This window comes from Desulforhabdus sp. TSK (genome assembly GCF_022836495.1).
Taxonomy (GTDB): Bacteria; Desulfobacterota; Syntrophobacteria; order Syntrophobacterales; family Syntrophobacteraceae; genus Desulforhabdus.
Genome location: NZ_BQXM01000016.1, coordinates 1 through 112,314, shown reverse-complemented (window position 1 = coordinate 112,314; position 112,314 = coordinate 1). Strand labels below are relative to the sequence as shown.

The 112,314-nt window shown below is 56.5% G+C and carries 98 protein-coding genes and 2 pseudogenes; 55 read left to right on the top strand and 45 right to left on the bottom strand.

Annotated elements, in window-relative coordinates:
* Window positions 1-578, bottom strand: a 578-nt coding sequence (locus MWC30_RS11420; protein WP_244084307.1) for a hypothetical protein, incomplete at its 3' end; no start/stop codon positions are given.
* Between the two features lie 640 nt (window positions 579-1,218).
* Here MWC30_RS11420 and MWC30_RS11415 point away from each other — a divergent pair.
* The 12 genes from MWC30_RS11415 to MWC30_RS11360 all read left to right on the top strand — a co-directional run bounded on the left by MWC30_RS11415 (window position 1,219) and on the right by MWC30_RS11360 (window position 18,635).
* Complete coding sequence (locus MWC30_RS11415) at window positions 1,219-1,572, top strand: hypothetical protein (protein ID WP_244084306.1); 354 nt, start codon at window positions 1,219-1,221, stop codon at window positions 1,570-1,572.
* Window positions 1,573-1,677: 105 nt separating this feature from the next.
* Entirely contained in the window at window positions 1,678-2,115 is a 438-nt protein-coding gene (locus MWC30_RS11410) for a DUF5661 family protein (protein WP_244084305.1), read from the top strand.
* 546 nt (window positions 2,116-2,661) lie between these two features.
* Window positions 2,662-3,606 (top strand): acetyl-CoA decarbonylase/synthase complex subunit delta, encoded by a 945-nt coding sequence (locus MWC30_RS11405; protein WP_244084304.1) that lies wholly within the window; start codon window positions 2,662-2,664, stop codon window positions 3,604-3,606.
* Window positions 3,607-3,696: 90 nt separating this feature from the next.
* The gene (gene cooS, locus MWC30_RS11400; RefSeq protein ID WP_244084303.1) at window positions 3,697-5,649 is read left to right on the top strand and encodes an anaerobic carbon-monoxide dehydrogenase catalytic subunit; all 1,953 of its coding nucleotides are present in this window, start codon (window positions 3,697-3,699) and stop codon (window positions 5,647-5,649) included.
* Between the two features lie 134 nt (window positions 5,650-5,783).
* Window positions 5,784-7,997 carry an acetyl-CoA decarbonylase/synthase complex subunit alpha/beta gene (gene acsB / locus MWC30_RS11395; RefSeq protein ID WP_244084302.1) on the top strand — a complete coding sequence of 738 codons (2,214 nt, stop codon included), beginning with the start codon at window positions 5,784-5,786 and terminating at the stop codon, window positions 7,995-7,997.
* Between the two features lie 94 nt (window positions 7,998-8,091).
* Window positions 8,092-9,441, top strand: a complete 1,350-nt coding sequence (acsC, locus tag MWC30_RS11390; RefSeq protein ID WP_244084301.1) for an acetyl-CoA decarbonylase/synthase complex subunit gamma — start codon at window positions 8,092-8,094, stop codon at window positions 9,439-9,441.
* Window positions 9,442-9,568: 127 nt separating this feature from the next.
* Window positions 9,569-10,456: a dihydropteroate synthase gene (locus MWC30_RS11385; RefSeq protein WP_244084300.1), complete on the top strand. Its 888-nt coding sequence runs from the start codon at window positions 9,569-9,571 to the stop codon at window positions 10,454-10,456.
* A 636-nt stretch (window positions 10,457-11,092) separates the two neighbouring features.
* Window positions 11,093-13,846, top strand: coding sequence for a pyruvate, phosphate dikinase (gene ppdK / locus MWC30_RS11380; RefSeq protein WP_244084299.1), 2,754 nt, complete (start codon window positions 11,093-11,095; stop codon window positions 13,844-13,846).
* 23 nt (window positions 13,847-13,869) lie between these two features.
* Window positions 13,870-14,811 carry a CoA ester lyase gene (locus MWC30_RS11375; protein ID WP_244084298.1) on the top strand — a complete coding sequence of 314 codons (942 nt, stop codon included), beginning with the start codon at window positions 13,870-13,872 and terminating at the stop codon, window positions 14,809-14,811.
* A gap of 206 nt (window positions 14,812-15,017) precedes the next feature.
* Complete coding sequence (locus tag MWC30_RS11370) at window positions 15,018-16,625, top strand: sensor histidine kinase (RefSeq protein ID WP_244084297.1); 1,608 nt, start codon at window positions 15,018-15,020, stop codon at window positions 16,623-16,625.
* 232 nt (window positions 16,626-16,857) lie between these two features.
* Complete coding sequence (locus tag MWC30_RS11365) at window positions 16,858-17,667, top strand: hypothetical protein (protein ID WP_244084296.1); 810 nt, start codon at window positions 16,858-16,860, stop codon at window positions 17,665-17,667.
* Window positions 17,664-18,635 (top strand): nucleotidyl transferase AbiEii/AbiGii toxin family protein, encoded by a 972-nt coding sequence (locus MWC30_RS11360; protein ID WP_244084295.1) that lies wholly within the window; start codon window positions 17,664-17,666, stop codon window positions 18,633-18,635. Before MWC30_RS11365 ends, MWC30_RS11360 begins: the two co-directional genes overlap by 4 nt.
* Window positions 18,636-18,815: 180 nt before the next feature.
* Here the strand turns inward: MWC30_RS11360 and MWC30_RS11355 are convergent, their stop codons facing one another.
* The 7 genes from MWC30_RS11355 to MWC30_RS11325 form a co-directional block, all read right to left on the bottom strand.
* Entirely contained in the window at window positions 18,816-19,358 is a 543-nt protein-coding gene (locus MWC30_RS11355; protein ID WP_244084294.1) for a hypothetical protein, read from the bottom strand.
* 2 nt (window positions 19,359-19,360) lie between these two features.
* Window positions 19,361-20,458, bottom strand: a complete 1,098-nt coding sequence (locus MWC30_RS11350; RefSeq protein WP_244084293.1) for a PilW family protein — start codon at window positions 20,456-20,458, stop codon at window positions 19,361-19,363.
* The gene (locus MWC30_RS11345; protein WP_244084292.1) at window positions 20,455-20,859 is read right to left on the bottom strand and encodes a prepilin-type N-terminal cleavage/methylation domain-containing protein; all 405 of its coding nucleotides are present in this window, start codon (window positions 20,857-20,859) and stop codon (window positions 20,455-20,457) included. The genes MWC30_RS11350 and MWC30_RS11345 overlap by 4 nt, the downstream gene beginning before the upstream one ends.
* The gene (locus MWC30_RS11340) at window positions 20,822-21,340 is read right to left on the bottom strand and encodes a prepilin-type N-terminal cleavage/methylation domain-containing protein (protein ID WP_244084291.1); all 519 of its coding nucleotides are present in this window, start codon (window positions 21,338-21,340) and stop codon (window positions 20,822-20,824) included. Before MWC30_RS11340 ends, MWC30_RS11345 begins: the two co-directional genes overlap by 38 nt.
* Window positions 21,337-25,512 (bottom strand): pilus assembly protein, encoded by a 4,176-nt coding sequence (locus tag MWC30_RS11335; RefSeq protein WP_244084290.1) that lies wholly within the window; start codon window positions 25,510-25,512, stop codon window positions 21,337-21,339. The genes MWC30_RS11340 and MWC30_RS11335 overlap by 4 nt, the downstream gene beginning before the upstream one ends.
* A 59-nt stretch (window positions 25,513-25,571) precedes the next feature.
* A complete protein-coding gene (locus tag MWC30_RS11330) occupies window positions 25,572-26,021 on the bottom strand; it encodes a hypothetical protein (RefSeq protein WP_244084289.1) in 450 nt (149 codons plus the stop codon).
* A gap of 245 nt (window positions 26,022-26,266) precedes the next feature.
* Window positions 26,267-26,740 (bottom strand): type IV pilin protein, encoded by a 474-nt coding sequence (locus MWC30_RS11325; protein WP_269467786.1) that lies wholly within the window; start codon window positions 26,738-26,740, stop codon window positions 26,267-26,269.
* A 379-nt stretch (window positions 26,741-27,119) separates the two neighbouring features.
* Between MWC30_RS11325 and MWC30_RS11315 the strand changes: the two genes are divergently transcribed.
* From MWC30_RS11315 to MWC30_RS11255, 13 genes are all read left to right on the top strand, one after another.
* On the top strand, window positions 27,120-27,509 hold the full coding sequence (locus tag MWC30_RS11315; protein ID WP_244084288.1) for a type II toxin-antitoxin system RelE/ParE family toxin: 390 nt from the start codon (window positions 27,120-27,122) through the stop codon (window positions 27,507-27,509).
* A complete protein-coding gene (locus MWC30_RS11310; RefSeq protein ID WP_244084287.1) occupies window positions 27,487-27,804 on the top strand; it encodes a DNA-binding transcriptional regulator in 318 nt (105 codons plus the stop codon). The genes MWC30_RS11315 and MWC30_RS11310 overlap by 23 nt, the downstream gene beginning before the upstream one ends.
* Before the next feature lie 498 nt (window positions 27,805-28,302).
* The gene (aroF, locus tag MWC30_RS11305; RefSeq protein ID WP_244084286.1) at window positions 28,303-29,325 is read left to right on the top strand and encodes a 3-deoxy-7-phosphoheptulonate synthase; all 1,023 of its coding nucleotides are present in this window, start codon (window positions 28,303-28,305) and stop codon (window positions 29,323-29,325) included.
* A gap of 45 nt (window positions 29,326-29,370) precedes the next feature.
* The gene (locus MWC30_RS11300) at window positions 29,371-30,846 is read left to right on the top strand and encodes an anthranilate synthase component I family protein (protein ID WP_244084285.1); all 1,476 of its coding nucleotides are present in this window, start codon (window positions 29,371-29,373) and stop codon (window positions 30,844-30,846) included.
* Window positions 30,847-30,916: 70 nt separating this feature from the next.
* Window positions 30,917-31,489: an aminodeoxychorismate/anthranilate synthase component II gene (locus MWC30_RS11295; RefSeq protein WP_244084284.1), complete on the top strand. Its 573-nt coding sequence runs from the start codon at window positions 30,917-30,919 to the stop codon at window positions 31,487-31,489.
* Between the two features lie 79 nt (window positions 31,490-31,568).
* On the top strand, window positions 31,569-32,585 hold the full coding sequence (gene trpD, locus MWC30_RS11290) for an anthranilate phosphoribosyltransferase (RefSeq protein ID WP_244084283.1): 1,017 nt from the start codon (window positions 31,569-31,571) through the stop codon (window positions 32,583-32,585).
* Between the two features lie 81 nt (window positions 32,586-32,666).
* The gene (trpC, locus tag MWC30_RS11285) at window positions 32,667-33,458 is read left to right on the top strand and encodes an indole-3-glycerol phosphate synthase TrpC (protein ID WP_244084282.1); all 792 of its coding nucleotides are present in this window, start codon (window positions 32,667-32,669) and stop codon (window positions 33,456-33,458) included.
* Window positions 33,459-33,495: 37 nt separating this feature from the next.
* Window positions 33,496-34,164, top strand: coding sequence for a phosphoribosylanthranilate isomerase (locus MWC30_RS11280; RefSeq protein WP_244084281.1), 669 nt, complete (start codon window positions 33,496-33,498; stop codon window positions 34,162-34,164).
* Between the two features lie 224 nt (window positions 34,165-34,388).
* Window positions 34,389-35,627 carry a tryptophan synthase subunit beta gene (gene trpB, locus MWC30_RS11275; RefSeq protein WP_244084280.1) on the top strand — a complete coding sequence of 413 codons (1,239 nt, stop codon included), beginning with the start codon at window positions 34,389-34,391 and terminating at the stop codon, window positions 35,625-35,627.
* A 16-nt stretch (window positions 35,628-35,643) separates the two neighbouring features.
* On the top strand, window positions 35,644-36,441 hold the full coding sequence (gene trpA / locus MWC30_RS11270) for a tryptophan synthase subunit alpha (protein ID WP_244084279.1): 798 nt from the start codon (window positions 35,644-35,646) through the stop codon (window positions 36,439-36,441).
* Window positions 36,442-36,753: 312 nt separating this feature from the next.
* Window positions 36,754-38,493, top strand: a complete 1,740-nt coding sequence (locus MWC30_RS11265; RefSeq protein ID WP_244084278.1) for a cation:proton antiporter — start codon at window positions 36,754-36,756, stop codon at window positions 38,491-38,493.
* A gap of 216 nt (window positions 38,494-38,709) precedes the next feature.
* The gene (locus MWC30_RS11260; protein WP_244084277.1) at window positions 38,710-39,024 is read left to right on the top strand and encodes a zinc ribbon domain-containing protein; all 315 of its coding nucleotides are present in this window, start codon (window positions 38,710-38,712) and stop codon (window positions 39,022-39,024) included.
* Window positions 39,025-39,147: 123 nt separating this feature from the next.
* The gene (locus MWC30_RS11255) at window positions 39,148-39,798 is read left to right on the top strand and encodes a hypothetical protein (RefSeq protein WP_244084276.1); all 651 of its coding nucleotides are present in this window, start codon (window positions 39,148-39,150) and stop codon (window positions 39,796-39,798) included.
* A gap of 69 nt (window positions 39,799-39,867) precedes the next feature.
* Here the strand turns inward: MWC30_RS11255 and MWC30_RS11250 are convergent, their stop codons facing one another.
* Window positions 39,868-40,461 (bottom strand): superoxide dismutase, encoded by a 594-nt coding sequence (locus MWC30_RS11250; protein ID WP_244084275.1) that lies wholly within the window; start codon window positions 40,459-40,461, stop codon window positions 39,868-39,870.
* Window positions 40,462-40,795: 334 nt separating this feature from the next.
* Between MWC30_RS11250 and MWC30_RS11245 the strand changes: the two genes are divergently transcribed.
* The 3 genes from MWC30_RS11245 (at window position 40,796) to MWC30_RS11235 (ending at window position 43,124) form a co-directional block, all read left to right on the top strand.
* Window positions 40,796-41,530 carry a basic amino acid ABC transporter substrate-binding protein gene (locus MWC30_RS11245; RefSeq protein WP_244084274.1) on the top strand — a complete coding sequence of 245 codons (735 nt, stop codon included), beginning with the start codon at window positions 40,796-40,798 and terminating at the stop codon, window positions 41,528-41,530.
* A gap of 87 nt (window positions 41,531-41,617) precedes the next feature.
* Complete coding sequence (locus MWC30_RS11240) at window positions 41,618-42,397, top strand: amino acid ABC transporter permease (RefSeq protein ID WP_244084273.1); 780 nt, start codon at window positions 41,618-41,620, stop codon at window positions 42,395-42,397.
* Complete coding sequence (locus MWC30_RS11235; protein ID WP_244084272.1) at window positions 42,384-43,124, top strand: amino acid ABC transporter ATP-binding protein; 741 nt, start codon at window positions 42,384-42,386, stop codon at window positions 43,122-43,124. The genes MWC30_RS11240 and MWC30_RS11235 overlap by 14 nt, the downstream gene beginning before the upstream one ends.
* On the opposite strand, the gene MWC30_RS11230 is transcribed toward MWC30_RS11235, so the two are convergent.
* The 6 genes from MWC30_RS11230 to MWC30_RS11205 all read right to left on the bottom strand — a co-directional run bounded on the left by MWC30_RS11230 (window position 43,108) and on the right by MWC30_RS11205 (window position 54,074).
* Complete coding sequence (locus MWC30_RS11230) at window positions 43,108-46,026, bottom strand: DEAD/DEAH box helicase (RefSeq protein ID WP_244084271.1); 2,919 nt, start codon at window positions 46,024-46,026, stop codon at window positions 43,108-43,110. The genes MWC30_RS11235 and MWC30_RS11230 overlap by 17 nt on opposite strands.
* A 298-nt stretch (window positions 46,027-46,324) precedes the next feature.
* On the bottom strand, window positions 46,325-49,654 hold the full coding sequence (locus MWC30_RS11225) for a DEAD/DEAH box helicase (RefSeq protein ID WP_244084270.1): 3,330 nt from the start codon (window positions 49,652-49,654) through the stop codon (window positions 46,325-46,327).
* Window positions 49,655-49,695: 41 nt separating this feature from the next.
* Complete coding sequence (locus MWC30_RS11220; protein ID WP_244084269.1) at window positions 49,696-50,997, bottom strand: BREX system ATP-binding domain-containing protein; 1,302 nt, start codon at window positions 50,995-50,997, stop codon at window positions 49,696-49,698.
* Window positions 50,997-52,331 carry a BREX system ATP-binding domain-containing protein gene (locus MWC30_RS11215; RefSeq protein WP_244084268.1) on the bottom strand — a complete coding sequence of 445 codons (1,335 nt, stop codon included), beginning with the start codon at window positions 52,329-52,331 and terminating at the stop codon, window positions 50,997-50,999. The genes MWC30_RS11220 and MWC30_RS11215 overlap by 1 nt, the downstream gene beginning before the upstream one ends.
* Window positions 52,328-53,173: a hypothetical protein gene (locus MWC30_RS11210; protein ID WP_244084267.1), complete on the bottom strand. Its 846-nt coding sequence runs from the start codon at window positions 53,171-53,173 to the stop codon at window positions 52,328-52,330. Before MWC30_RS11210 ends, MWC30_RS11215 begins: the two co-directional genes overlap by 4 nt.
* Window positions 53,174-53,378: 205 nt before the next feature.
* Window positions 53,379-54,074, bottom strand: coding sequence for a methyltransferase (locus MWC30_RS11205; RefSeq protein WP_244084266.1), 696 nt, complete (start codon window positions 54,072-54,074; stop codon window positions 53,379-53,381).
* 389 nt (window positions 54,075-54,463) lie between these two features.
* Between MWC30_RS11205 and MWC30_RS11200 the strand changes: the two genes are divergently transcribed.
* Entirely contained in the window at window positions 54,464-54,895 is a 432-nt protein-coding gene (locus MWC30_RS11200; protein ID WP_244084265.1) for an RNA-binding protein, read from the top strand.
* A 294-nt stretch (window positions 54,896-55,189) separates the two neighbouring features.
* Here MWC30_RS11200 and MWC30_RS11195 read toward each other — a convergent pair whose 3' ends face one another.
* The 4 genes from MWC30_RS11195 to cmoA form a co-directional block, all read right to left on the bottom strand.
* Window positions 55,190-56,164, bottom strand: coding sequence for a thioredoxin family protein (locus MWC30_RS11195; RefSeq protein WP_244084264.1), 975 nt, complete (start codon window positions 56,162-56,164; stop codon window positions 55,190-55,192).
* Between the two features lie 83 nt (window positions 56,165-56,247).
* Window positions 56,248-57,444 carry an alanine racemase gene (alr, locus tag MWC30_RS11190; protein WP_244084263.1) on the bottom strand — a complete coding sequence of 399 codons (1,197 nt, stop codon included), beginning with the start codon at window positions 57,442-57,444 and terminating at the stop codon, window positions 56,248-56,250.
* Window positions 57,445-57,509: 65 nt separating this feature from the next.
* Window positions 57,510-58,481, bottom strand: coding sequence for a tRNA 5-methoxyuridine(34)/uridine 5-oxyacetic acid(34) synthase CmoB (gene cmoB / locus MWC30_RS11185; RefSeq protein WP_244084262.1), 972 nt, complete (start codon window positions 58,479-58,481; stop codon window positions 57,510-57,512).
* A 28-nt stretch (window positions 58,482-58,509) separates the two neighbouring features.
* Entirely contained in the window at window positions 58,510-59,280 is a 771-nt protein-coding gene (gene cmoA, locus MWC30_RS11180) for a carboxy-S-adenosyl-L-methionine synthase CmoA (RefSeq protein ID WP_256461246.1), read from the bottom strand.
* 591 nt (window positions 59,281-59,871) lie between these two features.
* Between cmoA and MWC30_RS11175 the strand changes: the two genes are divergently transcribed.
* Window positions 59,872-60,333: an SH3 domain-containing protein gene (locus MWC30_RS11175; protein WP_244084260.1), complete on the top strand. Its 462-nt coding sequence runs from the start codon at window positions 59,872-59,874 to the stop codon at window positions 60,331-60,333.
* Window positions 60,334-60,412: 79 nt separating this feature from the next.
* On the top strand, window positions 60,413-61,357 hold the full coding sequence (locus MWC30_RS11170; protein WP_244084259.1) for a prephenate dehydrogenase/arogenate dehydrogenase family protein: 945 nt from the start codon (window positions 60,413-60,415) through the stop codon (window positions 61,355-61,357).
* A gap of 102 nt (window positions 61,358-61,459) precedes the next feature.
* Here MWC30_RS11170 and MWC30_RS11165 read toward each other — a convergent pair whose 3' ends face one another.
* The gene (locus MWC30_RS11165) at window positions 61,460-61,990 is read right to left on the bottom strand and encodes a metal-dependent transcriptional regulator (RefSeq protein ID WP_244084258.1); all 531 of its coding nucleotides are present in this window, start codon (window positions 61,988-61,990) and stop codon (window positions 61,460-61,462) included.
* A gap of 407 nt (window positions 61,991-62,397) precedes the next feature.
* Here MWC30_RS11165 and MWC30_RS11160 point away from each other — a divergent pair, with 407 nt between their 5' ends.
* Window positions 62,398-63,696 (top strand): HEAT repeat domain-containing protein, encoded by a 1,299-nt coding sequence (locus tag MWC30_RS11160; RefSeq protein ID WP_244084257.1) that lies wholly within the window; start codon window positions 62,398-62,400, stop codon window positions 63,694-63,696.
* 128 nt (window positions 63,697-63,824) lie between these two features.
* On the opposite strand, the gene MWC30_RS11155 is transcribed toward MWC30_RS11160, so the two are convergent.
* Both MWC30_RS11155 and MWC30_RS11150 read right to left on the bottom strand, forming a co-directional pair.
* Window positions 63,825-64,448 carry a hypothetical protein gene (locus MWC30_RS11155; protein WP_244084256.1) on the bottom strand — a complete coding sequence of 208 codons (624 nt, stop codon included), beginning with the start codon at window positions 64,446-64,448 and terminating at the stop codon, window positions 63,825-63,827.
* Between the two features lie 43 nt (window positions 64,449-64,491).
* Window positions 64,492-65,430 (bottom strand): ketopantoate reductase family protein, encoded by a 939-nt coding sequence (locus tag MWC30_RS11150; protein ID WP_244084255.1) that lies wholly within the window; start codon window positions 65,428-65,430, stop codon window positions 64,492-64,494.
* A 310-nt stretch (window positions 65,431-65,740) separates the two neighbouring features.
* Here MWC30_RS11150 and MWC30_RS11145 point away from each other — a divergent pair, with 310 nt between their 5' ends.
* The 12 genes from MWC30_RS11145 (at window position 65,741) to MWC30_RS11090 (ending at window position 80,667) form a co-directional block, all read left to right on the top strand.
* Window positions 65,741-66,526, top strand: coding sequence for an IclR family transcriptional regulator (locus tag MWC30_RS11145; protein WP_244084254.1), 786 nt, complete (start codon window positions 65,741-65,743; stop codon window positions 66,524-66,526).
* A gap of 340 nt (window positions 66,527-66,866) precedes the next feature.
* Window positions 66,867-68,717, top strand: a complete 1,851-nt coding sequence (gene iorA / locus MWC30_RS11140) for an indolepyruvate ferredoxin oxidoreductase subunit alpha (RefSeq protein ID WP_244084253.1) — start codon at window positions 66,867-66,869, stop codon at window positions 68,715-68,717.
* Window positions 68,718-68,733: 16 nt separating this feature from the next.
* A complete protein-coding gene (locus MWC30_RS11135) occupies window positions 68,734-69,333 on the top strand; it encodes an indolepyruvate oxidoreductase subunit beta (RefSeq protein ID WP_256461245.1) in 600 nt (199 codons plus the stop codon).
* Between the two features lie 3 nt (window positions 69,334-69,336).
* On the top strand, window positions 69,337-70,635 hold the full coding sequence (locus tag MWC30_RS11130) for a phenylacetate--CoA ligase family protein (RefSeq protein WP_244084251.1): 1,299 nt from the start codon (window positions 69,337-69,339) through the stop codon (window positions 70,633-70,635).
* 164 nt (window positions 70,636-70,799) lie between these two features.
* Window positions 70,800-72,377, top strand: a complete 1,578-nt coding sequence (locus MWC30_RS11125) for a sodium:solute symporter (protein WP_244084250.1) — start codon at window positions 70,800-70,802, stop codon at window positions 72,375-72,377.
* A 102-nt stretch (window positions 72,378-72,479) separates the two neighbouring features.
* Window positions 72,480-72,923 (top strand): amino acid-binding protein, encoded by a 444-nt coding sequence (locus MWC30_RS11120; protein ID WP_244084249.1) that lies wholly within the window; start codon window positions 72,480-72,482, stop codon window positions 72,921-72,923.
* 19 nt (window positions 72,924-72,942) lie between these two features.
* Complete coding sequence (locus MWC30_RS11115) at window positions 72,943-73,905, top strand: ketopantoate reductase family protein (RefSeq protein ID WP_244084248.1); 963 nt, start codon at window positions 72,943-72,945, stop codon at window positions 73,903-73,905.
* A gap of 306 nt (window positions 73,906-74,211) precedes the next feature.
* The gene (locus MWC30_RS11110; RefSeq protein ID WP_244084247.1) at window positions 74,212-75,006 is read left to right on the top strand and encodes an acyl-CoA dehydratase activase; all 795 of its coding nucleotides are present in this window, start codon (window positions 74,212-74,214) and stop codon (window positions 75,004-75,006) included.
* A gap of 12 nt (window positions 75,007-75,018) precedes the next feature.
* Window positions 75,019-76,266, top strand: coding sequence for a 2-hydroxyacyl-CoA dehydratase subunit D (locus MWC30_RS11105; protein ID WP_244084246.1), 1,248 nt, complete (start codon window positions 75,019-75,021; stop codon window positions 76,264-76,266).
* Window positions 76,267-76,439: 173 nt separating this feature from the next.
* Complete coding sequence (locus tag MWC30_RS11100; protein ID WP_244084245.1) at window positions 76,440-77,996, top strand: class I adenylate-forming enzyme family protein; 1,557 nt, start codon at window positions 76,440-76,442, stop codon at window positions 77,994-77,996.
* 195 nt (window positions 77,997-78,191) lie between these two features.
* Window positions 78,192-80,054, top strand: coding sequence for a DUF294 nucleotidyltransferase-like domain-containing protein (locus MWC30_RS11095; protein ID WP_244084244.1), 1,863 nt, complete (start codon window positions 78,192-78,194; stop codon window positions 80,052-80,054).
* Between the two features lie 19 nt (window positions 80,055-80,073).
* Window positions 80,074-80,667 carry a PolC-type DNA polymerase III gene (locus tag MWC30_RS11090; RefSeq protein ID WP_244084243.1) on the top strand — a complete coding sequence of 198 codons (594 nt, stop codon included), beginning with the start codon at window positions 80,074-80,076 and terminating at the stop codon, window positions 80,665-80,667.
* Between the two features lie 41 nt (window positions 80,668-80,708).
* On the opposite strand, the gene selD is transcribed toward MWC30_RS11090, so the two are convergent.
* Window positions 80,709-81,761 carry a selenide, water dikinase SelD gene (gene selD / locus MWC30_RS11085; protein WP_254006166.1) on the bottom strand — a complete coding sequence of 351 codons (1,053 nt, stop codon included), beginning with the start codon at window positions 81,759-81,761 and terminating at the stop codon, window positions 80,709-80,711.
* A gap of 293 nt (window positions 81,762-82,054) precedes the next feature.
* On the opposite strand from selD, the gene MWC30_RS11080 reads away from it, so the two are divergent.
* Genes MWC30_RS11080 through MWC30_RS11070 form a run of 3 tightly spaced genes read left to right on the top strand, consistent with a single transcriptional unit; the run spans window position 82,055 to window position 84,620 of the window.
* Window positions 82,055-83,308, top strand: coding sequence for a (Fe-S)-binding protein (locus tag MWC30_RS11080; RefSeq protein WP_244084242.1), 1,254 nt, complete (start codon window positions 82,055-82,057; stop codon window positions 83,306-83,308).
* Window positions 83,309-83,362: 54 nt separating this feature from the next.
* A complete protein-coding gene (locus MWC30_RS11075) occupies window positions 83,363-84,019 on the top strand; it encodes a CDP-alcohol phosphatidyltransferase family protein (RefSeq protein WP_244084241.1) in 657 nt (218 codons plus the stop codon).
* 43 nt (window positions 84,020-84,062) lie between these two features.
* Window positions 84,063-84,620 carry a nicotinate-nucleotide adenylyltransferase gene (locus MWC30_RS11070; protein ID WP_244084240.1) on the top strand — a complete coding sequence of 186 codons (558 nt, stop codon included), beginning with the start codon at window positions 84,063-84,065 and terminating at the stop codon, window positions 84,618-84,620.
* A 51-nt stretch (window positions 84,621-84,671) separates the two neighbouring features.
* Here the strand turns inward: MWC30_RS11070 and MWC30_RS11065 are convergent, their stop codons facing one another.
* Window positions 84,672-84,875: a DUF6485 family protein gene (locus MWC30_RS11065; protein ID WP_244084239.1), complete on the bottom strand. Its 204-nt coding sequence runs from the start codon at window positions 84,873-84,875 to the stop codon at window positions 84,672-84,674.
* A gap of 24 nt (window positions 84,876-84,899) precedes the next feature.
* Window positions 84,900-85,082, bottom strand: a complete 183-nt coding sequence (locus MWC30_RS11060) for a hypothetical protein (protein ID WP_244084238.1) — start codon at window positions 85,080-85,082, stop codon at window positions 84,900-84,902.
* A 288-nt stretch (window positions 85,083-85,370) separates the two neighbouring features.
* Between MWC30_RS11060 and tsaD the strand changes: the two genes are divergently transcribed.
* Window positions 85,371-86,408: a tRNA (adenosine(37)-N6)-threonylcarbamoyltransferase complex transferase subunit TsaD gene (gene tsaD, locus MWC30_RS11055; protein WP_244084237.1), complete on the top strand. Its 1,038-nt coding sequence runs from the start codon at window positions 85,371-85,373 to the stop codon at window positions 86,406-86,408.
* Window positions 86,409-86,514: 106 nt separating this feature from the next.
* Entirely contained in the window at window positions 86,515-87,357 is an 843-nt protein-coding gene (gene rsmA / locus MWC30_RS11050) for a 16S rRNA (adenine(1518)-N(6)/adenine(1519)-N(6))-dimethyltransferase RsmA (protein WP_244084236.1), read from the top strand.
* A 116-nt stretch (window positions 87,358-87,473) separates the two neighbouring features.
* Here rsmA and MWC30_RS11045 read toward each other — a convergent pair whose 3' ends face one another.
* Together MWC30_RS11045 and MWC30_RS11040 are read right to left on the bottom strand one after the other, a co-directional pair.
* Window positions 87,474-88,364 (bottom strand): selenium metabolism-associated LysR family transcriptional regulator, encoded by an 891-nt coding sequence (locus MWC30_RS11045; RefSeq protein WP_244084235.1) that lies wholly within the window; start codon window positions 88,362-88,364, stop codon window positions 87,474-87,476.
* A gap of 18 nt (window positions 88,365-88,382) precedes the next feature.
* A complete protein-coding gene (locus tag MWC30_RS11040) occupies window positions 88,383-90,383 on the bottom strand; it encodes an ABC-F family ATP-binding cassette domain-containing protein (RefSeq protein ID WP_244084234.1) in 2,001 nt (666 codons plus the stop codon).
* 245 nt (window positions 90,384-90,628) lie between these two features.
* Between MWC30_RS11040 and MWC30_RS11035 the strand changes: the two genes are divergently transcribed.
* Both MWC30_RS11035 and MWC30_RS11030 read left to right on the top strand, forming a co-directional pair.
* Window positions 90,629-91,330 (top strand): HAD family phosphatase, encoded by a 702-nt coding sequence (locus MWC30_RS11035; protein WP_244084233.1) that lies wholly within the window; start codon window positions 90,629-90,631, stop codon window positions 91,328-91,330.
* Window positions 91,331-91,430: 100 nt separating this feature from the next.
* On the top strand, window positions 91,431-92,624 hold the full coding sequence (locus tag MWC30_RS11030; protein ID WP_244084232.1) for a Xaa-Pro peptidase family protein: 1,194 nt from the start codon (window positions 91,431-91,433) through the stop codon (window positions 92,622-92,624).
* Between the two features lie 115 nt (window positions 92,625-92,739).
* Here MWC30_RS11030 and MWC30_RS11025 read toward each other — a convergent pair whose 3' ends face one another.
* The gene (locus MWC30_RS11025) at window positions 92,740-93,783 is read right to left on the bottom strand and encodes a polysaccharide biosynthesis/export family protein (protein ID WP_244084231.1); all 1,044 of its coding nucleotides are present in this window, start codon (window positions 93,781-93,783) and stop codon (window positions 92,740-92,742) included.
* Between the two features lie 124 nt (window positions 93,784-93,907).
* Window positions 93,908-94,678: a hypothetical protein gene (locus MWC30_RS11020; protein ID WP_244084230.1), complete on the bottom strand. Its 771-nt coding sequence runs from the start codon at window positions 94,676-94,678 to the stop codon at window positions 93,908-93,910.
* A gap of 442 nt (window positions 94,679-95,120) precedes the next feature.
* Between MWC30_RS11020 and MWC30_RS11015 the strand changes: the two genes are divergently transcribed.
* The 4 genes from MWC30_RS11015 (at window position 95,121) to MWC30_RS11000 (ending at window position 101,346) form a co-directional block, all read left to right on the top strand.
* Window positions 95,121-97,487, top strand: coding sequence for a polysaccharide biosynthesis tyrosine autokinase (locus MWC30_RS11015; protein WP_244084229.1), 2,367 nt, complete (start codon window positions 95,121-95,123; stop codon window positions 97,485-97,487).
* Entirely contained in the window at window positions 97,453-98,685 is a 1,233-nt protein-coding gene (locus MWC30_RS11010; RefSeq protein WP_244084228.1) for a hypothetical protein, read from the top strand. The genes MWC30_RS11015 and MWC30_RS11010 overlap by 35 nt, the downstream gene beginning before the upstream one ends.
* Before the next feature lie 96 nt (window positions 98,686-98,781).
* Entirely contained in the window at window positions 98,782-100,527 is a 1,746-nt protein-coding gene (locus tag MWC30_RS11005) for a J domain-containing protein (RefSeq protein ID WP_244084227.1), read from the top strand.
* Window positions 100,528-100,947: 420 nt separating this feature from the next.
* Window positions 100,948-101,346 (top strand): PilZ domain-containing protein, encoded by a 399-nt coding sequence (locus MWC30_RS11000; RefSeq protein WP_244084226.1) that lies wholly within the window; start codon window positions 100,948-100,950, stop codon window positions 101,344-101,346.
* Here the strand turns inward: MWC30_RS11000 and MWC30_RS10995 are convergent.
* The 16 genes and pseudogenes from MWC30_RS10995 to MWC30_RS10930 all read right to left on the bottom strand — a co-directional run.
* The gene (locus MWC30_RS10995) at window positions 101,321-102,793 is read right to left on the bottom strand and encodes an O-antigen ligase (RefSeq protein ID WP_244084225.1); all 1,473 of its coding nucleotides are present in this window, start codon (window positions 102,791-102,793) and stop codon (window positions 101,321-101,323) included. The two genes, MWC30_RS11000 and MWC30_RS10995, sit on opposite strands and share 26 nt — an antisense overlap.
* 61 nt (window positions 102,794-102,854) lie before the next feature.
* Window positions 102,855-104,444 carry an MraY family glycosyltransferase gene (locus tag MWC30_RS10990; protein ID WP_244084224.1) on the bottom strand — a complete coding sequence of 530 codons (1,590 nt, stop codon included), beginning with the start codon at window positions 104,442-104,444 and terminating at the stop codon, window positions 102,855-102,857.
* A 455-nt stretch (window positions 104,445-104,899) separates the two neighbouring features.
* A complete protein-coding gene (gene wecB / locus MWC30_RS10985) occupies window positions 104,900-106,042 on the bottom strand; it encodes a non-hydrolyzing UDP-N-acetylglucosamine 2-epimerase (RefSeq protein WP_244084223.1) in 1,143 nt (380 codons plus the stop codon).
* A 234-nt stretch (window positions 106,043-106,276) separates the two neighbouring features.
* Window positions 106,277-106,624 carry a helix-turn-helix domain-containing protein gene (locus tag MWC30_RS10980; RefSeq protein ID WP_244084222.1) on the bottom strand — a complete coding sequence of 116 codons (348 nt, stop codon included), beginning with the start codon at window positions 106,622-106,624 and terminating at the stop codon, window positions 106,277-106,279.
* The gene (locus MWC30_RS10975) at window positions 106,608-106,862 is read right to left on the bottom strand and encodes a type II toxin-antitoxin system RelE/ParE family toxin (protein WP_244084221.1); all 255 of its coding nucleotides are present in this window, start codon (window positions 106,860-106,862) and stop codon (window positions 106,608-106,610) included. The genes MWC30_RS10980 and MWC30_RS10975 overlap by 17 nt, the downstream gene beginning before the upstream one ends.
* Window positions 106,863-107,161: 299 nt before the next feature.
* Complete coding sequence (locus MWC30_RS22970) at window positions 107,162-107,248, bottom strand: hypothetical protein (protein ID WP_368860840.1); 87 nt, start codon at window positions 107,246-107,248, stop codon at window positions 107,162-107,164.
* 40 nt (window positions 107,249-107,288) lie between these two features.
* A pseudogene (locus MWC30_RS10970) lies at window positions 107,289-107,669 on the bottom strand (dehydrogenase); the annotation flags it as partial.
* Window positions 107,670-107,844: 175 nt separating this feature from the next.
* The gene (locus MWC30_RS22965) at window positions 107,845-108,042 is read right to left on the bottom strand and encodes a type II toxin-antitoxin system HicA family toxin (protein WP_368860839.1); all 198 of its coding nucleotides are present in this window, start codon (window positions 108,040-108,042) and stop codon (window positions 107,845-107,847) included.
* Window positions 108,039-108,278 (bottom strand): DUF1902 domain-containing protein, encoded by a 240-nt coding sequence (locus MWC30_RS10965; protein ID WP_244084219.1) that lies wholly within the window; start codon window positions 108,276-108,278, stop codon window positions 108,039-108,041. Before MWC30_RS10965 ends, MWC30_RS22965 begins: the two co-directional genes overlap by 4 nt.
* 228 nt (window positions 108,279-108,506) lie before the next feature.
* A complete protein-coding gene (locus MWC30_RS10960; protein ID WP_244084218.1) occupies window positions 108,507-108,671 on the bottom strand; it encodes a hypothetical protein in 165 nt (54 codons plus the stop codon).
* Complete coding sequence (locus MWC30_RS10955) at window positions 108,671-108,904, bottom strand: antitoxin (RefSeq protein WP_244084217.1); 234 nt, start codon at window positions 108,902-108,904, stop codon at window positions 108,671-108,673. Before MWC30_RS10955 ends, MWC30_RS10960 begins: the two co-directional genes overlap by 1 nt.
* A gap of 189 nt (window positions 108,905-109,093) precedes the next feature.
* Complete coding sequence (locus MWC30_RS10950) at window positions 109,094-109,486, bottom strand: type II toxin-antitoxin system VapC family toxin (RefSeq protein WP_244084216.1); 393 nt, start codon at window positions 109,484-109,486, stop codon at window positions 109,094-109,096.
* Window positions 109,483-109,701 (bottom strand): hypothetical protein, encoded by a 219-nt coding sequence (locus tag MWC30_RS10945; RefSeq protein ID WP_244084215.1) that lies wholly within the window; start codon window positions 109,699-109,701, stop codon window positions 109,483-109,485. The genes MWC30_RS10950 and MWC30_RS10945 overlap by 4 nt, the downstream gene beginning before the upstream one ends.
* Window positions 109,702-110,175: 474 nt before the next feature.
* Window positions 110,176-110,988: a glycosyltransferase family 4 protein gene (locus MWC30_RS10940; RefSeq protein ID WP_244084214.1), complete on the bottom strand. Its 813-nt coding sequence runs from the start codon at window positions 110,986-110,988 to the stop codon at window positions 110,176-110,178.
* 183 nt (window positions 110,989-111,171) lie between these two features.
* On the bottom strand, window positions 111,172-111,831 hold the full coding sequence (locus MWC30_RS10935; protein ID WP_244084213.1) for a heparinase II/III-family protein: 660 nt from the start codon (window positions 111,829-111,831) through the stop codon (window positions 111,172-111,174).
* Window positions 111,832-112,048: 217 nt separating this feature from the next.
* Window positions 112,049-112,314 (bottom strand): annotated as a pseudogene (locus MWC30_RS10930) (heparinase); the annotation flags it as partial.

Here is a 112,314-nt window from a genome sequence, read left to right as displayed (position 1 = left end):
GGGGTCCGGGGGGTGATGCGCCAGGTGCGGCCGGTCTTCAGCTCCGGTGAGCCGACGTACTCCGGCTCTTCCTCGACGGCGGCAGGGATGCGCTCCCCTCCCTGGGCCTGGAAATAGAGATGCGCCTCCAGGGAGGCCGGGACGGCGGAGAGATTGAAGCGGACGGAATATTGGGGGATTTGAGGCGAATTCCAGGTCTTGAACCAGACGTCCGTGACCTTGGGGCGCTCCGTGGTGAAGGTATGAAGGACCTCTCCGGCGAGTGTCGCCTGGTCTTCGGCCCGGATGCCGGGAGAAACGACCATGCGGTAGCGGGTCGCCGGCCGAAGGGCGTCTTTTTCACCCAGCTGACAGGCCAGGGTGGAAGGATCGAGCCATCGCCACTGGCAGTTGGGGGGCGGTTCGGCACTGATGGGGATCTCTGAGGGACTGCGCTCCATGCGGCCCAGGGCACGACGGGACGGTTGAACTGGAAGACCATCTGCCTTCCCGGCGGGACGTCTTCCCCGGCGGGAGTGATGCGCAGGAGCTTCAAGGGCGCGCCCTGCCGGGCGGGGGAAACAGAACTGTATGCTCACGGTGTTCCATTGATTTCTGGGAGGAGGCTCCGCTGTTTTTAGTTTTTCGTGCCGTTGGGAGTGTGCCTTCGGCCGAAGCTCCCGGCACTCTCAGAGGCTGTCTAAAAAATGAGTCAATCACTCTGAGCATGCACCTTGTTTCGTCATTCCGGCGGTTCTTAAGCCGGAATCCAGGTTCTTCGCTGGGGTGGATTCCGGCTAAAAGACTGCCGGAATGACGAGGAAACGAATTTTTCGACAGCCTCTGAGAAAAGCCGGGAGGCATGTATGGTGCGAAATCCAGACTTTTTGCCGAAATGACATGAAAATCCTTTGGTTCGTAGGGTGCGCTTCGCGCACCATTTGCTTGATGAAGCACGTATTCAGTTGGAATGGTGCATGAAATGCACCCTACTTGCTATGGGATCATCCAATAGGTCGGGATCTCATCCGTTTGGAGTATAAATGGTGCATGAAATGCACCCTACTGGTCTGCCTCCGCGGTCCGGCATCCCCAATGGCGCAAAGACTTCCTTGAAGCTTCGCGTGTATTTCGGTATATAAGTTGCTCTGTGGCTTCCCTGTGCTCTGTCGTGGATGCTGTCCTGCCATGACGCGGGAAGGTGCAGACGATGTGAATCTGAAAAGAAGGAGGATCCGCATGAAGAGGAAAGAAGGTGGTTTCAGGGCCTTCATGATCAGGCTGCTGTTCGTTCTGGCGCTGGCCGTATTCGTGTGCTCGTCTCCGGCGCAGGCGGGGGATGTGGGCGTCCACGTGGGGATCAACCTGCCGTTCCCCGGCGTTTACGTGGCACCGCCCCCACCCGTTTATGTCGCACCGCCCCCCGTGTACGTTGCTCCACCTCCCGTCGTGGTGCGTCCTGCACCCGTGGTGGTCGAGCGGCGTCGGGTGGTCTATGTGGAACCGCCTCCGCAGGTCGTGGAGTATCGGTATTATCCTCCCAAATGCGGGAAGAAGCATCCGAAGCACGAAAGATATTATTATGACGACTGATGCTGTTTGCGCCCCTTCATGGCATGCCGTGCCGTAGAGTTTTGATATACACGGATGCCTCTAAGATCTTGACAACGGCGTGACCCGAAAGGAAAAGGAGCACCGATGGAACTGCCCGTATATGTGACGGTGGAGGAAGTTCAGCGTGTTTGCAAGCTGCTCGGCATCAGGGACTGGACTCAACTGACCGACACGAAAGTGTTGCCCGAAGAGGCCCGAGTCATCCTGGCGGAGATCAACCCCGAAGGGATGGACATCGACCTGGAGCGCTTCCGCATGGGGCTCGAGGTGGAACTGGAGCATGGGACTCAGTTCAAAGATGCCAATGTGACCAACAACCATCCCATTTTGACGGGAAAAATCGTCATCGCTCACTTCAAGGAAATGCTGGATTATTATGAACGGCTGGAAGTGGCCGAGCTGGAGGGGGATCTGCTGAAGGCCCTCCTTGCCAAAAACACCGCCAAGATCGAATCCTACTACAAAAGACTGCTGAAGGCCAAACAGGCGCTCGTCGAATCGGAGATGGCCGACCTCAAGTAGCCCACGGAGTCCCCCCGCACCCGTGTCAGCCCCCATTGCCGCGACGGTGAAAGGGGCTTCGTGTTTTTTTCTCCTATCGTCTCTAAAGGTATAAAGCGGGTTGACATTTCACCGTAGATTCTGTATTAGAAGAACGACTGTCTAGTGCAATATTGTACATGCCTTTTCAAGGGGCGGGAGTTTCGGTTCCTCCCCTGAAGCGTCCATCTCCAAGTTCTATCGGTTGCTCTTTTGCCGGAGGCTGTGTTTTCTTGCTCATTGTGCTTTCCTGCTCATGCGGATGTTCGATTCTCCTTACTGAATGCAAACCGATGGAAGCTTTTTCTTTGTAGAAAAAAGATTCTTCCATGCTTTCAATGTGTTGTGTTAATGGTTTCAGAGAGTAACTTGTCGCCGAGCCCGTGCAATGTGTGCGGGGGAGGCTGTCCTGCGTTTAGTGTTCGCGGTTCTTGTCGCTCAATTGAACATAAGGAGAAGTGTAGGGGTCACAGGAGTCTACCGGTATAGTCAATCTAACAGGTATAGAATTGAAAGGAGGACCCAACCTTGGCTTTTCAACCATCAAAACAAGTTTATTCGGGACAAATCAGGGAAGTGACACTTGGAGTTGGAGACAAGGCCGTAGTCATTGGTGGCAAGGCCGCTTATCCGTTCCATTCCTTTGAAGGTTCAATTCCTCATCCCCCCAAAGTGGCTATGGAAATTTGGGACAAGGACCCCACGGAGGATTGGTGTGCGGCTGCGAAGGAGCCCTTCAAGGATGTTCTGGCGGACCCTGCCGCCTGGGCCAAGAAGTGCGTGAGCGAGTTCGGCGCCGAAATCCTGGTCGTGCAGACCAAGAGCGCGGATCCCAACGCCGACAACAGGCCTGCCGACCAGGTGGCCGAAACGGTGAAAAAGATCGTGGAGGCAGTGGATGTCCCCGTGGTGGTCTGGGGTGTGGCCAACCATGAGAAGGACACGGAAGTCATGCGCGCCGTTGCTGAAAAATGCACCGGGAAACGCCTGGCTCTCTCCCCTGTGGAAGACGGCGATTACAAGCAGATCGGCGCAGCGTGCCTGGGCTATCAGCACATCGTGGTTTCTTCCTCCCCCATCGATGTCAACCTTGCCAAGCAGCTCAATATTTTGCTGGGCAATCTCGGCGTGAACAGCAAGGACATCGTCATCGATCCTACGACCGGTGGTTTGGGCTATGGTCTGGAATACAGCTATTCCGTCATGGAAAGAATCGTGCAGGCCGCTCTGACCCAGGAAGACGAGAAGCTGCAGCAGCCCATCATCGCCAACGTGGGCAATGAAGTGTGGAAGTCCAAGGAAGCCAACCTGAGCGCGGAAGACGCTCCTCAGTTGGGCGATCCCACCCAGCGGGCGATCCTCATGGAATGCATCACCGCGGTGGATCTGCTCCTGGCCGGGGCTGACGTGGTGACCCTGCGCCACCCGGAATCCGTGAAACGGATCAAGGGCTTCATCCAGAAAATGATGTAGACAGAGTGGCTGGTCCAAGAGGTCGAGTTGCCCTGTTCTTTTATTTCAAAGAATAATCAATAACCCCAGGAAGGGGAGATGAGGTGTAATATGTCGGAAGAAAAAAAGCAAAAGCCCATCAACTTTAGGGATGTGTCAACCTGCGAATCCACCATTCAGATGTTGCAAAAGATGGCCGACGACGGCGTTGCAAACGCCTTCCAGAGAGCAGCCGACATGAAGCCCTGCCCCATCGGCGCGGATTCGGCCTGTTGTAAGCACTGCTTCATGGGTCCCTGCCGTTTGAATGCAAAAGATCCCTATTCGAAGGTAGGCGTTTGCGGTGCGACCATCGATACCATCGGCGCCAGGAACTTTGCCCGGATGGTGGCCAGTGGCTGCGCAGCCCATACCGACCACGGCATGGGCATGGTCGACGTGTTCCGTGAAGTCGTTCGCGGCAATATTTCAGGGTACAAAATCAAGGACGAAGAAAAACTTCGCAGTGTCGCCAAGAGCATTGATATCGAGGTAGAAGGGCGTACCGCTCAGGAGATCGCCACAGACCTCTACGAGGAACTGGAAAGGACCTACACCCAGGTAGAGGGCGAAATCCCCTTCGCCAAGCGCGTCCCGCCCAAGACTCTTGAAACGTGGCGTAAAGCCGGTATCGTTCCCCGCGGCGCCATGCGGGAAATCATGGAGCTCATGCACCGCACTCACATCGGTGTGGACCAGGATTATGAAAACATCGTGAAGCAGTGCTCCCGTACGGCCCTTGTCGACGGCTGGGGCGGCTCCATGGTGGCCACGGAAATCTCCGACATCCTCTTCGGGACCCCTAAACCGGTGGTGGCCGGCGTCAACATGGGCTTCCTGAAGGAAGACCATGTGAACATCATCGTTCACGGACATGAGCCCCTGCTTTTCGAGTCGATGATCGCTGCGACCAATGATCCTGCATACATCGAAAAAGCCAAGGCAGCCGGTGCCAAGGGCATTCAGTTGCTCGGCATGTGCTGCTCCGGCGCGGAAGTGCTGGCGCGTCACGGTGTGCCCCATGCGGGCAACTTCCTGAGCGTGGAGCCCGTCATCGCCACGGGAGCCGTGGATGCCATGGCTGTGGACGTGCAGTGCATCATGCAGGCTCTTTCCACCGTATCCGCATGCTACAATACGAGGTTTTTCACCACCAACCCGCGCTGCCGCATCGACGGGGCCATTCATGTCCCCTTCGAGGAGCATCATCCCGAAGCCTGTACCAACAAGATTGTCGACGCGGCCATCGATCGCTTCCAGAACCGTACGGCGAAAATCGAAATTCCCCGCCGCAAGGACATGGGTGTCCACGGCTTCTCCCATGAATATATCAACTACATGCTGGGCGGGTCTTTCCGCGCTTCCTATGTCCCTCTCAACGAAAACATCATCAACGGCCGCATCCGCGGTGTCGCCGGCGTCGTCGGCTGTACCAACCCCCGCGTGAAGCAGGATTATGTACACGTGGAACTGGTGAAAGAGCTCATCAAGAACAACGTTCTCGTCGTGCAGACGGGCTGCTCGCAGATCGCCCTGGCCAAGGCCGGCCTGGATAAGCCCGATGCAGCCGTGATGGCGGGTGACGGTCTGAGGGAAGTGTGCGAAACCGTCGGTATGCCGCCCGTTCTGAGCCTGGGCTCCTGCGTCGACAACAGCCGCATCCTCATCGCCTGCTCGGAAATGGTCCGCACCGGGGGACTCGGGGACAGCATCGCAGACCTTCCCGTGGCCGGCGCCGCGCCCGAGTACATGAGTGAGAAGGCCATCTGTATCGGCCAGTATTTCGTGGCTTCCGGTGTGTATACGGTCTTCGGCGTGACCTTCCCCGTCGTCGAAGGCACCAAGTTCCACAAACTTCTCTTCGAAGGCCTGGAAGAACAGGGCTTTGGGAAGTGGGGCTTCGCGCTGGATCCTTATGAAATGGCCCGCATGATGATCGACCATATCGACAAGAAGCGTATGGCTCTCGGCATCATGGGCGAGCGCGAACGCAAGCTCTTCAGCATGGAAGACCGACGCGCTTGATCGGACCAGGATCCATGACGGGGGAGGATGCCACGGGAGGCGCCTCCCCTGGACACAGCATAAATGTCGGTGCGAAGCCGATGTCTTTGATTTCGATTGAGAAGGGAAACAACCCTTAAGAAGAGGAGTTGATCATGTCAAGGTTAGTCTGTTTTGCCGTCATTCAAGGTGCATACAATATCGTTTCCAAAGTCGAAGGCGCCTTCAAAATGGCGATGGATAAATATGGTGCGAACCAGCCCCTGGCCTTCCCCAATACCGCGTACTACCTGCCCGTCATCTACTCGATCCTGGGGGTGAAGATTGAAAAACTGGCGGATGCGGAGCCCGTGCTCAAGCGCTGCAGGGAACTGCTTCCTCCCCATATGAGCGGGTCCATCCACACTCCCTACCTGGGCAACACCCTGGATGCCGGTATGGCCACCATCCTGGCCGAGGAAATTTTCGAAGCCATCCGCTACGTGGAAGAGCCCGACTTCTATCTGCATGGCGAAGACTGTGACCTGGAGAATGGAAAGATCTGGCTGGGCGCCGCTGACGATACCGTATTCCGGAAAAGAGGCGTCGAGTTCGTGGACGGCAGCGCACCCGGTTTTGCCGCCATCGTCGGTGCCGCTCCCAATCCCGAAATCGCCAAGATGATTGCCGAAGACTATCAGAAAAAGAATCTGTACACCTTCATGTGCGCCAACCAGTCCGGCACGACCTTCGCCGAGCAGTTGGTGCAGGCCGGGGTGCAGATCGGTTGGGGCACGCGCCTCGTTCCTTTCGGCCCCGACATCTCGGCAGCCGTTTTCGCCCTCGGGTTCGCCAACCGCGCCGCTATGGCGTTCGGTGGTGTCAAACCGGGCGACTATGCCACGATGCTCAAGTACAATAAGGACCGCATCTTCGCGTTCATCAACGCTCTGGGCGAGGTCAACGCCGAGTGGGCGGCCAACGCGGGCGGCGCCATCAACTGGGGCTTCCCCACCATCGCCGACACGGACATTCCCGAAATCCTTCCCACGGGTATCTGCACCTACGAGCACGTCGTGGGGAACATCTCTCACGACCATATGACCGCCAAGTCCATCGAAGTGCGCGGACTCAAAGTCGCCGTGACGGAAATCCCTATCCCCGTCGCTTACGGGCCGGCTTTCGAAGGCGAGCGTGTACGGAAGGACGACATCTACCTGGAATGCGGCGGCGGCAAGACCCCCTGCTTCGAGCTGGTACAGATTGCGGATATGGATGCCATCGAAGACGGGAAAGTCGAAGTCATCGGCCCGGACCTGAAGGACGTTCAGCCGGGAAACCGCCTGCCTCTGGGTGTCATCGTTCAGATCGCCGGCCGCAAAATGCAGCCGGATTATGAGCCCATCCTGGAGCGCCAGATTCACCACCTGGTGAACTATGCTCAGGGCGTCATGCACATCGGGCAGCGCGACATCGCCTGGTACCGCATCGGCAAATCGGCCGTGGAGAAGGGCTTCACCCTGGAGCACATCGGAAAGCTTCTGCACGCGAAATACCATCAGGATTTCGGCGCCATTTTCGATAAATGCCAGGTCACGATTTACACGGACGAAGCCAAGGTGAAAGAGTTGCTTCCCAAGGCTCAGGCCGCTTACAGGACCCGCGATGAGCGCGTCGAGAATATGACGGATGAAGGGACCGAGACCTACTACTCCTGTACGCTGTGCCAGTCTTTCGCACCCACCCACGTCTGCGTCATCAGCCCTGAGCGGACCGGGCTCTGCGGCGCGTACAACTGGCTGGACTGCAAGGCCTCCAATGAAATCAACCCCACCGGACCCAACCAGCCCATTCAGAAGGGCGAGGTTCTGGATCCGAAGCTCGGCAACTGGAAGGGCGTCAATGACTTCGTCTACAAGGCATCACGCCAGTCCGTTTCCAGCTACAACTTCTACAGCATCGTTTACGACCCCATGACGACCTGCGGTTGCTGCGAATGCATCGCGGCGGTCCTCCCCATGTGCAACGGCGTCATGACCGTCAACCGCGACTACACGGGCATGACCCCCAGCGGCATGAAGTTCACGACCCTGGCCGGCACCATCGGTGGTGGAAACGTGACCCCCGGGTTCGTGGGACACAGCAAATACACCGTGACCCAGCGCAAGTTCCTGGTGGGTGACGGCGGTCTGAAGCGTCTCGTTTGGATGCCCAAGATCTTCAAGGAAGAAATTCGCGAACGTCTGGTCAAGCGTGGCGAAGAAATCGGGATTCCAAACTTCATCGACATGATCGCGACGGAAGAAAACGGAACGACGGAAGACGAAGTGTACGCCTTCCTGGAAAAAGTCGGCCATCCCGCTGTGACCATGGACTCGATTCTTGGATAGAAAAATTTGATGCGGCAGGGGGGGTGAGGGTCCCCCCTGCGCATCTGAAACGATCATGTGCATTGAATTCGAACCGTGTTGAGGAGAGAAACAGATGGGATTAACGGGTATACAGATTTTTAAGTTACTTCCCAAGACCAATTGTGGGGAGTGTGGAGTTCCGACCTGCCTGGCCTTTGCAATGAACCTGGCATCTGGTAAGGCGGAATTGGAAAAATGCCCCTACGTCTCTGAAGAAGCCAAAGAGAAGCTGGCGTCGGAATCCGCTCCACCCATCAGACCGCTGACCATCGGAACCGGTGAGTATGCTGTCAAAGTCGGTGGCGAAACGGTGATGTTCCGCCATGAAAAGACCTTCGTGAACCCTCCGGGCCTCGCCGCTGTCGTCAGCACCAACGAAGACGATGCTTCGGTTCAGGGCAAGATGGATCGGTTCAAGGCCGCGCAGTATGATCGCGTCGGCTTGAAGCTGCGCGCGGAAATGTTTGTCGTGAACGATGCATCGGGAGATGCGGGCAAGTTCATCGCTCTTGCCAAGAAAGTCTCCGACGGAACGGGCGCCGGCCTCATCCTGAAATCCGACAGCGTGGACGTTCTGAAGGCTGCCGCCACGGAACTGAAGGATAAGAAGCCCCTCATTTATGCCGCCACAGCCGCCAACGCCGATGCTCTCGGTGAACTGGCCAAGGCTGTGGAATGCCCCCTGGCCGTCAAGGGTGACGGAACATTGGACAGCGTCGCGGCCCTGACGGAAAAACTCACGGGCATGGGCCTCAAAGACCTCGTCATCGATACGGGAAGCCGTGAACTGAAGAAGGTCTTCGAAGAACAGATCCTCATCCGCCGCGCCGCTTTGAAGGACAAGTATCGCCCGTTGGGATTCCCCACCATCATCATGGCCAACGAAATGGCCAATGACCTGATGGACGAGTCCCTGGTGGCCGCGACCTTCATCGCCAAGTACGGCGCACTGATTTGCCTGAGCGATTTTCAGGCCCACAGCCTGTTCCCGCTGTTCCTGGACCGCCTGAACATCTACACCGACCCGCAGCGGCCCATGACGGCTGAGCAGGGAATCTATCCCATCAACAATCCCGATGAGAATTCGCCCGTCCTCGTGACCTGCAACTTCTCCCTGACCTACTTCATCGTGTCGGGTGAAATCGAAGCCAGCCGTGTTCCTTCATGGCTGTGCGTCCAGGATACTGAAGGCCTCTCCGTCATGACGGCCTGGGCCGCCGGTAAGTTCTCGGGTGAAAGCGTGGGAAGCTTCATCAACAAGTGCGGCATCAAGGACAAAGTGAAGCACACGACCTTGATCATTCCCGGCTATGCCGCGGGCATCAGCGGGGAACTGGAAGAAGAGCTCAGCGGATGGACGATCCAGATCGGTCCCAGGGAAGCGAGCCAGATTCCGAAGCTTCTCAAGACCTGGAAGCCTTAAAAGATCGATAAGGGGAATGCGAGCCGGCCGGCTTATTCAGGGGTCGGCTCATTGTTTTTCGCTCCTCCCGCCTGGAGGAGCCGCAGACGCAAAGAACGGTACTTAGCGCCCAAGGAGGATGACAGGAATGATGTATCTCATTGGTGAAAATTTAAATATAATGAGTGTAACCTATGGAAAGGCATTGAAGGAAAAGAACGCGAAGCCGCTGCAACAGCTGGCCATTCAGCAGGCGGAAGCCGGCATGGACTGGATCGATCTCAATATCGGGCCCTCCGGAAAAATCGGCGAAGAGCTGATGGCTTGGCTGGTGCCCGTGGTGCATGAAGTCGTGGATCTTCCCCTGGCCCTGGATACCTCCAACATCAAGGCCATCGCCGCCGGGCTCAAGGCTCACAAGAAATGCCGCCCCCTCATCAATTCCATCATGGTGCGCCCCGAGCGCATGGAAGCCCTGCTGCCCCTGGCCAAGGAATATGATGCCGATTTCGTAGCCCTCCTGTGGGGCCCCGAGGGGATGCCCCGCGATGAAAACGAACGCGGCGCCCTCTGCTCCGAGCTCGTATACAAGGCTGAAAGCGAATTTGGAATCGCTCCTGATCGCATGTATGTGGATCCCATCCAGACCCCGGTGAGCGTACAGCAGGGACAGATCATGAGCTGCCTCGAGTTCATGAAGATGCTGCAGGACATCGCTCCCGGGTGCCGCAGCACCATCGGGCTTTCCAATGTTTCCAACGGTCCCCCGGATCACCTGCGCCCCATCCTGAACCAGGTGATGCTCATCATCCTGAAGCGGCACGGCCTCTATTCAGCCATCGTCGACTGCTTTGACAAGAAGCTCCACGATATCGCCAAGGACAAACATCCCGAGCTCGAAGCCGTGGTCCACAAAGTGGAAGACGGCGAAGCGATCGATGAGAGCAAGTTGTCCAAGGAAGAGCTGGATTATGTGAAGACCGCTAAGGTTATTCTTGGCCATAAGCTCTTTTCCGAGTCGTGGCTGGAAGTCTAAGTGACTGTCTAAAAATTAAGTAACTGTCTGAAATTTCGTTCGCTTGTCATTCCGGTAGTCTTTAAGCCGGAATCCAGGTTTTTCGCCGGACTGGATTCCGGCTCAAAGACTGCCGGAATGACGAAACAAGGTGCCTTCTTCCCATATCCTCCCCCTCTCGACCCTGCACCTCCCCCACACACCATGAGCAGATGCTGCTGTCCGCATGAGTTGTCCTCCTGAGCCGTCTTCCTCCGGGATCTCTTTTCTTTTGGGAGTTTCCATCCCGTCGTGTTGAAATCTATTGATTTCTGAAGAGCACTTCGTCTAACTGATACAGTGGTGAATATTTCATATGCTGTTATAAGGTTCGAGATCGTCGGACAACTTACCGAAAGCTGTCTTTATACGCATTAAGGATTGAAAACTTGTTTTTTGTAGGAGCGGCTTCCAGCCGCGACTGGCTCAATGTCGCGGCTGGAAGCCGCTCCTACAAAAACAGGGAACCATCAAATCGAAAGTTTTACACCTTTATATGAAAATGCCGTCGCAAAGGCTTTTCATCGTTCGTTGTGGCCGCCCGGTCATGGGGGTTCTCGAGTATATATTGAGATCGATGGATGTGGAGAGCAGGTTGTAAAAAAGGGAGGAAGAACGATGGTGCACCAGTACGTCTATTTTTTTGGAGATGGAAAAGCTGACGGGAATGCTCAGATGAAGGGTCTGCTGGGGGGCAAGGGAGCCAACCTGGCGGAAATGACGAACCTTGGAATTCCCGTTCCTCCCGGGTTCACCATCACGACGGAGATCTGCGGATATTATTACGAAAATAATCTGCAATACCCACCCGATCTGAAGGCGCAGGTGGACGATGCCCTCCGAAGACTGGAATCGTTGATGGGGCGCAAGTTCGGCGACCCGGAGGCGCCCCTGCTGGTTTCTGTGCGCTCGGGGGCGGCCAGCAGCATGCCCGGCATGATGGATACGGTCCTCAACCTGGGGCTCAATGATCAGACGGTGCTGGGACTCATGAAGGAGACGCAGGACGAGCGTTTTGCCTACGACTGCTACAGGCGCTTCGTGGCCATGTACGGGGACGTGGTGCTGGGGTTGAAGCCGGCTCAAAAGGACCAGACGGATCCCTTCGAGCATATCCTCGAGGAGATGCGTAAGCGCCGCAACGTACATTTCGACAGCGAACTGCCGGCGTCGGATTTGAAGGAACTGGTGGAGAGATATAAGACGCTCATTCGGGCACACATGGACGTGATGTTCCCGCAGGATCCCATGGAGCAGCTGTGGGGCGCCATTGGAGCGGTTTTCGGATCCTGGAACAATCCCCGTGCTATCGCGTACCGGGAGCTCAACAACATTCCGGCCGATATGGGGACTGCCGTCAACATCCAGGCCATGGTGTTTGGAAACATGGGGGAAGATTGCGGCACGGGTGTGGGCTTCACGCGCAATCCGGCCACGGGCGAGAATGTCTTCTACGGCGAATACCTCATCAACGCCCAGGGCGAGGATGTCGTCGCCGGCATCCGTACGCCTCAGCCCATCAACAAGGCGCAGAAAACGGACCCCAACACCCTTTCTCTCGAAGAGACCATGCCGGAGATCTACCAGCAGCTGGAAGAAGTGCGCCGGAGGCTCGGCCGGCACTATCGAGACATGCAGGATATCGAGTTCACCATCCAGAAGGGGAAGCTCTGGATGCTCCAGACCCGCACGGGAAAGCGCACGGCGTTCGCGTCCTTCAAGATTGCCGTCGATATGGTGCGGGCCAACATCATCACGAAAGAAGAAGCCCTCATGCGTGTGGACCCGGATCAGCTGAACCAGCTGCTCCGACCGGTCTTTGACCCCAAGGCGAAGGAAGCCGCCGTGAAGAGCAAGGCCCTGCTGGCGAAGGGGTTGAACGCCGGGCCTGGAGCCGCCACCGGGCGGGTGGTCTTCAGTGCCCCGGATGCCGAACAATGGGCCGCCAAGGGAGAGAAGATCATTCTCGTGCGCGTGGAGACCTCCCCCGAGGACATTCGCGGAATGCACGCCTCCCAGGGAATCCTGACGGCGCGCGGCGGGATGACGTCGCATGCGGCCCTCGTAGGGCGGCAAATGGGGAAGGTCTGCGTTGTGGGCTGTAATGCCCTGGAGATCGAATACCGCACGCATCGTATGACCGTCGGTGACAGGATCATTCGGGAGGGAGACTGGCTGTCCCTGGACGGGACGACGGGGGAAGTGTTCGTGGGGCAGATTCCCACTCAGCCTTCGGAAGTCCTGAGCGTCATCCTGGAGGGGAAAGGTGCGACATCGGATTCCCAGGTCTATCAGGATTACATGGAACTCCTGGGCTGGGCCGATGAATGTCGTACCCTGGGAGTCTGGACCAACGCCGATCAGCCCAACCAGGTGGAAATGGCCCTGGCTTTCGGGGCCGAAGGCATCGGCCTCACCCGCACGGAGCACATGTTCTTCGAAGGCGATCGCATCGATGCGGTTCGGGAGATGATCCTGAGCGACGACGTGGAAGGCAGGAAACGTGCTCTGGCCAAGCTGCTTCCCATGCAAAAAGAGGATTTCAAGGGCATTTTCCGGGTGATGCAGGGAAAGCCGGTGACCATCCGGACGCTGGACCCGCCGTTGCATGAATTCCTGCCCCATGAAGAGAAGGACATTGAAAAGCTGGCCCACGACATGTGGGTCCCGGTCGAGCGCCTCCAGGCGAAGATCGAGAGCCTCCATGAAGTCAATCCCATGCTGGGACACAGAGGCTGCCGCCTGGGGATCGTTTTTCCGGAAATCACGGAAATGCAGGCCCAGGCCATCATGGAGGCCGCCTGCGAGGTGAAAAAGGAAGGGATCGATGTACACCCCGAGATCATGATTCCCCTGGTGGGGCACGTCGCCGAGCTGAAAAACCAGCGGGCGGTGGTGGATGCCGCTGCGCAGGAGGTCATGAAGCGTTACGAGATCCAGGTCCCTTACCGGGTTGGCACCATGATCGAAGTGCCGAGAGGCGCCTTGACGGCGGATGCCATTGCCGAAGTCGCCGAGTTCTTCTCCTTTGGGACCAATGACTTGACCCAGACGGTCTTCGGCATCAGCCGGGACGATGCCGGAAGATTCCTTTCGGATTACCTTGGCGCCAGGATCTGGGAAAGCGACCCCTTTGAAAAGCTCGACCAGGTGGGTGTCGGAGGCCTCATGGAAATTGCCGTCCAGAAAGGACGATCCACCAAGCCGGACCTCAAGATCGGCATCTGTGGTGAGCATGGTGGGGAACCCTCGTCGGTGGACTTCTGTCACCGCATCGGTTTGAATTACGTGAGCTGCTCGCCGTATCGTGTTCCCGTAGCCCGCTTGGCGGCCGCCCAGGCCGCCATCCGGCAGAAGAACGCGAAATCCTGATGCCTTGACCACCGGAGAGAACTGTGGAACAGCCTTTTCGCCTGCGCCGTTCAATTCTGTCGGTGCCCGCCAACCGTGAGAACATGGTCCGGAAGGCTTTCAGCCTTCCGGTGGATGTCGTGATGCTGGACCTGGAGGACAGTGTTCCCATCCAGGAAAAGGAGGAGGCGCGCGGGCGCGTGGCTGCGGCCCTGAAGGAACAGGACTGGAAGGGCAAGGTGCGCGCCTATCGTATCAACGCCATGGATACGCCCTTTGCTTATCGGGACATCATCGACGTGGTGGAGGCGGTGGGAGACGGGGTGGATGTCATCGTGGTGCCCAAGGTCAATGATGCCGCCGAGATCAAGGCCATCGACTATCTTCTGACCCAGATCAAAATGCGCCTGGGGCTTCAAAAGACCATCGGTCTGGAAGCGTCCATCGAAACCGCTTTGGGGATGCTCCGAGTGGATGAAATCGCCTTCAGCTCGCCCCGCCTGGAGGCCCTTGTATTTGGAGTAGCCGATTACGGGGCTTCGCTCACCATGAAAACCCGTGGAGTCAGCGGCCATGGGGAGGCGGAGGAATTCTATCCGGGCCATCGCTGGCACTTCCCCCTCAGCCGTATGGCCATGGCGGCCAAAGCCGCCGGGCTGGCCGCCATCGACGCGCCGTACGGTGACTACAGGGATGAAGCGGGACTTCGGCGCTCATGTCTTCTGAGCGCAGCCCTCGGTTACGACGGCAAATGGGTGATCCATCCGAGCCAGCTGCAGGGAGTCAATGAAATGTTCACCCCATCTCCCGAAGACGTGGAGCGGTCCCGGAGGATTCTCGATGCGTACGATCAGGCGCGGAGGGAAGGGCGGGGCTCCCTTTCCATGGACGGCAAGATGGTGGATGCCGCTTCCATCCGGGTGGCCCGCGTCGTCTGCTCGCAATGGGCGGCCATCGAGGGGAAGCGGGAGTCAGAGTCTGGGTGATGCCTTTTGGCGATTATACTGCGAACGGGTAAAATCTTGACTTTTGTAGGAGCGGCTTCCAGCCGCGATTCTGATGGAGCCAGCTATTTCCATCGCGGCTGGAAGCCGCTCCTACAGGATCATCAATAAGTCACGATCTTATCCGTTTGGAGTATACATATGACAGGATTTGTTTCTCCGGAGACTTTGATCTGATGGAACCATCGTTGAAGCAGCAGAGAGCCGGGCCGATTGGATCCCGGGAAAAATGCAGGCGGCAGGACAAGGAATTGCAGATCCTCTTCGATATCTCCTCCGCCCTCCACGGTTCCACACATCTTCAAGACGTTTTGCAAAAAGCCCTCATGGCGATTCTTACCCATTTGAATTTCAAGATGGGGGCAATCTATCTCCTCAAGGAAGTGCAGACGGACCAGATGCTTCTCGAGTTGGCCGCGCATCATGGCTTCACGGAAGGCCTTGTGGAGTGCATCAGGTTCCTTCTGGCGCCTCATCAGTCGATGGGGAAATACTACCTGGACGATCCCGTCAAGTGGCTGCCTCCCAGCAAGCTCTTTTTCACAAAGCTCCAGGATCGTCTGAAGGATGAGGGAATCCAGGAGATCATCCGCATCGCCCTCGTGACCCCCAAGAAGTTCCTGGGTCTGCTCTATGTCACCAACCACGGTCCGCTCCAGCTGCGGCAAGATCGCCGTGAGTTGTTGAAGACCATCGGGCAGCAGCTGGGGGTGTCCATCGAAAACGCGCAGCTCTTCGAATCCGTCGAACGGGCCAAGAGTGAGCTGGAGATCAGTTTTGACGCCATTCAACACAGCATCTTCCTGGTGGACACGCGCATGCGCATCTATCGAGTCAACCGCACGAGCGAAATGGTTTACGGCAAAGCGGCGGACATGATCGGAAAGAAGTACACAAATATCCTCTATGGCCTGGAGCATCCGCACAGTGAATGTGTCATCCAAGCCTGCCTGAATGATGCCCGGCCCTTGCGGCGCGAGGGGCCCCACCCACGGTGGGGGGGGTATTACCACTTCTATGCGTTCCCCGTGCTCAACCCCACGGGGACCCTCGAACGCGTTGTTTACTACGAAAAGGATGCCACGGAGGCGAGAAAGCTCGAACAACGGCTCCAGCAGAGCGACCGGCTCCAGGCGCTTGGGACGCTCGCGGCCGGAATCGCCCATGAGATTCGCAACCCCCTGGCGACGATCAATTTCAATGCCCAGATGCTCCAGCGGGAGATCAGCCTCGACGCCGGCCAGCAGCAGATGTTCCAGGATATGGTGCATGAAATCAGGCAGATCGACCGGATCGTGCAGCAGGTGCTCCAGTTTGCACGGCCTCGGGAGCCCCAGTTTCTCCCCAATCAGATCAACGATGTCGTGCGGTACTGCCACGATTTGGCCCGGGTGAACCTGCGCAAGGCCAACGTGGAGGTCATGCTGGACCTGGCGCAGGATACTCCCCCTCTCGTCATGGACTTCAACCAGGTCAGCCAGGTGGTCATGAACCTGATCCTCAATGCGATAGAGGCTATGAGCGACGGTGGGCGGCTGACCGTCAAAACGGAGCGTCGCAACGACCCGCCCGCCGTGGTGCTGGAATTGAGCGATACCGGCCCCGGTATCCTGGAAGAGGACAAGAACCGCATCTTCGACCCGTTTTTCACGCGGAAGCCCGAGGGAACGGGGTTGGGGCTGAGCATATCCCGGCAAATTTTGGAGAAGCACGGGGCCTATATCGAACTGGATTCGGTGCTGGGGCAGGGAGCGACTTTTCGCGTCACTTTCCCGCTGCCCCCGCAGCAGGTGTGACTCGAAAGTTTATTTGATACGTTTTATGGAAGAATTATCTGATCCAGTACTGGGTGGACGACATCAGCATTGCGGCCCTTCAGTCAGTGCTGGAATTGACAAACAATTGCATAACCCATAAAGAATCTATGGGCTTGTGGTATCATGTTCAAGGTATCGAGCGCAGCCTTGACATAATAAGCTAAAACACATAAACTTATTATGGGTAACATGTTAGGATGTCAAGGAGGCGATGGTGAAGCACACTGGATTTTTCCAGAATCACCCGGTTTTTACCATAGAGGAGTTTGCACAGCATCAGTCGGTCCGTGGAGGAGGCGGCCCGAGGGCGCGGGAGGCCCTTTTGGCCTACTACAAAAAGACCGGGCGGATCGTTCGAGTGCGGCGCGGATTGTACGCCGTCGTCCCGACAGGGGCCACCCCGGATTCCTATCCGGTCGATCCTTTTCTTGTCGCCTCGAAGCTCACTGAAGATGCGGTCTTAGCATACCATACCGCCCTTGAATTCCATGGTCGGGCGTATTCGGTCCAGGAAGACTTCACCTATTTGGCATCCCGTCCGTTGCGCCCGTTTCGATTCCGCTTCAATCTTTTCCGAGGCGTCAGATTCCCGAAAGCGCTCAGCCGGGTTGGGAAGGAGAATTTCGGCGTCTCAACCGCTGAGCAGGTCAGCATGAAAGTGAGGGTTACCAGTTTGGAGCGGACCCTGGTAGACCTATTGGACCGCCCGGACCTTTCAGGTGGTTGGGAGGAGATCTGGAGGTCGCTGGGTTCCATCGAATTCTTTGATCTTGATAAGGTCGTTGAATATGCCCTCCTGCTTCGAAACGCGACCACGGCGGCGAAGGTTGGCTTTTTTCTGGATCAACACAGAGAACCGTTGATGGTTGAGGACCGTCACCTCACCCCCCTTCACAGCCTGCGGCCGCGGCAACCGCATTATTTGGATCGGACCCGGCGAGAGTCCGGTCGCCTCGTATCAAAGTGGAATCTGGTGATCCCCACGGAGGTCCTTGACCGGGCGTGGGGGGATGTCCTGTGAGAATCTCTGCCGAGATCCTGACCGCTCAAGCGGCGGCAACCGGCTTCAGACCAAATGTGCTCGAAAAAGTTGGACACCTGCTTGGCCTGCTCGATGCCATTCAGAGCCATCCGTTTCTCAAGGGGAAGTTGGCGCTCAAGGGCGGAACGGCCTTAAACCTTTTCATCTTCCACGTCCCACGACTCTCTGTGGACATCGATCTGAACTACGTGGGAGCCGAGACTCGTGAAACCATGGTCGCCGAACGGCCCAATATCGAGCGGGCCGTTCAGGCGGTCTTCGCACGGGAGGGCTTCACGGTCAGGAGGATGCCTGAAGATCACGCCGGAGGCAAGTGGGCGTTGCGCTATGGAAGTGCCCCCGGCCGAACCGGCAATCTTGAGGTGGATCTCAATTTCATGTTCCGGATTCCTTTGTGGCCGCTTACCCTGCGCGACTCTCAACGTGTGGGTGGCTGGCGGGCCACTGGGATTCCCGTGCTGGACCACCATGAATTGGCGGCAGGGAAGCTCGTTGCCATGCTGTCGCGCAAACAGGCGAGAGACTTGTTCGACAGCCAGGGGATTTTCAGGATGGAAAACCTTGAACGGGATCGACTCCGCATCGGATTCGTGGTCTATGGCGCGATGAACCGCATCGACTGGAGGACCATTTCGGTCGATGCGGTCGACTTCGACCCGGCGGAGCTGGCCAGACAACTGATGCCCGTGCTGCGTGTCCAGGCGCCGGAGGTCGAATCAAAGCCAACAGAATATGGAGCGCGCCTGGTGAAGGACTGCCGCAAAGGGCTTTCCGCAGTGCTCCCTCTGGCGGATAATGAAGGTGCCTTTCTGGACCTGTTGCTGGAGAAAGGCGTTGTCGATGCGACGCTACTCACCTCCGATCCGGTCCTGCAAGAGCGTATTCAAAAACAACCGCTTTTGGCATGGAAGGCTCTTCATGTGCGGCGCTATAAGGGATTGGCCTGACAGCGCGTAAAAGTCCGGGGCAAGGGCGATAAACTTCGCATCGTCCCCATTATAGACGATGAGCTCATGAGCGATCTAAAGCACCTCATCCCTCTGTGTCAGGATAGTTGTCACCCAGGTGGTTTTTCGCACTGAGCTGCTGTGGTCTCTTCTGGGCGGGTGTGAAAAGTGGCAGAGCTATCATCTTTCTTGTTGATACAGTACTGAGATTTCAGCGTGTCCCATGGCGTCAGCTTCTTCAGCTCGGATTTTAATTGTGTAGATATAAGCAGAAGTTGTGTCACGCGTATCAATAATCTTGATATGTAGATGGTGAGAGCTGAGATCGAAAATCAGGTCTGGGTTCTGTGTGGGATCCGATGTTGCCGCGTAGTCTGAGCAATGGGGCCAATTTACCTTTGGTGATGCGGAAGTGGCTTTTGCCAGCTTCTCCTTTATACACGGTTCGCCGCTTTCTAAATTTAAGTTTTCGACAAAGGTGGGAAGAACCAGTGGATCAGTTGGGTCGGATAGCGCCGCATTCTTGATAGTGTTGATGATAAGATCCGTCCCCCCTTTTGCAGCTTCCAGGGAGCCAGCATAACGTTGCTCAATACCGGTGACCTTTACACCCTGAGTGACCAGGAGAAGCAAAATGACTACGACGGCGAAACCAATGACTACCATCAGGAGAGTGGTGATGAGGGCGATGCCTCGTTCGTCGTTGAGGATTTTGTATCTCATTTTTAATCCGTCAAATTCATAGGTTTGATGGCCATTTTGAGGACTTCCCATCGATAATGAACGGCCTCACCCAGATTTGAAGGTGTAAAGGTCTTCACGGTTGCTTTAGCAGGATCATCCTCCAAAGACAAGCTGCCGGGAAAGTAGAAACTATCCTCTTGCTTTCCCTCGTGATACAGGATGGCAATATTCACCTGACGAACCTGTTGTCTTATGTCGTTTGCCGACAGGGAAGCCAGGCTGTTCGTCCATGTGTTGTCAGCCAGACCAAAAATGACCTGAAAGTCCATGACGCAATCCATCAGAGGTTCATCGTTTCGTTTACCGTCACCATGGTTAATTGTGCTCCGATATAGAATGTAGCTTTCTGGATAACACCTGCTCGGGAAGTTATCGACAGGTCTTTTGAGGTAATAATCCACTCGATTGAAGGGCATACGAGGATTCTTCGTCAGGTCCGAGTCAGAGTTGATTCCATGGACGAGACCGAGCTCACCCGTACTTGTGGGAGTAGCTAGCTCCGAAGCATCTGAATAGTAATCTGACTTGAAGGTAAAGTACCATGAACCACTTTTTAGCAGCAATTTTCGGGAAGTATCCATCACGATGACCCTGTCGGGATTACTGAAATCTTGATCGCTCACTTGCCACCGTTTGACCTTCCATTTTATACCGTCATAATAAAGTGTAGACCATTTCCTGGTTGCCTTATTGAGGTTTGCTACTGTTGATTTGATCACTAACACATCAGAGCTATTGTTATTTGTAGCTCCATTGTTTCCAAAAACGAGCGGCCGTGGAACCGTATTTGAGGGCTCGTTGAAGGATGTTGGATTGGGTGTCACATTTTCATCTGAGACCGCCTCATAGTAGGTAATTCCGTTTAGATTGCTTGGCAGGCCAAACCCGGCCATTTCAATGTCGTAGCGCAAAAGCTCTCGTGCGGTTAGGTTCCCCATGTAACTTTCAGCAATCTTGCTCTCAGATTTGAACCCTTTCAAGAGTTTCAAATATGCGGCACCTGCCCCTCCGATGACGATCAAAAGGACAACAAGCGTCACCATTATTTCAACGAGCGTCATACCCTTTTGAGAATTCATATGAGTTCTCTCACCATTGTTTCCGCACTGTATTTGTGAAGCCTTTTTCGGGATGTCCACTGCACGAGAATTTTGATACGCTTCAAGTTCGTGTCGGTTGTTACGGTTGTATTCACCTGAAAAGATCTCAGTGCTTTTCTGACTTGTCTCTGAACTTCGGAGGGAAAATTGGCCGATTCAATGTCGGCATATTTCATGTTCCTGGCTTTTTCCAGTTGCTCCTGTGCGATAATTATAGCTTCATTTCGTAGGGAATTTTCCAAGTTGTAGTTCATTGCCGTCATGACTCCAAATATAGAGCCCAACAGCCCTAACAGCAGGATCACCATCGCTACAAGAACCTCTATCAGCGTAAATCCACCATCATTTACTGTCAATGACACACTTTTCGGCTGATGCATCCCATTTCCCCATGAGAATTCTTGTTTCAGAAACTTTAACGCAATTGTTCGCCGCATTGGACGGCGCCGCAATGTAAAAGCTCCCAAGTTTCGAGGGATATCCTCTGCCATCAAAGCGGATATTGTTGCCCGTGCTAAACTTGGCGGTGATGGTATATTCTAAATTGACCAGTTCTATTTCGTCGGATGGGTCGGCAAAGTCCCCATTGTTACACTCCTCATCAGTCTTATCGTTACAGTCTGATTTTATGCTGTATTTATTGAAGGAGTTCGAGTCTCCCCAGTCGATTCCACAAGCTACCTTACTGTAAGCTTTCATACGAATGAACTGCAGGTCACTGTAAAGTTTTGATATTTGTCCTTCCACCCCGTGCCTCTTATTCCATGAGGAAAAGGCAGGGATGCCGAAGGTGATAATGAGAGCAAAAATCACCAGCACAACCATCGCTTCGACGAGAGAGAAACCGCAATGCTTGTTCATTTTTCCATCCAGAGAAGAACCTTCCCGGTTTTTGGGGCATAGGGAGGCACGAAAGGGGGGGAGCTTTCCGGCGGGATTCCAGGAATCCAATCGGTGGATTTCCCATCATTTTGATTGAAATTATTTTCATTGGTGTTGCTAGAATCAATGTTGATCCTGGTGATCACACCAGTAGATGTTTGCAGATAAATTCCTCCTGTAGGATTTTTTACAGTGTAATCGGGGCAGGACGCATCCAGAATTGAATTCCCCGTCGCACAGTTCAGACCCCAGACGCGTGACTGGCCACCAAAACCGCAAACATCGGACGTTGGTTCAGTGGTGGTAAAGAATACCATGTTCTGGCTCGATTTGGTGGGGTCAGTGATGGATCTTTCCTTGTAAAACAGGGTGTCGGCAGGCCGTTCAAGCTCCCAGCGCCATGCCATTTGTTTGGCATGAGTGCTGAGGTCTCCGCAGAGCTCGGCACTTGTGTGACTGAAGTTTATTGTACCTGTAGAGCAATTATTTTTTGCCGTACAGAGGAATGGCACGCCCAAAATTAAATCTGAAGTATTTGCGTCATATTGATCATTCTTAAAAAAATATCTTCCCGTGCCTGCATACAAGAACCACTGATTGAAGCATTTCATGAGTTCCACCTTGGCTGTCACGGGTTGATTCAAATTAAGATTTTGTAGCGCGAATTCCCAGCTTCTTGGCTCTGTAGTATTGTCCGCCGTATTGGCATCTCCCGTCCAGAGTTTGACGACACCTCCGCTCCACTCGTCGATCTTTCCGCTATTAGAGCTGCTGTACCCAAAAAGCACAAAATCGGTGAATCCGTCTTCATCCACATCGAAGCCGTCGCTGAAAAGTCTCCCTCCGAATCCATTCTTGAAGGTCTCGCCTAGATCCTTGACATATAAACCATTGGTCGACTGGATTTTGAGCTGCTCATCCAAAGAGAGGACGAAAGCATGAACGTTCTGATTGGAAGAGCCGTTTCTGTTGGTCGGACCCGATAGGAACATGACAAAATGTTTTTCTACAGGCTCCGCGGAAGAGGGTTTGACCTTGCGATGAATCACGGCGGGACCGGAATAACTGTAACCGAGTTTGGGATGGGTAAACTCCCACAGGAGTTGAGGCGCTTCTGCGTCAGTAACGTCCAGCGCGAAGTATGAAGAGAGTCCTATGCACATGCTCGGGTTGTAGCAAGAATCCAGATTTGTACAAGAGAAGGGTTGGCTGCAGGTGTCTGACGGCGCTCCAGTCTTGATGGCGGAGAGATTGGTGGCATCGCAACCGGCTCCTCCCAGTCGCATTCCGCCAATCAGGATTCTTTTCCCTCCCATGTTGACGAGATAGGGAGACAAATCGACGTAATTCAAATGACAATAGCCTGGATTGCCGAGGCACCTCAGATAGGGAAGGACATTTTTTGGAATAAACGCCCAGAGTTCCTCGCCCAGTTCCGTACCCTCGAGCTTGGTCACCTGTTTCCCTGTTAAGCCGGTCCGGCTCAGCACTCCAGTTTTGAAGGCATGCAGCATTCCGTCATTGGACCCCACAAAGACGACACTCTCTTTCTTCTTGCAAATCAGACCATTGCACTGAGCTGACGTTGTACAGAGGGTAGGGGGAATGTCGAACTTTTGAGCATTCTCATTATAGCAGTACCGATAGTCGCTCTCCACTGTCGGGGTGGAGTAAGCGATATCTCCCAGTTTCCAGGTGCGTGTTTTGGACACTCCCTCTTCTGTAATCGTGAAAGTTCTGCCGCGGCATCCGGTGATATCCGTGCCCCGGACATAGTTCACGAGGTTGGCTGCGGTTTCATCATCGTTAGCTCCCCGCAGACAGTTTGAAAAGGTGGTAGGGTTACCCAGATTGCTCTTGAAGGCTGCAAGCTCGCTGGGTTTGAATTTAACCAGTTGTTCCGTGGAATTCTGGGTCGGTTGCCCAACCGTATAAATTGTTCTGGAGTCTGGAGAGGTTTTTGAAAGAAGATCGCCCGCTTCCCATAGTGCAGCTACATTTTCCAGCGGGATTGGGCTTCCATAGTTTGTTGCATCGTCAAACGAGCCATCGCCATTGACATCCAGCAATCGCTGTAATGAAAGCTGTTCTGTTGCGGTATCGAAGCTGTATGAAAGTCCGTAATCGGTGTCGAGATCGAGAATAGCATTCTTATTACTGTCTTCTCTCAGGTTAGATTCCGTTTTGGAAATATAAAACCAATAATCATACAGATAACCGGTCCAGCTCAACCAGGTTTCCTGATCCGCATCCCCGAACTTTTTGGAGGGATAGAATACCGCCTGCATCATGTTGGCTCCTTGTTGAGCCTTTTCCGATAAGATGGATACGGACGTGCCGGAAGATGTTTGTGTGAGGATGTCACTGAAGATATTGCTTAAAGTCTCTGCCAGCTTAGTAGGCTCGTCCGCATAATATGCATCCCCGTTGACGGCTGTGCCGCCCTCGACAGCCATGGTGTCGAGTTTTGTTTTTGCCTCACTGGATAGGCCGATGCCCAAAATGTAGGTGTTGATATTGAAGGTGTATTCTATGTCGAAGTTGGAGTTGTTGGGGTGCTTGGGGTCCGGGAATTTCTTTTTGATATCTTGCAAGGTTCCTAATTTTTCCAGTACATCAGGCATTAGCTCATCTGCACTGCCAGGCGTCCCCGTTTCACTGACACTTGGCAGGCCATCTGTCACATAGATAACATAGTTTTTCTGGCATCTCACCTGAATCGGCGAGGAAAAGCCCTCCAGGGTCCCTTTGAAATAATCGATGGCGTTTTGAAGGGTACCTGCGGTCGGGGTCAGGCCTGCATTGATGATGTAAAATTTCCCAGCGGTATCCTGACATTGGTTTTTGTTTTTTGATTCGCTGCAGGACATGTAGCCTGCAGCATCATTTTCTTTAGGGTTGAGTTTCTCCATCAACGAGGTATAGGTACTAGTGTTGGTAGTTGTTTCTCCCGATACTGTGGAGAGGTCGTCAATGGGAACGTGAAGGTAACCCCCACCCAGCGAGCCGCTGTTGAACCATGTCTTGCCCACATGGTACCAGGATACTCTTTGACCATAGTCTTGGTAACCAAGAGCAGAATCCGTATCAGTGGGATGGCTTATGGTATATTCCCCAGGGTATGGAAATAAATATCCTGTCTCGGTGTCTTCAGTTCCTTTTTTGGCGCCGTAGCGCGTGTACTTGTCATGCGTTCCTTCACTGACGCTATAGTCCGGAGAGTAAAAAAAACCTACTCCTTGGTCTGTGGTATCGTAAAAAGGATATGCATGTTTGGTATAAATGAAACCCGGGGGATCCGTTGTATCCGTTTGATTAGGTTTCATTTGTGTTTTCGGATAGATAAGGGAACAATACTTGTTTTTTTTTACGCTGTCGCTGTCTGTTTTAGGGTCTATGATCTCGTCAAAATAACGGGTATTAAACTTTGGATTCCGCTGCTGGCATGACGTTCTACAAACTTCTTCATTTGTGCTGTCTCCTGTTTTGCAAAACTCGACGCATGCGGCAGGTGCGTCAGGGCAATAGGATTCGGGATTGTAAGAAGCAAAATACAATGCATTATGAAGTTCGTATGATGTCGCGCTTGGAACATTATAGGTGATGAGCCCTATTCTGAGCTTATCCTTTAACTGGTCTACAATCTCCTGAAGAGCTTTCCTTGCAATGACCGACTTGCTGGCAGGGGAATAGGAGCCTACCGCACCGCCGGAAAAGTCCTCATCCATACTGTTGGAATTGTCCAGAATGATGAGAATATTGGGCTTGACATCGTTCGATAGGAACGCTGGATTGTTGCAGTGGCACGTAATGGAAAAATAAGCGTCACTTGAGCCGTCAATAGGGGGGGAACCCTCTGCCCTCGATATTCTAATTTTATAATCATTGCCTGTTGTCTGGTTTGATATAATGGGCCAAGCGAAAGAACCCGAATTGGGTGTCTTTGCAGCCAGAGTGAGAACCGTTGTGCCCCCCTTGAGAAGCTCTATTTTCACGGGATCAGTGCCAGTATAGGTCCACGTAATCGTTTGCGTGGTACCGGCCAGCCAATTCTCCCCGCCTTTCGGAGAATTCACTGTGATGTCAGCTGCATTGCTTATGCAGGGAAGCCATAAAGCCAATATGCAAAGGTAGAATGTGCTTTTTTTCATAACTGCGTCCCTCAATCATTACCGCTTATTTTCCGTTTATAATGAAGCAGAAAGTGGCTCTACCTTACGATGACGGTTGAAAGCGTCCCACCCACGAAAAAAAGCTCCGCCGTTCTGATTTTGATTCCACTGTTTCTATTATCGATGAGTTTGGTTCCGCGAGTGATCTGGAACCTTCTGCCATCTTGGGAATAGACATGCCCGTCCTGAATCCGATCGAGAATGATGTTCATGACTACAATGTCCGGTTGTGCTGCAGGCGTGGCAGGAGAACCGGCAGGCCTTGTGCTGCTTCGGTTACCAAGTTTTTGTGAGGTAAAGGCGTGGGATGGGGATGTCATCATTGCCAGTACAATCAGCAAGGTAAAAAGTGTTTTACCAGTAATGAGCATGATCTCGCCGAGCGCCGCCAATGAAAATCCCCCCTGGCCCCCCTTTACCAAAGGGGGGAAGTGCAACGTTTCTCTCCTTATCCAATTGGGTTTGGGGGGTACCCTGGTGGTGCGCATGGAGACGACTCCTTTGCTTGCGGACTGATAAATTACGCTGATATGTTCATGGCAACCTGGATGTTGGACATTTGACTTCCTGCCATTCTATTGACATGTTGCTATGAGGCTCTTAAACCATATGTGTATCTCGTGTTTTGATTATTCTTTAAAAATAACGCTATATTATAGTTTGCTCCCTTTGCAGGAGCTTATTGAAATTCGGGCGCGTTCGCATCCTGGCTGCCCATTGAACCGTATCTCTATCAGTCGAACAGCCATTTGTAGACGGAAAATTTGAGTGCGTCTTCATTCAAGACTTTCGGACTTTGGGTGCTGGCGCTGATGATCAGCTTGTCTGTCTGAGCGTATGAGTAGATCTTGCGTGTGGCCGCGATTCTGTAGTTGTTGGTGCTCGCGGCCTCTACTGTAAAGCCGTAGTATTTGAGCTGGTGCGAAGTTTCGGAGCAAGCGCCGCACGAGGAGAGGCAGGTGGAGCTGGAGCTGAAGGTCGGCAGGCATCCGATGGTTCCGGCATAGCGGTTGTTGTCGAGATAGAATTCCTCCATCTCGATCCTTGCCGTCAGGAGCTGGCTGGCCGCCTCGCTCTGCTTGACCCGGTTGACGTAATTGATGTAGGCGGGGATGGCGACAGCCGCCAATATGCCCGTGATGGCGACGACGATCATGAGCTCCACCAGGGTGAAGCCTTCTACTGACGCCAGCGAATATTTTTTCATTTAAATTTCAGCCTTTTTAAACGAATGTCTTGGTCAGGAACAGCCTTTCTGAAGGAATTCCGTTCAGCAATCAATTTCCGGAGCTCCGGTTCGTTCTATGGACCGAGCAACATTTGTGCCTCTCAATTAACATGCCACCGAGACATTGCTCTCCCGCGCAGGGTGGGCCTTTGCCCACCAACCAATGCTTTCGGCGCAGAGCGGTGGGCAAAGCCCACCCTACGCAAGAACTCTCGTTGTAGTATTAAGCCTCGGCGCTTGAACATGTCTTGTTACAGTTGGCGGCTGATAATAAAAATGTTGGGACCACAAGAGGCACCCCTATTGAATTTATAACACTAAGTGTTAGAATATGCTTCAATTGGGATCAGGGGGGGATGTGCGGGTATTCAAAACGAAGTGGTTTGCTCGCTTTGCACGAAAAGAGGACATCAGCGACAATAAACTAATTGACGCCGTACGAGAGGCAGAAAAAGGCATGAATGATGGGGACTTGGGCAAAGGCCTCATCAAGAAGCGCGTGGCCCGGCCAGGGGAAGGCAAGAGAGGTGGCTACAGAACGATCATCGTCTTCCGTGTGGGTGAGCGGGCGGTGTTCGTGTACGGCTTTCCGAAGAGTGCCAAAGCCAATCTTAATGCGGCGGAATTGGATGCCTACCAAAAGCTGGCTCAGATATACCTCAGCTTCAGTGCTGCGAGCATAGCCAAAGCACTGAGCGAAGGGGAGTTGGAAGAGGTGAATTACAATGGCGAAGAAATATCAGAGTGATGCCTTGGAAGCGTTGCACGAAACAGCACTGGGGTTGCATCACATCGGATTGATTGACACAAAAACGATGCGCGATTTCGATGTATCGTGCCTGACGACCGTGGAAAAACTTTCGGCCAAAGAGATAGCGGAAGTCAGGAAAAGAGCAGGGGTCAGTCAAGCGGTATTCGCAAAATATCTAAACGTAACCGTCGGCTTGGTGAGCCAATGGGAGCGAGGCGAAAAGCAGCCGCGCGGGGCTTCTCTTAAGCTGCTGTCACTGGTGCGAAAAAAGGGCTTGGAGGCTATAGCATAGCGGCACTTTTGTTTACCAGGCCTTTCAAATCGTCAGATTTTCGTCGCGGTCCGGGCAGACTCAATTGCCCGGCGGCGACAGGATGAGCTCCCTTGTTACTCCGAACTTCCGACTTCCCAATGAAATGAAAAAATCTCTTGACAACACTTCGTTGATCTGGTTACAGTCGCTCTACATTTTTCAACAGAAACCAGGGGATTTAGATGTCTGAATGCTTTATTTCGAAAACCTGTTCTTGGCGCTGGTGGCGTAATTCCGGCACGGAGGTGTGCGCCGCCAAGATCTAGCGTGATCGAAGCATCAGCTGAATGAATAGATCATAGGGACTGTGGGCCGCACCGGCTCACAGTCCTTTTTGTTTTACCTGAGGGGATTGTGGGAGCTTCCGACAATCCCCTCTTTTTTTTGCCTGATGGCAGGTCGACGGGATGGGGTTGGACGGGGAGCCCGAAACGCATTGGCGGAATGTCCAAGACCTTTCTACAGGGAGTCAAGAAGATGCTGATCGTCATGAATCAAAAGGCTTCACCTTCGGAGATCGAAGCGGTGGTGGCGGTGATCGAATCCAGGGGCTACACGGCGCGGCCCATGCCGGGCGGCGAAAGAGTGGCCATCTGTGTCCTGCACAACCCGGGAGCGGTGGAAGCCGGGCCATTCCTCGGCATGCCCGGGGTGAAGGAAGTCATCCCTGTCACCCATCCGTATAAACTGGTGAGCCGTGAGTCGCAGCCGGAGGATTCCGTCATCGAGGTGGGCGGTGTGAAGATCGGCAACGGGCACATGGTTATCATTGCCGGTCCCTGCGCCATCGAGAGCGAAGAGCAGGCCCTGACCATCGCCCGCAAGGTCAAGCAGGCCGGGGCACAGCTTTTCCGCGGCGGCGCCTTCAAACCCCGTACCTCGCCCTACGCCTTCCAGGGCCTTGGGGAAGAAGGTCTGAAGATCCTGAGCAAGGTCCGGGAGGAAACAGGCCTGCCCGTCGTGACGGAAGCCATGGACCATGATGTTTTCGATATGGTGGAGGAGTACGCGGATGTCATTCAGATCGGCACCCGCAACATGCAGAATTTCACCCTGCTCCGAAGGGCCGGCCGCGCTCGGAAGCCCGTCGTTCTCAAGCGGGGGATGTCCGCCACTATCGAAGAGTGGCTGATGGCAGCCGAATACATCATGGAAGGGGGAAATACCCAGGTGATCCTCTGCGAGCGCGGGGTGCGGACTTTCGCTCACCACAGCCGGAACACCCTGGACCTTTCCGCCATTCCCGTGGTGCGCAAAGAGAGCCATCTGCCCATCATCGTGGACCCGAGCCATGCCGCCGGGCGCCGCGACCAGGTCATCCCCCTCAGTCGTGCCGCCGTAGCCGTCGGCTGCCACGGACTCATGGTGGAAGTCCACCACGAGCCCGATAAGGCCCTGAGCGACGGGGCCCAGTCCCTCTATCCCGAGCAGTTCGGCAGCCTGATGCAGCAGATCGAGCCCATTTTCGAGATCTTTCATCCGCTGAAAAGCCAGGACTGATACAGCCCCCAGGCAATGGCCATAACCGTCAAAGGCAGAGACCCCATGAAACTGAAATTGTTTCCCGAAAAAAAAGAATTTCTGGAATTGGCTGAACGGGGGAACCTCATTCCCGTGTGCCTGGATATCCTGGCGGATACGGAAACCCCTCTCTCGGCCCTGGCCAAGATCTACGACGGCAAGGGTCCGATTTTCCTCCTGGAAAGTGTGGAAGGCGGCGAGCGGTGGGGGCGGTACAGTTTCCTCGGGCTCTCATCCCGTTGCACGGTGCAGGTCTATCGTGAAAAGGTCGTGGTGGAGGAGGGGGGCGTGCAGCGTGAAATGGCGCACGACGGGGATCCCCTGGCGGTGCTCCGTTCCCTCATGGCCGTTTACCGGCCCATTTCCCTGCCGGGACTCCCCCGATTCTGGGGGGGGATGGTGGGCTTTCTGACCTATGAATCCGTTTCGTTTTTCGAAGCCATCCCCAACCAATGTTCAGGGGAGACTCTGCTGGCTCATTTCGTGATCCCGGACCAGCTGTTCATCTTCGACAACATCCGCCACACCCTTTCCCTCGTGGCCTATGCCATGATCGAAGGCCAAGACCCCGGAGCGGCCTATGACGCCGCTCTCGAGACCATCGACGGCATGCAGGCGCTCCTGCGGAACCCTCTGCCCGAGGAGCGGGCAAGTGCGAACTGCCCCTTGAAGCTGGAAGCCCAGCTGGACCCGGAAGCCTTCCGTGGCCAGGTGAGCCGCATCAAGGAATACATCGCCGACGGCGATATCATTCAGGCGGTGCTTTCCCAGTCTTTCGTCTGCTGTCCCGCGCCCGACCCGTGGCTGCTCTACCGGGCGCAGCGCTACGTCAACCCGTCTCCCTACATGTATTTTCTGCACTTCGGAGACTCCGTCCTGGTGGGGTCTTCGCCGGAAACCATGGTGCGGCTGGAAAACGGCGTGGCCACCCTGCGCCCCATCGCCGGCACCCGGCCCCGCGGGCAGACGGAACAGAAGGACCGCTACCTGGCGGACGAGCTCCTGCAGGACCCCAAGGAACGGGCGGAGCACCTCATGCTCGTGGACCTGGGGCGCAACGACCTGGGGCGTGTGGCCGAGGTGGGCACCGTCCAGGTGACGGACCTCATGGTGGTGGAGCGCTATTCCCACGTGATGCACCTGGTGTCCAACATCGTCTGCGACCTGCAGACGGGCTCCGATGCCTGGGATCTGCTCAAGGCGACCTTTCCGGCGGGCACTCTTTCAGGGGCCCCCAAAGTGCGGGCCATGGAAATCATCGCCGAGCTGGAAAAGGAGCCCCGGGGACCCTACGGCGGGGCCATCGGTTACGTCTCGTTTACCGGCAACATGGATCTGGCCATCACCATCCGCACGGCGTGCATCCAGGATGGCCGGCTCACGGTGCGGGCGGGCGCCGGCATCGTGGCCGATTCGATCCCGGAGCGGGAGCGCCAGGAGACGTTGAACAAGGCGATGGCCATTCAGCGGGCCCTGGAGCTGATTTGCAGGAACAAATAGGGGCAATGCAGGCCGCGGGCTCACTGAGATGCCAAAAGAGCCTGCATAAGGGATCTGAAGGGAGGAACCCATGATCGTCATGCTCGATAACTACGACTCGTTTACCTACAACCTGGTGCAATATCTGTTGATGCTGGGTGCAGACGTGCAAGTGTATCGCAACGACAAGATTTCCGTGGAGGAAATACGTTCCATGAGTCCCCGGGGAATCGTCATTTCACCCGGGCCGTGCCGTCCTGAGGGGGCGGGCATTTCCGTTCCCCTCGTCCGGGAATTTTCGGGGAAGGTTCCCCTCCTGGGGGTCTGCCTCGGACACCAGGCCATCGCTGCGGCATTCGGCGGGCAGGTGGTGCGGGCCAGGGAGCTCATGCACGGGAAGGTCTCCATGGTCCAGGCGGACGGCAAGGAAATCTACCAGGGCATTGCCAGTCCCTTTCAGGCCATGCGCTATCATTCCCTGGCCGTCTCCCGGGAGGGCTTGCCCGATTGCCTCCAGGTGACGGCGGAATCCGAAGACGGCGAGGTCATGGGCATTCGCCACCGGGAGCATCCCACGGAGGGGATTCAGTTTCACCCCGAATCCATCATGACTCCGGCGGGCAAACGGCTCCTGCGTAATTTCCTCAACAAGACCAGGGTTTAGAAAAAGAATGGGACGCTGATGGCGCTGACGGGCGCTGACGGGCGCTGAAAAAGAAATCAAAATAAGGGGAAGAATTGCCATGTTTCAGGACAGCCTGCAAAAAATCATCAAGAGACAAGACCTGGATGAAACCGAAATGGCCGACCTCATGACGGAAATCATGTCCGGCAACTGCACGGACGCTCAGATCGGTGCCCTCATCGGCGCTCTGACCACCAAGGGGGAGACCTTCGCCGAGCTGACGGGAGCGGCCCGCGCCATGCGTCGCAAGGCCATTCGGATCCAGACGACGGCCGACACGGTCGTGGACACGGTGGGGACGGGCGGGGACAAGGCCCAAACCTTCAATATTTCCACGACGTCGGCATTTGTGGTGGCCGGCTGCGGCGTGACGGTGGCCAAGCACGGCAATCGTTCCGTATCCAGCAAGTGCGGGAGCGCCGACGTCCTGGAAGCCCTCGGGGTTCGCCTGGATGTGGCGCCGGAGGTTGTGGAGGAAGCCATCGAGCATGTCGGCATCGGCTTTCTCTTCGCCCCCGTTTTTCACGGGGCCTTGCGGTATGCCGCCAAGGCTCGCAAAGAGGTGGCCGTGCGCTCCATTTTCAATATGCTCGGACCCCTCACCAATCCAGCGGGAGCGAACTGCGTGCTCGTGGGGGTTTACGCTCCCGCCCTGACGGAAATGTTCGCCCAGGCCCTGCGCCTGCTGGGGACCCGGCGGGCATTTGTCGTGCATGGGCATGACGGACTGGATGAAATCACCGTGTGCGCTCCGACGCGGATCTCCGAGCTCAAGGACGGCATGATCCGCACCTACGATGTGACCCCGGATCAGCTCCTGGTGAGGCAGGCTCTTCCGGAGGAATTGAGAGGAGGAGAGGCGGCTGAAAACGCGCAAATAACCCAACGGATTCTCGCCGGGGAAAAAGGGCCCAAGCGGGATGTGGTGGTCGTCAATGCTGCCGCGGCCCTCATGGCGGCGGGTGTGGCCGAGGACTTTCCCGAGGGCATCCGCAAGGCGGAAGCAGCCATCGACGACGGTTCCGCAGCCGCCAAGCTGGAAGGCCTTGTGCGCTATACGCGTGAAAATGGTTGAGCATTCGGCATCGTGAGGGGATTTTTTGATGAGGCTTCCCGAGGGATGCCCCTGACTTGAAATGCGGAGAGCGAAATCGCCATGTCACAGGATATTTTGACCAGTATCCTCCAGAAGAAGCAAGAGGAAGTGGAAGCGGCCCGAAGGGCGGTGCCTGAGGTGCAGCTCAGGAAAGAGGCACGGAATCCGAGGGTGCGGCATTCGTTCCTGGAAAAGCTCTCCGCCCCGGGACCCTTCGGAACGAATATAATCGCTGAAATCAAGCGGGGGTCTCCCTCCCGCGGGGCTATGCGTGCGGACCTGGATCCCCAGGCCTACGGGCGGTCTTACGAGCGGGCGGGGGCGGCAGCCATTTCCGTGCTGACGGATAAAACGTTTTTCATGGGCAGCCCCCAGGACCTGAAAGCGGTTCGAGGGGTGGTGGACCTGCCGGTGCTGCGGAAGGACTTTGTGGTTTCCACCTACCAGATCTACGAAGCCGCAGCCTGGGGAGCCGATGCCGTGCTTCTCATCGTGCGGGCCCTCTCGCCGGAATTCCTCAAAGCCGGCATCGAGCTTGCCCGGGAGCTGGGGCTGGACGCCCTCGTGGAGGTGCATTCCCGGGAGGAGCTGGAGACGGCCACGGCCGCCGGGGCTCAATTGGTGGGCATCAACAACCGGGACCTCCGCACATTCCAGACGGACATCCAGACTTCCGTGCAGCTCGCTCGCTTGCTCGAGCCCGGTCAAGTGGCGGTGGCGGAGAGCGGAATCCACACCCGGGCCCAGATCGAGGCGCTTCAAGGAGCGGGGATCTTCAATTTTCTCATTGGAGAGAGCCTGGTGAAGGCGGCCGATCCGGAGCCTGTTCTGAGGCATCTCCTGGGGCGGTGAGATGGAAGAAGGTTTGGAGGAGTCGGAGAAAGCGTTTATGGAGAAGGATAGGACGCCACAGGTAAAGATCTGCGGACTGAAGCGCGTGGAGGAGGCTCTTGCCTGTGTGGAAGGGGGAGCCAGCGCCGTTGGTTGTGTCTTTTACCCCCCAAGTCCGCGCTTCGTGACGGACGAGGAAGCCCGGGCCATCTGCAGGGCCCTCCCGGCGGGGGTCACGGGGGTGGGCGTCTTTGTGAACGAAGGCTTTGCGGCCATCATGGAGAGAGTCGACCGTTGCGGTCTGCGGGGAGTGCAGCTGCACGGCCGGGAAACCCCCGAGCTGGTGCACCGGCTCCTGCACGAAGGGCTGACGGTCGTCAAAGCGGTGTACGTGAATCGAGAGCCGTCCCTGTCTCAAGCGGCATCCTTCGGCGCTTCGGCGTATCTCGTGGAATGTGCAGGAGGCGTTCTCCCCGGGGGAAACGCGCAACAGTGGGATTGGGGGGCTACCCTGGATTTTTCGTCTCACTATCCAACCCTTCTGGCCGGAGGTCTGAATCCTGAAAACGTCATTCAGGCCATTGCCGCGGCTTCTCCCGATGCGGTGGATGTCAGCTCGGGGGTGGAGGCTGTTCCGGGAAGAAAAGACCTCGACAAGGTGAAGCGCTTTCTGGGAGCCGTGACGCAGACCCGTTGCTCCAGAAGATTGCGAAGGATTTTTGAATGAACCGGGGTTTCCTAGCTTCAGTGGATGAGACTCTGGCTCCTTGATGACCTTCTTCTTGATGACCTTGTAGGAGCGGCTTCCAGCCGCGACCGTCTCGGGAGGAAGCCATTTTTGTCGTGGCTGGAAGCCACTCCTACAGAGATCAGCCATACAATCGTTCACAGCACATCCCCACGGGATGCGGAGGTTACAGATTTGGCCGGCAGGCCGAGGAGGATCGATCGATGAACACATCAGCACACGGAGCGGGACAGAGTGCTTCGTTTCAAGGAATTGCGGGAGCTCCCGATAGCAGGGGGCATTTTGGCATTTTCGGAGGGCGTTATGTGGGCGAGACCCTCATGCCCGCGCTGCTGGAGCTGGAAGCCGCCTATACAACCATGAGCCCGCAGCCGGCTTTTCAGCAAGAGCTGCGGGAGCTGCTGCAACACTATGCCGGGCGTCCGACCCCCCTCTTTGCGGCCAGGCGGTTGAGCGCCAAGATCGGCGGGGCAATGATTTATCTCAAGCGGGAAGATCTGGCCCACACCGGTGCGCATAAAATCAACAACACGCTGGGTCAGGTGCTCCTGGCACGGTGGATGGGAAAGCAGAAGGTGATCGCCGAGACGGGCGCTGGACAGCATGGCGTGGCCACGGCGACAGCCGCGGCTCTTTTCGGCATGGAATGCCGGATTTTCATGGGGGAGGAGGACATCCGCCGCCAGGCCGCCAACGTCCAGCGTATGCGGCTCCTGGGCGCCGAGGTGGAATCGGTTTCCTCGGGCACGGGGACCCTCAAGGACGCCATGAACGAAGCCATGCGCTACTGGGTCGGGGCGGTGCGGGACACCTTCTACGTCATCGGTTCCGTGGCGGGGCCCCATCCCTATCCCAAGATGGTGAGGGATTTTCAGCGCGTCATCGGGGATGAGGCCAGGGAACAGATCCTCGCGGCCGAGGGGCGCCTGCCCGAAATGCTTGTGGCGTGCGTCGGCGGAGGCAGCAATGCCATGGGGCTCTTCTACCCCTTCCTCGAGGATCCCGTGGAAATCGTCGGCGCGGAAGCCGCCGGTTTGGGGATCTCCACCGGCAAGCATGCGGCTACGCTGGGTGCGGGGACGGTGGGGGTGCTGCACGGGTCCAAATCGTATGTGCTGCAGGATGAGCACGGCCAGATCCAGGAGGCCCATTCCATTTCAGCCGGCCTGGATTACCCCGGAGTAGGGCCGGAGCATTCGTATTTGAAGGAATCCATGCGCGCCCGCTACGAAGCGGTGACGGACCAGCAGGCCCTGCATGCGTTCCACGAGCTCTGCGCCATGGAAGGGATCATCCCGGCCCTGGAAAGCTCCCACGCGCTTGCCCAGGCCATGATCGAAGCCGCTCGACGTCCCGCCAGGGATATCCTGATGGTGTGTCTGTCGGGGCGGGGAGACAAGGATTTGGGGATTGTTTCGGAGCATATGAAGGCACTACCCTGAAGTGAGAGGAAACGTCGTGAACCGTATAAAGAATACTTTCGAAACATTGCGCCGGAAGGGAGAAAAGGCCCTGGTGGGCTTCGTGAGCGCAGGGGACCCTTCCGTGGAGACATCCCTGGAAATCATTGAAGCCATGTGCCGCGAGGGTTTGGATATTTTGGAGCTGGGCGTGCCCTTCTCCGATCCCACCGCCGATGGGCCGGTCATTCAAAGGTCTTCGGGCCGGGCACTCCAGGCGGGAGCCTATCTTGAAACAGTGCTGGAGATGACGCGGAAGATTCGCCACAAAACGGATATCCCCATCGTGCTTTTCAGCTATTACAATCCCATCCTTGCCTATGGGGCGGCCCGCTTCTATGGGGATGCCGTCGCTGCAGGGGCGGACGGAGCGCTGGTGGTGGACCTGCCGCCCGAAGAATCGGAGGAAATGACTTCCCAGTGGGTGGGAAAGGACTTGAACCTCATTCGCCTGGTCGCCCCCACGACGCCTCCGGACCGCATGTCCGCCGTGGCCGAGGGAGCCTCCGGATTTCTGTACCTGGTTTCCATGACGGGAGTCACGGGAAGCGGCGGATTGGACTTGAAGGAGATTTCCCAGGTGACGGAGACCCTCAGGGAACGCTGCCACGGGATGCCCATCTGTGTGGGCTTCGGCATTTCCACGCCGGAACAGGTAAGGGCCATCGGGGCCCTGGCCGACGGCATCGTGGTGGGCAGCGCCTTCGAGCGGATCATCGAAAGTCACCTAAACGACCCCCAGGTGGCCGGGAAAGTGGGAGACGCCGTGCGTGCCCTCAAGGATGCCACCCGATGAGGGCAATGTTGTTGAGTTATAATTGTTGAGGGTGAAAATCTTCGTTTTTGTAGGAGCGGCTTCCAGCCGCGACTGACTGGTGTCGCGGCTGGAAGCCGCTCCTGCAAAGAGCATGGAGCGACCTGGAAATGTAACTTCTTTGTATGAAAATGTCCTCTCCAAGGCTTTTCATAAAAAAATCAGCAGTATTGCTCGATGAGGGACCGCCTTTGACATCGGGCACCACCCATGGTAGAGAACTCGCCTGTAAAATCCAATGACCGGCGCCAGGGGTTGATTCCTGATCCAAAGGAGGGGTAAGGCTATTCCCGTATGCATGAAGTTGATCTTTTATCGAGTATTGGACTTGCCATTGTTGCTGCGACTTTTTTCGCTCTGCTCGCCAGGGCTCTGAAGCAGCCCTTGATTCTGGCCTACCTTGCGGCCGGCATCGTGCTGGGGCCGAAGATCGGCCTGGGACTCATCAAGGACGAGGCGAGCATCACGCTCATTTCTGAAATTGGGCTCATTCTTCTGCTCTTCATCATCGGCCTCGAGATCGATCTCAAGAAGCTCCTTTCTGCCGGGCGGACCCTGATTGTTTCGGGGCTTTCCCAGTTCGTTCTCTGCGTGGCGCTGGGAATCGGGTTTTTCGCCCTCATGGGCTTCAGCCTGGGGGGAGGCCGGTTCGATGCGCTTTATCTCGCCGTGGCCATGGCGCTCAGCAGCACCATGATCGTCGTGAAGATCCTGTACGACAAGTTCGAGCTCTCGACGCTCCCGGGGCAAATCACCCTGGGGATTCTTGTCTTTCAGGACATCTGGGCGATCCTGTTCTTGTCCCTTCAACCGAACCTCCTGAGCCCGGGCGTATCCATCATTCTGCTCTCCTTTGTGAAAGGCGCGGGACTCGTTCTCCTGAGCCTGGCCGTCAGCAGGTATTTGCTGTCGCACCTCTTTTCCTTCATCGCCAAGATACCCGAGCTCCTCCTGGTCACGGCCATCGCCTGGTGCTTTCTCATCAGCGGCATCGCGGGGGAGTCAGGGCTTTCCAAGGAAATGGGGGCGCTGGTGGCCGGAGTGAGCCTTTCCACATTCCCTTACAATGTCGACGTGATCTCCAAGGTAACCAATATCAGGGATTTTTTCGTGACCCTTTTCTTTGTCGGACTGGGGCTTCAGATTCCCGTTCCAACGGGCTCGCTCTTGGCCCACGCCGCCGTCGCTTCGCTCTTTCTTGTCGCCACGCGATTCCTCTCCGTTTTTTCCGTGCTCTATGTGTTGAAGGAGGGCCTGCGGACGAGTCTCATCACAGCCGTCAATCTCTCCCAGATGAGCGAATTTTCCCTCGTCATTGCATCCCTGGGGCTTACATTCCATCACATCGACCCCCAGGTGGTGGGAATTTTGACCTTTGTCTTTGCCATCACCTCCGTCGCTTCAACGTACATGATTCAATACAACCACGAAATCCAGCTCCAGATCGCCCCGCTTCTGAAGCGGCTCGGCTTGAAAGATATCGACACGGATGCCTCCACGGGGAGGGAGGCCGGGGAAGAGTCCAAAGAGATTGTTTTCCTGGGATTTTACAAGGAGGCGAGCTCGATTTTTTACGAGATGGAGTCCATGAAGGAAGAAAACGGGGCTCCCCTCTCCGGGAAGGTGCTGGTGATCGACTTCAATCCCGAGGTGCATTGTGAGCTCAACAGGCGGGACGTCAAGTGCATCTACGGGGACATTGCCAGCGTGGATACCCTCATGCATGCACACGTGGATCATACCAGGACGTTTGTCAGCACCATCCCCGATTCCATTCTCCGGGGAACGACCAATGAGAGACTGTTGCGCCTTGCGCGGCGCCTTTGCCCGGAGGCTCGGGTCATCGTTGCCGCCGATGCCCTGGAGGAAGCTCTGAATCTTTATCGCCAGGGAGCGGATTTTGTCTTCATTCCGAGGATCCACTCGGCAAGGCTGGTGGCGGAGATCATTGCGGAATCTCTGGGTGGAAGCCTCGATGCCTATCGCGAAAAAGAAATGGCCCACCTTCAGAACCGCAGGGAAGTCCTGAGTTGAGAGTTGTGCTTAGCTATTCGCCATGAGGTATGGTATAAAGCTGAGTCAAGTTCTGGGAGCGCTTCCGTATGAGCAGCCAGAGGAAGGTGGGGCGGGTGGTCCTGCCCGGTGCTTCCAGGAAAGAAACGTATTCCGACCGATGACTTCATTCTTCACAGGGCCTTGTGCGCGGTGGCAGCAGCGCGCCCGGTTCCCTGGCAGTGGAGTGGATGGGCGATGTTTTTCTTTATCGGGGGAATTCAGCCGAAAACCGTGGACCTGGAAGAGACTGCACGTCTGTGCCCCGCCTGTGGGCTGGCCCAGGCGCGGTTGAGGCGCGTGGACCACTATCTGAGCCTTTTCTTCATTCCTCTTTTTCCCGTCAAACGCGGGGAGCCCGTCGTCATCTGTGATCGATGCGGCGCCGTATCCGCGCCCGATGCTCCCTGGGAATCGGTTCCGCCGAAGCCCGCCAGGAGAGATTGTCCTCAGTGCGGATCGGCCCTGGACCCATCATTTAAATATTGTCCCCGTTGCGGAACCCGGATATAGAAGGGTGAATAAGTTTCTGGAATGTGAACCCTGTGGGTGAGAGAAATGAAAACGACTAAAAAGCTCCTTCATTTTCCTACGGTTGCGGAACCGAACATCGAGAGCATTTTTACGGAATTTTTAATGGACCAGCAAATACGGTTGAAAACGCGCTCGTTTCATCGCTACGAGGAAGTGATCGATCTGCTGAGACATTGCCTGAACGGGTACGGTTATCACGAATTGGACAATTCATCGGATATCGCGCTTTACGAAAAGCTGTATTTTCAGAAGAATCGAGAATTCTGCGTCATATTCGGGCCGGACAAAATCCTGCCCTCCCTTTCCAATTTCCTCAATTATTTCATGATACGCAAGGTGATGGCTTCGGAAACACTGCTGCAGGCGACGGGGACCGTCACCAAGAAGCTCATCAAGTGGCTGGAGGAAGGCGGATATATCGATAAAGAATACGCCATGAGGGGATTCCGCATCGCCACCGAGGCGGCCAGAGAACTGCCCGCCGCCGAAAGGCTGGCGCGGCTGCTCTATGAGTTCGCCCAGAAGCATGCCCCCAGGTATTGGACTTCCGAGCTGGATGACTACTTCAACATCGACAAGATCCGCCCGGGCGTTCTGCTCCTTTCAGGCACCGGTTCGTCGGGTATCGTAGAAGTGAGGGTCCCCAAGGACATCACGGACCATTGCCGGGAGGGGTGGCAGGTCAACCTGCTGTTGGGAAAGACCCGCAATGGGTGGTGCATCCTGGAGACGGGAAATGTCTATCCCAGCTGAAGTCACCTGCGGAGGATTCCGCCGGTTCGCTTCAGCAGAATCCTCCCGTCCTTCATACAGGCGGGTTGCCTACTTCAAGCACGAATTCACGAAATCCCAGGAAATGAGTTTATCCACGAAAGTAGTGAGGTAATCGGGTCTTCTATTCTGGTAATCCAGGTAATAGGCGTGCTCCCATACATCCACCACCAGGAGCGGCTTCATCCCCTGCACCATGGGGTTTTCGGCGTTGGGGGTCTTGACGATTTTGAGCTTGCCGTCCGCCAGCACCAGCCACGCCCAGCCGCTTCCAAACTGGGTGACGCCGGCATTCTTGAATTCTTCCACAAATTTTTCGTAGCTGCCAAAGTCGGCGTTGATCTTCTGTGCGATGTCTCCCGTGGGAGCTCCTCCGCCGCCCGGTTTCATGCAATTCCAATAGAACGAGTGGTTCCACACCTGGGCTGCATTGTTGAAGACGCCCGCCTTGGACGCATCCCCCGCGACCTTTTTGATGATGGCTTCGAGGTCCAACTGGGCGAGATCGGTGCCTTCGATGAGCTTGTTGGCGTTGTCTACATAGGCTTTGTGATGCTTGTCATGGTGAAATTCCAGGGTCCTGGCGCTGATGTGGGGTTCCAGAGCATTCTTCGCATAGGGCAGATCGGGTAGAGTGATAGCCATGATACCTCCTTGCTAAAGTGAATGGTTGCTTTAGGGTGGGTCCGTCTTTTGCTCTCGTTTTCGCCTGCATCCGACAATTCTATCTCGATTTGATAATCACTGTTGTATGGAAGCTCAAGAGCGATTCGCAAGAAACTTGTTTTCGATGCCGGATCTTTGAACGCTGTACTGAGCTCTCTTTGCGAGCTGTCTTCCCTTCGAACTTGACATCATCTGCGCGCTCTGCTTATATCGTTTTACCCTGCCACGGCGTAGATCGCTTCCCGGTGAAGTGAAGTTTTCTCAAGCCTTTAAGTTGCCTTATTCAAAAAGCCATCCTCAAGGAGACGAGTCAATGATGAAACGATGTGTATGGGTAGTTCTCGCGGCAATCCTGCTGGCGACCCCGGCTTGGGCCCGAACCCTCGTGGTGGCCCAGGACGCTACCTGGCCCCCCATGGAGTTCATGAATGAACAGAAGGAAATCATTGGCTTCGACACGGATTATGTGCGTGCCGTGGCCAAGGAAGCCGGTTTCGATGTGGTTTTCAAGAATGTGGCATGGGACGGGATCTTTGCCGGCCTGGATGCCGGGCAGTATGATGCCGTTTGTTCCTCGGTGACCATCACCGATGAGCGGAAAAAGGCGATGGATTTCGGCATTCCTTATTTCAAGGTGCGGCAGGCGCTCGTCGTTTCCAAGGACTCCACGGTGAAAACCCTCGAAGAATTGAAGGGAAAGACCGTTGGGGGGCAGATCGGCACGACGGGCTACTTCGCCATCAAAAAAACCGAGGGCATTACGGCCAAATCCTATGACGAGATCGGCCTTGCCATGGAGGATCTCTTCAGCGGGCGCATCGACGGCGTTGTCTGTGACGATCCCACGGCGGCCCAGTATGCCCTCCAGAAGGCGGATTATGCAGCCAGGTTGAAAATCGCCGCCGTACTGGATACGGGCGATGAATACTACGGCATCGCTGTGAAGAAGGGAAACAAGGAAGTCCTCGATCTCATCAACAAGGGGATCGAAGCGGTGCAGGCCAAGGGCATCGACAAGGAGCTCCGCGCCAAGTGGATCGGGCAGTAGGAATTCAGGGGCTTCAGGCGGAAAGGATCCGGCCTTTCCGCCTGAAGCGAACGGAGTCGCGCACAGTGTAAATGCACGGGAAAGCCCATGGAAAAGAAGACCATTGATGTTTCGGATGGTGCGGCGATACCGAGGAAAAAGGATGCCGGGCTCTTTTCCGCCTGGCGCATTTCCTTTGCGGGAGCCTTGATCATCCTCCTCTGCCTGGTTGTTTTCGAGCCGGACCCCTACCTGAAAATCCTCAAGTTTTTGCCTGACGGCATCCTCATCACCTTCGAAGTCACCATTTTTGCCATCATTTTCGCGGTGCTCCTGGGGCTCCTCACGGGGCTGGGGCGTATTTCCAAAAATCCTTTCATCAACGCCGTGGCATCGACTTATGTCGAAGTCGTGCGCGGCATCCCCCTCCTGGTACAGCTCTTCTACATTTATTATGCCCTGGGCCGCTTCGTGCGGCTGCCCGATATGGTGGCGGCCATCATCGCCATGTCTCTATGCTACGGGGCGTACATGGGAGAGGTATTCCGTGCGGGGATCGAATCCATCGACAAGGGGCAGATGGAAGCCGCCCGCTCCCTCGGGTTCAACCGCACCCAGACCATGTTTTACGTGATTCTTCCTCAGGCATGGCGCACAATCCTGCCCCCCGTGGGGAATGAATTCATTGCCCTCCTGAAGGACACCTCCCTGGTTTCCATCCTGGCCGTGGCGGACATGCTGCGCCGGGGCAGGGAGTTTGCCTCGGAAACCTTCACCTATTTTGAAACGTATACCGTCATTGCCCTGGTTTACCTGTTGATCACGCTCCTCCTTTCCAAGATGGTCAGCATCCTGGAAGAAAAGCTGAATTATTATGACCAGTCCTGAGCCCATCATCACCATTGAAAATGTCAACAAGTATTTCGGCCAGTTGAAGGCCCTCAGCGAGGTTTCCCTCCAGGTGCGGCCGGGGGAGAAGGTCGTTATTATCGGCCCCAGCGGTTCAGGGAAGAGCACGCTGCTCCGGACCATCAACCGCCTGGAAGAGATCGACTCGGGGCGTATCATCGTGGATGGGCTGGACGTCATGGACGATAAGAATGATATCAACCGGATCCGGATGGAAGTCGGCATGGTCTTCCAGCGCTTCAACCTCTTCCCCCACAAGACAGTTCTCGGGAATCTGACTCTCGCTCCCATGAAGCTCCGGAAGATAGAACGGGCGGCCGCCGAAGCCAACGGACGGCGGCTTTTACAAAAGGTCGGGATCGAGGAAAAGGCCGCAGTCTATCCCGCAAGGCTTTCGGGAGGGCAGCAGCAGCGGGTGGCCATTGCCCGGGCTCTGGCCATGAATCCCAAGATCATGCTCTTCGATGAGCCGACTTCCGCCCTGGACCCCGAAATGATCGGTGAAGTCCTGGATGTGATGGTCAATCTGGCCCGTGAAGGAATGACCATGGTGGTGGTGACCCACGAAATGGGGTTTGCGCGGGAAGTCGCCGACATGGTGGTGTTTATGGACCAGGGCCAGATCCTGGAGACGGGCCCGCCGGAACATTTCTTCCAGGACTGCCGGCATCCGAGAGCCAGGAAGTTCCTCAGCCAGATTTTGTAGGGCCGCAAATTGGGGGGTCTTTCCATACGACCAGGCTCTCCCTGTCCAGGCAATAGTGAAGGAATTGCTTGAAGCAGGTGTTGGCCGTCAACGCCTCCTCGTTCTGAGGGACCGCCAGGAAGAAAGTTTTACTCCCCACTACGATCAATTTATGCCGGGCGCGAGTGATCGCCACATTGAATCGATGGGGGTTGTTCAGGAATTCACTGGTGACATGGTCCGGATCGGAAGTGGTGATGGAAAAGAGAACCACATCCCGTTCCGCTCCCTGAAGTCGCTCCACGGTGTCGATGACGGGCAGGGAAATTCCCTCGTCTCCCAGGAGCTTCACCAGGCGGCAGGTCATGGCGTTGTTTTGTGCCCGGTGGGGGGAAATCAGTGCCAGGCGGTCGGGACTCACTCCATGCACTGTCATCAGGCGGTGAGCCAGCCGGGTCATGATTTCGACTTCCCTATCCGACTGCTGATGCTGACCACGATGATCAGCCAGCACGAGCACGACGGGCTTTTCAGGATCGAGGATGCGATGGATCAGGTCTCCCGGGCGGTCTTCAGTCCCAAGGGGATGCGTTGAGCCGGCTGGGAAATCCAACCTCAGCCGAGACGCGGCGTTGCCGGGATCGCTTTGAAGCGCTCCGGCATACCACGTGCGGCTTGGAAAGGCGCAAAGCTCGGCATTCATGCGATACGTCCGATCCAGCAGAACGCGATGCTCCGGGCCGTAACGCTCCAGCAGAAACCCCAGGATCGATTGGGACACATCCGGCGAAAACCGTGCTGAAGCGCCTTCGGAACCCAGGGCGGCTGAAGATGCGTCCCCGGGGACTTCTTTGCATTTCTCCTCCCCAACATGCTCGGAATGTTCCAAACAAAATTCCGCGAGATCGTCATGCTGCCTCGTCTTCACTGTCGGGGCCGCCGGCTTTTCATAGCGGCCAAGAACAATGGGGGGCAGCTGCTTCGCGTCCCCGAGAAAGAGAACGTTGCCTTTGCCGTGGATGAGGCTCAGGAGTGCCTGGGGAACCAGTACCTGGGAGGCTTCGTCAAAGACGATCCAGTCGAAAAACGGCTGGAATTCTCCAATTTTACCCTGCAGGAGATTGTAGAGGCCGAAACCGGTGGAGCCCAGAACGAGGTGCCGGCATTGTGAAAGCTCTTCAGACCTGTTCAGGGGCTCCACGCGAATGCCGGGTTCCACGATGCGCCCGTCGAGGCCTTCTCCATGCATTGCGTCGTCCGTTTCTTCCGCTTCCCAACGCCCGAACTTCATGACTTTGGCATGAAATCCTTCCACTTGGTGACGGCTGACCAGCTGCACCAGCTTGTGGAGAACCCCGTCGATGGCCTGGTGGGTCAGAGCGCATACGGCGATGCGGAGGGGCCTTCCCGCATCCCGAGCCTGGAGGATGAGGGCGATGACAATCCAGGCGAGAAGATAGCTCTTGCCGGTGCCGGGCGGCCCCTGGATGAGACCGACTCGCTTCCTGAACGGGAGCTCCAGAGCAGCCTGCTGCGCCGGGTTGAGGCGTGAGACGGGCTCGAAGCGAGTCATCCAGTCTCTCACCCAGCGAAGGCTTTCCCCATCCTGCTCCTCATCCGCGCTGCCTGTGAGCAGCCTGGAGAGGGAATGTCCCATCCCCCCGGAGGACTGCGGGGAGAATAGCGTCTTCACAGCATGCATCAGTTTCGGATGGTTCCAGTCCGTCAAATCTTCTTCCAGCGAATAGGCCGATCTCCGATTCAAGGGCATGCGTCCCTGGCGCGAAAGCAGGGACAGCTTGCCGTCTTGTGGATGGTAGTCTGCCAGGATGACCGGAAACCCCGCCTGGAGGTCCGGCGCACCGACAGGCGACAGTTTGAGGAAATCTCCTTCGCGGAATTTGGAGAGACCGCTTTCGGTCTCCATCTGAAATTCGTACAGGAAACGACCTTCCGGGTCGAGGCGAGTGCCGTGAAAGCTCAACGGTCCCATGGCTCGAAAGCGCTCGACTCTTTCCTGCAGAGAATACTTCTGCAAACTGAGAATGTCCTCCTCCCTCAGTCGGCGCTCCTCCTCGAGAAAATTGAGGTAATGCATTCCGGTTGAGCGATTTCCCGCTGGTCCGGCTTCCCATTCCGTCTTTTTCCAGTCGCTTTGGAGATGGGGTCTCGTCCATTGCCAGATTCTTTCCTGAAGGGCCAGAAACGTTTGAATGGATTGGGCCGCCCGGTTTCGCAGCGTTGCATCCCGTTCCCATTCATCCTGAGGAAAATAGGGCTCCAGGTCCGGGTGAAGGAGACTCTCGGGAGCTCCAGGAAGAACGCTCACATCCTGGCTGTCCGGAACGGAAGGCATCAGGCCGAGCAGTTGAGCGAGGGCAAAGAGCGTCAACCTGCCGGGAGCCGGCAAATGGAAGTGTTGGAGGAGCAGGCGGCGAAGGTCGGTAAAATGGAGTGAACCGGTATCCCGGAGGAACGCGAGGCGGTTGTGCGGTCCCGTTCCTTCTCCCCATTTGTGGAGCTCCCGGCGTGTGTATTCCCCGAAATGAAACAGGTGCGGGCCTTTGCCTCCTTGGACGGCTCTTTCCCAGACCGTCAGGAGCCGGTCTGAAAATGCGTTTCGAACGCTGGCCGACTCACCTGCATTGAGGATCGACCAGCAGGCGCCATCGACGGTTTCCCCACTCTCATGGACGGCCCGGAAGCCCAGGACCCTGGGCTCAGCCGACAGGGGATCTTTGAGGACATGCACAAAAAAGGCGGTGGAAAGATTTGCCGGGAAAAGGCGTGTCTTTGTGGTATGGAGACTGACTGCGTTTGAAAGCAGAGCATCGATTCGCCCTTTGAGACTTTCCCACTGGTGGGGGCCGAACGGGGCATACCGCCCTCCCAGGCGGAGCTCTTGGTCACATGTGTCTCCCATATTCACCCTTTGTGCAAGCTCTTATTATACTGCGAACGGGTAAAATCTTGACTTTTGTAGGAGCGGCTTCCAGCCGCGATTCTGATGGAGCCAGCTATTTCCATCGCGGCTGGAAGCCGCTCCTACAGGATCATCAATAAGTCACGATCTTATCCGTTTGGAGTATAATATTTAGTATTACAACGAGAGTTCTTGAGTAGGGTGGGCTTTGCCCACCATTCTAGGCCGAAAGCATTGGTTGGTGGGCAAAAGCCCACCTTACGCAGGACAACAATGTCTCGTTGTCGTGTTAGGCATTTCAAGAAATCCCTTTCTCGAACCATCTTCCCGTTTCCTCGATGCTGTTCAGACCGAGTTGACGCATTTTCTCGAGCGTTCCGTATCCCATGCGAGGAATGAATTGAATATCCTGTTCACGCAGGGCCTGTCGATAGCAGGCTTCAAAGTAGGGGCAGGCTGTGCAATGCTCTTGAAGGAGCCAGGACGCCTTGTCGGGAGTCTTCCGCAGGATCCCCGCGACATTGTGGAGCAGGGCGGGCATTGCCGCGCGGTATGGAGCGAGAGGGAAACGATGCATTTCTGCTCCTTCCAGGCTTTCACTGGGGCGCGTGAGAAGAAAACCGGAATGGGAAACACGGGTGGGAGACAGTGAGCTTTGTCCTGAAAAGAGGGCGATTTCAAGCAGCAGCGCATAGAACGCCACCTGCCACTTCTGGCTGTAATGCGGCTGAGGGCTGTCCTTGATGTCTCCCACTTCCAGCACCAGTCCGGAGGGAGTTGCCGATGCGCGGATCAGGTCCGGGATGCCGATGCCGTCGATCTGCTCCAGCAGTGAATCGAATGTCCGTTCGGGTCCCGAGGGCCCTTCCAGGGAGCCGCCCAGTTCCTCGTGGAAAAAATACCGGAGAAGGCCGGGGGCGATGACCACCCCGTGCACAACATAGGTGGGAGCTTCACAGGGCATGGTGCGACACAGCAGGTCCAATCGCTCCCGGGTTTCTTCGAACCTGGCTCCCAGCTTGCGGGGACTGCCGGAACCGCTCGTTTCTTCAATGGCCGTCAGCCTTGCACCGTGGCGCCGCAGATGGTCGAGAACGTGCGCTTCGTGTCGGAGTCCGCGCTCGGTTCTCAGGGATTCCAGGTCTGTATCGGCTCTGACCCGCCGTGGAGGCTGCAGGTCGGGCGGAAGAAAGTGGAAGCTGAGCCGGCGTTGGCACTGTTCATGCCGCATGTATTCGCTCACTATCGTTCCCGTGAGAGGGCGCGGATGGTGTCGGGCTTCGGGGGAAAGCGCCCAGGGTGGCCGGCTCCCGTGAACAGCCCATCGTTCTTTTTCACGCACGAGCAGTGGAGGCGACAGCGAAGTCTGCAAAATGACGGGTTGCCGGACCAACTCCTCACCCTGTGGCAGGTTCAGAAAAGCCGGATCCCCGGATACGATTTCCGAAGGATGGGTCAGATAACGGTTGAAGGCATCGGCCACGCGGGGATCGAAAAGAAAGTCCGTCAGCTCTTGCACGAGGAGGAGGGTGGGCAGGGCTTCGGAAAAGGAGTTGAGGGGAATCAGGGCAAGGAGAGCCCTGAGGTGATCTCGAACCCAGTCCTCATAGTCTTTTTGGCTGCCGGGCAGGGACAAACGCTTGAAATCGATCCAGTGTGAACAGGTGACGCCGACCTCATCCGAAGTGACGTAGAAGTCCTGGAGCATGCCCAGATCCCGGTCCAGGGTGTGGCGCAGGATGAGATTGCCCAGGGAACCGAGAAAGGTGTGGTAGCGATAGAGTCCCCGGGGGTCTCGCGCGACTTCGATGCCGTTTGCGAGCAGGACCTTGCGGTCGTTCCGTGCCAGCTCCTCGTCGAGGAGCCGGCGGGCTCGAGCGAAGAGACCGACGGCCGCCGTGTCCGTTCTTTCTTCCGAATCGTTCAGAAGGGTGCGGATGGATTGGGCCACTTCGAAGGACACCTGGAAACCGGCTCCGAGCCACAAAATTTCCTTGTCGTCCAGCCGATCGGCGGGCTGGGCCAGGACGCGCTTTCGTTCGCCCTCGTCGACGATCTGGGCAATCTGGATGCGCTTTCCCGCCAGATGCACGCGGTCGCCCGGTTCCAATTGACGGACGATGGAATGGGGCAGGTCGGCTACCGCGTCTCCCCCCAGCTCCAACAGGTAGTCTTCTTCGGCTTTGGGGAAGTTGCTCCATATGCTCCGGTCCAGGAGAGCATTTCGGTACCTCCATCCGCCATGGAAGAGGCACGCATGCTTCGCTTCCAGGGGAGGTGTGCTCGCCGACGCGGACTCGGGGGCGTTCCGATGGATGGGCGGCTCCCGCCGCAGCCAACCCTGTTTCTCCATGGATTCAAAAAGGATGTCCAGGGGCTCTCCCCATTCCGGAAAAAGATCGTGCAGGGCCGGCAGGGAAATGCGCTTCTTTTCGTAGAGGCATGAGAGCACCTGCTGCACCATCACGCTGGGGAACCGGTTGGGCAGGGGCTTTTCCACGGTTCCCCGCCTCGCCAGGCGCAGCAGCCCCAAAAAGCGGAGCAGCTCCGCCCCCGCCCGCTCCCCACGGCAGATCCCCCAAAAATGAGTGCTGCTCTCGCGGCGGTTGGAACGTCCGATGCGCTGCAGAAAAGCCGATACGGAATCGGGGGGGCCGAAAAGAATGACGGCATCCACGTCCCCGATATCGATTCCCAGCTCGAGCGTGCTGGTGGCAATGACGAGGGCGCGGCTGCGGCGGCGGAACCGGTCTTCGACGCCCCGGCGCTCCCTGGGCTTGAGGTTGGAATAGTGCAGCTCCGTGACCCCGGCGAAGCGTCCCTCCGCGGCGAGCAGGGAGTACAGCCGGTCGCACTTCCCACGGCTGTTGGCGAACAGGATTATTTTCCGGTACTCGTAGACGTCATGGAGATCGTTCAGGAGAGCGGTGATTTCCTCGTCTTCTTTTTTGATGTGGATGAGATGGGGAACGATTTCCCGCTGCACGGGGCTCAGGAGATGTACCGCATCGGGTTGAAACCTGAAAAAATCCATGATGCCCTTCACGTCCGAAATGGTGGCTGAAAGGGCGATCTTTTGTACCGGCCGGCCGGTGCGGCGTTGGAGACGTCGCAGGAGGCAGACCAGCTGCTTTCCCCTGTACTGGTTTACGAGGGGGTGGACTTCGTCGATGATCACCCGGCGCACACGCTGCAAAAAGCTCTGGAGATCCCGGTTCGAGCTGCCCATGAGGACATCGAGAGATTCGGGAGTGGTGAGCATCAGACAGGGCCGGCCGCCGTGCCGCTTGATGTCGCCCGTACGGATGCCGAACGGCAGCCCCAGGCGCTGAGTCAGTATGGAAGCGAGGCGCCGCTCCAGGTCGATGGCCAGAGCACGGGTGGGAACGATGTACAGGATGGATTCGGCGCCTCCCGACCGTATCACACCCTCGATGCAGGGGGCCAGAACGGCCTCTGTTTTTCCAGAGCCCGTTGCCGACTGCAGCACCAGGTCACGACCAGCCAGGACGGGGGCGATCGCTTGGCTCTGCAGGGGCTGGAGGTGGCGAAAGCCGCCGTAAAAGGCACGGTAGGTGTTGGGTAGCTGCAGCAGAGGGGATGCGAATTCCTGGTCATTGGGCGCCATTTGGCGGAAAACTCAAAGGTTGCCTGTGATGAAAGAGCCCTTCAAGCCGGCTCCAGCCCTTGCTGTCCGAGCCGCTGCTCCTGAAAGCCCACGTCCAGGCAATCCACGAGGGCTTTCAGCTTCAGGCGGGTTTCCTGGTTGCGCAGGGCTTGGAGGCGATGGGTCATTTCCCGCATCATGGGCAGCTCCGAAGGTTCCCACCGGTAAGTCCTCCCGTGGAGGATGATCAGTTTTCGGCATAGCTCTTCCCATTCCTTGGGAGACAGGTCGCTCAGTCGGTAGACCGTCAAGTGCTCCCATTCCCGGGCATAGTCGAAGTCAAAACAGGGATCTTCCAAAGCACCACGTACCGTCACGCGTGTGTAATCTTCCTGATGAACCTGGTGGAAAAAATCTTCGGTAAAGGCAAAAACAGGGTACAGGAACGGTGAAGATTCGAAGGATTGAGGCGCAAGGAAGTGGTGCAACACCCTGTAGTTCTTGCTGCGAAGGCGGATGCCTGCCTGCACAAGGGATTCTCCCTCGTCGAAGAGAAGGACCCAGCCCCGGTAGCCCATGCTCCGAAAGAGACGCGCCAGGGATCGAGTCAGCTGAATGAAATATTCCGGACGGCCCTTGCTCAGCGCGGTGTCCTTGTGAAACGAAACCTGACGGTATTTGAAGACATTTTTTAAACGAGGCGTCGGAACCGCTTCCCCCGCCAGCGCCCGATTCAAAAGCGTGGAAAATTCCCAGGGGCGGAACCCGGCGTGCTTCTTCCGGCTCTTTTCCTTTTCCGAAAGTGTGAGATTCTTTTGGGCCATGGCCGCCAGGATCGCTCTATAGAGGGGGGGCATATCCTCGGGCAGAAAGTCCTCCGGTTTCCTCGATTGGTTTTCGCTCCGGGCCGTCTCCTGCTGCACCCACTTTTTCCACTGTACGTTGAATGGGGCATTGGTGCCGGGAAACTGGATATTGGCCATGAGCGCCCGATAGATCTCCCTGAAGCGGTGAAACGGGAGCTCCCGTGGATCGAGATTGACCGCACTGGTGACAAAACCTTCCCGCAGAGCCCGATCCTGAATGTAAGCCAGGCTGTGGGATTTACCCTGTCCGTAGGCTCCCGCGACACAGAGGTGGGGGGCCTCTCCTGCGTCCAGGGCATGGAATGCCCGGTCGGTTTCCGCCTTCAGACGATCTTCGTGAGCCGTCAGGAGCCGAACGGCGACGGGATCGAAGAGTCCTTCACGGAGCCGCTCCATGGCGCGACGGAGTTGGAAGTCCTTCTCGTTTTCCAGCGCATTCCGGAACGCCTCGATTTCCTTCTGTGGATTTGTGTCCAGGGGATGGGGTGGGGTCTGCATCAATCATCCCATTTGGGCTGAAGTTGTTCCATCTTCTCCTGTTCAACCTCGCGCCGGCTGGAAAGGATCTGTTCCTTGAGATCCAAGGATTCTTCGGGTGCTTCTCCCTGCTCGGCCATATCCAGGACCCGGATGACGCCCTTGATGAAAAGCCGGACCTCGCTCAGGAGTCCCATTTGTTTCTGGTACAGGCAAAGCTGCTCCAGAAGCGATTCCTTCACCAGTTCTTTTGCATCCCAGCGATAGGAAATCTCGTGAATCCGGCGCAAAATCAGTCCCAGTTCTATGAGCTCGGCCGTTTCAAGGGGAGTCTTGTGCAGATCGATGAGAATGCTGCGGTAGTTGAGGCGTTTGCCTTCCCCGATGGAGCGCACCCGGCTCCACAGGGCATCGTAAGATTTGAAGCCTTTCTCCGACAAGAGGACGTCGGGAATGATGGAAAAGAAAATGTGCAGGTGCTGCGCCTGCTCTGTGTTGTCTATGAGGAGGCGGACATTCTCGAAAGAGGTGTTGCGGACGGAGGTGGACTGCGTGATGACGCTCTCCAGCTCATCCAGAAGCAGGATAAGGCCTTTGCAGCCGAGGTACCTCAGGAAGGCCACGAGGGAGCTGAAGAGCCGTTTGCTGTTGGTTTTGTTCAGTGATTCGAAAATTTGAAAGGGCTTGAGGTCCTTTTTGGCGACCTTTTCTCCCTCAAACCACTGGTAAAGCAGCTCTCGGACGCCGGTGCGGTCCTCTTCCGTTTCCCCTTCCTGAAGGGGCTTCCACCGGTTTTCCAGCAGGCTCATCAGTCCATTGGCAAAATTGGTCTCCATGCCCGCAAGGGCGCGAATATTTTCGTCCGTCGTTCGCAGCTTTTCCAGCAGGGTGCTCTCGAGTCCAGGGGACTCGTTTGAATGTGCGTCCGAATGGAAATTCGAAACCCAGGCATCCAGGAGGCTTCGGATTCCCTGGAGAATGTCCTTCGGGTTATTGTACGCCGGCACGCGCAGTTGTCGTATGATTTCCCTGTAAACCACTTCGAACTTTTGCATGGGGACTTCACGGGAGAGAACCACGAAAGAAACGGCAAAACCCTTGTCCAGGGCCATGTGGCGGATAACAGACATGAAGTGGGTTTTTCCGTCGCCATAGTCCCCGTTGATGAAGCGTACCTTGGCCCCGCCTTCGGCAATGTAGTGGTCCAGGTCGTCTTCGATGAATGTCAGCCAGTTTTCCCTCCCCACAGTGAAGAAAGGAACGTAATCCATCGGGACACTCCCTTTGCGGAGCTCCTCGATAATGGCCCTCGCCTGGAAGGGCTTCAACGCATCCAGCTGATCTTTGGGAATCATGGCTCAGCCTTTTGAAAGGAAATGCCGGTGATCTGGCGCTTTTCGCCGTCGCTGTCGATCAGCCACAGAGAGTTGTTTCTGCCCGGCCTCAGTTGCAGGGCGTATCCCTTGGATGTCCCTCCCGTGCCGGCCTGAAAATAGCGCCAGATATCGACGGCAAATTGGTCCAAGGTGTAGCCGCGAAACTTCCCTTTGTCCATGTCCTGGAAAAACACTTTGCTCTGAAGGGACATGACAAGCTCGAAATAAAACCGCTGAATGGGGACGGGATTCCCTGGAGACAGGCCGTCTTTTTTGAGTATCTCGGAGTAGGTCTGGTACAGACCGTCGATAAAGGCTTGTGCGTCATACGGCCGGTCGTAAAGTTCCCGCTTGACCCTGAGAATCGCTGAAATGATCCGCTTGGGATCAATGGATTTGATCGCCTTCTTGTTGATCAGGGTGCTCCTTTTGGCGAAATCGATCGTTCCTTCGATGCCCTTCAAAGAACTGAAGCGGGGAAAGTCTATTTCGAGGGGGAGGCCGGCTTCTTCGGCGCGCGCCGCCAGATCTTCAATGAGATTCAAACGGTATCGCTCCACCTTTTCGTCGGCATAGCTTTTCAGTCGGGCCAGGAGCGCGACACAGCCGCCCAGCTCTTCTTCTTTCTCTATGTCTCCTGCAATTTTGGTCTGAAGCAGTTCATCGAGCTGAATGAAATCATCTCGGTCCGCGCAGCGAATACACGCAGTCAAGAATTCCGCCATGCGCTGCCGCTGGGCCAGCTGCTTTTGGTAAGGTTTGAGTACTTCAGTCAATTCATCCCGAATTTCCTGCAAAAACAGTGCATCGGTTCCCGTCATGTTTGCACTTTCCTTCATAAAGGAAAAAGCAAAACGGATGCCGACGATCCACCGGCACCCCATTCCACTTTTCCGAGCAATATCCGTCCGATCCTCATTCTGTTTGGCGGAAAGCCTCCACGGCAAATATCCGCGCCAGCATTATGAACACCTTTGCCGGCAGGATCAAGAGTGGAGTTGACGCCAGGCTGCTCACGCCGCCGTGTCAATCTACCGTCTCCCTTGCAGCCGGGGACAGCTCGGTGACCGTATACACCGTGGTTTTCTGGAGGTGCTTCCCGGCAATGTCGACATCGGCGGGGGCCTGGTAGACGGCGAGGGGCTGCAGCGGTGCCTCGTGGAGGTTGCCCCGTGAGGGGTCTCCCAGGAGAATTTTGATGCCCCGCGCCGCCAGGTCCTGGAACCATGAGAGGACCTTGCCGGCGAAGGCCGGGTCGAAGAACATGTCTCCTGCAAGCACGACGTCAAAATCCTGGAGGGGATCGCCCACCAGGTCCAGGATGGTCGTCTCGATAGCGACCGAATTGGCCCCGGCGTTGAGCTTGATGGCGGCGGCGGCCATGGGGTCGATGTCCGAGGCCAGAAGATGTTCGGCTCCCGCCATGCTCGCTGCAACCGCCTCGATGCCGCAGCCGGCGCCGAAATCGAGCACTCTCTTTCCCGCAACCCATTCGGGGTGATCCAGAATGAATCGCGACAGCGCCTGGCCCCCAGCCCAGCAAAACCCCCAGTAGGGATCCTCCAGTCCAATTTTTTCCAGGTCCGGTTGGGTGGCATACCAGAGGCGGCAGGCATCCGTGACCAAATGGAGCCGTATTTCGGGGCACAGGAAGGGTCTGGTGAGGCATGTGTTTTGAATGATGAAGGCATTTCTTGCCCGTTCGTTTGAACCGATCTTCATGACTACTCTATTCTCCCGGGAATTGCGGATAGGCCGGCCAGAGGCGGCTGCGATCAAAGGACTATTCCATGGAGCTGACTTTAAAACAGCGCATGCCAATAATCAATAAAAGGGTTGTCCCATGGGATAGCCCTGCTCTTGTCGCTTGATTTCATTCACCATCGCGGGTTAAGATGCTTCGAAGATATCTCGGCGACTATTTTGCATGTTTTCGACCAGTGCTCCGTCCACCAATGTTTGAGGGAAAGTGTTACTCCGCCGATAACACGCGTGCCCTCCACCCGGCAATGCCTCAGAGTGGCTATCTTCGGTGTGTTCTTCTGACGGTATGCAGGCCGTCCGGATCCGGGATCAGTTACCGGCATTTTCTCTGAAAGAAAAGGATTGTTATGAACATCTACGTAGGCAACCTGTCGTTCAAGACCACCGAAGAGGAGTTGCAGCAATTATTTGAGAAGTTTGGAGAAGTGAGCTCAGCCAAAATCATCTCCGATAAAATCACCGGCAAGTCCCGAGGGTTCGGATTTGTGGAAATGCCGGACCGTGAGCAGGCCTTGGCTGCCATTGCCGGACTGAACGGCAAAGAGATGGAAGGCTTCACCCTTACCGTCAACGAGGCCAAGCCCCGCGAGAGCGGCGGTGGAGGTGGAGGTCGGCGCAGCGGTTCAGGAGGGGGTTATGGCGGCGGTGGAGGCCGCAGGAGTGGCTCGGGTGGGGGTTATGGCGGCGGTAGTGGCCGCGGAGGCGGAGGATTCGGTGGGGGGCGCAGCGGTGGCGGTGGAGACCGCGGTGGCCGCGGTGGTGGCCGTCGTTCCTACTAGGCGAGAGACAATAAAACGGCTCCATCCCCCGGGGTAGGGCGCATTTTATGCTCCATCCTCAGTGCGGAAGTGCTTGTTTCAACGACCGTGCGCAAAACGCACCCTACGTTGTCCGCCCCCTTCAAGGCGGGAATCGCACTCTTCCCTGAGGATGAAAACCTTCGTCAACCTGCCCAACCTTCACAAATTGCGTCTTTGAAAAGTCACCCAAAGGAGGAAAAAAACTCCGGCCTTTGGGTGACTTTGGGCCCCGCAAAGCCCCTCCCTGTGCAAGAGGAGGCTGCAGCAGAAGGCTCAGCCCGCCAGTTTCTCGAGGGCCTCTGCCAGACTGCCCGCCAATTCCTCTTCCTCCAATCTGCCCTCCAGGGACTTCAGCGTCGGCACCCAGTTCTCGTCCCCCACCTCTCCCGTCAGGTACAGGATATCGCCCTGGATGGATGCGTTCTGCTGCTGAAAGATCCGCCACAGGGGGGGCAAGACCTCCCGTGCCAGTTCAGGCGCCGATGCCGCCATTTCTTCCACGGCCACCATGGCGCCCAGTCGCACGCTCCATTCCAGGTCAACGAGCAGGGGGTGGAAAGCGGGGAAGACAAGGTTCTTTTTCACCATCATCTCCGCCAGCAGGAGAGCCTGCCCCTCCTTCAGCATCCGCTTCAGGGCGTCCGTTTCCAACTGGGACGGATCCACCTTTTGGACGAGCTTCAGGATGTCCGCCATGTCCACCGCCCCCGTCAGGCGATAGATCCCATTGACGAGAACCGTGGGGACCGCCTGGATCTTGTGATGCTCCGCCACTTCAGGGAACAGCCCGCAATCCACAACGGTGGCCCTGCCGGCGGGGTGTGCAAAGACGAGGGGGATGATTTGGCGCAGTGCTCCAGGGCAGAAGGGACACCCGTCGCTGACGAAAATCTGCAGGTCCGGCGGCAGGGACAAAGCTTTCACCTCGGATGCCAGGTGCTCTGGAAGGGAGCTCTGTTGAAAGTCGGGGAACGCCAGAATTTCCAGGAAGGGCTCCAGTTCGGTCCCCGTGGGAATGGCATGAAAGCACCAGGCCTTTTGATAGAGGAAAGCGGGAAGCTCCTGTTCTTGGGTGGCTTCCTGCGCCATGTGTATTGAGGGAGCTGCTTCATGGAGGAGGCTGCAGAACGCCTGGAATGAATCGCTCCTGGTGTCCGGGGTCCTGAGGAAACGCAGGGGAACGGGGCGGTCCAGCTTTTCACTCCACTCTCTCAGAATGTGCATCTCTTTTTCGTTCAAGATCGGCATGGCCTTCCTCTCGGTCTCTCCGCGTCCCCGCTATGGAAGACGGGACGCGGAGAGACTGCACAGTGTGCTTTGATCAGCGTCAGTCAGCGCTCTGTCAGCGTCTTCAGCGTCCCATCATCTCCCACGCTCTCAGTCGATGCCCCCGCCATGCTTGGACCCACCGGAATTCGGGGAACACGTCCGGCGATATTGGTGACAATCTCGTAATTGATGGTGCCCAACTGTTGAGCCAAATCATCCACGGTGATCTCCTCCCGGCCCTGCCGTCCCACAATCACGACGGAATCCCCCAATTTCACCCGGCCGCGCAAGGCGGTCACATCCACCAGGCACTGGTCCATGCAGATGCGGCCCACCTGGGGACAGCGGACCCCGCCAATGAGAAGCTCCAGCTTGTTGGAGAGCAGGCGGCTCATCCCGTCCCCGTAGCCAAGGGGAATGGTGGCGATGAGAGACGGTCTGTCGGTGCGAAAGGCGTGCCCGTAACTCAGGCCTGTACCGGCAGGGACCTCCTTGAGAAACGTGATCCGGGTCTTCCATTCGAGGACCGGCTGGAGCGCGTCGACCTGCGGGTTGGACATGACATGGGACGGCTTCAAGCCGTACACGGAAATGCCCGGGCGCACCGCATCGGAATGAGCATCCGGCAGATCGAAAATTGCAGCACTGTTGGCAAAATGAAACGTTCGGATCCCATAGCTCCGGGCGACCTCCCGCGTGCGATGAAATTGAGCGATTTGCTGCTGGGAAAAGGACTTGTCCGCCTCGTCGGCCATGGGGAAATGGCTCATCATGCCCTTGATGGAAACATTCGGGTAGTTGCGGCACCGTTCCAGGAAGTCCGCCACGGCATCGGGGTGAATGCCCACGCGCCCCATGCCCGTATCGATCTTGAGGTGCGCGGAAATCGTTTTGCCGGTCCTGGCAGCTTCCCCGGCAAGGCTTTCCACCATCTCCACCGTGCAGACCACCGGTTCGCAGGGGTAAGCCACCAGGTAGGGGCTGTTTTCCGGGAGAGTGGCCGAGAGAACGATGAAGGTGGCTTTGAGCCCTGCATCTGCCAGGTCGATGGCTTCGGAGACGTGGGCGACGCAGAAGGTCTTGTATCCCAGACCCACCAGGTGGCGGCCGACGATTTGCGCGCCGTGGCCATAGGCGTTGGCCTTGATGGCGGGCCACAGCGGCCTTATCCCCACCAGCCCCTGGAGGAGGCGCATGTTGTGGGTGAGGCGATCCAGGTGAATGAAGGCCTGAGTGAAATGACTTGAATGATGATCCAAATTCAACCTCCCGTGGGATGCTTCCGCTCAGAGCTTGCGTCTTTCGACGCCTGAACGGATGGTGGTCACGGTTTTGTGGCGAGAAAGATCGCTCTCCTGGGGGCCGGGAGTCCCTCCACCGTCAGATGAGGGTTTTTCGGGTCCAGGTAGTCCGGCAGGGATTCGAAGGTCATCCAGTCGGTGGACCGTTGTTCCTCGGTGGTGGTCCGGCATTCGTTGACGAGGCGCACGTCGGCGAACCCGCAGCGCTTCAGCCAGGATTCCAGCGTGGAGCAGGAGGGAAGAAACCACACGTTGCGCATCTTGGCGTAGCGTCCCGGCGGCACGAGGGATTCCCGCGGTCCGCCTTCGATGACAAGGGTTTCGAGAATGAGCTCACTCCCTCTCCGCAGGCAGGACTTCAGCTCCAGCAGATGGTCCATGGGAGACCGGCGGTGATACAGCACGCCCATGGAAAAGACGGTGTCAAAACCTTCCAGGTCCTTCGGAATATCCTCTATCCCGAGGGGCAGGACCTGCACGTTCGGATGGTCCATATAGCGGTGCAATGCCTGGAACTGGGCAACGAACAGCAGGTATGGATCGATGCCGACGACGAGCTTTGCTCCCGCGCCCGCCATGCGCCAGCAGTGGTAGCCGTTGCCGCATCCCACGTCCAAAACCAGGCGATCCCGGAGGGGTTGAATGTGCCGGCAGAGGCGCTCCCATTTCCAGTCCGAACGCCATTCGGTGTGGATGGGAATGCCGAAAACGCGGTAAGGGCCCTTCCTCCAGGGGTGCAGCTGCCGCAGGAGCTGCTCCAACACCTGTCGAGCACCGGCATCGCAGTCGCCGGAATCTCCGATGCGCACGGCACCGACATTCAGGTCCACGGAGGAAGGCTTCAGGGGAGGGAGCCGACGCAGGATCTCCTGCCACCTGGGCCAGTCCCCGTGGGGCGATTCGAGCAGCGCGCGGTTCACGCGGCGCGGCAGTGTCTGCAGCCACGGAGTCAGGGGAGTCGCTTCCAGTCTCTGGTAGAAGGCATTGTAATCCATAAACGGCCGTCAGCGTGTTGAAAACGCCTCACTTTTGTGCACAAAGGGATGCAAAATTGAGGCATTGAAACCAAACCTCGCAGTGGGTGAAGCCTGCAGTGTAAATGCGCTCCCGGTGTGCGGCAAGGGTTTCCGGGATGAGCACCTTTTCCAGGGCGGTCCTTTTCTGGCTGATTTCGAGGTCACTGTAGCCGTTGGCCTTCTTGAACGCATGGTGCATGTCCGCATGAAACGCTTCCTGATGGGGATGGGGGAACCGGATCTTTTCCGAAAGGACCAGGATGCCGCCGGGCAAAAGTCCCTCATAAATATTCCGGACGACCTGGAGGCGATCGGCGGGAGGGATGAACTGCAGGATGAAATTGAGCACGACCACCGATGCGTTGCGGATCTGAACATCCAGGATGTCGGCGCACACCAGGTCCACGGGGATGGTGGAGGCATCGGTCTCCATGATGCGGCTGCATCGGCGGACCATGGCTTCGGAGTTGTCCACGGCGATGATGCGGCACCGTGAGTGCCGCAGGTGATGGCGCATGGAAAGGGTGGCAGCCCCCAGGGAGCAGCCAAGATCATAGAGAAAGGTGTTTTCCCGGGCGTATCTGTCGGCCAGGATACCGATCATGGAGATGATCGCGGCATATCCGGGAACCGATCTCTGTATCATGTCAGGGAAGACCCGGGCGACGGTTTCGTCAAAAGTGAAATCCGCTATTTTTTCGCGCGGCACGGCATACACCGCATCACGTTCCCTGCCGGATTTAATTGAAGGTACAGAGGTTTGACTTCGAGCATGCATGACGTGACAGCCATTCAGTGGTTCATGTTCCCTGGGTTCCCCATGGTCGACTTCTGAGCTTATAGTCAAGTGCAGCACACAAAGCAATAGGGTCGGAGTTGCCAGATGGGCGTTCATCTGGTAACGTTGCAGCCATAGTCGAGGTGATCGTGCCCGAGCTTTGGCTGTGGGGAAGCTCGGAAGAGGCGGAGCCATCAGAAAGCGACGATGTTCAGGATTCTCGTTATTGGTACTCGGGAGATCTCTATCTCCACCCTGTCGGCTGTGATTTTTCGCTTGGCACATGAGGTGGATGCTGTCCGTACCCTTGGGGAAGCTTTGGATCACATCGCTTCCGACACGGGGCTTTTGAGCGCTGCTTTCTTCCTTCCGCATTGCCGACACCGGGGTGCCTCCGGTGGGCTTAGGCCGAATGCCTCGAGCCGGAATGGCCTTGCACGCATCTTGTGCGCAGGCCTGTACGGCATGGAGCCTCATCCGTTTACGATTTGCGATGGGGGGTGGAGTGCTGAAAACGATACGCACGGAGTGCGCTTCGTTTTCTCAATCGTCCATGGCAACCAATCGGACCATTCAACAAAGGAGGAATGAGTGAAAAGGACTATTTCAAATGGTGTGGCGGGGGTATGTGTTTCCATAAGTTTTCTTTTCCTGGTCTATTCCGGATCAGTCTGTGCCGACAGCATCCTGAAAGACCAGGTAAATATACGCTCTGGACCAAGTATGAAGAGCGAGGTCAGCTTTCGTGCCCCACTGGGATATCCCATCAAGATAGAAAAAGTACAGGGTGACTGGGTTTATTTTTGCGACTGGGAAAACAACAGGGGGTGGGTCCATAAGCCGCTCGTTTCCAAGGTCAAGACTGCGGTCATCCTCGTCACCGAAGCGAACCTGAGAAGCTCCGGAAGCACGAAATCCAAAGTGGTGGCGATAGCCAAGCGAGGGGAGATCTACAAGGTGCTCACCACCAAGGGTGAGTGGATTCAGCTGGGTTACTTCTTCGGGGGGGACCCAGTCGGCTGGGTGCGATCCGACCTCGTCTTCACGGGATAGAGCCTGCCGGAAGCTCGACAAGAATCAGGGGGCGGAGCGTTTTTGCAGCGTGGGGCGCTGCAGGCCATAAGGAAGGACGATGATGTCGGAGAGTGAAAATGCGATGGTTTTTGAGGCTTGTGGCCATGTGCCGCCTCATCCACGCTGGGGACCGGGAAGCCGCATGGGTGTGATCGGCGGCCTGGGGGAAATGGGGCGATTGTTCGGTAAATTCTTCCAGGAAATGGGGTATCGGGTCACGGCGGCCGACCTTTCCGCCGAGCGCACCAACCGGGAAGTGGTCGAGGAATCGGACGTGATTTTGTTTGCGGTTCCCCTGCACAAGACCGTCGCCGTCATCCGTGAGCTTGTTCCTTTTACGCGCCCGGGTCAGCTGCTCATGGATCTCACCAGCCTCAAGACCCTGCCCATCGCGGAAATGCTCCGCTCCCCCGCTGCCGTCGTTGGGCTGCACCCCATGTTCGGGGGGCGCATTTCCTCTTTCAGGGGGCAGACACTCGTGGCCTGTCCCGTCCGCATCGAACGGGCGGATTGGTCCCTCCTGCGGCGCCTCTTTGTGGATCGAGGGGTGAAAGTCAAGGAGGCCTCGCCCGAAGAGCATGATCGCATGATGAGCATCATCCAGGTGCTCTTCCACATGACCACGATGCTCACAGGCCGGGTGCTTCGGGATTATGGGGTCGATATCGCCGAAACCATGGAATACACGAGTCCCAGCTATCGCCTGGAAATGAATCTTCTGGGGAGAATCTTCGCTCAGAGCGGTGTCCTCTACTCCGCCATAACGCAGATGAATCCCTACACGAAGGATATCCTTGGCCTTCTGCGGGAGGGACTCGACCGCTACGAAGAATGGTATGACCGGCAGGATCTGAACGCTTTTGTGGAGGACTTTAAACGGAGTGCTGCACACCTGGGAGAATTCAGCAGGCAGGCCTACCAGGAGAGCTCAGCGATCCTGGATTTTACCGTGCGATTGGCCAATTCCGCTGCCGAAGAAGAAAAGCAGGAGGCGGCAGGGTAGATATTGCTCTCCCGCGTAGGGTGGGCTTTTGCCCACCAACCAATGCCATCGGCGCAGAATGGTGGGCAAAGCCCACCCTACGCAAGAGCTCTCGTTGCAGTACTACGGCGATGCGCCGTTTTCGTTTTGAGCATCGAGCCTTTCAAGGCATGTCTTCAGGCAGTTCTCACAGTTGGAGGTCTGGATGCCCTTCTGGCAGTAGCGGGCGAAGGCTTCGAACCAGTCCATTCCCGTGCGCGGGCAGATCTTGATGAATTCCAGAAAGCGCACCAGCCGGTCGATAGCCAGAGGGTCGATGGCGTGCTCGATGCGGCAGGCGTTGGCTTCGGCATCGTCCGGTTCCATTTGGAGGGCCGTCACGAAAAGGTCTTTGAGGGTATCGTGCCGTCGAATGATATCCTTGGCGATGCTGCGTCCCGGCGGAGTCAGCGTGATGTAGCTGTAGGGACTGTAATTGATGAGCCCGCGGCTGGCCAGCGCCTTCAAGGCTCCCGTTACGGAAGCTCGCTGCACGTTCATCTGGTCGGCGATGTCCTTGGCTCGAGCGACACGATTGGATTGTTCCAGGTGGAAGATGACTTCCAGGTAGTCTTCCAGGCTGGCGGAAAGTCCTTCCGCGATATCTGAGCTCATCCCAAGCGCCTTCCTCCCTTCTGAATGGATGCTCCAGCTTATCCATTTCCCTCGTGAGCGTCAAGCTCCAACGGCCGGAATCTCGTGTCGTTTCGCCGAGCCTCGAAGGGATGCGTGCCGGGCTCGGCTCCCCCGGAGGTCCTTAGAGAAGAGGCATTGCCGCCCGCCGTGCCAATTCTTTCGACATGGGCCGTGGCTGTGCTATAGTTCTGGGGAGCGCGCAGGGGATAAGCCTTCGGCTGTTCGCGTTGTCGGAACCATGAATCCCTTTGAACGCCGACTGGTTTTGACAGGAACGGGAAAAGCTGTTAAAAAGCCTTGCACCTTGAGCCCTTACATGGGAGGGCAGGACCGCCTGAACGGGGGGGCTTCGTCCCGCAATAAATGATCTGAAAAGGATTAAGGAAATGGAAAGCAATCCGCAAGCTCCTCTGAATCCCCTTCAACCCGTGTTCGAGTTGCTGCAGGGAGGCGATCCCGACGTCATCGCTGCCAAATACAGCTTGACCCGGCAGGAACTGGAAAAACGACTCCATGATTTTCAGGAATCGCGGCGCCGCATGGCCCTCGCCGACAACCTCCTCATCACTTCGGCGGGAAGAAACGATCCCTGCCCCTGCGGCTCGGGTAAGAAGTACAAGAAATGCTGCCTGCCCAGGCACGAGGAAGCGCGCAGGCAGATGCCCGCCGACCGGCTGCAGGAAATGGAAGAGCAGGCCAAGAAAAAGGATAAACTGGAAAAAGATGTGATGAAAGGCTTCGATCTGCTCTTCGCCCAGGAAATTGACAAAGCCGAGCGCCTGGCGGAGCGTCTCCTGGAATCCTATCCCGAAGAAGATCGGCTCCATGACATCGTCGTCATGGCCGCTTTCGTCCAGGGAGATTACGACCGGGCATTTCACATCACGCGCGAGCGATGGCAGGTGGCGCAGGAAGAAAAGGCGTTTTACCAGGAGAACGGATTTCACAAAAGGGAGGGCATGGATCGGAAGAACCTGGTCTGCTTCTATTCTCCCTCGACCTGGCTGGAAAAATTCTGGGTCGCCCAGCGCGCCCGTACCTACCGTGATCTGTTCCCGGCCCCGGAAGATCCTCAGCTGAGGAAGCTGGTGGAAGCTCTGAAGGCCGCAAACGATGCCAAACGATTCCCGGGCCGGCAGGAAGAAGGGTATGAGATGCGGCGTCAGGCCCTGGCCGGAACCCTGGAGCAGGTGGAACAGGCGGGGCCTCGAGCCATCCCCTATCTCCTTCCCTTGACCTATTCTTTCTCCTGGGCCAGCCTGTTCGTGCCCGATCTTCTCCATGCCTACGGCTCAAAGGGATCGGAGGAAAGCATCCGCGTGCTGGCGGAGCTCTCCATGTTCCGTTTTCCCTATTTCGCTCAGAAGTGCCTCGTGAATTTGGAAAAGCTTGGAGCTCAGGCCATCCCCGTGGTGGCAAAGGTGCTGAGGGAAAACCCGGCCTTCGATGAGCTGAAAGTGGGCTTGATCAGTGTGCTTGGAAATGTTGAGACCCCGGAGAGCTTCCAAATCCTGGTTTCACTGACAGAGCATGAAAACCCCTATGTGGTGAACTGGGTGGCTCAGGCTCTTGCCAATCACAAGAACCCTGCAGCGTTGCCTTATTTGGAGAAGGCCAAGGAGCGCCTGGGAGAGCTCAGCAAGATCGCCGGGGCCATCAAGGATCTGGCCGGAGAGTTGGCCTGATGCCGAAAAAATTCAAGCTGGAGCTTATCCTGTGAGCACTACGAGCGTAGTGGAGGTTGGCGAAAGTTAGCATCCCATGGGACAGTGCGATTCCCCCCTTGAGCAGGGGGGAATTTTTAGACAGCGTCTCACTCGTACTGACCGAAGCAAAGCCACTTGAAGTCTGTCCGTATCTTTTCCGGCACATTCTTTCCGATCCGCACCATGAAGAGATTGTCATCGTCCAGGCAAATATTGGGTTCATTGGTTGGATGCTCGACAAGCCCGACTGTGCTGAAGAGGCGAATCATCATCTTTTTGTATTGGGCCGGCGTCATCCTGGAGGCCTCCAAGTCCCAGGTCCAGGTATACCCCACCATATAGACGATCTTTTCTTCCACCAGAGGGTGAGCCATCATTCCCCTTGCGATGGCTTGCCCCAGGCCGACAGATCTCCAGTCCCGACTTACCTCGATGGCTTTGGCCTCCATCATGATTTTCGGCTTGAGGTGGGCCCAGCGCTCCGCCGGATCCGGGTAAACCACCATGCCAAAGGCAATGATGGTCCCCGCCTCCGTGAGGGCGATCACCACGTTGGAGTCCGCCTCCCCCGCTCGGATGATGAGGCTTTGCCTCCTGGTGTAAAGGGATCGGTAATGGGTGTGCTCCCGGAATTGGGGATCAAATCGGAGATTCTGCAGATCCTCTGGTGTTGCGAGAATATAGATGCCTATCTCTCCCTTGTCGGTCTTCAGGCTGATTTCTTTTCTCACGAGCTCCACCGTCTTAGGGTTTGTTGATGTCCGTGGATAAGATCTACCGCAACAGGTAATTGCTCTCTATAGCCCTGACCAGGTTGGTCATGGTCGAGTAACAGGGGGTGGGTATCCCCAGCGCCTTTCCATATTCCACAACCTTTCCACCCAGAAAGTCGATTTCCGTGCGTGTCCGGTTGGCGACATCGACGCACATGGAGTCTTTGTGGATGCCAACCTTTTCAAGGTAGGCGAGGGCGGTTTTGAGGTAGTCTTCTCCCAGGTCGTATCCCATGGCTCTGGCAATGGTCAGTACCTCTGTGAAACAGCCCTCGGCTATCTCCCTCGTAGGGGGGAATTCCAACGCTTCCTTGATGGTTTTGTCCGTCACAGCACAGATGGAAGCCATCGTACATTTCATGATCATTTTTTTCCAGACGTACAATTTGATGTCATCGACACACTGCGTGTCCAGTCCGCCCTCTGTCAGGATCTCGGCGACCCTTGATCCCATGGGTTGGTTCTCGGGGACGAGAGCACCCAGGTGGTTGGGGCGGTTGAAAAAGGCAGCGGACACTTCGCATGGGCCGCGCAATGAAACGCCGTAATTGAGTGTCATGCGAAAGACGGCATCGGCACCGAAGACATCCGCGATGACATCCTCGGTCCCCAGGCCGTTGTGGGTGCTGACGATCTTCATGCCCGGCTGGAAAATCTCCTTCAGAGCATCGATCACCGCATGCAGATGGAATGTCTTGGTTGCGATGAAAATGAGATTTGGATTGTACCCCTTGAGCCCCGTGATCCGTTCGACAACGTTGTGAACGGAAACGCGGTAATTGAGCTCTCCCGAAACGATTATTCCATTCTTTTTCAGTTGATCTTTGAGACCAGCCCTGCGGGCCACGAGTACGGCTTCCGGGTTCCGAGCGAGCAGGGCTGCGGCCAGAACGGCGCCCGTTGCTCCAATCCCCACCACAGCAATCCTGGGATCATCCATTGTTTCAAACCCCTTTCATAGTGAGAGAGCCTGTTTCGCGCCCCATCCCCTGCAATGTTGTTGACTTCACCAACTTTCGTCATTCCGGCGAAAGCCGGAATCCAGGCAAATTAAAGACTTTCTGGACCCCGGTTTTTACCGGGGTGACGTTAAGCCCGCAACATTGATCACCCCGGGCGAGGTTTCCTTTGCCGTGAGGGACGGAACAGCAAAATTTCAAAAACAGAAAAGTTTTACTTGACAGACAGAAAAACCCTGATTTATAGTTTCTCTCAATGCGATAATGGAGTCTCGAATTAGGAGAAACTTTGTGAGCAAATCATTCGGCACTCTGGAAAAAGCGATGGAAATCCTCCGCCTCTTCAGTTCCGAGCAGCCGGAGCTCTCCGCTCCCGAGGTCGCAGAAAAGCTCGAAATGCCCTTGAGTACAGTCTACAAGTACCTGCAGGTTTTCTACAACAAGAAATTCCTATCCAAGGATGACCGTACCAGCAAGTTCTTCCCCGGCCTCACCATCCTCAAGCTGGGGCTTCTAGCGGCCAAAAAAATCTCCGTCATGGAAATTGCCTCCCCCTATTTGAAGTCTTTGGCCGATCGTTCTCTCGAAACTGCGGTTTTGACCGTCCTGGACGGACGCAATGTCATGTGCGTCGACATCATCGAAAGTCCGAGGGCGGTGAAGTTCATTACTGCCAAAGGCAATATGCTGCCGTTGTATGCAGGTTCTCCCGGAAAGGCCGTCCTGGCCTTTAAAGATCCGACGTTCATCGACGAGCTGATTGAAACGACAGGTCTTGCCCGGTTGAACAAGAACACCATCACGGAATCCCAGCGGATCAAAGAGGAGCTGGCGGCCATTCGCAGGCAGGGATTCAGCGAGAGCGATTCAGAATTCGAATCCGATGTTTGCTCCGTGGCCGCGCCCATTTTCGATTACAAGGGGCAGGTCATTGCTTCCATTGCCGTTGCGGGTCCGGCGGAACGTGTTTTTCGAGAGAACAAGCAAAATCTGATCGATCTGGTGAAGGAATGCGCCCAGGGGATTTCCTCAGAATTGGGGCATGGAGACGGTCCGGGAAAGCGTCGCCGGTCATGAGGCGGCCCTCGGCGGTGGATGGCCATGAGGGGGGTGGGCTCCCTTCGGTCCATGAGAAAGACGCCAAAGGCTTTCCCGCTGCATCCTGCGTGGGCGTTGGGCCGCATGCATTGACACTTACCACGACGAGGAAGCTCCACATGAGCCAAAACACAGCAGGATTTCATCGAAGTGGCTCCAACGCCGGGGCGCGGCACGGCCTTCCCGAGACGTATCCGGAGGATCAGGGCTCCAAGAACAGGGGGCCTCCGGCTGATCCCTGCCGTGGGCGTTGGCGTGGAGACCGTACCGTTTGTTGATAATGACGAGTGAGTAGACGACCTAGATTAAGGGAACGATCATGCACAAATTACTTTCAGAACAGCGCGGCAAGAAAATGCTCCTCCTGGGCAACGAAGCGATTGCGAGGGGGGCCGTTGAAGCAGGGCTTGCCATTGGCGCGACCTATCCCGGCACTCCATCGTCGGAAATCTCAGCCGCTTTTTTCGAGATCTCTCGCGAGAGCGACCTGTACTTCGAGTACAGCACCAATGAAAAGGTGGCCCTCGAGGTGGCGGCTGCCGCGGCAAACTCCGGCGTGCGCAGCATGGCCATCATGAAGCATGTGGGATTGAATGTCGCTGCCGATGCCCTCATGACCCTCGCCTATGTCGGTGTGAAAGCCGGCATGGTGATTCTCACGGCGGATGATCCCTTCATGTTTTCCAGCCAGAACGAGCAGGACAACCGCTACTATGGAAAGCTTTCGGGGCTCCCCGTCCTGGAACCCTCGTCGGTCGAGGAAGCCAAGGAAATGATCAAGCACGCCTTTGATCTTTCGGAGAAGCTCCAGGAGCCGGTCCTGTTCAGAACGACCACCCGCATCAATCACTCCACGGGAATCGTCACCCTCGGCGATATCGCTCCCGTCAAGACGACCGGCGACTTTGTCAAGGATCCGTTCAGCTATGTCACCGTCCCGGCTGTATCGAGAAACCTCCATGTAAAACTACTGAAGCACTGGGACGAGGCCAAAGGCCTTTCTGAAGGTTCTTCGTACAATTTTACGGAAGGGAACGGCCCCTGTGGGATCGTCTGCAACGGCGTCAGCTACAATTATGTTTCGGATGCGGTGAAGGACCTCCAGTGCGAAGACAAGGTCAAAATCTTGAGGGTCGGGTTCTCCAACCCCATGCCCGAGGCTGTTGTCAAAAGCTTCCTCAAGGGGTGCGAGAAAGTCCTGGTCGTGGAAGAGGGCGAGCCCTTCATGGAAGAGGCCGTCAAGGCCTTCGCCCAGGAAGAAGGGATCACCATCCCCATCAAGGGAAAGGGGCCGGGGCAGTTCTCCAGGCTGTACGAGTTCGATCCGGCCATGGTGAGGAGGGTGCTTGCGGATTACTTGAATGTTGCCTATGAACCGGCCGGTGTTGTGGATGTGTCCGATCTCCCGGAGATTCCCCAGCGGCCACCCAACCTGTGCGCGGGCTGCTCCCATCGGGCGACCTTCTACATCGCCAAGCAGGCTGCCGCGGGAATGGAAACGATCTTTCCCACGGACATCGGCTGCTACACCCTCGGGGTGCTCCCTCCACTTTCCACGGCGGATTTCCTCATCTGCATGGGTTCCTCGGTAACGACCTCCTGTGGTTTTTCCAAGGCAACCAAGAAGAAGGTCATTTCCTTCATCGGGGATTCGACCTTCTTTCACAGCGGCATACCCGGGCTCATCAACGCGGTCTTCAACAACCACAACTTCACCCTGTTCATTCTGGACAACGGCACGACGGCCATGACGGGCCACCAGCCGAACCCTGGCGTGGAAATGGAGAGGCTCGGCCTGTCCGGATACGGCCGTATTGCCATTGAAGATGTCGTGCGGGCCGTTGGGGTTAAGGAAGTGACCGTGATCCAGCCCTTCAAGGTGAAGAAGAGCATCGAAGCGGTCAAAAAGGCCTTTGAATACCAGGGAGTATCGGTCGTCATTTCCAAGGAGATGTGCACGCTGTACGCCAAGCAGTTGAAGCTGCAGCGGGGACAGAGGTATCGGGTGACCGACAAGTGCAAGAACCATCGCGACTGCATCAACCAGTTGGGGTGTCCGGCCTTCTATCTGCGTGACGGCAAGGTTCAGATCAATCCCATGCAGTGTACAGGCTGCGCGGTGTGCGCCCAAATTTGCCCTGAAAACGCAATCCTGCCCATAAAAGACTAAAACAGCCGGGGATGAAATGAGCACAACACGAATCATACTAGTAGCGGTAGGCGGACAAGGAAACCTTTTGGCATCCAGTGTGTTGGGTGAAGCCGCACTCCTCTCGGACATTCCCGTGCGGATGAGCGAGATACACGGCATGGCCCAGCGAGGGGGCGTGGTGGAATCGGCGATGGTGTTTGGAGATGCCAGGAGCACCGTCATTTCGGATGGGGAAGCGGACGTCCTGGTGGGGTTCGAGCCCTCGGAGACGCTGCGTGCCCTGAGAAAATGCAACAAGGACACGGTGGTGGTCACCAACTTGGAGCCGTCGCCTCCCTTCACGGTGGCCATTGGCAAAGGGAAGTATCCCGACCTGGATGAATTGCAGAAGCTGATTCGCGCCAAGACCGCCCGGCTCATCGCCATCGATGCGGTGAAGCTGGCGCGTGAAGCGGGAAACGAGCTTTCGGTGAACATGGTTTTGCTGGGAGCCCTCATTCAGACGGGAAAGCTTCCCATCAAGGCCGAGACGGTTAAGGAAGCGATTCGAAGCAAGACGAAGCAGGCGTTTGTCGAGTCCAACATTAAAGCTTTTGAGCTGGGTTTTTCAGCAGCGCAGACAGAAAGGAACTGAAAGATGCCCTACAACGACCAATTTGAGTGTATGCCCTTTGAAGAGTTGCAGAAGTTTCAGCTGGCGAAGCTGAAGGAGACGGTGGCCTGGCTGTATGAAAGGGTCCCTTTCTACAAGAACAAATTGGATGAGCTGGGCATCAAGGCAGACGACCTCAAGCGTGTCGAAGACATCAGCAAGCTCCCGTTCACGGTCAAGACCGACCTGCGGGACAATTATCCCTTCGGGCTGTGCGCCGTGCCTCTGAAGGAAGTCGTGCGAGTGCATGCCTCCTCCGGAACGACGGGGAAGCCCATTACCGGTCCCTATACCGTTGGCGACCTGGATCAGTGGAGTGAATGCGTCGCCAGGGTGCTGTGGGCGGCAGGGGTTCGGGAAGATGACATCTTTCAGAACGCTTACGGACATGGTCTGTTCACCGGAGGTTTGGGATTGCACCAGGGCGCAACCCGTCTTGGCTGCACCGTTGTTCCCACCAGTTCCGGCATGACGGAAAGGCAGATTTTGATCATGAAGGACTTCGGCACCACTGGTATTTGTTGTACGCCGTCGTATGCGTTGACCATTGCCGAGCGCGCGGAGGAGTTGGGCACCCCTCTCAAGGACCTGCCCCTGCGGGTGGGCGTGTTTGGCGCCGAGCCCTGGACCAACGCCATGCGCCAGGAAATCGAGGAAAGGATGGGGATCAAGGCGAGAGACATCTACGGCCTGACGGAGCTTGGCGGCCCCGGCATGGCCTATGAGTGTGAAGCCGAAAACGGTCTGCACATCAACGAGGACCACTTCATTGCCGAGATCGTCGATCCCATCACCCTGGAACCGGTACCCATGGGGGAGCGCGGCGAGCTCGTCCTCACCGCCATTCAGCGGCGCGCCATGCCTCTGCTCCGCTACCGCACCAAGGACATCACGACCCTGAGAAGAGAGAAATGTTCCTGCGGCAGTACCTTTGTCAAGATGGACAGGATCACCGGCCGTTCGGACGACATGCTCATCATCAACGGTGTCAACGTTTTCCCCTCCCAGATCGAATCACTCTTGAAGGACTTCGAGGAAGTAGAGCTCCAGTATGTACTCCATGTGGGCAAGAAGAAGCACCTGGACCAGGTGAATCTCCGAGTGGAAGCCAAGCAGGATGTCTATGACGCTGGGCCCGAGAAGATTGTCCAGGTGGAAAAGAAGATCAGCTCTCATATCAAGGGGATACTCGGGGTCGGCGTAGGGGTTGAGCTGGCTGCCCCCAAGGCCTTGACACGCAGTGAGGGGAAAGCGGTCCGCGTGATCGATGAAAGACCCAAATAAAGGTGTGGGTAGATTCTCATGGCATTCTAACCAAAACAAGGAGATTTTATGGAGGCTTCCGTTGTTAACCCTGCATTGTCGTGGACGGTCTGGGTGCTGTTGATGGTCGCTATTACCGTCTTTTGCCTTGTCGGCACATGGCTGATCGCAAGGAGGTTGGAGGAATGAGCACAACATTTTTGAGCATTCCGGAGCCGTCGACCGGTATGGTTGTGGGCTCCATCATTGGGGCCGCCTGCCTCCTCGGACTTGCGGTCCTCTTGGGTGCCCTGGCGAAGAGGCAGTGGAAATCCTACGACGAATACCTTGTGGGCAAAAGGGACATCGGCCCTTGGGTGACGGGGCTCGCACTCACCGGCTCGTATATTTCTGGCTGGGCCTTTTGCGGAAGCACGGCCGTGGTCTACAAAGTCGGTTTCTCGGGCATGTGGTTCGCCGGCATCTGGACGCTCGTGGGCATCATCCCCACCGTTTGGCTTGCTGCAACGAAAACGAGGGAGTTTTCCGAGAAGCTGGGCTCTGCGACCATCACGGAAACGATTGGACGCCGTTTTGAATCGAAAGCTCTCCAGACACTTGTTGCCGTCAGCATGCTCTTCTTCCTCTTCATCTATTCCGTCGGACAGTTGAAAGCAGCGGGGGCCGTATGGTACGCGGTCACCGGTCTTCCCCCGTTCTGGTGCCTTCTCATCTCTGTCATCATCGCGTGGATTTTCCTTGCTCTCGGTGGGTATACGGGGACCCAGTGGTTCATTGCAGTCAAAGGTGCGTTTCTGGGCTTCGTGGGGGGAGTGCTGGGGGTCTGGGCCATCATCCATGCCGGGGGGTTCAGCAATATATCCGACGCCCTCATGGCCCAGAAGCCCAGTCTCATGGCCCTGATGGATCCCACCCTGCCGAAAGTCGGAGTGACGCAGCTCTTCTCCAGCATGGTGGGCATCATGGCCACTCCCGTCATCTTCGTCACCATGGCCGTGGGATTTCCACACAATGTCAGCCGGTTCCTGGGCATGAAAAAATTGAACCGGAGGGATTTCATCACCCTTTGTGCCGTGGTCTGGTTGACGGCGGGCATTCCCGTCATGCTCGACTGCTCCAGCAACGGGCTGGTGGCTCGAATGATCTTCGGAGAGAACCTCCTCGCCAACAAGCAGTGGGGCCCGGACCTGGCCGCTCCCATGCTGGCATGGGCCATCGGTGGGTCGGGTTTGATCTCGCTCTATGTCACCGGCCTCGTTGGAGCCGCACTGGGGACTCTGTCGGCCATGGTCTTCATCATGAGCGCCAATGTCACCCGGGATATCATCAAGCTGTGGAGACCGCAGACCTCCGATAAATCCCTGCTCAGCCTCGGCTACGTGCTGATTGCTCTCTTCCTGTTCCTCCCCTTCTACTGGACTCTCAAAAGACCGCCCGAGCTGTTGGCCCTTTTCATGGGGTTGGCGGCCATGGGACTCGGCGCCATCTTCTTCTTCGTCAACGTTATTTCCTACTACTGGAAAGGGGCCACGAAACTGGGCGCCATGCTCACCGTTATTTATGGCACCATCGCCGCTCTGTGGGGTGGCTGGGCCGTATTCGGCCGCAGTCCGGCCCTGCTCGGCATGGGCACCATGGAATGGATACTCATCGGCGGCTGCGCCGTCACATACTTTGGGGGCAGCCTGATTTCCAAAGCGCCTTCACAGGAATTGCTCGACAAATTGTTTGATAAAAAGAAGGTGGCTGCAGGGAAGGCATAGCCGGCCCACGCTTAGAAGCAGCCGCAAAAGCGAAGACCCATGGGGGATTCAGGGCGAAGCTCCCTCCAATGCCCCATGGGCCTCGTCAAAAAGGAGATTTTCATGAAGCTCAAACAAATCGTGTTGTCCATAGAGAATGCCCCGGAGAGACTCTACGAAGTCACCAACGCTCTGGGAGAGGCAGGGATCAACCTGAGAGCGCTCAACCTGGTAGACACCGGCGAGTTCGGGCAGCTCCGACTTCTGGTCTCCGATGTGGCCACCGCGCGGCGGATTCTCATGGAGATGCAGATGCCTGCCTTCATCACCGAGGTGATCGCGGCGGAGATCCCGGATGTTCCCAAGAGCCTTGCCAACATCCTGAAGCCCCTGAAGGATGCGGGGGTTTATCCCACGAGCATGTACGCGTTCCATGGCTCTTCCCACGGCAAAGCCGTCATGATCTTCCGGTTCAGCGACAACGACAGGGCGATCGAGATTTTCAAGGAAAAGGGTGTAACACTCCTGGATGCTAAAGCTTTTGGAATTCTGGAAAGCGGCAAATAGATAGAGAAGGAAGAGTGCGATGACAAGTGAAAATCCTGGCTTTAGTCCAAAAAGGTTTGCCATCATCGGTGCCGGCCCGGTGGGATGTATCGTGGGTGCGTTTCTCTCCAAGGGCGGCTATGACGTTACCCTGTGTGACGTCATCCACGAACTGGTGGATCCTGCCGCAACGACGGGGATCACCATCGAGGGTGCGGAACAGATTCATCAAAAGGTCACCCGTACCTGCCACTCGGTCGACGAGCTGCCAAAATACAATCCCGATGTGATTTTCATTACCGTAAAAGCCAACGCCCTGCCCTTGATCATGTCGGCCATCGAGGAATTCTACAAAGAGGGCATGTATGTCATCAGCTGGCAAAACGGAATCGATACGGAGCTCGAGGTTTCCAAGGTGCTCGGCGATAAACCGGTCATGCGGGGGGTCGTCAACTGGGGATGCGGCCTCAAGGGGCCCTGCCATGTCGTCATGCCGTTCCATCATCCGCCGCACTATTTACAGGAGCTTGCACCGGAATCCGCTCACGCAGCCAAGGCCGTGGCCAGGGTATTGACCGAATGCGGGCTCCCCACCGAGCACACGGACAAGATCGTACCGATGGTATGGCAGAAATCCATCATGAATTCGTGCATGAATCCCGTCTGCGCCGTCACGGGCCTCACCATGGCACAGGCTACGACGGACCCCATTGTTTTCGGACTGGTGGACGCCCTCATGAAGGAATGCATCCAGGTGGCACGGGCCAATGACATCTTTCTCGGGTGGGACTATTACCCGAAGGCTGTCAAGTATATGAAATCGGCGGGGAATCACAAGCCGTCCATGCTGATGGACATCGAAAACAAGCGCCGCACCGAGATCGATTACATGAACGGCAAGTTCATCGAGTACGGAATCCAGGCGGGCATTCCCACTCCTTACAACAGCACACTGCAATCGCTGGTGAAGGGATTGGAATCCACCCTGCGTCCCAGCAAATGATCACTGCCATGGCCCGGGAAAATGATGTTGACTTAACCAACTTTCGTCATTCCGGCGAAAGCCGGAATCCAACAAAATAACTACTTTCTGGACCCCGGTTTTCACCGGGGTGACGTTAAGCCAACGACATTGTGGCCCGGGAGAGACCTGACAATACACTGAAGGTCTCCCGGGGTCATTCCCGCACCCTTTGGCCGGGAGCTCAGGTCTTTCCAAAGGCTGGACCCCCGCAGAAGACAAGCGGGGGTGACGGAGAAGGGACTTTTTGGAAAAGCAGCAGGAATGCGAACCAGGGGCATGTAAGGCATGAATCCCATCTATGTCGGAGTCGATGTCGGTGCGTCCAGAACGAAGGTTGCCGTTCTTGACCTGTCGAAGCGCCTCATCGGATACAGCATCAAGAAATCCGGTACCGACTTCTCCAAAACAGCGGCGGAATGCCTCAAGACCTCCCTGGAAATGGCGGGGTGCACCGAGGCGGACATGGTGGGCACCGTGTCCACCGGCTATGGCAGGATGAATGTGCTGTTCGCCCGGGAGACGAAAAGTGAGATAGGCTGCCATGCCAAGGGCTCCTATCTCTATTTCCCCATGGCCATCACCATCATCGACATCGGGGGGCAGGACAACAAGGTCATCAAGCTGGATGAGAATGGACGACGCACGGGATTCAAAATGAATCGCAAGTGTGCTGCAGGGACGGGTGCATTTCTGGAAGAAATGGCCTTCCGCCTGGACATTCCACTGGATGAGATGAGCGTGCTGGCATCCCGGTCGACGAACATGGTGAAACTCGGGAGTTTTTGTACCGTCTTTTCCGCCACGGAGGTCCTGGAGAATATTCGCAATGGGAAAAAAGTGGAGGATATTGTCAAGGGTGTTTTCTTTTCCATGATCCAGAGAGTCCTGGAAATGGATTCTCTCACGGAAAATGTCGTCATGACCGGGGGAGTGGTGGAAAACAACCCTTACATGGTCAGCATGGCCGAGGAACTGATCGGACGAAAAATCCTGGTCTCCGAACACCCTCAACTGGCTGGTGCAATCGGGGCGGCGCTTTATGCGATGGATTTGTTTCCTGCCCCATCGAGAGAGCTTTAGAAAGGGCACAAAATGGCTGCAGAAGAGGTTGTCCTCAGGCGTCTCAAGACTTCGAAAGATATTGGAAAATTCATGTCGGATTACTACCACGAGCTGGATGCCGCCTCCAAATCGGGTAAGCAAAAGATTGCATGGTGCACCAGCGTCGGCCCTGCAGAAATTCTCAGGGGCATGGGATTCCTCATCTATTTTCCGGAAACGCATTCGGCCATGCTGGGAAGCACCAGGATGGCCACCGAGCTGATCCCCAAGGCCAATGCCATCGGGTATTCGCCCGAGATTTGCTCCTACCTGACCGCCGACATCGGAGCGTTTCTTCAGGGGGTTACGCCTTTATCCAAGGCTTTTCCGGGCATCGAGAGCATTCCCGGCTGTGATGTGCTGGTCTACAACACCAATCAATGCCGTGATGTGCAGGATTGGTTTGCATGGTATTCGAGAAAGTTTGGGGTCCCTTCTGTGGGGATAGAGACTCATCGAAATGTTGGCACGGTTACCGATACACACGTCTCGTCCATTGTCGGGCAGATGGAAAGCCTTGTCGAACCCCTCGAGAAGATAGCCGGCAGGAGGCTCGACATGGATGAGTTGAAGCATGCAGTGGCTCTATCGCGTCAGTGCTCCGATCTCTGGGAGGAAGTCCTGGCTACGGCGGCGGCGGTTCCTTCCCCTCTCACATTTTTTGACGGGACGACCCTCATGGGGCCTGCCGTTGTCGGCCGAGGGACACAAAAGGCCATCGATGTATACAAGCTGCTCCTGGAAGAGCTCAATGAGCGCATCGCCCAGGGCGTCGGCGCCATCGGTGAGGAGAAGTATCGCATCTATTGGGACGGGATGCCGGTTTGGGGGCGTCTGGGCCCACACTCCAAGTTGTTTGCGGGGTTGAAGGCCAATGTGATTGCATCCACCTATTGCAGCAGCTGGATCTTCAGTGCGCTGGATCCCGAGAAACCGATGGAGAGCATGGCCAGGGCCTACACGGAGCTTTTCATTGTCCGTTCGGACGAATACAAAGAGAATTACATCAAGGGAAAGCTCGAGCTCTTCCATTGCGACGGCATCATTTATCATGATGCAAAAACCTGTCCCAACAATTCGAATTGTCGATATGGCTTGCCGCAACGCCTTCAGGCGCAGACCAATATTCCCGCATTGATGATCAACGGGGATCTCAATGACCTGAGACTCCTTTCCGATGAACAGACCAAGACGAATATCGAAGCGTTCATCGAACAACTGGAAGAGTCGAAGGCGTGAAATCGCCTCACTGATATTGTTCTGAGTCAATTGCTGAAGATTTCTTATGGAACATTTCTGGCTCCCGAGTCCCTGTTCGGGGGCCAAGGGGAACGGTTTTCTTTATCCAGAAAATTGAGACTTGACACTCAAAGACCGGCACACAATTTTGTTTCCGATATCGGAGGATTGAAATGGCTCACTGGTTGAATTTAGGGCAGAATTTTAAGGTCAATGCGAAAAAATTTGCCAACAAGGTGGCGCTGAAGGAGAGGAATCGAAGCTACACCTATGCCGAGACCAACGAACGGGTGAATCGACTGTCCCACAGCCTCCTGTCCCTGGGGCTGAAGAAAGGGGACAAGGTTGCCGTATTGATGGAAAACAGCACGGAAATCGTGGAACTGTACCTGGCAACGGCGAAGACCGGCCTCGTTTTCGTCCCCATCAACTTCCGGCTGGTAGGCCGGGAAGTCGAATACATCCTCAACAACTCGGACACAAAGGCGTTGTTTGTACACGATCAGTTTGCAGCTACTGTGGATGGGATCAGGGAGGATCTGGTCAACCTTCCGGCGGAAAACTTTTTTGTGGTGGGAAAAGAGAGTCCCGGCTACAAAGGGTATGAATCATTCCTCAGCGGAGGGAGTCCCGAAGAACCGGATTGTGAAGTACTGCCGGAAGATATCTGGATTCTCATCTATACGTCGGGAACGACCGGAAAGCCGAAGGGAGTGCTTCGCTCGCATGAGTCCCACTCGGCGTACTATCTCATCAATGCCCTGGAATTCGGCTTCACCCAGGACGACATCTGCATGAATGTGATGCCCCTCTGCCACATCAACTCCGTGTACTACACCTTCACCTTCCTCTATCTGGGCGGAACGGCGTACATTCACCCGGCCATGTCTTTCAGGGCCGATGAGGTGATCGAGATCATCGAAAGGGAAAAGATCACTTTCATCTCCCTGATTCCCACCCATTACAGCCTCATTCTCAACACGACGGAAGAGGCACGCAAGCGGGACGTGAGCTCCATCCGCAAACTGCTCTGTTCTTCGGCTCCCGTGCGGCAGAAGATGAAAATGGAGATCATGGAATTCTTCCCGGGCGTGCAGCTCTACGAAGCATACGGATCGACGGAAGGCGGGGTCGTCACGGTGCTCAAGCCCGAAGACCAGTTGAGGAAGCTCGGATCCATCGGTCGCGAATGTGTGGGAACGGATTTTATCAAGCTTCTGGGCGCCAATGGTGAGGAAGTTCCCGTCGGAGAAGTCGGTGAGATTTATTCCTCCGGGCCCATGCTGTTCACCGGATACTACAAGCTTCCCGAGAAGACGGCTCAGGCTTTCCAAGGAAAGTACTTTTCGGCCGGTGACATGGGTAGAAAGGATGCGGACGGCTTCTACAGCATCGTGGATCGGAAGGACAACATGATCATCACGGGTGGAGAGCACGTCTATCCCAGTGAGGTGGAAGAACTGGTGGGAAGCCATCAGTACGTGTATGACTGTGCCTGCATCGGGATGCCCGACGAAAAGTGGGGGGAAAAGGTGGCGATCATTGTCGTCCCCAAGCAGGGAGTATCCGAGGATTTGTTCAACGAACAGATCGTCAAGGACTATTGCAAAAGCCACCTGGCTGCTTACAAATGTCCCAAGGAGGTGGTTTTCATCACGCCGGAAGCGATGCCGCGCACCGCGACGGGAAAAATCCTGCACCGCGAGCTGCGGAAAACCTATGTGCGTTAACCATTGAGGAGTCTTTCTCCACCTGAGGGGCGGAGAGGGTGAAGCAGTGGTGTTGACTTAACCAACTTTCGTCATTCCGGCGAAAGCCGGAATCCAGGAACTAAAGACTTTCTGGACCCCGGTTTTCACCGGGGTGACGTTGAGTCAACAGCATTGACCTCCCCCGGGGTGCGTTGAAAGAGGGAATTCGAAATTATGCTGCCGCCCAGGGAATTCATCAAAAAAATCAGGCCGTTTTCTTTTCTTTCCAGCAAGGAGCTGGAAATACTGATGTCCGGTCTCGAGGTTGAGCTGATCCACAAGGGCAGGACCATCTACACAAAAGGTCAGGCGCGATCTTATGTCTACATGATCTTCTCGGGGCTGGTGGGACTCTTTGAAAATGATCTGCCCCTCGACCATTTCTCGAAGGGCGAAGTCTTCGGAATCGTCTCCATCAGGGGAAAGCCCTATGCCACGACCGCCAAGGCCCTGGAAGACACCATATGCTACCTGATCCCCGCGGATAAGTTCCACGATGTCCTCGAAAGCAACACCCGCTTTTCGTCCTTCTTTGCATCGTTTGTCGGTAGAAGTTTTAAATCCTTTAAGAGCATAGCTCTAGACCAGCAGGTTCCCGAGGAGGCGGTCCTCGTCCAGGAGATCGACAAGATCGTCTACAAGGATCCGGTGATTTGCGGACCCGGGGCTACAGTCAGAGATGCCGTTGCCCGGATGGACCAGCACGGGGTCAGCGCCATAGTCATCGTTGACGCCGAAGGTCAGCCCGAGGGCATCTTCACCCAGAAGGATCTGCGGAGAACCGTTGTTTCGGGTGATGTAAGGGATGCGGTGTCCTCGCATATGTCCTCCCCCGTCAAGACCATGGAGCCGACGGAGACGGTGTTCGACGCTCTCGCCGCCATGGTGAAGGCCGGAATCAACCATATGGTCGTGACCAGGGACGGCAAGGTATCCGGCGTTGTCACCCGAGACGACATCCAGGTCCACCTGGGGCCATCCTCTTCCATCACGGCATTTTTCAGCAAAATCGGCAAGGCCGTCTCCGTCGACGAGCTGAAGCATATTTACAGCAATATCAACAAATCCGTGGCAAAGCTCGCGTCTGTGGGATTCAGCTTTTACAGGCTGACCAGGATGATCACGTCGGTGCATGACACGCTCCTCAGCAAGGTGATAGAAGCCCAACTGGGGGAAGCTGCAGCCGATCGTTTCCTGTGGCTGAACATGGGGAGCTCCGGTAGAAAGGAACAGGTCATCGCTACGGACCAGGACAGCGCTCTTGTCTACAGGGGGGAGGGAGAGGACTGGAAGGGCGCCGCTCAGGAGGTCGTCGAGGTGCTGGCCAAAATCGGCATCGCAAAATGCCGTTCCGGCTTCATGGCCTCCACGGCCCAATGGAACCAGAGCCTGTCCACCTGGAAGGATTACTTCAACACCTGGTTTTATGACCCCGTTCAGGATCATGTGCGCTACCTCTCCATTTTTCTCGACATCAGACCCGGGTACGGGGACCCGGATCTGTATCGGGAGCTCACCGATTGGATACGATGGCACATCACCGCCAAAGCCATCCGGCGCCTGGCATACGATGCCATCATGATAGAGCCTCCCCTGGGGATCTCCGGGATTGTGGGCCTCATTACAGGGGTGGACCTGAAGACCTTCGGGATCTATCCTTTGGTGAACGGGGTGAGGGTGCTGGCCATAGACAATGACATGGTCCAGGTGACCAACACCATGGAGCGGTTGGAAGGACTGAAGGCGAGAAATGTGATCGGAGAGGATATGTGCCATGATCTGCTGGAAGCTTACGCTTTCATGCAGGACTTGAGACTGAAGCACCATTCCCGGTCCGTGCTGGATCGGAACGCGGTGGACAATCGCATCAGAGTGAAGGAGCTGGACAAGGTGGATCTCCTGATTTTGAAAGAATCCCTGAAGATCATCGCCTCTTTTCAGAAGTTCCTCATGAAGAAATACGATGTGAAACGGGCCGATTCATATATCACTTCGGTTCTTGTCGGTCCACCCTCTGCAGCGGACCAGAGCTCTTGACCGGACCTGGAGGCCACCCATGGCGCTTGCCGATGAGAGGTACTGTTCGGTCGATCTGGAGACGACCGGACTCAATGTGAAAAAGGATGAGATACTCTCCTTTGCGAGTGTTCCCATCCGGTCCTCCAGAATTGTCGTGGGTGACTCCTATTGCACGTTGATCCGACCGGAGAACTACAAACTGGAGGCCATGAAGTATCACGGGATCAGTAAAACAGATCTGGAAGGTGCTCTGCCCTTCAGTGCGCTGGCCGATACGATACTCCGCTCCCTCGACGGCATTCTGGTGGGGCATTCGGTGGAATACGACTACAGGTTTCTGAAACGCTATTTCAAAAAAATCGGCGTAAAATTCAAGAAGGATTTCATCGATATCAACCTGGTTGAAAAATGGCTGGATCAATGCTGCGGAAAGCTGGGCCAGGCCATGCCCTTCGACGCCATCATGAAGCGCTACGGCCTCGAGGCGGATTACAGGCATAACGCTCTTGCCGACGCTTTTTTTGCCGCCCAGATCTTTCAAATGCAGATGATGAGACTGGAGCAACAGGGAATAGAATCCGCCAGGCAGCTCATCAAGGCCGTAAACCGCTGCACCTATGCCATATGGTGACGGACCCGCTTCTTTCCGGAAGATGACTTCTGAATCCCTCCTCAGACGAGGCGTATTGCGGGCTCACCGTGCTGTGTCGCCTGCCCCACCTGCCGGGCGGAGGTGACTCCCGCGGCATGAAGCGCTTTCAGCAGCGAATCCGCCTGGTCGCCCTCCACAGCGAACAAGAGTCCTCCCGATGTCTGAGGGTCAAACAGCAGTTCATGCTGCGCGGAAGAGAGCTTCACCCTGATGTCCAGGCGCTCTTGAACGAGCTTGCGGTTGGCGGCGTTGCTTCCCGTCGTCTGCTTCTTCCCGTACATTTCCAGCGCATGGGGATAATAGGGTAGACGATCGTAGAAAAGATCGATGGCTACACCGCTTCCCCCGGCCATTTCCAGGGTGTGCCCGAGGATTCCAAAACCGGTGATGTCGGTGCATGCATGGATCTGGAACTGGAGGGCTGTTTCGAGGGCCTGCCGGTTGAGGCCCGCCACTTCGGGGAGAATGGCTTCCAGTTCAGGCCAGGGCAGCTTGCGGGCCCTGCATGCATTGAAGAGCACCCCTGTTCCCAGAGGCTTGGTCAGGATGAGGACGTCTCCGGGCTGGACTCCCTTGTTGGTCAAAACGCGGTCCGGGGGAACAACCCCCGTGACGGCCAGACCGTATTTGGGCTCCTCATCGTCCACGGAATGCCCTCCCGCCAGGGACGCGCCGGCCTCTTCCACTTTTTCATGGCCTCCTCGCAGCATCTCTTTCAAAATGTCCATTCCGAGCTTCTTGGAGGGATACATGACCAGGTTCAGGGCCATGATGGGGCGTCCGCCCATGGCGTAAATATCCGACAGGGAATTGGCCGCTCCAATGCGACCGAACCATACGGGATCATCCACCGGGGGAGTGATGAAATCCACCGTGGATATGACGGCGAGCTCCCCTGTCAGGCGATAGACCGCCGCGTCATCGCTCGATTCGAAGCCGACCAGGAGGTTGGCATCCTTCGGTGCGGGAAATCCCCGCAGCGCATCCGACAGAGCCGTCGGACCGATTTTAGCCGCTCAGCCGCAGGTGCGGGCCAGACCAGTCAGTGTTTTCTTCTTGCTGAAAAAGTTCATTTTCCTCTCTTGATCCGCCGGCTTTCCGCGACGGATGGACTCTGGCATTCAACTCCAGCCCCCCATGCCCTACCCCTCAACGACGCAAATGACGCTGCGGCGCTATGCCGGGAGGGTCTCAAAGTATCTGCAATGCCTATATACACTGTCAGAGCATTAGTAAAATCGGATTTTCCGATTTCAATAGAATATTTAATGGAAATAATCTATTTGAATCCTGCACGCTGAAGGGACAGAAATACTCATACGGGAAAATCGATTTCCATTCAACGGCGAATGAGCGGCGCGCATTGATGGAGGATAGACCAAGGGTTCTTGAAGAGCAGCCGTCGCACACTTTCTGCCGCCTCCCTGTAATCTTTGAAGGCGTTGAGGGCGGGCAGGCTGCCGGCAAGGGCTCGAAGGAGTCGGGAAGAGAGCGGGGGATGGCTGAGGATAAGCCGGTGGATCGGCTGAGCGGTATGGTCGCAAGCTGTGTGGAATGCTGGATGTGCCAGCAGGAATGCGAGTTCCTGAGTCACTACGGCACGCCGAAGCAGCTGGCCCGGACCTTTGACCCCGGCATCCAGGCGCTCCGGGATGCGCCTTTTGCATGCAGCCTCTGTGGACTTTGTGAATCCGTCTGCCCGGTGGGGCTGAGCCCGGCAAGGATGCTCCTGGAAATGCGTCGGCGGAGCGTGAGGCACACTTGCGCCGCATACTCCCAGCATGGGAGGATTTTCCAGTACGAAGCCCGCGGAATCTCGAGGCGCTACACTCATTATGCCCTTCCCCGGGGCTGTGACACGGTCTTCTTTCCGGGATGTACCCTTTCGGGTGCCCGTCCGGAGACGGTGCTTCAAGTCTTTCAATGCCTGCGCGGCCACAGTCCATCGCTGGGGATCGTGCTCGACTGCTGCACCAAGCCGTCTCATGATTTGGGGCGCCAGGAGTACTTCGAAGCCGTCTTCGGCGAAATGAAAGCCTATCTTCTGGAGCATGGAGTGCGGACGGTGCTGGTGGCATGCCCGAGCTGCTACAGCGTTTTCAAGGAATATGGAGGGGATCTGGCCGTGCGAACGGTTTATGAGCTCCTGCTCGAGGCGGGGCTGCCCCGGGGTGGGACTGCTTCGGGAACCGTGACCGTGCACGATCCCTGCGCCGTCAGGGATGAGCAGGCCATCCACGAGGCGGTGAGGGCGCTGATACGCGCCCAGGGCCTTCCTATCCAGGAAATGGAGCACCATGGAAGGACGACTCTTTGCTGCGGTGAAGGAGGAGCGGTGGGTTTCTTTTCCCCGAAGTTTTCTCGAAATTGGCGTGACCGCAGAAAGATGGAAGCCGCCGACCGCAGGATCATCACCTATTGCTCAGGCTGCGTGAATCTTCTGGGAGCTGTTACGCCCACCAGTCATGTCCTGGACCTGATTTTTGAGCCGCGCGCCACGCTGGCCGGCAAAATCCGGGCGTCCAAAGCACCCTTCACCTACTGGAATCGGTTGCGGCTCAAAAGGCGTTTCAAGAAAACCTTGAAGGCGGCGGTGACGCGTGAAAGAAATTTGTACTGATGGGTGGAAAGACCTGGCCGAGGTCGAGATCCGGCCGGGAAGAGGGGAAATGCCATGAAACTCGATGCAGGGGCCACTGACTGGCAGACCAAGCCCACGGATCGTTTTGTACTCAAGTGGATCAAATGCAACCTGTCCGCCCGCATCACTCCCGGGCTGGTGCAGGTGAAAGGGCTCCAGCCGTGGATGATCACCCTTGCGGGTTCAGCAACGGCGGTCCTCGCCGGGATCGTCTTTGCAGCGGGATGGGGATGGCTCGCCGGGAGTTTGGCTGCGTGTGCTCAGGTGCTGGACGGAGTCGATGGGCAATTTGCTCGGCTGACAGGGCGCCAGAGCAAAGCAGGGGCCTTTTGGGATTCCGTCCTGGACCGCTATGCCGATGGAGCCATGGTGATGGGGCTGGGGATTTACCTTTACCGATTGCCTTTTGCCTGCCCTGCCTGGATGCTGGGGGTGCTGGCGGCTCTGGCCCTCGTGGGGAGTAACCTCGTCAGTTATTCCAGCGCCCGCGGCGAAAGCCTGGGATTGGACCTGAGACCCCCGACCCTTGCCAGCAAAGGGACGCGTACCAGCGTCATGATCCTTTGCGCCTGGGGGAGCCTCTTCTGGGCGGGACTGCCCATGGCGGCGCTCGTCTACCTTGCGGTGCATCCCAACCTGGCGGTCCTGGGGCGCCTCCTGCGGACCCTGCGCGACGGGCGGCCCCTTTGACATTTGGGTGCTCCACGGCGCTCCCGCGAGATGAGGATTGGACATGGTTGAATGCGGAGTGATTCACGGCCGATTTCATGTACTGCACAACGATCATCTGCACTACCTGCTGGCAGGCAAATCCCGGTGTCGCCATCTGGTGGTGGGGATCACCAATCCCGATCCGCTGCTGACAAGGGATGATCCGGCGGACCCCCATCGGAGCAGCCCGGGGGCGAATCCCCTCACTTATTTCGAACGTTATACGATGGCGCGACATGTCTTACTCGAGGCGGGAATTCCTCCTGAGGATTTTTCCATTGTCCCCTTTCCCATCAACCTCCCGGAGCTCTACCGCTATTACTTGCCCATGGATGCCGTTTTCTATCTCACCATTTACGATTCCTGGGGGCGGAGAAAACTCGAGCGCTTCCAAAGTCTTGGATTGAAGACGGAGATCCTTTGGGAAAGGCCCCTGCAGCAGAAGGGGCTGAGCGCCACCGATATTCGCAGGAGCATGGTCCGGGGAGAGCCCTGGGAGCATCTTGTGCCGCCGGCCGCGGCAGCTCTCATGCTGCGGTGGGGGATTCCCGAGCGGCTCAAGGCCCTCCACGGGGAGTGACGGGGATCAAAGAGCGTCGGAAGGATCTGCCGGCCCGGATGGAGCCGGGGATCAGACCTTCTTTTCCGCCACAAGCCTGGCAAAGTGCTCGAAGGAACGGTCATAAGTCGCTTCGGCGTCTTTGGGAAAACAGCATCCCGGAAGCTGCCGGCTTTTCAGGTGATACTGAATGCACTCGCAGCACAGGCCCTTCCGGGAGCACGATGCATAGCTGCAGCTGCAATGTTCCAAGTTCTGTTCTTTCTTGCACTCCATGAAAACCTCTCCTTCGCAGCCTGCCTAATGAGCGTCCCCTGAATGCTTTCCGCCTTTAAAAATCACCACACCCATGGCGCACAGCAGCAGAATTTCATAGACCAGCACCGCAGTCCAGTTACCTGCAATGGACCAAACCAGGCCTCCGCCCACGATCCCCGGCACGCCTGTCAGAATAAGCATACCCACTTGCCACGGCCAATTCATATGTCTTCCTCTCGACAGTATCCCAATGTTTGATGGAAAGCCTCGCCAGGCAGTCCTGTTCCCCGTCGCTCTCCACCGCCGGAAGGAAGACAGCGGGGAGGCTGCGTTGGAAGTTTTCTAGCACAACCCCACGTCGGGATCAACGCCTTACGCGGCCCCTCCCTCCAAAAGGCCCCTGAGCCCTTGCCCTTCGGGATCACGGAATGATAGGATGGCCAAAAAATCGAAATCGAGTGCAGAATGAAAGCCCTGGACACCGTGACAGCTTGGGAGGATGCCTGATTCAATATGTTGATCTTGGGGGTGGAAACATCTTGTGACGAAACGGCTGCCGCTGTTGTGGAGGATGGGAAGCGGATTCTCTCCGATGTCATTGCCAGCCAGATTGCCATACACAGCCCCTACGGCGGTGTGGTTCCCGAGCTTGCCTCCAGGAAGCACGTGGAAGCCGTTCTTCCCGTCATGGACCGGGCCCTGACGGAAGCCGGGGTATCTGCGGAGCAGCTCGACGCCATTGCCGTGACCCAGGGGCCCGGGCTGGTGGGTGCTCTGCTCGTGGGGATCGGCGCCGCCAAGGCCATGGCTTATGCACTGGGCAAGCCCCTCATTGCCGTCAGTCACCTGGAAGGGCACATGCATGCCGCCTTTCTGGGACAGGACCCTCCGGCCGAGCCCTTCATCTGCCTGGTGGTTTCGGGAGGCCACACGGCCCTCTACCGGGTGGACCCCGACGGGGAGAGCCACTTCATGGGATCCACGCGGGATGATGCCGCCGGGGAAGCCTTCGACAAGGTGGCCAAGCTCCTCGGGCTGGGGTATCCGGGCGGAGTAGAGATCGACCGCCTTGCGGTGAAAGGGGACCCCACCGCCATTCTCTTCCCAAGAGCCTTCAAGGAAAGGGATTCCCTGGAGTTCAGCTTCAGTGGCTTGAAGACATCTGTTGCCAATTATGTTCGTGCTCACGGACTTCCTGGAGATGCCCAGGGAGTTTCGGGTGCTTATCGCCTGGAGGATTTGGTGGCCAGCTTCCAGGAGGCCGTGGTGGATGTCCTGGTGACCAAAACCGTGAAAGCCGCCCAGATGTCTGGAGCCACGGATGTGGCCGTGGTGGGAGGGGTGGCGGCCAACAGTCGCCTCAGGCACCGCCTGATGGAAGCGACCGCCCGGGAGGGATTGACGCTTCACCTGCCGCCGCTGCGCTTTTGCACCGACAATGCCGTCATGATTGCCGCTGCCGGTTTCACGTCCTGGAAGCGCTCCGGGTTTTGTCCCAACCCCCTCGACCTGGACGCTCGGTCCAGGTGGATCGCCAAGGCGTACTCGTAGCCCATGAGAAGGGTTGGACGCTGAAGACGCTGATGGGGCGCTGAAAAACACAGATAAGAATGAAAGAGCTCATGAGCCGGCGTGAGAAAACCAGAAATGGACGGGCATGACTTATCTCACTCCTCAGCAATATTTTCGACTGCAGGGCACAAGACCCCGCAAAAGGTTCGGGCAGCATTTCCTGGCTCAGTCCAGGACGGCGGAGCTCATTGTGGAGGGGGCCGAGCTGGATCCCTCCGATGTGGTGGTGGAGGTGGGGCCTGGGCTCGGAGCCCTCACGCAGCACATCCTGCCCCGTGTGCGCTGCCTCCATGTCGTGGAACTGGACCGCGACCTGGCGGAATACCTGGCGACGGCGACGCAGGCATCGGGCGACGCTTTTCATGTGCATCAGCAGGATGTTCTGACCTTCGATTTTCAGGAGGTGAGCCGCAGCGAAGGGCAGCCCCTCGTGATTCTGGGAAATCTGCCTTACAACATCAGCTCGCCGCTGGTTTTCCGTCTCCTCGAATCCTTGTCGGTCATAAAACGTGCGGTGTTCATGGTCCAAAAAGAGGTGGGAGACCGCCTGTCAGCCGGTCCGGGAACGAAGGAGTACGGCGTGCTTTCCGTTCTGTTGGGAGTCTGCGCCCGGGTGACGCCCCTGTTGACTGTGGGGCCGGGGCAGTTCTATCCGCCGCCCCAGGTGGATTCCCTCGTTTTGCGCATGGATTTTTTCCACGATGCGTTCGATCAGCCGCCCTCCTTCAAGTTCTTGAGGACCCTTGTCAACGCGGCTTTTCAGCAGAGGCGGAAGACCCTTCACAACAGCCTCAAGAGCCTTTTTGGAGGAAACATGGCGCTCCTCGATCGGGCCCTCGGCGAAACGGGCATCGACCCCAAACGGCGTCCCGAAACCCTCAGCCCCCAGGAATTCCTTCAGTTGGGAAAAATCCTTCAGATGGGCTGAGCCGCGCGGATTGAGCTTACTTGCGCCGCTCCCTCGACAGAGCTTCTTATCAGCGTGCATCAGCGCTCTGTCAGCGTCCTCAGCGTCCCTTCTTTTGAATCGAAGCCACCGTGCGCCTATCCATGGGCTCGAATATGATTGAGAAAGGCCGTGCATAAGGGGGAAGCCTGCCGGTTCCTTCTCTGGGCCAGGTAGAAGGAACGCAGGAAGCGGAAGCCTTTGATGGGCACCGCCACGAGGCACTTATGCTTGATGTCCTCGGCCAGGGCCCTGGATGAGAGAATGGAAATGCCGATACGCGCCTTGATGCCCTGGCGCACGGCTTCGGTGCTGCCCATTTCGGCGACGACGGACAGCCTCGAGACGGCAAAACCATGCTCTTCCAGGGCGTGCTTCATCACGAGGCGCGTTCCGGACCCTCGTTCCCTCAGGATGAAAGGCTCACCGGCAATCTCTTCCAGGTTCACCTCGTTTTTCCGCGCCAGGGGATGCTCGGGATAGACGGCCAGCACCAGTTCATCGGAAAAGATCTCCTCCAGGACGATCTTCCGGTCGTCCCACCTGGCGCCGATGAGCCCCAGCTCCAGCTTCCCGTCCAGGAGGCCCTGCACGATTTCTCCGCTGCTTCCTATCTTCAGAGTGATCTGAATACTGGGATGGCTCGCTTTGAAAGACCCGATCAGCTGGGGCAGGATGTACGTTCCGGGAATCGTGCTGGCTCCCATGAGCAGGTGCCCGGAGAGCTTCCCCTTGAATTTTTCCAGAGCCTGGATGGCTTCGTCCCGCAGCAGGATCATATCGCGTGCGTACCGGTACAGGATCTTGCCCGCCGGAGTCGGCAGCACCTCTCTTCCCAGCCGGTCCACCAGCTTTTCTCCCACGGTTTCTTCCAGGGCGCGGATGTGCTCACTGACGGTGGGCTGTGTCAGGCAAACAGCGTCGGCCGCCTTGGTGAAGCTTTGCAGCTCCAAAACCTTGCAAAACACTTCCAGCCGGTGAATGTCCATGGAATGAGCTTCTCCCTCCTAGAGAGACTTCTCTTGTTGAAAGTTTGCTTCAAGTTCTTCCAGAGCGAGAGCCTCCTGCTCCCATTGTTCCGTGAGCTGCTGAAGCTGCTGCCGACATTCCTGGTATTCCTTCTGCAAATCCTGCACGCGGCTCCCATCCTGATAGGTGGTTGGCTGAGCGAGGAGGTCGTTGAGACGGTCCAGCTCCTCCTGCATTTTTTCCAGGCGCCCTTCCACCTCTTCCAGTCGCTCCTGAAGGGGCTTCTTGAGGCGGTAGAGCTCATTTCGCCACTGAGCTTCCTGTCTCTTCCGGTCTTGATCCTTTTTGACAGGGATGTCGCAGGGAGAGGAATCTCTGGCGGAATCAGGGTGAGGCCCCGACGGGGCGGATGGGTCGCGTTCCGTCTCCTGCACCCGCTTTTTCCAGATGTTCTGGTAGTCATTGTAATTTCCGGGAAAGAGATTGATTTTACCGCTATCGACCTCCAGGACCTTGTTGGTGATCTTGTTGATAAAGTGCCGGTCGTGGCTGATGAAGCACAGAGTGCCGGAGAATTCTGCCAGGGCTTTTTCCAGAACGTCCCGGGAGGGGATGTCCAGGTGGTTGGTGGGCTCATCCAGCAGAAGCACGTTGGGGCGCTGCAGGAGGAGCTTGCAAAGGATGAGTCGTGCCTTTTCCCCTCCGCTCAAGACGGCAACCTTCTTCAGAACATCGTCTCCCCGAAAGAGAAAGGCCCCCAGGAGGCTGCGCAGCTGAGACTGGGGCATATCGCCGGAGATGGATGAAGCCTCCTCCAGGACCGTCCATTCCCGATGCAGCTGTTCCCATTGGTACTGGGCATAGTAACCGATGAACGTCTGGTGGCCGACGACACACTGCCCCCCCGTGGGCTTCTCCACTCCGGCCAGTATCTTGAGGAGCGTGCTTTTCCCCGCACCGTTTTCTCCGATGAAAGCGATGCGGTCCCCGCGCTCGACGACGAGATCGATGCCTTCGTAGACAATATGGCTGCCGTAAGCCTTGTGAACGGCCGAGAGCTCCAACACGCGCTTGCCCGAGCGGGGAGGAGGCGGGAAGGTAAAGTGGATGGCGGCCTGCTGGTCAGGAGGAAGCTCGATGCGCTCCATTTTTTCAAGCATTTTCAGGCGGCTCTGGGCCTGCCGTGCCCCCGAGGTCCGGACCCGGTTGCGCTCGACAAAACGTTCCATCTGGCGGATGCGGTCCTGCTGGTTCTTGTAGGAGGCCAGCTGAATTTCCCGTCGCTGGGCCTTTTCATTCAAATAGTCGTCGTAATTGCCCGCATATTGATGGAGCTGTCCTCCCTCCAGCTCCAGAACTCTTCTCACGATGGCATTGAGGAACGTGCGGTCGTGTGAAATCAGGATGATGGCCGACGAGGTGCTCTGAAGGTACTGCTCCAGCCAGAGAAGGGAGTGCAGGTCCAGGTGGTTGGTGGGCTCATCGAGGAGAAGGAGATCGGGCTCCGCCAGCAGGAGGCGGGCGAGCTCCAGGCGCATGACCCACCCGCCGCTGAGGGTGGACACCGGCATGTGAAGCTGCTCGTCCCTGAAGCCGAGGCCGGCCAGGATCTTTTGAGCGCGCGACTCCAGGTCGTACCCGCCCAGGTGCTCCATTTGCTCCAGGAGCTGCCCCTGGCGCAGCGCCAGGGATTTGGCCGCGTCGGGGTCCTTCTCTCTTTCGAGCGCTTCCTGGACGGCGTGGAGCTCTTCGCGCAGGGCCTCCAGTTCCGCATGAATGTCCACGGCATGGGCCAGGACGGTTTTGCCTTCGAGTGGAGTCCACTGCTGGGGCAGATATCCCATGCGCAGGTTCTTGGACTTGGTGACCATCCCGCTGTCCGGCTCCGTTTCCCCCAGGAGGACCTGGAAAAGCGTGGACTTGCCCGCTCCATTGTGGCCGATGAGGCCGATTTTTTCTCCCGCATGGATATGGAAGGATACGCCTTCGAAGAGCTCCTTCTTTCCCAGAAACTTGCTGATTCCCTGAACGGTGAGCACTAAAACGAATCTCCTTCACTCATGAATACCGACGGGGCTTCCACGCCCGCCAATGTCAGGTTTTTGGGAGACAGGATCCTCCCGTCGATGGAACCCGTCCAAAATCCTCGGCACGATAGAGATTGTCAATAAAAACGTTTTCTACCATTCTGAAAAGTGCTAAACAAAACACAATGTGATGAATAACAATTCAGTTGTCATGTTAACTGTCGCCAAGGATACAATCAACGATTGGAAGAGGAACTTTGGATTCACATCATCCCTTGAAAGCGGTGATATTCGATTGCGATGGGATCCTGGTGGATACGGAGCCCCTGCATTATGAAGCCTTCCAGGCCGTTCTGCGCCCCCTCGGACTGGGACACGACTACGCGCACTACATGGAAGTTTACATCGGTTTTGACGATCGCGATGCGATACGGGAGGCTTTCCGGGAGGCGGGGCGGTCCCTGGACGATGCGGCCCTGGTGGAGCTCATGAGGGCCAAGGCCGGCGCGCTGCTTCAGATCGCTGCCCGAGGGGTGCGGAGCTTCCCCGGGGTCGTCTCCCTCGTGCGGGAACTGGTGGAGCATGGGGTTCCCCTGGCCGTGGCTTCGGGAGCTCTTCGCCATGAGATCGAAATTTTTATGGAAGCGCTGGGCCTCAAGGATGCTTTCCCGTTGATTGTTGCAGCCGATGATGTGCAGCGGAGCAAGCCGGACCCCGAGACCTACCGCGCGGCCTTGGAGCGCGTGAAGGCGAAGCTCGGCGACGATTCCCTCGATCCCCGGGCCTGCATTGCCATAGAAGACACTCCGGCGGGAATTCAGTCGGCCAGGGCGGCGGGGTTGTACGTCATTGCAGTCACCAATTCCTTTCCCGCGGAAGAACTGAAGGAGGCCGATTGCGTCGTGGATCGGTTGGATCGATTGAATCTTTCACGGCTGATCCAATTGATCCAGGAATGAGTGCAGTCGCCGTACTTTGTGCGGTATGAATTTGAGCGTTTATCCTTCCGGATGAATGCGAAGTACTTTCGAGATATTTTTCCTCCAAGGAGTCTTGTTCATGTTGAAAACGCCCATGAGTGAAGTCGCAGCGCGCATTGTGGCCCTTCAGTATTTGCTGGTCAAGAACGAGGTGGATGCAGCCGTTATTCGTCAAAATGTCGATCTCTATTATTTCACGGGCACCGTGCAGGACGGTCACCTGGTGGTGCCGGCTTCCGGGCAGCCGGTTTTTTGGGTGAAGCGGGACGTGCAGCGGGCGGAAGCGCAGTCGCCGCTGCGGCCCATCCTGCCTCTCAAGAGCCTGAAAGACCTGTCGGGAGGAATCGTTGAAGCCTGTGGGGGAAAGGCCCCTGAGAAAATCGGGATGGAGCTGGACGTTCTGCCCGCGGGCACGTTTTTCTTTTACGATGAAAAGATTTTCCCCAAGCAGCAGCTGGTGGACATCAGCGGATTGATCCGCCAGGTGCGGATGGTCAAATCCCCCTGGGAAATAGAAATGATGCGCGGGGCTGCAAGGATCTCCCAGGCCGTGGCCGATGCAGTGCCGACTTTCCTGAAGGAAGGGATGACGGAACTGGATCTCAGCATCGAGCTGGAACGAGTGGCCCGCAAAGCCGGTCATTTGGGGATCATCCGGCTCCGGGCCTTCAATATGGACATGTATTTTGGCCACGTGCTGTCAGGAGCGGAAGCGGCGGTTTCGTCCTATGCCGATGCTCCCACGGGCGGGGAGGGGGTGAGTCCCGCTTTCGGGCAGGGGCCTTCCGCGCGCACCATCCGAGCGGGCGAGCTTGTGAGCGTCGATACCATGATGAACTATCACGGGTACCTGAACGACCAGACTCGGAATTATGCCATCGGAGCTCCTCCTGCAAAAATTCTGGATGCTTACAAATTCATCGAGGAGATACACCGGCGTTTTCGGGAGGCGGCGCGCCCGGGAGTGGTCACCGGAGCCCTCTACGATCAGGTGTGCGGGTGGGTCGAGGAGACCGGCTGGTCGGAGTCCTTCATGGGGCATGGAAGCACGCGGGTTTCTTTCGTCGGACATGGCCTGGGGTTGGAAGTGGACGAGTTTCCCTTCATTGCCCAGGGGCAGAAGCTGCCGCTCCAGGAAGGCATGATGGTGGCGTTCGAGCCCAAGTTCATCTTCCCCGGTCTGGGGATCGCCGGTTTGGAGAATACCTACCTGGTGACGGCGCAGGGACTGGAGTCCTTGAATACCGCCCGGGAAGACCTGCTCATCTTATGAGCTATGATCCGCGAGATCTACCGGCAGCGCCGCCTTCCATGGCGGCGTCGCCGTTCCTGCATGTTCCTGCCGGGATCGCTGCCCGACGGGGGCCGTAATCATCTCCCAGAGCAAATCATTGAGGCGGGGGCTGGTAGCCGACCCCGAAGAGCCCGCCGATGATGTTGAAGCGGAGTCCGTAGAGGAGCGCTTCCATTTTGTTCGTTTCCACAAAGATGACGTCGCGATCTTTCACGGCGAGAGTCTGCTTCGAATCCTGCCGCAGATCTTTGATGCTCACCTTCACGACTTCACGGGTATTGTCGGTGTTGGCCCGAACGAGCTTGATATCCCCCTCGTCCGCCGTGGTGGAGAGTCCGCCGGCAGCCGCAATGGCTTCCTGTACGGACATGGCGGTCTTGATGGGATAATTCCCCGGCTTCCTGACGGCGCCGTCGACATAGACCGTGCCCGCATCGGGAACGTACACCACATCCCCCCCTTTGATCTCCAGGTTCATGTCCGACTGACCGTTCTGAATGATTTCTTCCAGGTCGACCATGTACGTTGTCGGCTGTGGGGCGTTCTCCACCGAGCGGCGCACCTGGACCATGCGTCCGGCTTTGTCGGACAGTCCTTCTCCCAGGGCCAGGACGTCAAGCAGGTGTTGGCGCGTCATATAGCTGTACGTGCCGGGCTTGTTCAAGGCCCCCAGGAGCGTGATCTTTCCCGAAACCTGTTCTTTCACAAAGACGCTCACATGAGGGTTCTGCAGGTATTTCCTTCGGTAGAGATCTTCGATTTTCTGTTCCGCCTCGCGGGTCGTCAGGTCTTTGACTTCCACCGGCCCCAGCAGGGGCAGGGTAACGAACCCTCGAGCGCCTATCCGGGTTTCCGTCTTGAGCTCGTCGGCCTCAAAGACATTGATCTGGAGCAGGTCCCCTTCGCCCAGCAGATAGTCCCTGGCCTGGGGAGCGTTGCTGACAGACGCGAAAAGCTTGCTGTTGATGTCTTTGACTTCCTGCTTGCTCCCATTTTCCCTGGCGACAACTTCATCGAGCGTTGCGGTGGGTCTGGGTCCGCCGCCGGCGCACCCGGCTATCAGCAGGGTGATTCCTACCCAGAGGAGTCGCTGGAAGAAATTTTCGGCTGGATGAAATGATTTGATCCGGATGTTCATGGGGAGATGATCTACCTCTCGTAAGGGATGAGACGGCGGCGCTGTTCCATCGGGGCAAAAGCGCCGCCCATGCCGAATTCAGCAATGCCTTCGTTGCTTGGAAATCGGACACACTACATTGGGGCTAATTGGGACTGACGAAGGGTGATTGCCCGTGCCGCCAGCGGTGCGCTAAGCCATTCTCGCTGGCATGGCTGTTGGATGTGGCAAAACCAACCCCCGCTCCGATGATGGATAGAGCACCGGCACCGCCCATGACCATCCCCTTGGTGGTGAGAGCACCTCCGCTGGTTCCGGCTGTCAGAGCAGGCTTCACCGTGCCCTTTCCCGCCGTGGCCGGAGTCGGGCTCCCCAACCTGGCCTGAGCCAGGACGATGGAATGGCCCGGCTGGACCAGCTGCGTGCCGTCGCTGCTCATCACCTGCAGGGCGCCTTCCTGGATGGACAGCTCCGTCTTTTCCTCCGATACCGTGACAAAACCTCTCACCAACCCGGCATTACCCGCAGGCACGATGGCCTGTTCGGACTGGATGAGGTCGTGGGGGGTGTGAAAGGAAACGGGTTTGGCCTCGGGACGCATGGCAAAATCCACCCGACCACTTTTGATGGTGAGGTCGTAGCGGCTCTCAGCTTCGTTGAGCGCGAAAACCGCCTGGTCCTGGGCCACCAGCTGCAGGCTTTGGGACTGCACGATGCACTTTCCGTTTACGGCCATCGTCAGACCTTGCGGCATGGGCATTTCAGATTTGAAATTGTTGACTTCCTTGCCGTTGTCCATGACACGTACGGAGCCTGCAGGAATAAGCCGTGCCGAGCTCCCTGCCGTGGCCAGCATGGGCTGGGCCACAAACAAAGCCGCAAGACTTACGATGCACATTTTGGACATTCTTTTCATGTTTGCAGAACACCTCCTTTCTGTTTTGGATTCGAACCCTCCTCAAAACTGGAAAAACTCCAGAAACTCTATACAAAAAATGTGCCCTGAAAGCGGCGATGGCGTGCCATGGGATTCCTCGGCAGGTGGCAGACAAGCCGATGACTTTGTGGGCGGGAGCTGAGTCAAGAAATTGTCGAATCCTTCCATGTATTCATGAACGCCGGCGGTGAAATGCCTGTAGAGGCTCACGGGACGTCCAGCAGAGGAAGATTTTCTTCAGCGACCCCGACGCATATGGATTGGAATTTGCAAAGACTGCACTCAGAAAGTGAAGGAAGGCCAAAAGCGCCTGGATTGCCGATTCCCTCATTCCTCCACGACGTACGATAAACACTGGTTTGAGAATCCAAAGTCTTACGAAGAACAGTCAAAGCATTTGAGGAAACCACGGAGTAGCGACATGCAGCCTGAAATCGAATCGCCCCCTGTCAAAGATTTCCCGGTTCCCCTTTCGGGATCTCAACTGCCCTCCACGGAAGTGCGTGAAGTCATTTCCGAGTACGATGATTCGGCCGATTTGCGAGATTACCTGGAGGTGATGCTGCGGCACAAGTGGCTGATCCTGACGGTGCTCCTGGGGGTTTTCGTGACGACGCTGGTGGTGAGCCTCAGCATGAAGCCCGTTTTCAAAGCCGGAGGGAAGCTGCAGCTCAATGTGCAGGGGCCGCGCGTGACCAAGTTTGAAGACGTCGTTGCCAATCAGATGCAAACGAGAGAATTCATTCAGACCCAGGTGAAGCTCCTGCAAAGTGAATCCCTGGCGCGGCGGGTCATTGCTCATCTCAATCTGGACCGGAATCCCGTCTTCAATCCAGCCGTCGAAAACGACGGCGAGGAAGAAGGGTGGCTTCAGACGTGGAAGCGCAGTGTCAAAGCATGGCTCCCATTCAAGGGGAACGAAGAGCTGAATCCTGAATTGGCCCGCCTGCAGGTGGAGAGTGCCGTGGAGCGGCTCTTCGCCGACAGCCTGCAGGTTACTCCCGAACGGGATACGACCCTCATTTCCCTCGAGTTCCAGTCCACGGATGCAGCTCTGGCCAGGGACATCGTCAATGCGCAGATCCAGGAATTCATCTCCTGGCAGATGGACAAAAGGATCGATGGGGCCAGCTCCGCCAAGCAGCAGCTGGAAAAACAGCTGGAAGTGGCCCGTATCAATCTGGAAAAAGCCGAAAATAACCTCAACGGCTTCGCTCAGAAAGCCGGCATTGTTTCTCTCGATTCCAATCTCAATCTCATCTATCGCCAGCTGGAAGAAACCAACAAGGCCCTGGCTGTCGCCGAAACCGAGCGCATCAGTAAAGAGGCGCTCTTCAACCATGCGCAGCGGGAGAATATCGCTTCCATGCCCGTCGTGCTGGAAAACAAGCTCATCCAGAACCTGAAAGAAGAGCATGTCAAACTGGTGGGGGAATACCAGGAGTTTTCCACTGTCTTCAAGGACGACTACCCCAGGCTGAAAAACCTCAAGGCGAAGATGAACGACATCGAGAGCCGTATCAGCAGGGAAGAGCAGCGGATGTTGGATTCCATCAAGAACGAGTATGCCACGCTCGTGAAAAGGGAAGACTCTCTCAGGAAGGACGCCGAGAAGAAGAAGGAACTGGCGCTGGAGCTCAACAACCGAGCCACACAGTACAAGGTGCTCGAACGGGAAGTGGAAACGAGCAAGCTCATCCACCAGAGCCTCCTGGAGCGGGCCAAGGAGATCGATGCCAACGTCGGAATCGAGCTGGGGAATGTCCAGGTGGTGGATTACGCCACCCTGCCGCTGAAGCCTTTCAAGCCCAACGTGCGCCTGAATCTCCTTTTGTCCATCGTCGTGGGGCTCATGGGGGGCATCGGGATCGCCTTCTTCATGGAATACCTCGACAATACGGTGAAGCGCGTGGAAGAGATTTCCGAACGCTTCAGGATCCCGGTCCTGGGAGTCCTCCCCGTGGCGGATTCCGAAGAGATAAAGGATCTGGACTCGCTGGTGCGGTTGAAGCCGAGAGCGAGCTTTTCCGAAGCCATCCGCACGGCGAAGGTCGGGATTCAGCTTTCCGCAGCCATGGACGATCCCCCCAAGAGTCTTCTCATCACGAGCACGAGTGCCAGCCAGGGCAAGAGTACCATTTCGTCCAATATCTCTCAGGCGTTTGCCGCTTCTGAAGAGAAGGTCGTCATCATCGATGCGGACCTCCGAAAGCCCCGCCTGCATAGGATTTTCTCTCAAAACGGGAATGGGAACGGGAGGGCAAACGGCAACGGAAACGGCAACGGAATCGGCTCCGGGTTGAACAAGCGCAAGGGTTTGAGCCAGCTCCTCAGCGGAATGTGCAAGCTGGAAGAAGTGATTCAAAAAACTGACATACCCAACCTGTTCTTCATTTCCGCCGGCCCGATCCCCCCCAACCCTGCAGAGCTCCTCGCATCCAACCGCATGAAAATGGTGATGGAAATGCTGAGCAAGCACTTCGACCGGGTGATAGTCGATGCCCCCCCGGCCGCGGGCTTTGCGGACGTGCTGGTGCTGGGAAACTATGTCAATGGAGTCATTCTGGTCAGCACCCTGGGCGAGACCCATCGAGAGGCTTTGAGGATCTTCCGCAGGAGTCTCCTGAACGTCCGGGGCAATCTCCTGGGCTGCATCGTCAACAAGCTGAACCGGAGTCATCATTTCGGTGGATATTATTCAAAATACTATAAATACTACAACTATTATCATTCTGCCTACGGGGCTTCCCCCGATGCAATTCCGGAAGAAACCGCGGTGGTCCAGTGAAGCCATGCGGGGAATTCTGGGCAGAACAGCACTGAGCATGGTGCTGCTGGGGGTTGCCTCCAGCCTGTTGGGCTACGGCATTTGCAGCCACAGAATTGATGTCATGGATTTGGCGTTTCAGAAATCGTGCATCCTTGCTGACTTCTTTCCTGAAAGCTGGGTTTTGAGGGGGCATGCGGCCTACTATGAGGATCTGGACAGCCGCCGTGCGGGAGAATGCTACAGGAAGGCTGTTTCCATCCTGCCTCTGCAGGTGGATGCCTGGTTTGATCTGGCCAGGAGTGAAGCGGAGCGTGGGAATGAGCGGGAAGCGCGGGAAGTCCTGGACCTCCTGTCCCCATTGCTTTCCCGGGTGAGTACCTGGAAATGGCAGGAATTCCTTCTGGCCAACGACATGCACGATGAAGAGCGCTTCGCATCCTGTATGAATTTTGTCTTCAACCGCCTGCCGCACCGCTTGGAAGAGGCTTCCTATCTGTCCCGGCAGTTCTATGGCGACTATGCTTCCGTGCTTCCCCACCTGGAGAAAGAAAGCTATCCCGTATTTCTGAGGCAGCTCATGCGGGCCAATGAAGTCGATGTGGCCCTCTCCCTGTGGCAAACCATGGAAAAAGACTCCGATGCCGTGGATTCGAAGCTCAAGCTCCAGTTCTGTCAATTTTTACTGGGACACAAAAAACTCGTCATGGCGAAGAGGGTCTGGAAAAGCTGTTTCGGGCAGGACCGCACGGCAATACACGACGGAGAATTCCAGGGGGAGCCTCTCAATACCGCTTTCGGATGGCGTCGGAGCGCCTGTCCCGAGGCGGTGGTGGAACGATCCATGGAAGCCCCTTATTCTGGAAGCTCCTGTTTACACCTGCATTTTCGCGGCACTCAAAACATAGCCTTCCGCCACTTGTCGCAAATCGTTCCCGTCGAGGCGGGGCAAACCTATCGCTTGAGGTTTGCCGAGAAAAGCCGAAACCTCACGACGGATCAGGGCATCTTCCTGCAGGTGAGCGGGTATGGATGCAGCGGCCTGAATGTCCAGAGCGAGCCGGTGCTGGGCACAATGCCCTGGCGCAGGAGCGAGCTGGAAGTCCCCGTTCCTCAGGGCTGTGAGGCGGTGCTTCTCCAGGTTGTACGGAAGGAAAGTCTGAAATTTGACAGCAAGCTGGCGGGGGACTACTGGCTCGACGCGGTCGTGATGGAATGAGGGGGCTGACCTTCTCACGGAATGGTGCTTCGCATTGGGCGAGGGAGAAAAGCCGGATGATTTCTCAGCTTCATGACAGGGTGCTTCAAGCGGACTATGCAGAGTAAGTCTTTGCGGAATCTCATCAAGCTGGTTGCCGCCGAGAAGAACCTGCACCTGCTCATTGCTCGTGTGGCTGCCGATGCGGATCTCCTGAAAACAACACGGGATTTCTATGCCGAGGGAACGGGCGGGGGAGCTTTCCTCGACCATCAGGTTCGGCAGTTGTGCGACGCGAGTCTTCTGCCCCTTGAAATCTTTCAGGAGCGCCTCGGAAAAGTGGCTCATGCCTTGAATCTGTCAGCGCCCCAGCCTCAGGAGGATTATTATGGGATTTTGGGGCTCGACAACGGGGCGGGCATTTTGGAGATCAAGGCTGCTTTCAGGCGTCTCAGTTTCGCGTGCCACCCGGACAGGAACCCCCGGGACCCCGAAGCAGGAGAGCGATTCAGAAAGCTGCACCGAGCTTATCGAATTCTATCCAATGTTGAAACCAAGCAAAAATATGATGACAGCCTTGTTGCTCCCACCTGGATAGAACCGCTTCCCGTCGCGGAGCAGGAGGCCAAAGCCCCGCAGTGGCAATGGAACAAGCTCCACCGTGCCTGGCCCATCGCTCTCTTTGTCCTCTTCCTCGTTTTCCTGTCCTTCCTGGTGGACTTTCAAACCTGGCAAACCTCACGGTACTACCATGGAAGAAGCGACAATCGTGTGTCCGTCGGCGGCATGGCGTATCCTCCTCTCACCCTTGACCCTGCGGGGCAGGAAAAATTCATCCCGTGGGAGCACCTGAAAATGAAGAGTGTATGGACAAAAAAAAACCTCGAATCCTCGCCGCTGCCCATGCCCCTCTTCAACTGCCTGCAGGAGGTGGGGAGCCGACTCGGTCCCCGTGTGAAACCGCAGCGGGCTCCCGAAGTACCCACCGGCAGCACTCCGTCCGTCGTGGTCGCCCAAAACCATCCCGACACGCCTGGCATCCCGCAGGTGGCGGACCATCCCGATCGCAGCGCCGGCCATGGGGTGGGCCTGCCTGCGCTGGAACGGTCTTCCCCTGAGAGCACGGGAACTTCCAAAGCGCCTGAAAAAGAGGCGACGCCTCCGACTCCGGGGGTGCCTCCTCTCAAAGTCGAGAGAGCTCTTGCATCCCATCCGGAAAGTGAGAAACCCGTGAAAGAAGAGCCTGCCGGGGGGAAAGAGGCAACCATGGGAAGCGGGAGGACGAAGGCCGGCATCGCCGAAAAGCCTCCCACGGAGCCTTCTCGAAGTGCCGTGATTCCCCCTGTGGAAAGATCTTCGGGAGGCGTCCCGAAGAGGGCGTCCGAAGGACAGGCCGTGAAGCGCATGGAATCTGCCGTCGATCCCCACGCTGAAAAATCCAGGGAGGTTCAGCCGGCGAGTGCCGGCAAGGAGGAGTCCGATGCCTCGGCGATTTTATCGGTGGAGGAGATGAACCGTACGCTGGAGGGTTTTCTGAAGCTCTATGTAAAAGCCTACAAGAGTCGAAATACAAAGACTTTTTTTAATCTTTTCGACCCCGAGGCCACGGAAAACGGCGAGCCGTTGAAAAACCTGCGCACCCTCTATGTGGAAAATTTTCAGAAGGCCGAGCACATCGATTACAGCATTAAGCTGTCTGGGTGGAGTGTCCATAAGGAGCACATCAAAATTGACGCCGATTTTCGTCTCGCGGTGAAACTGGCGGGCGAATCCCCCATGGATGCCACGGGAGAAATGCAGATGATATTGGCCCGGCGCGGCCACGACCTCAAAGTGAAGCGACTCGACTATTCCTTCCATTGAATCGCCTGCCCTCTGTTACACACTGGCGACACGCTTTACTCAGAGCACCTTTCCCTTCACCTCAAATTTCAAATCGCTCCCCCAGATGATGGATTCCACGATGGCTCTGAAGGCAACAGTTTGAAAACTTTTGGTGTTTAGGCTATTATCGGAAAACATGCCTTCAGAGCCTTGCGCCGGGATCCGCGGGTATTTCAAAAAGGCTAAAGATTTTAATCCGGTGGGTCGAAAGATACGGGGCGGATCGTGTCGGGTGGGGGTGGCCCATAATGTTGTTGACTTGCCCAATTTTCCTCATTCCGGCGAATGCCGGAATGAGGAAAATAAAGACTTTATGGACCCCGGTTTTTACGGGGGTGACGTCAAGTCAACAGCGTGGGAATTTGAACCCAAGTGCAGCGAAAATACGGAGAGGTAGGAATGCGATGGCTTTTCAAATACTTGAATCTGTTTTCCCAAAGGAAGCAAAAAAGATTCTGGGGAGATGAAAAAGCTCTTGTTTCTTTTATTTCACCGGACCTGCCGGCTGTCACGCACCTGGGGCAGGTCATTGACATCAACGAGCGAGGGATTTCCTTCCGTTACATCGCCCAGGATGTCCGGACGCAGGGAGTGAAGGAACTGCAGCTTTTCGGATATCGTGATGATGAGCTGAGACTGGACAACGTGCCTTGCCGCATCATCTACGACATCGAGGTGGAGAAAAAAATCCTCCTGTCCGTTCCGGACATGCGACGCTGCGGTGTCCAATTTCTGGAGCTTTCTCAGCACCAGCGGTCTCTCCTGGCAAAATTCATAGCCAAGTACGCCCTGCGGTGAGCTCCTGCTTCTCCTTCATTACTACCAATAACATGATGAAAATCATTTGATTGGCCGGCATTTGCCAGTTGAACTCTACCCAGCTGTGGCAGAGGAAGGCCGCGCTCCCTGCCAGTGCCCCCACCCGCAGCAGACGATCTTCGTCGAACAGACCTGTAGAGACTCGACGGCGCCCTGTTGAATCTTCATGAGGAGTGGCGGCTTTCGAGCCGAACGAGCCCCAACCCTTCTGTTGTCTCATCAGGTTGTAAGCGGTTTTCCACCAGTAGGCCCACACCAGGAGAATGATGCCCCAGGCTGCCGGTATTCCCAGCTCAGCCGCGAGCTCCAGGTAATCGTTATGGGCATGGCCGATCTGGAATTGATCCGTAAGGTGCGACTGGTAGAGGCGAATCACCGTTTCGTAGGTCCCGAGTCCCGTTCCCGTCCACAGGTGGTCGCCGATCAACCGCCGGGTGTCTTCCCAGATTTTGAAGCGTCCCGGGGCGGATTTTTCCATGATGTCAAAACGCGCCAGGATTTCGTCAAAACCGATGATGCTGCCGTAGGCCAGCATCACCAGCCAGCAGGCTGCCAGAAAAAAGGTGGTGCTGCCCCTGTTCCTGCCTGAAAAGGTGATGAAGACGGTGAGGGCCACGAGGGAGCTGATGATTCCTCCGCGAGAAGCCGAAAAGAAGAGGGCGAGGAGGACCAGTCCGATGAGAATTGCAAGGAATGCTTGCTGCTGCGTCGTTTGATTGCTGCGTTCCTTCTCCTGGTAGGACCTGTTCCGGTGCTGGATGCTCGCTGGCTTCAGGGCCAAGAGGTGGGCCAGGAGAAGAGGCCAGATCATTCCCAGGAAATTGGCGTAATGGTTCCGGTTGACGAAGGTCCCCCGTGCGTGCCCCGTGCCGGCGGCTTCCCAGAGTACACCCAGGGTGGGAATGAGGACCTGGAGCAGCCCGTAGAACGCTTCGAAGGCTGCGACGCCATAGAGGATGTGAAACAGCCATTCAAGGCGGTCTTGCGCCTGTATTACTCTGCGGAGGAGTAGAGCGTAAACTGCCAGGAAGATCCACCAGAACCATGAAACGAGCGTGGTGAGGGGCATGTAGGTGATGGAAGCCGTTCCACTTGCCGTCCGAGCCACGATGCGGGAGCGCTGCAGCCACTCCGCGCGTTCGGGATTGAGCCAGTCTACCCAGTGAATCGGCAGAGGCACCCATTGCAGGAAGGGATAGAGAAAAAGGAGGGCGAGGACGAGGCTCCACCTGTTTTCAAAGACACGGGAAAGACTGAACGAGTGATCCTTCCAGGTTGGCACGAGGCATCCCAGGAGGAAGAGAGCAACCACTGGGCTCCAGATCCAGGGGCGTGCTCCTCCCAGGAGAAGCGGCAGCAAGACCATGGGCATTCCCAGAAGCCAGTGATTCCAACGAAGGGAAACCCCCACACCTGATTCTGTCATGAAAGGGACTCCGGATCTAAACCGCCCGCGGCATAAAGCGTTTCCCGAGGCGCATGGGACGTCAGGGGACCTTGGGGCCCATGGCGGGAGGAATGAATGAGTTCATGCCGACGGGTTTTGTACTGAGGTTTTGTAATACTTTTTGACTGCGCTGAGTCACCTCTTTGACGCTTATCTCGTCTTCCAGGGCGATCAGTTTACTGACAACACTGCGTCGAAGGTGCTCGATCCGTCGCAGGGTGTAATGGCTGATGGGGTCCGCGATGAGGTCCTTTTTCAGAGAGAGGGTGCCGAAGGATTTGGACTGGTCCACCAGGGGCAATTCCATGGCCATGAGGCTGTGCCCGCAGGTGCTTCGATCCGAAGGGAGCTCCACCGGACTCCAGAAGTAGTCTTTTTTCAAGGGGGAAGTCCCGAAGCACTGGTCGTTGAAATGCAGTTCGGCCCGATCGATGCGGAGGGGGATCAGCGCGTCCACGATACGATCCCAGAGCTCCTGCGGATCATGCGCTTCACCGATGGCAATTTGAAGGCTCAGGAAGGTCCTGCGGTCCCGGTTCAGACCCATTTCGTCCGTAACATCCTGAAAGTAACCGATCATCTTGTCCACGGCCAGATATTCAAGGTAGCCGAGCTTGCGGATGCCGAAGATGAGGCAGACGGCAAGAGTCACGAGGATCAGGCCCGCCCGCTCATCTCGCATGTTGACCACCAGGAGCGCAGTCAGTCCGAAGAAAATTGTGGCGGAATACATCACCAGCACGGCTTTGCGGTGGGAAAAGCCCATCTGCAGGAGCCTGTGATGGATGTGGCTCCGGTCAGGCTGGAACAGGGGCTGCCCGAGAAAGAATCTGCGGATGGGAGCCAACAGGGTGTCCATGAGGGGAAGGCCGAGAGCGATGAAGGGAATCAGGATGGCCACGGTGGCCTGGCTTTTCATGGAGCCCAGGAGGCTCAGGGACGCCAGCATATAGCCCAGAAAATAGCTGCCTCCATCCCCCATGAAAATAGAAGCCGGGTTGAAATTATAACGGAGGAAGCCCAGGCAGGCTCCGGCAAGACCTGCGAATCCGACGGCCATCAGGGTGTTTTGACCCAGGAGGCTCAAGGCCATGAGGGTCATGGAAGCAAACAGGGTCACTCCGGCGGCCAGGCCGTCCAATCCATCGATGAGATTGATGGCGTTGACCACCAGGAGAAACCAGAAAATGGAAAAGGGGAGGGAAAGGGCTCCCAGAGATACGATGGAGTCCCAGGGCAGGGCGATGACGGAAAAACGCACCCCGGCGAGGTATGCCATGAAGGCTGCCACCCCCTGTAGAGCGAATTTGACCCGGGGAGGCAGACCACGGACATCGTCTACGACCCCCATGAGAAAAACCAGCACAGATCCCCCCAGGAGCCACAGGAGGGAGGGTTTTAGAACAATCTGCGGCACGAGCTCCGTTCGAAGTGGAAGAAGGACCGACAAGGGGATGTAAAACGCCAGGAAAATGGCGACACCTCCCACGCGGGGGATCGGTTTTTTGTGCACTTTACGGCCTGACGGTTTGTCCACCAACCCCAGACGTGTCCCCCATCGTGCCGCCAGCGGCGTCAACAGGAGGGCAGTCAGCAGGCTCAATAGAAAAATCGTCAAAAGAATTGTCATGATCTTGACTCGATTTCAATGAAGGGTTCCAGGCCACAGCATCCCGCACCTCTCTGGAGGGGGCGATGCAACACTGAATCTCCCGTGCTATCAAGCAAATGTAATGCCAGTGGGTGGGGATGTTTTCCGTTCGTCGCAAAGGCAGAAAGTCAGGCAGGGATTGCATGGGGAGGATCCGCAGATTTCGCAGATCAAGGAACTCTTCGGAGGGAAGTATACTCCAAACGGGTGGGATCTTGACTTACGGGTGGGATCTTGACTTACGGGTGGGATCTTGACTTATTGATGATTCTGTAGGAGCGGCTTCCAGCCGCGACAGAAATAACGGGCTCCCCATAGAATCCCGGCTGGAAGCCGCGCTCCTGCGAAAGTCAAGAATTGAACCGTTCGCAGTACAGCAGACGATCCGGGCAATCTGCGGGAGGGAAGGTTTTTTCAGGCTGTCCTCAGGGGCCTCACTTTTGGGACAAGAGGATTTTCACGATCCTCTCGGCCGCTTGACCGTCCCACTTCTCCGGGACTCTTCCCCGGGCGATGTCCCCCTGGAGCACCTTTCGGGCTGCCGCCAGGATGTTCTCTTTCCGATTGCCCACGATGACATTGGTGCCTTCTTCGCAGGTGATGGGCCTTTCGGTGTTTTCCCTCAGGGTGATGCAGGGCACGCCCAACACCGTCGTCTCTTCCTGCAGCCCACCGCTGTCGGTGAGCACCATCCGGGCGTTCATGTTCAAATGGAGGAATTCGAGATAGCCCAGGGGCTCCGTCGTCCAGATGCCCTGGACACGGTTTCCATTGTTGAGATAGGAGGAGAGACCGAACTGCTCCACCATCTTGCGCGTCCGCGGATGGATGGGGAAAACAATGGGCAGGCCATGGGCAATCTCCGTGAGCGCTTCCAATATCCCCTCGAGAGTCTCCCGCTCATCGACGTTGGAGGGGCGGTGCAGGGTCAAGGTCGCGTATTTACAGGGCTCCAGCCCCCAGCGATCCATGAGGTCGAGGCGACCCGCCATTTCCTTGTGCTTGAGCAGCGTGTCGATCATGACGTTGCCCACGAAGAAGATCTTGTCCTCCGGAACCCCTTCCCGGCGCAGGTTTTCGTTGGCGAAGCGGTCCGTGGTGAAGAGGTAATCACAAAGCACGTCCGTGCAGAGGCGGTTGATCTCTTCGGGCATGGCCATGTCTCGGCTCCTGAGCCCCGCCTCCACGTGGGCCACCCGGATCCCGAGCTTTTTGGCCGTGATGGTGCAGGCCATGGTCGAATTGACATCTCCCACCACGATCACCAGGTCCGGCTTTTCCCTGAGGCAGACCTTCTCGAATTCCACCATGATCCGGGCGGTCTGTTCGGCATGCGATCCCGACCCCACTTCCAGGTCGATGTCGGGCTTCGGCATTCCCAGGTCATTGAAGAAGGCCTGGCTCATCTTTTCGTCGTAGTGCTGGCCTGTGTGAACGAGGAGGTGCTGGATACGTTCGGGGTGGCGGTTCATGGCTTCGATGATGGGCGCCATTTTCATGAAGTTGGGGCGGGCGCCGACAACATTGATGATCCGCAGAGGACGCAGATTTTCACAGATTGAGGAAGAATTTTTCATAAGTTGTAAACCAGCCTCTTGTATTCCAGGGAGGGAGAACCGAAATGGATGAGCAGTCCGACCTTTTGATACTGTCCCAATAACCCAAGGATCTTAATCTTCGAAAATCTGCGTAATCTGCAGATGGAAAGGATCATGAAATAATGCCGCGACGAATTTATACAATTGCCAGTTCCTGTCACGACCGGAAGCGGTTCCTGCAAAGAAATGGTCGCGCATTTACAATTTTCAATACTAAGCTTGCAGCTGTTCTGTGTTGAGTCCCAGAGCCGAGGCAATTTTTTTGAGAGTAGAGGTACGGAGCCGGACCTCGGGGCGCTCGAACTTGACGACAGCTGCCTGAGATACTCCCATACGGGTTGCCAGCTCTTTCTGAGTGATACCGAGGTGTTCCCGCCAAGCCTTAACAAGTGGCTCATTCCGCAGGACATGTGCCTCGACGACTTCCTGGGGTATGCCGCAGGCGCGAGCCTTTTCGGCTTCCAGGAGGGGCTTGATGCGACGCCATTCTTCCCAGGGTACCAGGACAAAGGCGGGTTCTCCGTCGTGTTTGATCATTTGGTAGTCAGTAGGTGTGCTCATTGCGTTTTTTTACCTCCTCAATGCTGACAATGCTGATTTCCGCGAAAGCATTGAACAGTATACGCCAGTTGCCGACCCGCAGCCGATAGCCATAGTCGTGGTTTACGAGCGGTTTGACGTTGGAGCAGGCAGGAAAGGTCGACAGTTCCCGTGTGGCTGTAAGGATACGTTCCTGGATTGCGCGGTCACAGACCTTCTTGAGCTGCTTAAGCGCCTTGGGCTGCCAGATGACTTTCATTGTGGAGGTAATATAGCTCAATATAACTTTTAATCAATAGTAAAAGTTATGTTAGTCCTTGAAAGATCTCTATCCTGTCTCACAAATTGAGGCGAAATCGGTCATGAGTTGCCATAAGTCCTGTCCACGAATTGACGATGTGCCTGTTACCGGGCACAATCAAACACAAAACTCCAGCCCCGAGAGGACATAGGTTCAATCTGCGGCAATCTGCGCCATCTGCGGATGGATGAGGATCATGGAATATTCTTTTGTTCACTCAATCCCCAGGCACTACGCGGCATACGGCCGGAGCTCCTTTATTCTACCCACACATCCTGAAGTGACTTCGCTTCGAGCACCCGTTCGGCCCACTGGTCCAACTGTTCCGACGACGCAGATGCCAGGCGATGTTTCGCCCAGTCCGGCAGTGGACCAAAACGACGGGTCAGTATGGGCCCCGTTGCTGACGACCCTCACGCCAGGTTCGAACTGCCCCCCTGGATTTTCCATTCCCGACTCCACAACTTCACCCACATTGCAATATCCCAGGGCAATGGGTTGATCCAGCTTGCTGCGCACAGCTTCGAGTGTCGGGGCGAGCCCATCGGTCCGGATCTTTTGCAGGACCTGTTTGACCTTGTCCGGCTGCTGACGTGCCTTGTCGATCCATCCGGCCTTTCCGAACTCCAGGAGCATATGCTCAGTGCCCGCCGACACCAGGGATGCATGGGTTCTAATGAGCAAATGCCCCGCCCTGGGTCCAGGGCAGGGCACTTCGGCCAGCTCGGTTTTTCCGTCTTTGAGATTCTGAAGGACCTGTTTCATGGGGTTGGAATAACCTTCGTTCTTTCTTAAAGGGGATCGGATGAGGGATGTTTTTGATGGTGCACGTAAGGGATGGGAAGCTGCATCCAGCGGTAGGCAAACCCTTTGCTTCACGAGCAGGTCTACTTACCCATGACGTCCATGCCTTTCAGGGGATTTTTCAGACAGCTTCTCATTAGAAGTGTTTGGGTATTCCAGCTTGTTTGAGCACTGCATTGGCCGTATGTCTCGACTTGATGTGCGCATCCACTACAAACCTGAGCGCAGTGATGGGACTAAACCAAATCTCGTGGTCGCCTTTGCCCTGTCGTTCATAATAGCATCCAGCTTTCAGGAGAACTTTCTTGAGATGCGGGGTATAATCGGATATCAGCAAGCCGAACGATAGACCTTCTCGAAGCGGCGGGTCAGCAGTTCGAAGGGAACTTCATTCTCGCCTGGTGTCTCATTGGCGTCGAGAAGCTCTGGAATCAAGGTCTTAAGTTTTTCGACCAGGTCCTCCAGGGTGGGCGCTTCCGTGGCAAGCCCCGGCACATCGTCACTCGTGGCTACCCACACTACGGCCTCTTCATCCCACTCTGCCCGAACAAAAAGCGGCTTTGACTGCATCGTATTTTCCTTCAACATCCAGGTCAATGTTCTTCGCTGAAGTTTCCCTCGCAAATGCTTGCGGAAAATCGGTTCAAACGAATGATAGCCTGATCGGAACTTGCTGACCAAGCAAACCTATATTCTGAGTTTCCATAGGTTTCGCAGTCTGTGGGTGGAAATGATGTTGCCATATTGTTCTGCCCACCCAATCCGCAAGGCACTACGCGGCATACGGGCGGACCTGCTCTATTCTACCCACACATCCTGAAGTGACTTCGCTTCGAGCACCCGCTCGGCCCACTGGTCCAACTGTTCCGAGGACGCAGATGCCAGGCGATGTTTCGCCCAGTCCGGAGGCTTGTTTCGGATGATATAGGAACATATATCTGTATCCAGCATATAGAGGGACATTAGAAAAAGTCCCTTTCTTGAAGAGGCGGTTCGTCTCGCTCCAGCATAAAATCGCTCGTCGCCTTCAGAGGACTGTCAAAAAAATCATCCCACGATGACGGCTTGGGGCATAAAATGACTTTATCACCTTCTTTATAAATCAGCACCTCGTTTCCCTTGAATTGAAAACCTTGAGGCAAACGAACCACTTGGCCATCACGACTCTTGAAGAGCTTCGCAACCTGTTGGCGCATCACTTGCCCCCTTTCTACTTTTCGATAACCATAACGCAAAGGCGCAAAATCGCCAATTTCTTATATTCCAAGTTACCATAAGACCATGTCCACGAACTGACGATGAGCCTGTTACCAGGCACAATCGATCATAAAACTCCAGTCCCGAGAGGGCATAGATTCAATCTGCGGATGGAATTTTTTTGCCTGTCAGCCTATTGCTTTGACGTAGGGATAATTTAGAATCTTGCTGTCGGAAGTTACGAGCCGGCAATCGTATATTCTTGCTGTCGCCACGATGATTTGATCTGCAGGATCGCGATGGAATTCGCCTGGGAGTCGAGTGGATTCGATGGCGATTTCCGGCGAGAGCTCCACCAGGTGGACACCGGGATAGCTCAAAGCCTCGTCGAACCAGTCGCACAATGGGCAAGGAAGCTTTAACCGATTGTATTCGACGAGCTTGGCGACTTCCCAAACCGAGATGGCGTTCACACCGATCAGGTCCGCTTCTGCGGCATGGATTGCCTCGACCTGCTGACGAGTGAGCTGGGGATCCCCATGCACCCACCAAACCCAGATATGGGTGTCGAGGACAATCATTTCAAAACTTCCCAGTCTTCTTCCGCAACACTGCCGAATGGATCTATATATTGAATCGGCTTTCCAAGCAGCGGGCGGCCCATATTCCTTGGTTCTCTGTGTTTGTGCCTGCGAACGATGACCTCTACTTTATCCCCAGCCTGAAAGGGGAGTCCCTTGACCGTGAGAGTGCCATCCTTTGCGACTTCTGCTTCTGTTCTATAGGCTTGTTGCATTTTTGCCTCGCTTCTTCCTGCTCACCATTATCTCATTGATAAAACAATGAGATACACGGAGGAAACAACAAGTGGGCGCTTGGTCATGGGCCTCGACGATCTTTTCGTGGACTGCGGAGGGCATGCGGTCAGATATTCTTGCCCGCTAATCCGATCTGTGCCGTCGTCTACTTCTTTTCTTTAAACAGGTAGCATCTGGGCGTCATTTTGACAATATCCGAATATCCCAGGCTTTTTAATCTGCGCCAAGCTGCGTAATTTGCGGATGGATGAGGATCATGGAATATTCTTTTGCCCACCCAATCCCCAAGGCACTACGCGGCATACGGCCGGAGCTCCTTTATTCTGCCCACATATCCTGAAGTGACTTCGCGTCGAGCACCCGCTCGGCCCACTTGTCCAACTGTTCGGACGACGCAGACGCCAGGCGATGTTTCGCCCAGTCCGGCAAAGGATAGCATCCCTGATATCATTTTAACAATATTCCAATACCCCAAGGTTCTTAATCTGCGTCATCTGCGGATGAACAAGGGCGAGCATCTTCCGCGCCAGCTCTCCACGATCATAGCTCTTCGCCGCGATGAGGCACCTCTCTCTCAGCCCGTCGTACAACTGCCCGTCCTCCTTGAGCCTCACCAGCTTCTGACACAGTTCCACGTCATTTTCCGGTTCGAAAACCAGGCCCACCCCTTCCCGCTCCACAATATAGGCGGATTCTCCCGCCACCCCGTGAAGCACCGGGATTCCCATCCCCATGCATTCGAACAGCTTGGATGGAATGACCGTGGTGAACAGCTCCGTTTTCCTCAAGTGAATGATGGAAGCATCCAGGAGAGACCAGTACCTGGGCACCTGCTCTTTCGGCACCGAGTCGATAAAAATGACATTCTCAAGACCCATCTCCCGGGCCGTTTCCTTGAGAGCCCCTTTCCTCGCGCCGTCTCCCAGGAGAATGAACCGGAAGCGGTCGCCGCCGCTTGTCGCTCCCAGCCTCTTCGCCGCTCTGAGGAGAGTTTCCAGCCCGTGTGCCATCCCGTGGGTCCCCACGTAGCCGGCAACGAACTTGCCTTCCAACCCATACCGTGCCATCAACTCGGGGTCTTTGATCATGGGATGGAAGCGGGAAATGTCCACGCCATTGGTGACGACTGAAATCTTCCGAGCGTCGATCCCTCTTTTCACCAGGATTTTCTTGAAGGATTCCGTCACGGAGACGATCCGGGAAGCCCTGTGGTAGAGAAACATCTCAAGCCGCTCCAGCAGTTGGACGATCCTGGAATCCTCCATGGCCCCCACGGCCTTGATGGATTCGGGCCAGATGTCCCTCAGTTCGAAAACAATGTGCGGCTGGCTGGAGCGTTGACTTCAGGAGGGAAATTATCAGAGAGAAAAAGTATATGCATCTCAATCACCTATCCGATCCGCAGATTACGCGGATTTTCGCGGATTCTAAAAAGGCCCTCTTCAGTTCTAATCTGAGCTAATCCGCGTAATCTGAGGATGATTGTTTTGAAAACGAATCTCCAGGCACTGGCTAGGAACGCTGACCCCAAAATGCGGGTGATAGCTCGAGGGCACAACGGCAGCCGTTCCACCCTGTACACGCCACCGAAGCGCTTCCGCCTCGGTGAGCCACAGCCTCCCTTCGGCGGAATCCGTGAATTCCACACGAACATCCGGATGGAAATGAAACCTGGAGACCGCCTCGGAAAAGCGCCCCTCCACACAATCCGTGATCACGAGCTCTTCCCCTTGAAAGCGCCACTCCCGCCGGTGCATCGGCTTTCCCGGTAACCTCCGGTATCCGTCATGGCTGCAGGCGACCACGATCTCGCCATCCTCTTCCCGCATCTCCAAATCTCGCGGGTAAGCCCGGCGCGCCACCCGAAACCCGCTCCACACCTCCGACGAGCTTTCTCCATCGATCTCCACGGTATTGTGAGCTGCCGTAGAACGTTGCCTCTGCCTTTCGGCTCCCGTGCCGTAACAGGAGGTGCCCGAGTCGACGATGACTCGCTGTCCCCTTACCGACAGCTCAAACGTCAGGGTATCCGCATGGGCATGCCCAGGCAGGTAGTTGGGCCCGACGGGGGCCACGTCGAGGAAGGCCGTGAAAGGGCTTCGCTCCACGCGGATATACCCCGTTTCGCCGAAATGAAGGAGGGGGAGGGCAGGGGAGGAATCCGTCCGGATGCCCAGCTTCGCCGCATACTCCGAAAGCTCCGCCGTTGTGGCTGCGATACCGAAGGCGGCATCATTGAAGAGGACGATCCCGCCGGCGGAGCCATCGCGCCTGGAGTCCCAGGCTTTGGAGCATCCCGGGCACAGGATCGTTGCCTTTAAGAATTCACTTGATCCAGTTCACGATGCGAAGCGACGTCGGGTATGGCTCCCAGCCGTTTCCCTCAGCCGGCGGGTTTTCTTCGATCCAACGGCGAATATAGTCTTCGTGCCACCCTTTGCGCTCCCCCGTGTCCCGACCGTTGAGATCGTCGAAGTAATGGAGGTTATAGAGCCAGAGCCTGTCCCATCCGGGGTGATTCCAATCCGTGGACGCCCTGAGGGTCTTTTCTTCGTTCAAAAAACAAAAACGCCAAGGCCCCGTCATGGGTC

What these genes read in the sequence shown, in the direction of transcription:
- MWC30_RS11065 (WP_244084239.1), bottom strand. Translation starts at nt 84,875, where the DNA reads ATGGAGTGCAAGAAAGAACAGAACTTGGAACATTGCAGCTGCAGCTAT.
- MWC30_RS11345 (WP_244084292.1), bottom strand. Translation starts at nt 20,859, where the DNA reads ATGCATCAGCCGAAAAGTGTGTCATTGACAGTAAATGATGGTGGATTT.
- trpD (WP_244084283.1), top strand. Translation starts at nt 31,569, where the DNA reads ATGTTTCAGGACAGCCTGCAAAAAATCATCAAGAGACAAGACCTGGAT.
- MWC30_RS11045 (WP_244084235.1), bottom strand. Translation starts at nt 88,364, where the DNA reads ATGGACATTCACCGGCTGGAAGTGTTTTGCAAGGTTTTGGAGCTGCAA.
- MWC30_RS11170 (WP_244084259.1), top strand. Translation starts at nt 60,413, where the DNA reads ATGATGTCGGAGAGTGAAAATGCGATGGTTTTTGAGGCTTGTGGCCAT.
- MWC30_RS11070 (WP_244084240.1), top strand. Translation starts at nt 84,063, where the DNA reads ATGGTTGAATGCGGAGTGATTCACGGCCGATTTCATGTACTGCACAAC.
- MWC30_RS11105 (WP_244084246.1), top strand. Translation starts at nt 75,019, where the DNA reads ATGGCTGCAGAAGAGGTTGTCCTCAGGCGTCTCAAGACTTCGAAAGAT.
- MWC30_RS10965 (WP_244084219.1), bottom strand. Translation starts at nt 108,278, where the DNA reads ATGCAGTCAAAGCCGCTTTTTGTTCGGGCAGAGTGGGATGAAGAGGCC.
- MWC30_RS11010 (WP_244084228.1), top strand. Translation starts at nt 97,453, where the DNA reads ATGCAATTCCGGAAGAAACCGCGGTGGTCCAGTGAAGCCATGCGGGGA.
- MWC30_RS11335 (WP_244084290.1), bottom strand. Translation starts at nt 25,512, where the DNA reads ATGAAAAAAAGCACATTCTACCTTTGCATATTGGCTTTATGGCTTCCC.
- MWC30_RS11100 (WP_244084245.1), top strand. Translation starts at nt 76,440, where the DNA reads ATGGCTCACTGGTTGAATTTAGGGCAGAATTTTAAGGTCAATGCGAAA.
- acsB (WP_244084302.1), top strand. Translation starts at nt 5,784, where the DNA reads ATGTCAAGGTTAGTCTGTTTTGCCGTCATTCAAGGTGCATACAATATC.
- MWC30_RS11015 (WP_244084229.1), top strand. Translation starts at nt 95,121, where the DNA reads ATGCAGCCTGAAATCGAATCGCCCCCTGTCAAAGATTTCCCGGTTCCC.
- MWC30_RS11095 (WP_244084244.1), top strand. Translation starts at nt 78,192, where the DNA reads ATGCTGCCGCCCAGGGAATTCATCAAAAAAATCAGGCCGTTTTCTTTT.
- MWC30_RS11355 (WP_244084294.1), bottom strand. Translation starts at nt 19,358, where the DNA reads ATGAGATACAAAATCCTCAACGACGAACGAGGCATCGCCCTCATCACC.
- MWC30_RS11080 (WP_244084242.1), top strand. Translation starts at nt 82,055, where the DNA reads ATGGAGGATAGACCAAGGGTTCTTGAAGAGCAGCCGTCGCACACTTTC.
- MWC30_RS11385 (WP_244084300.1), top strand. Translation starts at nt 9,569, where the DNA reads ATGATGTATCTCATTGGTGAAAATTTAAATATAATGAGTGTAACCTAT.
- MWC30_RS11115 (WP_244084248.1), top strand. Translation starts at nt 72,943, where the DNA reads ATGACAAGTGAAAATCCTGGCTTTAGTCCAAAAAGGTTTGCCATCATC.
- MWC30_RS11020 (WP_244084230.1), bottom strand. Translation starts at nt 94,678, where the DNA reads ATGAAAAGAATGTCCAAAATGTGCATCGTAAGTCTTGCGGCTTTGTTT.
- MWC30_RS11280 (WP_244084281.1), top strand. Translation starts at nt 33,496, where the DNA reads ATGGAGAAGGATAGGACGCCACAGGTAAAGATCTGCGGACTGAAGCGC.
- MWC30_RS10955 (WP_244084217.1), bottom strand. Translation starts at nt 108,904, where the DNA reads ATGCGCCAACAGGTTGCGAAGCTCTTCAAGAGTCGTGATGGCCAAGTG.
- MWC30_RS11205 (WP_244084266.1), bottom strand. Translation starts at nt 54,074, where the DNA reads ATGAAGATCGGTTCAAACGAACGGGCAAGAAATGCCTTCATCATTCAA.
- MWC30_RS11000 (WP_244084226.1), top strand. Translation starts at nt 100,948, where the DNA reads ATGCGATGGCTTTTCAAATACTTGAATCTGTTTTCCCAAAGGAAGCAA.
- MWC30_RS11230 (WP_244084271.1), bottom strand. Translation starts at nt 46,026, where the DNA reads ATGGGAGACACATGTGACCAAGAGCTCCGCCTGGGAGGGCGGTATGCC.
- MWC30_RS11195 (WP_244084264.1), bottom strand. Translation starts at nt 56,164, where the DNA reads ATGCCGATCTTGAACGAAAAAGAGATGCACATTCTGAGAGAGTGGAGT.
- MWC30_RS11130 (WP_244084251.1), top strand. Translation starts at nt 69,337, where the DNA reads ATGCCCTACAACGACCAATTTGAGTGTATGCCCTTTGAAGAGTTGCAG.
- MWC30_RS11260 (WP_244084277.1), top strand. Translation starts at nt 38,710, where the DNA reads ATGTTTTTCTTTATCGGGGGAATTCAGCCGAAAACCGTGGACCTGGAA.
- MWC30_RS11295 (WP_244084284.1), top strand. Translation starts at nt 30,917, where the DNA reads ATGATCGTCATGCTCGATAACTACGACTCGTTTACCTACAACCTGGTG.
- MWC30_RS11150 (WP_244084255.1), bottom strand. Translation starts at nt 65,430, where the DNA reads ATGGATGATCCCAGGATTGCTGTGGTGGGGATTGGAGCAACGGGCGCC.
- rsmA (WP_244084236.1), top strand. Translation starts at nt 86,515, where the DNA reads ATGACTTATCTCACTCCTCAGCAATATTTTCGACTGCAGGGCACAAGA.
- MWC30_RS11220 (WP_244084269.1), bottom strand. Translation starts at nt 50,997, where the DNA reads ATGCAGACCCCACCCCATCCCCTGGACACAAATCCACAGAAGGAAATC.
- acsC (WP_244084301.1), top strand. Translation starts at nt 8,092, where the DNA reads ATGGGATTAACGGGTATACAGATTTTTAAGTTACTTCCCAAGACCAAT.
- MWC30_RS11030 (WP_244084232.1), top strand. Translation starts at nt 91,431, where the DNA reads ATGTTGAAAACGCCCATGAGTGAAGTCGCAGCGCGCATTGTGGCCCTT.
- MWC30_RS10990 (WP_244084224.1), bottom strand. Translation starts at nt 104,444, where the DNA reads ATGACAATTCTTTTGACGATTTTTCTATTGAGCCTGCTGACTGCCCTC.
- MWC30_RS11325 (WP_269467786.1), bottom strand. Translation starts at nt 26,740, where the DNA reads ATGAAAAAATATTCGCTGGCGTCAGTAGAAGGCTTCACCCTGGTGGAG.
- MWC30_RS11350 (WP_244084293.1), bottom strand. Translation starts at nt 20,458, where the DNA reads ATGAATTCTCAAAAGGGTATGACGCTCGTTGAAATAATGGTGACGCTT.
- MWC30_RS11110 (WP_244084247.1), top strand. Translation starts at nt 74,212, where the DNA reads ATGAATCCCATCTATGTCGGAGTCGATGTCGGTGCGTCCAGAACGAAG.
- MWC30_RS11165 (WP_244084258.1), bottom strand. Translation starts at nt 61,990, where the DNA reads ATGAGCTCAGATATCGCGGAAGGACTTTCCGCCAGCCTGGAAGACTAC.
- MWC30_RS11125 (WP_244084250.1), top strand. Translation starts at nt 70,800, where the DNA reads ATGAGCACAACATTTTTGAGCATTCCGGAGCCGTCGACCGGTATGGTT.
- trpC (WP_244084282.1), top strand. Translation starts at nt 32,667, where the DNA reads ATGTCACAGGATATTTTGACCAGTATCCTCCAGAAGAAGCAAGAGGAA.
- MWC30_RS11265 (WP_244084278.1), top strand. Translation starts at nt 36,754, where the DNA reads ATGCATGAAGTTGATCTTTTATCGAGTATTGGACTTGCCATTGTTGCT.
- MWC30_RS10950 (WP_244084216.1), bottom strand. Translation starts at nt 109,486, where the DNA reads ATGATTGTCCTCGACACCCATATCTGGGTTTGGTGGGTGCATGGGGAT.
- trpB (WP_244084280.1), top strand. Translation starts at nt 34,389, where the DNA reads ATGAACACATCAGCACACGGAGCGGGACAGAGTGCTTCGTTTCAAGGA.
- MWC30_RS11060 (WP_244084238.1), bottom strand. Translation starts at nt 85,082, where the DNA reads ATGAATTGGCCGTGGCAAGTGGGTATGCTTATTCTGACAGGCGTGCCG.
- MWC30_RS11245 (WP_244084274.1), top strand. Translation starts at nt 40,796, where the DNA reads ATGATGAAACGATGTGTATGGGTAGTTCTCGCGGCAATCCTGCTGGCG.
- MWC30_RS11075 (WP_244084241.1), top strand. Translation starts at nt 83,363, where the DNA reads ATGAAACTCGATGCAGGGGCCACTGACTGGCAGACCAAGCCCACGGAT.
- MWC30_RS11225 (WP_244084270.1), bottom strand. Translation starts at nt 49,654, where the DNA reads ATGGCGCCCAATGACCAGGAATTCGCATCCCCTCTGCTGCAGCTACCC.
- MWC30_RS11365 (WP_244084296.1), top strand. Translation starts at nt 16,858, where the DNA reads ATGGTGAAGCACACTGGATTTTTCCAGAATCACCCGGTTTTTACCATA.
- MWC30_RS11200 (WP_244084265.1), top strand. Translation starts at nt 54,464, where the DNA reads ATGAACATCTACGTAGGCAACCTGTCGTTCAAGACCACCGAAGAGGAG.
- MWC30_RS11250 (WP_244084275.1), bottom strand. Translation starts at nt 40,461, where the DNA reads ATGGCTATCACTCTACCCGATCTGCCCTATGCGAAGAATGCTCTGGAA.
- MWC30_RS11160 (WP_244084257.1), top strand. Translation starts at nt 62,398, where the DNA reads ATGGAAAGCAATCCGCAAGCTCCTCTGAATCCCCTTCAACCCGTGTTC.
- MWC30_RS11135 (WP_256461245.1), top strand. Translation starts at nt 68,734, where the DNA reads ATGAGCACAACACGAATCATACTAGTAGCGGTAGGCGGACAAGGAAAC.
- MWC30_RS10945 (WP_244084215.1), bottom strand. Translation starts at nt 109,701, where the DNA reads ATGCAACAAGCCTATAGAACAGAAGCAGAAGTCGCAAAGGATGGCACT.
- tsaD (WP_244084237.1), top strand. Translation starts at nt 85,371, where the DNA reads ATGTTGATCTTGGGGGTGGAAACATCTTGTGACGAAACGGCTGCCGCT.
- MWC30_RS11310 (WP_244084287.1), top strand. Translation starts at nt 27,487, where the DNA reads ATGGCGAAGAAATATCAGAGTGATGCCTTGGAAGCGTTGCACGAAACA.
- cmoB (WP_244084262.1), bottom strand. Translation starts at nt 58,481, where the DNA reads ATGGATTACAATGCCTTCTACCAGAGACTGGAAGCGACTCCCCTGACT.
- cooS (WP_244084303.1), top strand. Translation starts at nt 3,697, where the DNA reads ATGTCGGAAGAAAAAAAGCAAAAGCCCATCAACTTTAGGGATGTGTCA.
- MWC30_RS11120 (WP_244084249.1), top strand. Translation starts at nt 72,480, where the DNA reads ATGAAGCTCAAACAAATCGTGTTGTCCATAGAGAATGCCCCGGAGAGA.
- MWC30_RS11210 (WP_244084267.1), bottom strand. Translation starts at nt 53,173, where the DNA reads ATGACGGGAACCGATGCACTGTTTTTGCAGGAAATTCGGGATGAATTG.
- MWC30_RS11255 (WP_244084276.1), top strand. Translation starts at nt 39,148, where the DNA reads ATGGACCAGCAAATACGGTTGAAAACGCGCTCGTTTCATCGCTACGAG.
- MWC30_RS11235 (WP_244084272.1), top strand. Translation starts at nt 42,384, where the DNA reads ATGACCAGTCCTGAGCCCATCATCACCATTGAAAATGTCAACAAGTAT.
- ppdK (WP_244084299.1), top strand. Translation starts at nt 11,093, where the DNA reads ATGGTGCACCAGTACGTCTATTTTTTTGGAGATGGAAAAGCTGACGGG.
- MWC30_RS11410 (WP_244084305.1), top strand. Translation starts at nt 1,678, where the DNA reads ATGGAACTGCCCGTATATGTGACGGTGGAGGAAGTTCAGCGTGTTTGC.
- MWC30_RS11340 (WP_244084291.1), bottom strand. Translation starts at nt 21,340, where the DNA reads ATGAACAAGCATTGCGGTTTCTCTCTCGTCGAAGCGATGGTTGTGCTG.
- MWC30_RS10975 (WP_244084221.1), bottom strand. Translation starts at nt 106,862, where the DNA reads ATGAAAGTCATCTGGCAGCCCAAGGCGCTTAAGCAGCTCAAGAAGGTC.
- MWC30_RS10940 (WP_244084214.1), bottom strand. Translation starts at nt 110,988, where the DNA reads ATGGAGGATTCCAGGATCGTCCAACTGCTGGAGCGGCTTGAGATGTTT.
- MWC30_RS10960 (WP_244084218.1), bottom strand. Translation starts at nt 108,671, where the DNA reads ATGTCCCTCTATATGCTGGATACAGATATATGTTCCTATATCATCCGA.
- MWC30_RS11330 (WP_244084289.1), bottom strand. Translation starts at nt 26,021, where the DNA reads ATGCGCACCACCAGGGTACCCCCCAAACCCAATTGGATAAGGAGAGAA.
- MWC30_RS10980 (WP_244084222.1), bottom strand. Translation starts at nt 106,624, where the DNA reads ATGAGCACACCTACTGACTACCAAATGATCAAACACGACGGAGAACCC.
- wecB (WP_244084223.1), bottom strand. Translation starts at nt 106,042, where the DNA reads ATGAAAAATTCTTCCTCAATCTGTGAAAATCTGCGTCCTCTGCGGATC.
- MWC30_RS11415 (WP_244084306.1), top strand. Translation starts at nt 1,219, where the DNA reads ATGAAGAGGAAAGAAGGTGGTTTCAGGGCCTTCATGATCAGGCTGCTG.
- iorA (WP_244084253.1), top strand. Translation starts at nt 66,867, where the DNA reads ATGCACAAATTACTTTCAGAACAGCGCGGCAAGAAAATGCTCCTCCTG.
- MWC30_RS11005 (WP_244084227.1), top strand. Translation starts at nt 98,782, where the DNA reads ATGCAGAGTAAGTCTTTGCGGAATCTCATCAAGCTGGTTGCCGCCGAG.
- MWC30_RS11025 (WP_244084231.1), bottom strand. Translation starts at nt 93,783, where the DNA reads ATGAACATCCGGATCAAATCATTTCATCCAGCCGAAAATTTCTTCCAG.
- cmoA (WP_256461246.1), bottom strand. Translation starts at nt 59,280, where the DNA reads ATGCATGCTCGAAGTCAAACCTCTGTACCTTCAATTAAATCCGGCAGG.
- aroF (WP_244084286.1), top strand. Translation starts at nt 28,303, where the DNA reads ATGCTGATCGTCATGAATCAAAAGGCTTCACCTTCGGAGATCGAAGCG.
- MWC30_RS11215 (WP_244084268.1), bottom strand. Translation starts at nt 52,331, where the DNA reads ATGATTCCCAAAGATCAGCTGGATGCGTTGAAGCCCTTCCAGGCGAGG.
- MWC30_RS11090 (WP_244084243.1), top strand. Translation starts at nt 80,074, where the DNA reads ATGGCGCTTGCCGATGAGAGGTACTGTTCGGTCGATCTGGAGACGACC.
- MWC30_RS10995 (WP_244084225.1), bottom strand. Translation starts at nt 102,793, where the DNA reads ATGACAGAATCAGGTGTGGGGGTTTCCCTTCGTTGGAATCACTGGCTT.
- MWC30_RS11300 (WP_244084285.1), top strand. Translation starts at nt 29,371, where the DNA reads ATGAAACTGAAATTGTTTCCCGAAAAAAAAGAATTTCTGGAATTGGCT.
- MWC30_RS11240 (WP_244084273.1), top strand. Translation starts at nt 41,618, where the DNA reads ATGGAAAAGAAGACCATTGATGTTTCGGATGGTGCGGCGATACCGAGG.